Raw genomic sequence first — 113664 nt, forward strand, 5'->3', positions numbered from 1 at the left:
GTCAATCACGAGCGCACGCCAGGTGTCGGTCCGCTCGCCGGCTGGCGCGGCAAGGACGGGGCCTCGGTCGGCAAGGGCGACGTCAATCCCGACCAGTTGCAGCGCTACATCGATAATGGCGGCTTCTGGCACCAGGATTTCGCCGCCGATCAGCGCTACTACAAGATGGCCAACCGCTCCTATCTCGAATTCGCCGAGAGCATGGGCTTCATCCCGAAGGCCGAGCCGATCGTCTTCCAACTCTATTCCGAGCCGATGCAGCGCTTTCGCCTTGCGGCGCGCGGCCATGGCGGGGTGCTGCCGCCGGAGGCGGAGCGCAGCCGTATCGAGACCTATATGGATCCGCTGCCGTTCTGGTACGCGCCCTTCGAAGAGGCTGCAGTCGATAGCCAAGCCTATCCGCTCCACGCGCTGACGCAGCGGCCGATGCACATGTACCATTCCTGGGGCGCGCAGAATGCGTGGCTAAGGCAGATCACCAGCCAGAACCGGCTGTTCGTGCACAATCGGACCGCCGCCAGCCTCGGGCTTGTCGATGACGACTGGGTGTGGATCGAGAGCATCAACGGCAAGGTCAAGGGGCAGATCAGCCTGATCGACGGCGTCAACGCCGATACGGTGTGGACCTGGAACGCGATCGGCAAACGGCGCGGCAGCTGGGGGCTCAAGGATGACGCGGCCGAATCCAATCGCGGCTTCCTGCTCAACCACATCATCGGCGACCAGACCTCTGCCGATGCGAATGGCAAACGCTATTCGAATTCCGATCCTGTCACCGGCCAGGCGGCATGGTTCGACCTGCGCGTGCGCATCGTCAAATGCGCGGCCGAGGAAGCTGGCTTCACCGAGCCGCAATTCGAGCGGTTCCGGCAGCCGCCACACTTCGAGCCCTCGCCCGACAAGCTCAGTTTCGGCGCCGAATTCCGTCGGGAGAGAGAAGCTGCCGAATGACTTGCCTTCCCGCCCACACCGACAAAAAGCTCGGCCTGGTCATCGACCTCGACACCTGCGTTGGTTGCCAGGCCTGCGTCACCGCCTGCAAGGAATGGAACACCGGCGGCCATATGGCGCCGCTAACCGACATCGACCCCTATGGCGGCAATGTCGACGGCGTCTGGTTCAACCGCGTGCACAGTTATGAGCACATGACCGAGATGGGTGGGCGCACGGTCAATTTCCCGCGCTCCTGCCTGCACTGCGAGACACCGGCGTGCGTCACGGTCTGCCCGACCGGCGCCTCCTACAAACGGGCGTCGGATGGCATCGTGCTGGTCGACGAGGACAAATGCATCGGCTGTAAATTGTGCAGCTGGGCCTGCCCCTACGGCGCGCGCGAATTCGACACGGATGTCGGCGTGATGAAGAAATGTACGCTGTGCGTCGACCGCATCTATAACGACAATCTGGCGGAGGAAGACCGCGTGCCGGCCTGCGTTGCCGCCTGCCCGACCAGCGCGCGGCATTTCGGCGATCTGGGCGATCCGGCATCGGCTATCTCGCAACTGGTGGCGGAGCGCGGCGGTGTCGACCTGATGCCGGAGATGGGCTACAGGCCGACCAACAAATATCTGCCGCCACGCGCCCACACCAATCGCGCCGCATCGGTGCCGGCACAGGCGCTCCAGCCGATGCGAGCCGAAGGCGGTTTCCTTGGCTGGGTCGACCGCATGCTTTCGAACTGACCCGCGCCTTCATGCATCCAGCCTTCTCCGTCGTCTTTTTCACCACCGCCACGGGCGCCGGTTACGGCCTGCTCGCGCTGCTTGGCGTGTTGGCCGGACAGGGCTTTATCCCGCCCGATTTCTGGCTTGGCCTCACCGGCATGGGGCTGTCGCTCGGCCTGATCTCGGCAGGCCTGCTGTCCTCGGCCGGCCATCTCGGCCGGCCCGAACGCGCCTGGCGTGCCTTCTCGCAATGGCGTAGCTCATGGCTGTCGCGCGAAGGCGTTGCCTCGGTCGCCACCTTCGTGCCGGCGGGACTGTTCGGTATTGGCTGGGTGGTCCTCGGCCGTACGAGCGGCTGGGTGGCTGTCGCCGGGCTGCTCGCTGCCATCGGCGCGGTCGCAACCGTCTGCACCACCGGCATGATCTACGCGTCGTTGAAGCCGATCGCCCAATGGCACAGCCGCTTCACCCTGCCCGGCTATCTGATCTTTTCGGCGATGACCGGCAGCGTACTGCTCAACGCCCTGCTGCAGGGATTTGCGGCAGGCTCGAATATGCTTCTGGCGGCTGCCCTGTTGCTGACCGCGCTTGGCTGGGGTTTGAAGCTGGCGACCTGGCGATACAATGATAGGCTGGAGATCCCGACCAATGCCAACACCGCAACCGGGCTTTCCGGCGGCACGGTGCGGTCGATGGAATGGCCGCATACCGAGGAAAACTATCTGCTCAAGGAAATGGGCTTTCGCATCGCACGCAAGCACAGCGCAAAGCTGCGGCTGATCACCCAGGCTCTGGCCTTTGCCTTGCCCGCTTTGCTGCTGATTGCGGCGTTTGCCTTGCCGTGGCCCTTTGCGGCGGCTTCGTCGATACTCTCCGCAATCGCCCAACTCGCCGGCATGCTGGTGGAGCGCTGGCTGTTCTTCGCCGAGGCCAAGCACACTGTTACCCTCTATTACGGACGATAGGGCAGCTCAGCCCGGCCTGAGCATCGAGTGGGAAATCGCGAAGATGCGCTCAGTGCCAAGCATATAGGCCATCAGCGTTTCGCGGCGGAACAGCCCGGCATAGGCGCGGTCAAGGAGATTGAGCGAACCGGTGTAGGCGCCGAAGGCCGGCATGATCATGCGGCCGCCATCGCCGGCAAAGCAGCGCCGCCGCACCGAACGGCCTTGCTGGACGATGCGGGCGCAAGGATGCAGATGGCCTGATATCTCGCCCTCCACCCTTACCGCCGAAGGCTCGTGCCGGAAGAGCAGAGAGCCGATGGCCAGCTCGCGCACGGTGTCGCCCGGCAGGTCAGCCGGTGCTTCCGGGTCATGATTGCCGGCGACCCAGAACCAGTCGCGCCCAACCATCAGCCCTTCCAGCCTTTCGCGAAAGCTTGCGTGCATGCGCGCGGCGCCGCCGCCATCGTGAAAACTGTCGCCCAGGCTGATGACTATCGCAGGCTGATAATCGGCAATCACCGTCTGCAGCCGGAGCAGCGTGGCGCCGGTATCGTAAGGCGGAACCAGCGTGCCGCGCCTGGCCAGTGAGGAGCCTTTTTCCAGATGCAGGTCGGATACGGCCAGAAGCCGGAATTCGGGAAAATAGAGCACGCCGCGGCGGTCGCAGATCGCGCGTTCGCCAGCGATACGGACGGCGCCCGTATCCGCCAGAGTCGCAGCCATTGCCAGCGCCACAGTCATTTCGTCCCCATGGCCTCCTCGACCAGCGTGGCTGCATCCATCAGCAGCGTCTCATCGGCCTCGCCGTGCACCGGCATCTTGCCGATCTCAAGCATGATCGGCACGGCGAGCGGCGATATCTGCTCGAGATTCTTATGCATGATTCGACCTTGGACGCGCGAGAGCATCTCGGCAAGTCTGCTGACATCCAGCAGACCGGTCGCGGCATCGGCCCGCGTCGCCTGCAAAAGGATGTGGTCGGGCTCATGGCTGCGCAGCACGTCGTAGATGAGGTCGGTCGACACGGTCACCTGGCGGCCGCTCTTCTCCTGGCCCGGGTGGCGTTTCTCGATCAATCCCGAGATCAGCGCGCAATTGCGAAAGGTGCGCTTCAACAGCCAGCTGCCGGCGAGCCAGGCTTCGAGGTCGTCGCCCAGCATATCTTGATCGAAGAGCGCAGCCAGCGACGGTTTCTTCGCCCTGAACATGTGACCCATATCGGCCAGCGACCATATGGCAAGCGCATAATCGGTGGCGACGAAGCCGAGCGGCCTGGCTCCCGCCCTGTCGAGGCGGCGGGTCAGCAGCATGCCCAGCGTCTGGTGCGCCAGCCTGCCCTCGAACGGATAGGCCACCAGGTAGTAGCGGTTGCCGCGCGGAAAGGTCTCGATCAGCAGATCGTCGCGTTTCGGCAGCACCGACTTGTCGGCCTGGAAACGTAGCCAGTCGGCGACCTGCTCCGGCAGCTTCTTCCAGCGCTGCGGATCGTCCAGCATGGCGCGCACCTGTTCGGCTAGGTACGTCGAAAGTGGGAATTTGCCGCCGCCATAGTACGGCACCTTGGCGTCGCTGCCCGGCGCGTTCGAGACGAAGCACTCACTCTCGCGGATGCCCTCGAAGCGCAGCACCTTGCCGGCGAACATGAAGGTGTCGCCGTGCGTCAGCGTTTCGAGGAACGCCTCCTCGATCTTGCCAAGAACCCGACCGCCACGCGAAGCCGCGCCTCTGCTGCCGGCCTGGACGTAGCGCACGTTGAGCGCCGGCACTTCAATGATGGTGCCGACATTCAGCCGGTATTGCTGAGCGACGCGAGGATTGGACACCCGCCACAGCCCGTCCTTGTTGAGACGAATACGGGCGTAGCGTTCGTAGTTCTTCAGCGCATAGCCGCCGGTGGCGACGAAATCGATGACGCGATCGAATGTCGGCCGGTCGAGATCGGCATAGGGTGCTGCCGTTCGCACTTCCTCGAACAGCGCATCGGCCTGGAACGGCGCACCGCAGGCGCAGCCCAGCACGTGCTGCGCCAGCACGTCGAGCCCGCCATTGACCAGCGGCGGCGTATCCTGGGCGCCCAGATAATTGGCGTCGAGCGCCGCCCTGCATTCCAGCACCTCGAAGCGATTGGCCGGGATCAGGATCGCCTTCGACGGCTCGTCCATACGGTGGTTGGCCCGACCGATGCGCTGTGCCAGCCGGCTGGCACCTTTCGGCGCGCCGACATGGACGACCAGGTCGACGTCGCCCCAGTCGATGCCGAGGTCGAGCGTCGAGGTGGCGACGATGGCACGCAAGGCGTTCTCGCCCATCGCTTTCTCGACGCGCCGGCGCTGGGCGACGTCGAGCGAGCCATGGTGTAGCGCGATCGGCAAGGTGTCCTCGTTGACCCGCCACAACTCTTGGAACAGCAGCTCCGCCTGGCTGCGCGTGTTGACGAACAGCAGGGTTGTCTTGTGGCGCTTGATCTCGTTGTAGATCTCCGGCGTTGCGTAGCGGGCCGAATGTCCCGCCCACGGCACGCGCTCCTCCGAATCGAGAATGGAGATCTCGGGCTTGGCGCCGCCAATGACGACGATCAGTTCGGCCATCGGCCCCGGTGGATTCTGGCTGACCAGCCAGCGCCGCAATTCGTCGGGCTCGGCGACCGTCGCCGACAGGCCGATCATCTGCAGGGCGGGCACAAACGAGCGCAGCCGGGCCAGGCCAAGCGACAGGAGGTGCCCACGCTTCGAGGTCACCAGCGAATGCAGTTCGTCGAGTACGACATAGCGCAGGTCCTCGAAGAAGCGCCTGGCGTCGGGCGCGGCAATCAGCAGCGCCAATTGCTCGGGCGTGGTCAGCAGAATGTCGGGCGGCGCCAGCTTCTGCCGCTGGCGCTTGTGTGCGGGCGTATCGCCGGTGCGCGTCTCGACAGTAACCGGCAGCCCGATCTCTTCGACGGGTTTGCCGAGATTGCGCTCGATGTCGACGGCCAGCGCCTTCAACGGCGAGATGTACAGCGTGTGGATGCCGCGATGCGCCTGCCCTGGCCTTCTCCTTGGCCGGCCGGCCAGTTCGGTCAGCGATGGCAAGAACCCGGCCAGCGTCTTGCCGGCGCCGGTCGGGGCGATCAGCAATACCGACTGCCCGCCCTGAGCCTTGGCCAGCAATTCGATCTGATGGGCGCGCGGCGACCAGCCTTTTTCCGCAAACCATTTGACGAATGGCTCGGGCAGGACGACGGCGGCTTTCTGTTCGGCAAGGCGCGGCTGCTCTGTCACGCGTCAGAGGTAGCGCGGCGGCGCGCGATCGCCAAGCAGAATAAGAACAAAAGGTGATCGATTCGCGTTACGGCCGGCGAAACCCCGTCGGACCGCCATAGAGATAGCCGATACGGGCGATCGCTTCGCTCAGTCCTTCACGCGATACCAGCATGGTGTGGCCATTGGCGTGGATTATCGTCTCGGCGTCGGTCATGATAGCGACGTGGCCTTTCCAGAACACCAGGTCGCCGCGCTGAAGCCCGGAAAAGTCCGGCCCCGGAACGAGCGGCTCGCCGATGGTTGCCGCCTGCATGTCGGAATCGCGCAGCACCTGCCTGCCGGCCATGCCCATCGCCAATTGCACGAGACCGGAACAGTCGATGCCGAAGCCCGAGGCGCCGCCCCACAAATAAGGCGTGCCGAGAAAGCTCTCGGCAACAGCAACGTAGTCGGCGGCCGCCTCGGCGACAGGCCTGAGATGACCCGAGATGACCGCTTGACCGGACGGCAACAGCGCATAATGCGTGCCGCGTGTTTCGGCTGAGCCCGTCACCGTCACCAATGATCCCATCGACAATTGCCCGCTCACCGGAAAGCGCAAGTCGGGTCCTGGATAGAGAAAGGTGCGCGGCACCGAAACGATATGGGTCGGCGCATGGTCCCGAGCGCCCAACGCCGTGTCGGCGACATAGCCGACATAGCCGTCGCATTCGCCCTGGATCCAGGCCCAGCCTTCTGCGTCCTCGAAGACGAGAATGTCATCGCCGAACAGAAGCTGTGTGTTGACACCGGCATTCGGCCGTGGCGCCTTGCGGATGTCGGCCACGGAAGCGGTGATGCGAGCCGGCCGGCCGGCGACGAACCGGTCGGCGGCGACCTCGCCTCTCAGCCTGGCATCGGCGAGATCGGAGCGGAAGGCATGGAGGCGGGCATCCCTGGCGGTCAAATCGGCAACTCGTTCAAATGGACAATTTGGTCAAATCGGCAGCTCTTGGGCTCTGGCAATGATAACATCGCCGAAGCGTTCGACAAAGAGCGCACCTTCGACTGTGCGCCTGACCAGCACGTTGCGCTTGTCGAGCTCGTCGCGGTGGCGCGACACCAACTTCAGCGCCCCCATCGTGTCGAGCGCACGGGTGATCACCGGCTTGGTGACATTGAGGCGGGCAGCCAGACCGCGCACCGTGTGCGGCGGCGGATCGAGATAGATGGTGAACAGGATCGCCGTCTGGCGCATGGTGAGATCGGGTGCGTCGTCGCGCACCTGCGACAGCACCACCTGCTGCCACAGTCGCAAGGCCTGACTTGGACGCATGATAATCGACATCCGTCCAGCATGACGGAAAATTGTTTCGGTTCCGTTTCAGTCAACACCTTCGTCGGCTATGCCGAGACATCATCCGCCGAAGCGGTTCGAAATGACACGCTCCAGCGCCCGGATGCCTTGCGCCTCGCCGCCGGCAAGGCCGTGCGGGCGGTCCGACGGGTTCCAGGCGAAGATGTCGAAATGCGCCCAGCTGGCGGTCTTTTGGACGAAGCGCTTCAGGAATAGCGCCGCGGTGATCGAGCCGGCGAGACCATCCGACGTGACGTTGTTGATATCGGCAATTTTCGACGCCAGCTTGGCGTCATAGGGCTTCCACAACGGCATGCGCCATAGCGGATCCTCGACCGCAACGGAGGCGTCCGCCAGCTCGGATGCAAGCGCCTCGTCACCGGTGTAGAAGGGCGGCAGGTCGGGGCCGAGCGCAACACGGGCAGCGCCTGTCAGTGTTGCCATATCGACCAGCATCTGCGGCTCCTCGTCGTCGGCCAAGGCTAAGGCGTCGGCGAGGACCAGCCGCCCTTCAGCGTCGGTGTTGCCGATTTCGACGGTGATGCCTTTGCGGCTCACCAGCACATCGCCTGGACGGAAGGCGTTGCCGGCTATCGAATTCTCGACAGCGGGGATGAGCACGCGCAGCCGGACCTTCAGCCTGGCGGCCATGATCATGGAAGCGAGGCCCAGCACGTTGGCAGCGCCGCCCATGTCCTTCTTCATCAAAAGCATGCCCGAGGACGGCTTGATGTCGAGGCCGCCTGTGTCGAAGCAGACGCCCTTGCCGACCAGCGTTATCTTGGGGGCATTCTTCGGCCCCCAAATCATGTCGATCAGGCGCGGCGCGTCGGCCGAAGCGCGACCGACGGCATGAATCATCGGAAAGTTGGCGGCGAGAAGATCGTCGCCCTTGGTCACCGATATTTCAGCCTTGTGCGTCGCGGCCAAGGTCCGGGCGGCATTCTCCAGCTGGCCGGGACCCATATCGCTGGTCGGCGTGTTGACCAGGTCGCGTGCCAGGAAAACGCCATCGGCGATGCGTCTGACGCGAGCGGCGTCGGCGCCGGACGGCAGCGCGAAGCGAAGCGTCCTGCCGGGCTTCTTGCCATAGCGGGTGAAGACATAGCCGCCGAGTGCCAGCGCGAGTGCCGTAAGCTCCGGCTTGGCCGGTGCGGACGCAAGACGCCACTCGCCTTCGGGCAAGGCTCTCGCCAGTGCCCCGACGGCCATTGCACCCTCGTCGTCGCCGGTGCCGAACAGGGCTCCGGCAATCGCACCGTTGTCGCCAGGCACAACCAGCGTCCTGCCGGCCTCGCCGGAAAAGCCGTTGGCCTTGGCCCAGGCGACTGAGGATGGCTCAAGGCCCGCCGCCGCCTGCGCATCCTTCGCCACCAAATGGACCGGCAGCGCATTGCTCAATTTTTTCTCGACGAGTTCAACAGGCATTCGCTGGTCTCCGGCTTCTGAGTCGGCATTTCTTAACTCTCCGTTAGGGTTAACAGAATATTTCTGCGGGAGGGAAGATGACCACGCAAATGGTCACGCGCATGAACGGAGCCCTGGTGCCGATGCCGACCGACCGCAGGATGAACGCCAGCGCAAATAGGCTGATCACCACGGCGTTGATGATGGTGCTTGCCGCAAGCGTCGCTGGCTGCGGAACCAGCAAATTGACGACTGGCTCGATTTCTCGCCCAAGCGGCAAGCCGCTGGAAACAATGTCGGCGGGCGAACTGCACAACGCCACGATGGCGCTCGGGCAGTCCTACTCGAAAAGCCCCAACGACAAGCGGATCGCGACAAACTATGCCGCGGCGTTGCAGATGGACGGTGACGCCGACCAGTCGCTTGCGGTGATGCGCAAGCTGGCGATTGCCTTGCCGAAGGACCGCGACGTGCTCGCCGCCTATGGCAAGGCGCTTGCCGCCAACGGACAGTTCGAGCCGGCTCTCGATGCCGTGCGCCGCGCCCAGACGCCCGAATATCCTGACTGGAAACTTGTATCGGCGGAAGCTGCCATTCTCGACCAGCTCGGCCAAAAGGACGAGGCGCGTCAAGACTATCGCAAAGCGCTGGACCTCAAGCCGAACGAACCGTCGATCCTTTCCAATCTCGGCATGTCGTATGTGCTGGAAGGCGATTTGCGCACGGCCGAAACCTATATGCGCTCGGCCGCCCAGCAGCCGAATGCCGACAGTCGCGTCCGCCAGAACCTGGCGCTGGTCGTCGGTCTGCAAGGACGTTTCGACGAGGCCGAGAAGATCGCCTCACAAGAGCTGTCGCCGGAACAGGCGCAGGCCAACGTCGCTTACCTTCGCCAGATGCTGGCGCAGCAGAATGCCTGGAGCCAGCTCAAGGAGCAGGACAAGGCAAAGCCTGCCACCAACTGACCGCTTCGAGCGCCGAACCGGCGCGAGAATTCCGCAACACGTCAAACGCAAGGAGCCGCGCGACACCCGCAGCGCGGCTTTGAATCGTAGCAGCGTTTGTGGCGACGCCGCTTGGGCTACTGGCTGCTCGATTTCGGCTGGTCGCCAAAGATGCCGCGCTGACTCACCTGGATGCCGGCGGGACCCAGAATGATGGCGAACAGCACCGGCAGGAAGAACAGGATCATCGGCACGGTAAGCTTCGGCGGCAGCGCGGCCGCCTTCTTCTCGGCGGCATTCATGCGCATGTCGCGGCTCTCAGCGGCAAGCACGCGCAGCGCATGCGCCACGGGCGTACCGTAGCGCTCGGCCTGAACCAACGCCTGGGACACCGACCTGACGGATTCGAGGCCAGTGCGGCTTGCAAGGTTCTCGTACGCCTGCTTGCGCTCCTGCAGATAGGAAAGTTCGGCATTGGTCAGGATGAATTCTTCCGCCAATGCCACCGATTGCGCGCCGATCTCATCGGCGACCTTGCGAAGCGCTGCTTCCACCGACATGCCGGACTCGACGCATATCAGCAACAGGTCGAGCGCGTCCGGCCACGCCATCTGAATCGACTGCTTGCGCTTGGTCGCACGGTTGTTGACGTAGAGCACCGGCGCGTAGAACCCCGCATAGGCAACCACGATGCAGACGAACAGCTTCACGAAAAGCGGCTGCTCGGGCAGTCCTCCAAGCACGAACAGATATATGGCCGCCAATGCAAAGCCGATGAAGGGCAGGACGAGGCGGAAAAAAAGGAAGCGCGTCAGCGGATTTTGGCCGCGAAAACCCGCCACTTTCAATTTCTGCAAGGTACCTTCGTCCGCCAGCGCACGCCTGAGATCCAGGCGATCGACAATATTGCGCATGCCGACCGACTGCTCTTCGCGCAGGCCCTTGCGGCGGCGGTCGGCTTCGACTGCCAGCCGCGCGCGCTGTTTGGCGCGCAGCTCATCGCGCTCCAGCGCCACGGATTTCATGCGCGCCTTGAGCTGGTTCCCGCCAAAGGCGGGCAGCAGCGTGAAGACCGTCGCAAACACCGCGATGCCGACCAGCAGTGCGATCAGCAGGGACGGGTCGGTGAGAGTTCTGATGACGTGATCGGTCATACGCGCGAATCCTAGACTTCGAAGTTCATCATCTTGCGCATTACCAGGATACCCATCGACATCCAGACGCCGGAACAACCGAGGATCAGATGGCCGGTGCTGGTGGTAAAGAGGGGCATGATGTAGTTCGGGCTCGTCAGATAGACGAGAAAGGCAACGACGAAAGGCAGCGCGCCGATGATCACGGCGGATGCCTTGGCTTCCATAGACAACGCCTGGACCTTGGCCTTCATTTTCTTGCGGTCGCGAAGCACGCGCGAAAGATTGCCCAGCGCTTCGGAAAGATTGCCGCCGGCCTGAGACTGGATCTGGATGACGATGCCGAAGAAGCTCGCCTCGGTGCACGGCATCGTTTCGGGCATGCGCATGGCCGCGTCGGGGATCGACAAACCCATTTGCTGCGAATCGACGATGCGGCGGAACTCGGTCTTGACCGGCTCGGGGGATTCATTGGCGATCAGGCGCACGGCGTCGTTCAGCGGCAGGCCGGATTTTACTGCACGCACGATGATGTCGAGCGCGTTCGGAAATTCGTTGAGAAACGCCTTGACGCGGCGTGCGCGGCGAAACGAGACGAACCAGCGCGGCAGACCCAAGACACCGACCAGCAGCGCAGCCGGCAAGACCAGCAGCGGTGCGCCGATGAAATAGACCAAAGCCGTCAAGACGACGCCGCAGACCGCCGAATAGACATAGAAGCGCTCAATCGAGACCTTCATGCCGGCCTGGCGGATTTGGATCTTCAGCGGTGGTTTCTTGACCAGGCTCTGGTTGGACTTTTGCTTTTGGTCGAGATCCTTCAGCGAATCCTGGACGGATTTGCGACGCTTGGCCGCTTCCGCCACGCGATCGCGCGAAGCCTTGACGACGGAACGATCCGTCTCGGCGGTCTTGATCGATTCAAGCCGCTTGCCGACCTGCTTCTCGGTGCTGATCCGATTGAACAGGAAAGCATAGGCCACTGCGCCGGCGCTGAAGCCGGCGAGCACGACGAATGCCAATACGGTGCTGTCAATCCCGAACATCGACCCTGGCCCCCACGCTTCCCGACGGATCAGTCAGCGCGTTTCTCCATCGCCTCGAGTGCAACGGCTAGGCGCTGCTCCTCGCCATAGTAGCGGGCGCGCTCCCAGAAATGCGGACGGCCGATGCCGGTCGACACGTGCTCGCCCAGCAACCTGCCGTTCGCATCCTCGCCCTTGATGTTATAGAGAACGATGTCCTGGGTGATGATGACGTCGCCTTCCATGCCGATCACCTCGGTGATGTGGGTGATGCGCCGCGATCCGTCGCGCAGGCGTGCAGCCTGTATGATCACGTCGACGGAGCCGACGACAATTTCGCGTACGGTTTTTTGCGGCAGCGTGTAGCCGCCCATGGCGATCATTGACTCTATACGGTTGAGGCATTCGCGCGGGCTATTCGAGTGGATCGTTCCCATCGAGCCGTCATGGCCGGTGTTCATCGCCTGCAATAGGTCGAACACTTCGGGTCCACGCACCTCGCCGACGATGATGCGCTCGGGCCGCATGCGCAGACAGTTCTTGACCAGGTCGCGCATGGTCACTTCGCCCTCACCTTCAAGGTTGGGCGGACGTGTTTCGAGACGCACCACATGTGGCTGCTGCAATTGCAGCTCAGCCGAGTCCTCGCACGTAATGACGCGTTCCTCGCGGTCGATATAGTTGGTCAGGCAATTGAGCAGCGTCGTCTTGCCGGAGCCGGTACCGCCCGAAATGACAATGTTGCAACGGACGCGGCCGATGATCTTGAGAATCTCGGCGCCTTGCGGCGAAATCGAGCCGAACTTGACCAGCTGGTCGAGCGTCAGCTTGTCCTTCTTGAACTTGCGGATGGTAAGGGCGGTGCCGTCGATGGCCAGGGGCGGTGCGATGACGTTGACACGGGAGCCATCAGGAAGACGCGCATCGCAGATTGGGCTTGATTCATCGACGCGGCGGCCAACCTGGCTGACGATACGCTGGCAGATGTTGAGGAGCTGCTGGTTGTCGCGGAAACGGATGCCGGTCTGCTCGACCTTGCCGTTGACCTCGATGTAGACGTTCTTGGAGCCATTGACCATGATGTCGGCAATATCGTCGCGGGCAAGCAGTGGCTCCAGCGGCCCGTAGCCCAAGACGTCGTTGCAGATATCCTCGAGAAGCTCTTCCTGCTCGGCGATGGACATCGCGAAGTTCTTGATCGCGATGATGTCGTTGACGATGTCGCGGATTTCCTCGCGCGCGCTTTCGGGATCGAGCTTGGCGAGCTGCGACAGATCGATCGTGTCGATGAGTGCGGAGAAGACCTGGCTTTTGGTGTCGTAATAGCTCTCGCTGCGCTCACGCTGAATCCTTTTCGGCTCCGGCGCCAATGGCGGCGGCTCGACCGCACGGCGAACCGCCGGCCCTGCAGGCGCGCCGGATGGCGGCAGCGCCCCGGGCCTGGCAGCTACCGCCGCTTCCACAGGGTTCGCGGCCGCCGGCGCGGCAGGTGCGGGTGCTGGCTGACGGAATTCCGGGATGGTCCGGTTGCCGTCGTCGCTGCCTCTTTTACCAAACATGATTGCTTACCAATTCCACCGCTGCGGCATCACTTCTTGTTGCGCGAAAGCTTGCCGAGCAGGTTGCCGAGGCCAGCCTTTTTCTTCACCTTGATTTCGCTGCGCCCCGTCAGCACATGGGCAATCTCGTTGATCGTGGCGACGACGGGGCTCTTGGCATCCATCTCACCGAGCATACGTCCGTTGTTGGCGGCATTTCCGAACAAAAGCGGCTCGAACGGGATGACCGACATCGGCGAAAGGCCGAGCGATTCGGAGAAATCGGACGGCGTAATCTCGGGACGTTTCGGCACACCGGCCTGGTTGATCACAAGCTTTGGCGCAGGATCGTTTGGACGAAGCCGCTTCAGCATGTCGACCAGGTTCTTTGTGTTTCGCAGATTGGCCAGTTCGGGCGTCGCCGTGATAACGATCTCGTCGGCCTTGACCAGCGTGTTCTTGGTCCAGCCGGCCCACACATGGGGGACATCGAGCACGAGGAGCGGCGCGCTACGCTGGGCTATGTCGATAAGCTGGGTGAAGGCGTCGGGCTCGAAATCGTAGACCCGCTCCAGGGTCGAAGGTGCCGCAAGCAGCGACAGGTGCTCGGCGCATTGGGCGAGCAGCCGGTCGAGATAGACCTCGTCGACGCGTTCCGGCGAGAAGACCGCCTCGGCAATGCCCTGCGCCGGGTCCTGGTCGAAATTGATGTTGGCCGTTCCGAAGGCGAGGTCGAGATCGGCGACAACCACTTCGGACTTGAAAAGGGACGACATGGCCCAAGCCACATTATGGGCTATTGTCGAGGAGCCGACGCCGCCCTTGGCGCCGATGAAGGCAATCGAGCGGCCGATCGGCTCAGCTTCCGGATCAACGAAGATCGAGGACACCACGCTGACGATGTCGGCCATCGATACCGGGGCGATGACATATTCGGAAATGCCCGAACGGATGAGTTCGCGATACAGGCCGACATCGTTGTAATGGCCGACAACCACCACCTTGGAGGTCGGATCGCAGTGCTCGGAGAGCTGGGCGAGTTGTTCCAGCAACAGCTTCGGCTCGCTGCGCGATTCAAGCAGGATCAGGTTCGGTGTCGGCGCAGACTGGTAGAATTCGATAGCGGTGGGGATGCCCCCCATATGCACCTTCAGATGGGCCTTGGCCATACGGCGATCCTCGCCAGCGCGCTCGACCGGATTGGCTACGCCTTCGGTCTCGCAGAACGCCTGGATCGAAATGCGCGGGATCGGCCGCAACGCCTGCATCGCGGCAATATCCTGCTCCGAGGTTTCGCCGCCTGCTACCTCTGTGTCATAGGCAAGATTGCTCATTGTCATCTCTTTCAGTGACTTGCGCGGCTTAGGTCTGTTGAGCCTCAACACTCGTTAATATTCGACTTCCGAATTGCCGAGGAGTTCGTCCGAAATTCCTCTGTCGCGATAGACGTCGATCACCGCGCTCCGATTTGCCGCGTCGATGGGAGTCTGTTTGCGCGGCCCGATCAGATCGGCCGGATTGGCCATCTGGGCGGCAAGGTTGTTTTGGTACGAACAGCCGAAATCGGCATAATGCTTGTTTTCCGAAGTCTCCAGAAGGTCTTCCGGCCAGCGCCCGCATTTGTCCGTCTGAGCCTTCACCGAGACGTAGGCGACACGGACCGGGGCGGACGCTTCGGCCGAAACGGATTGATAGGACCGCACGGCGATCCGCTTCCGGCTGATGCCGCTGGCTATGGCAAGCCTGGCGAAATCGCGGCCGGCCGCGGCCGCTGCGATTTCGTTAGCCGAGCCGCTCGGGACCTCAATCGTCAGCACCGGAGCCGCGCTCCTGTCGTATCCGTCCAGAAAGCCCAGGAGCGTGTCGCGCTGGAATCTGGTCATGCCACGGTCGCCGGCGCCGACCGGAAGGTCGATCTTCTGGATCTTCTCGGCGATGACGATCGGATGGGTGGTGCGATAGTCGTCCGGTATGGCACCGACCGTGACGCTGTCGCGATTGGCGCAGCCGGCCAGTGATGCCGCCATCACGACCGCCATGATGGGAACGGCGGGCCGCCAGATTCGCAAATGGACCGACCGCATCGCGGTGATCGCCTTTGTCTTCGATGCTGACTGAGACATGTCCGCTTCCCCGCTTACTTGTAGATGAAGCCGACAACGCCGTGATAACGGCCGTTGGGCTTGTCGGTCTGCATGGTGCCGTAGACGCGGTTGACGCGTCCAAGGAACATGGCGGCCCCGTCGCTGGCGGCGTTGAAATTGTCGTCAGGCTTGGCAAGGTCGTTGCGCGCCACCGGCTTCACCAGATAGGGCGTGATGATGATGACGAGCTCGGTCTCGTTGCGAACGAAATCCCTGCTGCGGAAGAGCGCGCCGAGCACTGGAATCTTTGTCAGGCCAGGCAAGCCGTTGACGGCTTGCCTGACATCGTCGCGGACGAGCCCGGCAATCATCATCGAGCCGCCCGAAGGCAGTTCCACCGTCGTGTCGGCCAAGCGTTTGCGAAGCGACAGGGCGTTCATGCCAAGGCTTTTTACGCCTTCGGAATAAGATACTGACCCTTCCGTTGTCGGCTCGGAGACCGACGTCCTGACTTTCAGGCTGATGCGGCCGGGAGACAGCACCACCGGCTGAAATTCCAGGCCAATACCATATTCGATCTTCTCGACTGAATAGGTTTTCAGACCTGTCTGGTTATCGTTGGAGACGGCTTCGGAAACGCCGGTCACCATGTTATATTCACCGCCGACCTTGAAGGTCGCCTTCTCGCCGGATACGGCCGTCAATGTTGGCTCGGCGAGAGTCTTCATGACGCCGGACTGTTCCATGGCGTTGATATAGGCCTGCAGCGTCGAGCTGCTGATAGAGAGGCCCGAGTTCGACAGCGACTTGCCTAAACCGGTGAAATTGTCGCTTAACGCGCTCCAGCTGATGCCGTTGCTGCTGCCGCTGCCGATCATGTTGACGCCGAGCTGCTTCATCACCGAGCGGCTGACTTCGGCAACCGTCACCTTGAGCGTCACCTGGTCGTCGCCGATAATCTGCAGCAGGTTGACGATCTTGCTGACGCGGCGCTCGGTGTCCGGATTGTTGATGTCGACGCCGGCATCGGCGGAGCCGCCGGCAGCGGTCTGCGAATATTGACCCGTGGTCGCTTCGCCGCCTGAGACGAAGATCTCCGCCAGGTCTTGCGCACGCTTGGCGTCCAGCGGAGTGTCAACGGTTCCGGTCAGAACGACATTGTCGTTCAGCAACTCGACCTTGATCTCCGATGACGGGATGAAGCGCTTGATATAGTCCTCCAGCCCGGCAACATCGCGTTCGACCGCCAGATCAAGGCTGACGATCTGTTCGCCATTCGGGCCAAAGACGAAGATGTTGGTCTCGCCGACCGCCTTTCCGAATAGATAGATGCGCCTGGCGGTGCGGGTCACCGCATCGGCTACCGCGGGGTTGGCAACGAGAATATCGTAGGCATCGCTCGGCAGGTCGATGACCACCGATTTGTTGAGCCCGAGCTTCACTCGCTGGGTGGCCGTCGAGGCTGTGACCCTGGCATTGTTCGCCGCATGGGCATCGAGAGTGCCATACGCATTCGTTCCAAGGAGAAACAGGCCGATCGCCGCAGCCAAGGTGACCGGCAGTTTGGTTTTTAGCTTCATTTCCTCGCCCCCACTTCGGAAACTTCGCCCGACTTGATCAACCGCACCGTTCCGCGCCGACCATTGCCGGAAACCAGGTAGTCGGCCTCCCCCACATTCTTGTCCTGGCTGTCCTTGATTGAGCGCAGTGCCAATGTCAGGCGATCCGCCATCTGCTGAGCGACGGTGATGATCTCGGACTGCTGCGGCGTCAGTTCCAGGGTGGCGGTCTGGCCGACCCTGGTCTTCTTGCCTTCCTCATCCTCCTGAATGGTCTGGTCGATCGCCAGGACGCGAATGTTCTTGAGGATAGTCTCGGTCGTGAAGCCCGGACTACCGCCATTGGCGGTATCGGCTCTGCGGGTCATGATGACGTCGACGAAATCGTTGGGAAGAATAAAGCCACCGGCCGAAGTGTCGGCCGAGATGCTTGTGGCGACAGCCCGCATGCCGGAGGGCAGGATCGACGACATGAAGCTTTGCCCCTCACCGATCAACTTCGAGCGCCGCAACGGCTCGCCGGCATACAGCGCCACGCGCGCGACGCCGCCCTTCAGCTTATCCAGCGCTTCAGGCTCGGCGGCGCGGGTGATGAAATTTGCGTTGATGCCGGCGGACGGCCATGACTCCCAGGAAATGTTGTTCTCTAGCGGACTGCCCATCGGAACATCGCCGGAAAGGACAAGCACGTCCTGCAGCGCGATCGCCGGCGCTTGGGGGCCGGAATCGACAACCGGAGGCGGCGGAGGCGCGACCATGTTCTTCGCGACATAGCCTGCACCTCCGGCCGCGGCTATCGCCACGCCTAGAATAATCAATCGGGATGCTGGCATCTGTCCGAACCTCGCCCTTGGCAAACCACCTGGCCAAGCCGGACTTTGCAGCGGCAATCGTCAAAACAAGGTTAATGTTATACTTACGATCGTGATTAATTTAACGTTTACATAAATTAGAGCGACCAAGCGCGGCCCGAAGGAAAGACGTCGCCAACTCGCCAGGCCCGGCGCAAACGGAGTAACGCAAATCAGCCCGCCAGCCTGGCGAGAGCCCAGGCCATTAACGGCGAGTCCGGATAGGTAAGCAGACCGCCAATGCCAAGCGCAATGCCGTACGGAACACCGGTCGCGTCATCGGCGAAATGGCGCAGGAACGGATTGTGGCTTGTGACGGCGGCAAGCAGCGATTTTCGATAGGCGAGAATGGCAAGCGTCAGCAAGCCGCCTATGAATGTCGAGGCGACGAGATATTCGATGAGATGGACATTCAGTCCCATCCACATGGCAGTGGCGGCCAGAAGCTTCGCGTCGCCGCCGCCCATGCCGCCAAGCGCGAACAGGCCGAACGTCACCGCGAGAACCAGGCCGGCGGCGGCGAAATGCCAGCCATAGGTGGCCCAATCCATGCCGGTCAAAGGCGCTACCAAGGCGAAGACAACCACAAGCAGCACAGGCACGCGATTGGCGATCGTCATCGACAGCATGTCGGAGATCGCGGCAAAAAGCATGCAGAACGGAAAGACGACGAAGATCACGGCTTCAAGCATGGACGCGCGCCTGTGGTCAAATTGTACCTGGCCTAACCTAGGCACATTCTATTAACGACTGATGAGACTTCAAAGTGTTTTGTTACTATAATGCAACAAGGGCCGCAACGGAGCGGCCCCTGTTCTTGAAAAGTGACTGGCCGCGTAGCTTAATTGACGCCGTTGACCTTGCTGGCGATCTTGTCGAACTTGGCGTTCAGCGCGTTGCCGAGCGAGCCGGCGCCAACCATGATGGCGAGCGCGATGAGGGCGGCGATCAGACCGTATTCGATAGCGGTCGCGCCGGATTCGTCCTTCACAAAACGTGCGATGAGGTTAGACATTCGAGCTCCTACTCCAGTTGTTACAGCACTTCCGTCAACTTCTCTTGATGGCTGATCGGATGCTGCGAATGTAAGCGGAAGCTGTTTCGATCGGCTTAATAAACAGGCTTACCGATTCCTTTCCCGCTTCGATGACATTGCGTAGTTAACCCAGGACTAAAATACCGGCCACTGGGTCCACAGGCTAACAAAGGGCGCAAAAGGCGCAATTCGGCAAAGAGGTTTGAGCCGTGCCTGCTAGCCCAATGCCGGTTCCGGCTTAATCCTGAACTCCAGCCGCTTAACGGTTGGTTCACCAATCTCGTTCATGTTCTGTTGAACAGTTTGTTGCCGGGGAGCGCCTCAATGGCCGGGCCGAGATCGTCATTTCCAATTGCCGTGGTTCTTGCCGCAGCGGCTTTCGCCGTTCCAGCCAAGGCAGGCGCCGGCATCGAGGTCACGATGAACCAGGCAAAGATCGTCAAATTGTCGCGCGCCGCCGATACGATTGTCGTCGGCAATCCGGCGATCGCTGACGCCTCCGTGCAGGACGCATCGACGATCGTACTGACCGGCAAGGGATTTGGCGTCACCAATCTTGTCGTCCTCGATCAGGAGGGCAACCCGATCGTCGATGAGCAAATAACGGTCGTGCGCCAGGCAGCGTCGTCGGTGCGCATCTATCGGCGTGCCGAAGTACAGACCATGTCCTGCGCGCCATATTGCGAAAGCTCGTACAAGAGCGATGCCGAGAAGGCCTCTGAGGCCGAGATGAGCGCCGGGCATTAGCTAGCCGACTTCTCCACCTTTGCGGGAACGCTTCGGTTATTGCCTGGTTAAGGCCTTTCCGCCGAATTTAACGGTCATTCCAACCGGACTTCAATCGGTTCCGACTAATGGTGGGATCCGATGCAGAACTGGAATCGGCGGGTAGAGGACATGAGCAAGGCAGGACGAGCAGGTTTTCCCGGAAGGTTTTTGGGCGACCGACGCGGAAGCACGGCGATCGAATTCGCCATGCTTGCAATTCCATTCGCGCTTCTTGTCTTCGCCATCCTGGAGAGCTGTATTTCATTTGCCGCACAAGAAGTGATGGCAAACGCCACAGACGACATCGCGCGCCAACTGCGTACCGGCCAATTAAGACCGGCCGATGTGTCCGGGACCAAGCTGCGGGATATGATCTGCACCAAGTTGGAGATCATGGTCGCCAAGACCTGTCCCGGATTGCTGGTGGATTTGCGCGAATATCCGACCTTCGCCGATGCGGCGCTGGCCGGTTTCAAGATCCAGGATGGCGACGTCGTGTTGACCAAGGGCACGAGCACACAGACCTTCACCGTCGCACCAGGCCTGGCAGAGTCGAGAAACATGCTGCGGGTTTTTTACAAATGGCCGGTGATGACCGACTTCATGGCCAAGTCGATGGCCAATCTGAAGGACGGCAAAACGCTGCATTTCGCTTCGATCACTTGGCAGAACGAGCCGTTCGACAACTGAACCACCTAGTCGCTTGAAAAGGGCAAAGCCATGATTCGTGCGGGGGCACAGCTGGGCATCGCAGAGATTTGTACAAGAGCAGTCCGGCTTTGCTCGGACCGCCGCGGTATTGCGGCTGTCGAGTTTGCCCTCATCGTGCCTGTCCTGTTGATCATGTACTTTATGACCATGGAAGCCTCGCAAGCCATCGAGACCAGCAAGAAGGTCAGCCGCATCGGCAGCATGGTAGCGGACCTTGTCACGCAGCAGCAGACCATCAAGGCGGCCGATCTCGATGCCATCATCGCGATCGGCAGTTCCACGCTTCAGCCCTATAATCGTTCGAAACCGAAGATCATCATTACGGCGATACAGGTCACGGACGAGACGACGCCGAAAGTCTTGGTCGTGTGGTCGCGCAAAGTAGTCGATGGTGTCTCTAGCGTCGACGCCATCAAGGATTCCGCCACAACGGTCCCGAGCGCGCTCAAGATCAAAGGCACTTTCCTCATTCGGGTCGAAAGCGATCTCGCCTACAAGCCAATCATCACCTGGTCGGCGGATGGCCAAAGCCGGTTCGGGTTGAGCTCGGCCTTCAATTCGATATCGATGGCGGAAACTTATTATCTACGGCCGCGAAGGAGCCCGACCATTCCGTGCAGCGATTGCTGACGCCTGAAGCCCGCTAACCGGGCTGTAGCTATTGCGTGCGGCCGCGAGCCGAGACCAGGTGCACGATGGCCGCAGCCAGCACATAATCCCTCGGACCGGCAACGGCGAACCCGCCGGAGTGTCTCGGCTCCAGAAGATCGTAAATGTCCGGCGCGGCTGATCTGAGATTGGTGAGAAAGACGGTGAGCCGGCGCTTGGCTTCGGGGTCCAGATCGCTGCGGACGGCGTGCGGACCATACCTCAGCAGGCCTGAGGTCCATACGACCTGAAGCGACGATTTCGAGAGCCCTGCGGCCTCGAGCCTCGCCACCGTGCCGCCAGGAGGATTTGGCCGTCCCTCTGCCACAGCCGGGATCCAGCCGAATATGGCATCGGCCTCGCCCTCGACCAGCATTGCTTCAGCTGCGGCAGCCGAATTGGCGTGGGTCAAAAACGGCGCATCTTCCGCCACGTTGACCCCGTCTGCAGCCAGCCCGGCAAGCGGCAACAAAGCACCACCGACGCTGTCGAAAGGCGCCATGACGACCCGATGGACTGCCATGGCCATCAGATCGGGAACCCTCCCGTCGCGCGTCAGCAGTACGGAGCGGATGCCGATGGCGCCGCCGGAATCGAGCGGCGCCGCGAGAGGTTCGACACATCCGCACCGTTCGGAGGCGGCGGCGTAGGCGGTTGCCGAATAGATTGCATATTCGATCCGCGCATTGGCCTGCGCCTCGATCAACGACGTATAGTCGCGGGCAACGACAAACTCCACCTTCATGCCGAGCGCTTTGGTATAGGCGTCGGTCAGCAGCGCCAGACCTGGAACGGTGTTGCCGGCGCCAGGCTCGGCGACGATACCGATACGGAACGTTCCGATATCATCGCGCCAATCGGCACGCGCCAGGTTCGCGCAAGATGCATCCAGCAGCAAGGCCAGTACGGCAGCGAATGCTTTCAGGGCAGGCCTCATGCGAGCTCCATGCCGCGCATTTCGATCGGCAGATCGACCATGCCGCGATTCGTTTCTCCCGGACCAGCACGCCAAGCCGTGCCGTTCGGGTTTCCGAATTGCCAACGGCAGCGCGGAACCCTATGTCTGAGTCAACACCCAGGCAATGATGAACCTTTGATGGCACGCGCCTCCCTTTTTGTCCTTGACTCCTTCGGCATCGGCGGCGCGGCCGACGCCGAACGCTATGGCGACACTGGCTCCAACACGTTCGCACACATCGCGCAGGCCTGCGCGGAAGGCCGCGCCGATCGCGGAGGCCTGCGTGGCGGACCGCTTCTTGTACCAAACATGCTATCGCTCGGCCTCGGCCATGCCGCGGCAACGGCGACGGGTTTCAGGTTCGAGAATGGCGGCAGCGTCGAGTTTGCCGCCGCCTTTCACGGCGCGGCACAGGAGGTTTCGAGCGGCAAGGACACGCCATCGGGCCATTGGGAAATAGCCGGCCTGCCGGTCCGTTTCGACTGGGGTTACTTCCCCGACACGATTCCCGCCTTTCCAGCCGAGTTGACCGAAGCAATGGTGCGTGAAGGGAAGGTGCCCGGCATTCTCGGCAATTGTCATGCCCCCGGCACCGAGATCATCGAACGGTTCGGCGAAGACCATATCCGCACCGGCAAGCCGATTTGCTACACCTCGGTCGACTCCGTCCTGCAGATCGCCGCGCATGAGGTTCATTTCGGCCTGGAACGGCTTTACGACTTCTGCAAGATAGTGCGCGGGCTGGTCGATCCGCTGAATATCGGGCGCGTCATCGCACGACCGTTTATCGGTGAAACCGCCGCCACGTTCGCGCGAACGCATAATCGTCGCGACTATGCCGTACCGCCGCCGGAACCGACGCTGCTCGACCGGCTGACGGCGCGCGGCAGCCGGGTTATCGCAATCGGCAAGATCGGCGACATCTTCGCCCATCGGGGGATCTCGGAAGTCCGCAAGGCTGCCGGCAACATGGCGATGTTCGACAAAGCGCTTGGCGCCATGGAAGATGCCCGCGACGGCGACTTCGTCTTCGCGAACTTTGTCGACTTTGATACCGAGTTCGGACATCGGCGCGACGTCGCGGGGTATGCCGCCGCACTCGAAGCTTTCGACCGGCGCCTGCCGGAGGCATTCGCGCGGCTGAGGCCAGGCGATCTGCTCATTTTGACCGCCGATCACGGCAACGATCCGACGTGGCGCGGCACCGACCACACACGCGAGCGTATTCCGGTTATCGGCACACGGCCGGGTTTCAAAGGCGCGGACATTGGACTGAGGACGACATTTGCCGACATCGGCGAAACCGTGGCCGAACATCTCGGGCTGGCGCCCGGCCCATACGGCACCTCCTTCCATGCCACGATAAGCGGCCATGCCTGAGCTGCCGGAGGTCGAGACAGTCAGGCGCGGTCTGCAGCCGGTCCTTGAAGGTGCCCGCATCGTCGGTGTCGAGGCACGCCGGCCCGATTTGCGGTTTCCATTCCCCGAGAGATTTTCGGAGCGGCTGACCGGCAAGACGATTGCAGCGCTCGGCCGCCGCGCCAAATATCTGACGATGCACCTGGACAACGGCCCGGTGCTGATCTGCCATCTCGGCATGTCGGGTTCGTTTCGCGTCGAAACGGCCGACGAGAGTGCAACACCCGGCGCGTTCCACTATGAACGTTCGAAAAACACCGCTCACGATCACGTCGTCTTCGACATCACATCACCTGCCGGCGTCCGCTCTCGCGTGATCTTCAACGACCCGCGCCGCTTCGGGTTCATGCTGTTTTCGGAAGACGAGCCAGACATGCATCCGATGCTGGCGGGATTAGGTGTCGAGCCTACAGGCAATGCACTGGACGGCGCTCTGCTCGCTTCGCTGCTGAAAGGTCGCAAGTCACCGCTGAAGGCGGCACTTCTCGACCAACGGCTGATCGCCGGGCTAGGCAATATCTACGTCTCGGAAGCGCTTTGGCGGGCCGGCCTGTCACCGCTGCGCAAAGCGGGCACGCTCGCGAGAGCCGGCAAGAAAGCCAGAGAACAGAGCGAACGCCTGGCCGAAGCAATCCGCTCGGTCGTCGCCGACGCGATCGCCGCCGGCGGCTCGTCGTTGCGCGATTATATGCAGACCGATGGATCGCTGGGCTACTTCCAGCATTCCTTCGCGGTTTATGATCGCGAGGGCGAGGCCTGCTCCAAGCCTGGTTGTGGCGGACACATCGAGCGTATCGTGCAAAGCGGTCGCTCAACGTTCCACTGCCGGACCTGTCAGGCTTGAAACACAAGCGAGGAGGAGCAAGCATGGGCTATGAAACCATCATCGTCGAGACCCGCGGCAAGGTCGGGCTGATTACGCTGAACCGGCCGCAAGCGCTCAATGCGCTGAATTCACAAGTGCTGGCGGAACTGGTTGCGTCGGTGAACAGCATGGGCGCAAATGCCGACATCGGCGCTATGGTCATCACTGGTTCGGAAAAGGCTTTCGCCGCAGGTGCCGATATCAAGGAAATGCAGTCGATCTCCTATGTGGATGCCTATCTGCAGGATTTCTTCGTCGGCTGGGAAGAATTTACGCGGGCACGAAAGCCGATCATCGCGGCGGTGGCGGGCTACGCTCTGGGCGGCGGCTGCGAACTGGCGATGATGTGCGATTTCATCATCGCCGCCGATACCGCCAAGTTTGGCCAACCCGAGATCACGCTGGGTGTCATGCCCGGCATGGGCGGATCGCAGCGCCTGACCCGCTTCGTCGGCAAGTCGAAGGCGATGGATATGTGCCTGACGGGGCGAATGATGGACGCAGCCGAGGCCGAGCGTTCCGGCCTGGTCTCGCGCGTCGTGCCAGCCGGCGAGTTGATCGAGGAAGCGCTTAAGGCAGCGGCCAAGATCGCCGGTTTTTCCTTGCCATCGGTGATGATGGCGAAGGAGGCCGTCAACCGCGCCTATGAGACGACGCTCACCGAGGGCCTGCGGTTCGAGCGCCGGCTGTTTCATTCGCTGTTTGCGCTGGACGACCAGAAGGAAGGCATGGCGGCCTTCACCGGCAAGCGGAAGCCGAATTTCACGAACCGATGAGATGACGAAGGCACCGGCCAAAAAGAAAGCGCCGCAGCGTTGACGCGCCGGAAAAGCTGAACTATAAGCCGCACCAACCGAGGCGGCCCTGTGGCTGCCCGTTTGTTTTTTGCGCCCCGCGGTATCCCGCAAGCGCCCACCAGATCAGAAGAGAGGCACCATGGCCAATACCTCCTCGGCCAAAAAGGCAACGCGCAAGATCGCCCGTCGCGCAGCGATCAACAAGAACCGTCGCTCCCGCGTCCGGACCTACATCCGCCAGGTCGAAGAGGCGCTCGCGGCTGGCGACAAGGCGGCCGCACAGGCTGCCTTCAAGGTGGCCGAGCCGGAATTGATGCGGGCCGCGACCAAGGGCGTGGTGCACAAGAACACTGCATCGCGCAAGGTGTCGCGGCTGGCCCAACGGGTCAAGGTGCTGTCGGCCTAATATACCTTTTCCTGAACTGCGCTTCTTCAAACCCGGCCGATCGCGCCGGGTTTTTTCGTTTGCCGGCAAGTACTTAAAAGAAAGCCCGCAAAACGGCGCTCCGCGTGCATTTCAAAGTTCGAAATGCTTTGCCGGCATATACATGCCCGCTGATATTCGCAGCCTTCGAAACCGCCAATGCGAAAATTTCCGAGCGTCACAGATTACCGTTTCTTTTCAGCAGTTTACAGATGGTGATCCACAGCTTGTTCACATCGGCTGCGGTCGATAGGCGACAATTGGCTGTCAAGTGAATTATTTCAGAAAATTTCGCGTTGTGTGGCCTTTTTCATATTCGCCGGAAAAGGGTTTGAATCACAATGGCTTTGTCAAAATCAACTGTTGCGGCATGGCGTCCGAACCGTCCCTTGCTAGTCAGATTCCTTAAAAATCCGTTAGGGGTGGCCTTGCCCTATCCACAGCGATTTCGGTAATGTCTGTCCATCGAAGGGACGGGCCCTTGGCCCTTGACCAGCCTGAAACCGGCCAGCTCAAATTGGCAGAGTTTACAACGCGGATTCAACTCCGCGGACAAGGTTGGTTTGTCTTTTTGATACGGTAGGGGACTGGCGTAATTGTACATGGCAGGTCGACGGTGCGCCGGCGTTTTTCGCCGGACGGCATTTTATTGCCCTGACATGACCAAGGCGGATCGGCACTTCGGCGCCGGACCGATAACGAGGCGATTCATCAGCCGGCGGTGGCGATGGTGTCGCAGCGAAGACACGGTCGCCGGAAACATGGATGCAGGAGGCGCATCCCGGCGGAAAACAGGTACAAGAGACAAGGAACTCGATCATGCAGAGCGGCGGCATCGAAAGGGAGCTTACGGGCGACCTCCCATTTCCTGGAACGTTAATCGGAAGGAACGACATGGCGGCTTCCAATGAAGCTGAACAGAAGTTCGATCGGGTCAAGGCCCAGCTGAAGGCGCGTCTGGGAACCGAGGTCTATTCGAGCTGGTTCGGGCGCATGAAGGTCGCTGAATCCTCCAAGGGCATTGTCCGCATCTCGGTGCCAACCGCATTCCTGCGTTCATGGATCAACGGCCACTATCTCGATCTCATCGCCGAGTTGTGGAAGCACGAGGATCCGGAGATCCTCAAGATCGAGATCGTCGTTCGCACCGCCACACGCCAGGGCCGCAACAGCGTCGAGCCGGAAGTGGCCCCGGCACGCAAGATGACCAGGCAGACGCAGACCGCTCTCTCTGCGGGCACGGCGAGCCCCAGCAGGGTCGAGCGGGTCCCGGCACCCCGCCCAGGAATGCCGGCAGAGACAGAGTTCCGGCACAATGTGCTCGGTTCGCCGCTCGATCCACGCTACACTTTCACCTCCTTCATCGAGGGACCATCGAACCGAGTGGCTTTTGCCGCTGCCAAGGCGGTCGCGGAATCACAGTCGAGCGCGGTGCGCTTCAATCCGCTCTTTCTTCACGCGACGGTTGGGCTGGGCAAGACGCATCTGTTGCAGGCGATCGCCGCAGAATCGCTGAAGCAGAACCCGAAATCGCGGGTCGTCTATCTGACGGCTGAATATTTCATGTGGCGGTTCGCCACCGCGATTCGCGACAACAACGCACTGACGCTGAAAGAACAGCTTCGCGACATCGACCTTCTCATCATCGACGACATGCAGTTCCTGCAGGGCAAGTCGATCCAGCATGAATTCTGCCATTTGATCAACATGCTGCTCGACAGCGCCAAGCAAGTGGTGGTCGCTGCCGACCGGCCGCCGTCGGAATTGGAGTCGCTGGAGCCGCGCGTCCGCTCGCGCCTCAACGGCGGCGTCGCGCTGGAAATGTCGGCCCCGGATTTCGCCATGCGCATCGGTATGCTCAAGCTCAGGCTTGCCACCGCCAAGCTCGACGATGTGTCGCTCGATATTTCCGAAGAGATCCTCAATCACGTTGCCCGCACGGTGACCGGCAGCGGGCGCGAGCTCGAAGGTGCCTTCAACCAGCTTTTGTTTCGCCAATCCTTCGAACCGCAGATCACCATCGACCGCATCGACGAGATCCTTGGCCACATCTATCGTTCCGGCGAGCCGAAGCGGGTGCGTATCGAGGACATTCAGCGCATCGTCGCACGCCATTACAACGTGTCGAAGACTGAACTTCTGTCCAACCGGCGCACACGCACCATCGTCAAGCCACGGCAGGTCGCCATGTACCTGTCGAAGGTGATGACGCCGCGCTCGCTGCCGGAGATCGGGCGGCGTTTCGGCGGCCGTGACCATACGACGGTGCTGCATGCCGTGCGCAAGATCGAGGATCTTTCAGGCGTCGACAACACACTGGCGCAGGAACTCGAATTGCTGAGAAGGCTGATCAACGACCAGGCCTGACGGCGCGAAAAACGCCGGCTCGCGGACTTCGGCCTTTTTATCCCCAGAAAGCCCGTGCAGCCGGCCCGAACCGGTGGCGCGGGCTTGCGTTTGCCGGGTTTTTCCTGTCAGTTTACGCAGATTCTGAGCCTGTTCAGACCTTTCGCGGGGCGCCGCTTGCCGGAGACCCGTTCATTCATTCAAGCGAGCCTGTTTCGTCATGCGTGTTATCCTGGAACGGTCAAATCTCCTGAAGTCGCTCAACCATGTTCACCGCGTGGTCGAGCGGCGCAACACCATTCCGATCCTGTCGAACGTGCTGCTCAGCGCCGAGGGGGCCAGCCTTGAAATGAAGGCGACCGACCTCGACCTGGAGGTGACCGAAGCAACGCCGGCAAAGGTCGAGCGTGGCGGGGCGACGACGGTTCCGGCGCATCTGCTCTACGACATCGTGCGCAAGCTTGCCGACGGCGCGGAGGTGGCGCTGAAGACCGACGAAGACGGCAACGCCATGACGGTGACGTCGGGGCGCTCGAGCTTCCGCCTGCAGTGCCTGCCGCAGTCCGACTTTCCCGAGCTTTCAGCCGGGTCGTTCTCGCATATTTTCCGGCTCGATTCCCTCGGGCTAAAGGGCCTCATCGAGAAGACCCAGTTCGCCATCTCGACCGAGGAGACGCGCTATTATCTGAACGGCATCTATCTGCACACGCACGAGGCTGGCGGCAAGCTGAAGCTGCGCTCGGTCGCGACCGACGGCCATCGGCTGGCGCGCGCCGAGATCGACGCACCAGCGGGCTCCGAGGGCATGCCTGGCGTCATCATCCCGCGAAAGACGGTCAGCGAGTTGCAGAAGCTGGTCGACGACCCCGACATTGCGGTGACCACCGAGCTGTCGGACACCAAGATCCGTTTCACCATCGGCAGCGTCATCTTGACCTCCAAGCTGATCGACGGCACTTTCCCGGACTACCAGCGCGTCATTCCGACCGGCAACGACAAGAAGCTGATCATCGATCGTCAGAGTTTCGCCGCTGCCGTCGATCGCGTTTCGACCATTTCGTCCGAACGCGGCCGGGCTGTAAAGCTTTCGATCGCCGAAGGCCAGGTCACGCTTGCAGTCAACAATCCGGATTCAGGCAGCGCCACCGAAGAACTGGCAGCCGACTATTCGTCCGATCCGATCGAAATCGGCTTCAACGCCAAATACCTGCTCGACGTTGCCGCGCAACTGACCGGCACGGAGGCGAAGTTCATGCTGGCGGATGCCGGATCCCCGACACTGATCCACGACATGGCCGACGAGACCGCGCTCTACGTGTTGATGCCGATGCGGGTGTAGGGCCCGAACGAGGCCATCTGCTGTCGTGACCAGATTTGCAAACCCGCGGCAGACTTACATAAGTAAGCTTACACTTACGAATTTCCGCAATTATGCGGCGTTGGCAATCGACCTTGATCCCGGCGCTGTGGTTTTCTCCGGCGACAATGGCGCCGGCAAGACCAATCTGCTTGAAGCGATCTCGCTGCTCACGCCAGGCCGCGGCCTGCGCCGCGCACCCTATGCCGAGGTGGCGCGCGAAGGCGGCGACGGTGGCTTTGCGCTGCATGCCCGGCTTGACGGGCCGGACGGCCAGGTCGAGATCGGTACCGGGATTGCAGGCAGCGACAGCGAAGGCGGCAGGCGGGTGCGGATCAACGGCGCGGCGGCGCGCTCAGCCGAAGACATGCTGGAATGGCTGCGCGTGGTCTGGCTGACACCGGCCATGGACGGCCTGTTCCCCGGGCCAGCCGCCGACCGTCGGCGCTTCCTCGACCGACTGGTGCTGGCGATCGACCCCGGCCACGGCCAGCGCGCGCTTGACTACGAAAAGGCAATGCGCGGCCGCAACAGGCTGCTCGCCGACGGTTCGCGCGACGGTGCCTGGTTCGATGCCATCGAGATGCAAATGGCGGAGACCGGCGTGGCAATTGCCGCGGCGCGTGCCGAACTGGTGCGCCTGCTCGCCGCCATGATCGACCGTCTGCCCGGCGACGGACCGTTTCCGCAAGCCGACATCGGCATCTCGGGGGAACTGGAAGGCGAAGTCGGCATTTCGCCGGCCGTCGACGTCGAGGAACGGTTCCGTCGTGCGCTTGCCCAAGGGCGCGACCGTGACCGCACCGCCGGACGCACGCTCGACGGCCCGCACCGTTCCGATCTCGTGGTGCGCCACCGGCCCAAGGCAATGCCGGCCGAACTCTGCTCGACCGGCGAGCAGAAGGCGCTGCTGGTCGGCATTGTCTTGTCGCATGCACGGCTAACCGGCGAGATGTCGGGCATGACGCCGATCCTGCTGCTCGACGAGATCGCCGCCCATCTCGACGGCGGCCGGCGCGCGGCCTTGTTCTCGATCCTGGAGGAGCTGAACTGCCAGGCTTTCATGACCGGGACCGATGCCGCGTTGTTTGACAGCCTCAAGGGACGCGCGCAGTTCCTGACCGTCGATCACGGCAAGGTCAGGCCGACCATCTGAACTTCGTCCATGACGCATTTCTGAGCCGCATGCATTGACGCCTGACAAGTTTTTTCCTCCGTTATATGGTCCGGCGATGATCACAGCCGCCCTCACCGACGAAGAGCTCGAACGCTACGCCCGCCACATCGTGCTGCCCGAAATCGGCGGCGCCGGCCAGCAGCGGCTAAAGCGAGCGCGGGTGCTGGTCATCGGCGCCGGCGGGTTGGGAGCGCCGGTGCTCGAATATCTCGCCGCCGCAGGGATTGGCACACTCGGTATCGTCGACGACGACATCGTTTCGCTTTCCAACCTGCAACGACAAGTGATCCACGCCACGGGCGATGTCGGCATGGCGAAAACCGACAGCGCCAAGGCGGCGATCATCCGCATCAATCCAAACGTCGTCGTGGAAGAGCACAATTTCAGGCTGACCGCGGACAACGCCCCTGCCCTCATCGCCGATTATGACATCGTCGTTGACGGCTCCGACAATTTCGAGACGCGCTACGCCGTGGCCGACGCCTGCGCCGCCGAAAGCCGGCCGCTCGTCCATGCCGCCGTTGGCCGCTTCGACGGCTCGGTCACGGTGCTGAAGCCGTTCGAAACCGGTCCGGACGGCACGTTGAACCCAAGCTACCGCGATCTTTTTCCCGAAGCGCCGCCGCCGGGACTGGTGCCGTCCTGCGCGGTGGCCGGCATTGTCGGCGCGCTGAGCGGGGTCATCGGCACGCTGCAAGCCATGGAGGCAATCAAGCTGATCACCGGGATTGGCGAGCCGCTGGTCGGGCGACTGCTGCTCTATGATGCACTGGCGGCACGCTTCGACACGATCCGCTACAAGCGAACTAGCCGGTGAGCCTGCCTGCCGACGTTTCCATTGTGCAGCTTGCGGCCGACTTCGATCGTTGGGACGAGGTCTTGGCACTGGTCATGCGCGCCTTCGCCTTCATGGAAGACGTTATTGATCCGCCGTCCTCGGCGCATCGGCTCACTGTCGAAAATCTTAGGGCTAAAGCGCTGGAGGAGACAGGATTCCTGGCGCTGAAGGAAAGCGAGATCGTCGGTTGCGTCTTCATCCTGGAGCGGGCAGACGACCTCTATGTCGGAAAGCTCGCGGTTGTGCCGGCTCTTCAGGGACAAGGCATCGGAAAGCGGCTGATGCAGGCTGTCGAAGATCTTGCCCGTAGCCACAACCGGGCCGCCATCGGGCTCCAGACCCGGGTCGAACTGACCGGAAACCACGCTGCCTTCGCCCGCCTCGGCTTTCGCGAAACTGAACGGACAGCGCACAAGGGCTACGACCGGCCGACCTCAATCACCATGCGCAAGGCGCTTTCGTAAGCCAACACTATCCAAAGACGAACGCGTGGTTGCCGCGGCAAGGCCATGCCGGCATGATGGCAGGTCACGCCCGCAGCGGCAGCACGCGGTCGGGCGGACGATGGCCATCGAAGAAGGCGCGGATGTTGATGATCACCTTCTCACCCATGTCGATGCGGCCTTCGAGCGTCGCCGAGCCCATATGCGGCAACAGCACGACCTTGCCTTTGTGGGCGAGCTTCAGAAGCTTGCTGTTCAGCGCCGGCTCGTGCTCGTAGACGTCGAGGCCGGCGCCGGCGATCTTGCCGTCATGGATGAGCTTGACCAGCGATTCCTCATCGATGATATCGCCGCGCGCGGTGTTGACTATGTAAGCGGACGGTTGCAGAAGCGCCAGCCGCCGTGCCGAAAGCAGGTGGAAGGTTGCCGGTGTCGATGGGCAATTGACCGAGATAATGTCCATACGGGCAAGCATCTGGTCGAGGCTTTCCCAATATGTGGCTTCCAACTCGTCCTCGATTGCCGGCAGCACGCGGTGGCGGTTGTGGTAGTGGATCGAGAGGCCAAAGGCCTTGGCGCGCCTGGCGACGGCGGTGCCGATGCGACCCATGCCGACAATGCCGAGCCGTTTGCCCCAGATGCGACGGCCGAGCATCCAGGTCGGCGACCAGCCCGCCCATTTCTTGTCCCCGGTCAGCACGTTGGCGCCTTCGGCCAGCCGTCGCGGCACGGCCAGCATCAGCGCCATGGTCATGTCGGCCGTATCTTCGGTCAGCACGTTCGGCGTATTGGTGACGGTGATGCCTTTCTTGGCCGCTGCCGCAACGTCGATCTTGTCGACGCCATTGCCGAAATTGGCGATCAGCTTGAGCTTGTCGCCGGCTTGGGCAATCAGCGCCGCGTCGATATTATCGGTCACGGTCGGCACCAGCACGTCAGCCTCCTTGACCGCCGCCACCAGTTCCGGCTGCGTCATCGGCCTGTCCTCGACATTCAACCGGGCGTCGAACAACTCGCGCATGCGGGTCTCGACCGGGTCGGGCAACTTGCGCGTGATGACGACGAGGGGCTTCTTTTTGCCTGCCATTGTTTCCTCGAACCCGATCTCGTTGAGACCTCTTTAACCAAGAACGGCGAAACTGAGAGCCGATCGCGGTACCGGTCATCCATGTAACAAGTGGTTCCGCCGAAGACAAAGAAAAAGGGGCGCGAAGGCCGATGGGCCGGCGCCGAAAGGAACGAAAGTGTCTGGTTTCGCGTCGCTCCGCCTGACCCTCAGTGCAGCATTCCTCGGCGCTCTCATCCATAGCCCACTGGTGATGGCGCAAAGTGCCGCGGCCCCCGCCCAGAGCGTCACGCTCGGACCAAGCGGCTTGCCGCTGCCGCGCTTCGTCAGCCTGAAATCCGGCCGCGTCAACTCGCGCGTCGGGCCGGGCGTCAACTATTCCGTCGATTGGATGTACATGAAACCAGGCCTGCCGATGGAGATCATCCAGGAGTTCGATACATGGCGCCGCGTGCGCGATGCCGACGGCTCGGAAGGCTGGATCAATCAGTCGCTGCTTTCGGGCCGCCGCACGGCGATCGTCGCCCCCTGGCAGCGCGGCAAGGACGCCCGCATCAACCTCCTCGACGACCCGGCAAAAGATGCAAGCGTCATCGCGATCCTCGAACCGGGGGTGATGGGCACGATCAAGTCCTGCGATGGCCAATGGTGCGAAATGACCTTCGACGGCCATACCGGCTGGCTCGCCCAGTCGCTCGTCTGGGGCGCCTATCCCGGCGAAAAGGTCAAGAACTGACGCTTCCGAACCGGAGGTCAGGCCAGCGCTGCAAGCACCGGATCCGGCATTTTGTTTCGCTGTTCTTCAATTCGGGGATGATCTAGCCGCCGATGCGGCCGAGATGGGTATCCTGGAAACTGCTCGACAGCTTCAAGCCATAGCCCAGGGCGCGGTCGATGGCGATGTGGGCGATCCAGATCAGCGCAACGGATGTCGCCAATGCATTGTCAAAGACGCTGCCGAAAAGCGCCAGCAGAACGGGCAAGACCAGTATGTGCAAGGTGTTGTAGGCGACGGCCCCGACGCGCGGCCCGGCCATGTAACCCAGGATCGACAGGTCGGGCGCCAGGACGAGCACTGCAAATAGCCACCAGGAAGCACCGGCCATTGCATAGAAGACAAGAGCCGCCACCGCGACGGCGACCTATTCGAGCCGGAGCGTCAAATCCAGGAAATTCATAAGGCGCCGGTCAGTCGCAGCGTTTCGGACGCAGTCTCACCACGATATCGACATTGGCGATCTCCATGCCTTCCGGCGGTTCCGGCAGGTTGGAAACCGTCACCGGGCCGCTGTCGATATCGAAGATCCTGTTTTCGCCCTCGATATAGAAATGATGGTGATCGGAGGTGTTGGTGTCGAAATAGGTCTTCGATCCCTCGACGGCAAGGATGCGCAAAAGGCCAGCCTGGGTGAACTGGTGCAGAGCATTGTAGACGGTGGCCAGAGACACCGGCACGCCGGCGGCAAGCGCTTCCTCGTGCAGTTCCTCGGCCGAAAGGTGGCGGTCGCCCTTGGCGAAAAGCAGATCGGCCAGCGCGATACGCTGGCGTGTCGGCCTCAGACCGGCTTCGCGAACCCGCTTGTCCACAGCGACATTATCCTTCCGGCAACCCAGATCCATCTATCCGTCGCGCCCACAGTTCCGTCTCAGACACGTCCAAAATGGCAGAAATAGAGCATCTGCCGAAATTGGACGTGTCCTGACATATATTCTGTCGGCCGAATGCGATCAATAGCGCGCATTGACCCGGGCAGACGGGCAGGTTAAGCGCAAACGCCGGTTTCCGGCCTGAAACAGATTGTGTTAGGAAACCACCAGCATGGGCGCCTATCGCCCGGGACGATCACGGGGACGAGATTGATGGCGGGTTCGAAATCCAGCTACGGTTACGAGGAATTGCTTGCCTGCGCCCGCGGCGAGCTGTTCGGACCGGGAAATGCGCAACTGCCCTATCCGCCGATGCTGATGTTCGACCGCATCACCGAGATCAGCGAAACCGGCGGTGCGTTCGACAAGGGTTTCATCCGCGCAGAATTCGATATCAAGCCGGATTTGTGGTTTTTCGCCTGCCATTTCATCGGCAATCCGATCATGCCGGGATGCCTGGGCCTGGACGCCATGTGGCAGTTGACGGGTTTCTACCTTGGATGGCTCGGCGAACCAGGCAAGGGAATGGCGCTGTCGACAGGTGAGGTGAGATTCAAAGGCATGGTCACGCCTTCGGTCAAGAAGGTGGAGTATGGCGTCGACTTCAAGCGAGTGATGCGCGGTCGGCTTGTGCTTGGCATCGCCGATGGCTGGCTGAAGGCAGATGGCGAGCCCATATATGCGGCAACGGATCTGAAGGTCGGTCTGTCCAAGCAATCGGCCGCCGGCTGAGCGAAGACCAACAGTGCCACGTCTTGGACATCTAAAGGACGCTGTAGCACTTTAATTTGCGCATGGTTCCGTTCCGGAAACTTAATCAGGTTTCGGAGGTCCGTGCTGGAAGGAGTTGCGAATGAGACGGGTCGTAGTCACAGGTCTCGGCATCGTGTCGTCGATCGGCAACAATGCCAACGAGGTGCAGGCCTCCTTGCATGATGCCAGGTCCGGCATCAGCTTTTCCGACTCTTTCGCCGAGCATGGCTTCCGTTGCCGGGTGTGGGGAGCGCCGACGCTGGATCCGTCGGGAATGATCGACCGTCGCGCCATGCGCTTCCTGTCGCAAGGTGCTGCTTGGAACCATGTCGCGATGGACCAGGCGATCGCAGACGCCGGCCTCGACGAGACCGACATCACCAACGAGCGCACCGGCATCGTAATGGGCTCCGGCGGACCGTCGACCCGTGCAATCGTCGAAGCGGCCGAGACGACGATCAAAAACGGCAGCCCCAAGCGGATCGGCCCGTTCGCGGTGCCAAAAGCGATGTCGTCGACCGCTTCAGCGACGCTTGCCACTTGGTTCAAGATCCACGGCGTCAACTATTCGATCTCATCGGCCTGCTCGACGTCAGCGCATTGCATCGGCAATGGCTACGAGCTGATCCAGTGGGGGAAGCAGGACATCGTCTTCGCCGGCGGTCATGAGGATCTCGACTGGACGATGTCGGATCTGTTCGATGCCATGGGCGCCATGTCGTCCAAGTTCAACGACAGGGCATCAGTCGCCTCGCGCGCCTACGACGTCGATCGCGACGGTTTCGTCATTGCCGGCGGCGCCGGCGTGCTGATTCTTGAAGAGCTCGAGCATGCCAAGGCACGCGGCGCCAAGATCTATGCCGAGATCGTCGGCTATGGCGCCACCTCCGACGGCTACGACATGGTGGCGCCGTCGGGCGAAGGCGCGGCTCGCTGCATGAAGCAGGCGCTCGCAACGGTGTCCTCGCCGGTCGACTATATTAATACGCACGGCACTTCGACGCCGGTCGGCGACTCCAAGGAAATGGGCGCCATCCGCGAGGTGTTCGGCGAGAAGATGCCTTTCATCACGTCGACCAAATCGCTGACCGGTCATTCGCTGGGTGCGGCCGGCGTGCAGGAATCGATCTACTCGATCCTGATGATGCAAGGCGGCTTTATCGGCGAGAGCGCCCACATTGACAACCTCGATCCGGAATTCGAAGGCATGCCGATCGTGCGCAAGCGCATCGACGAAGCCAGGATCGACACCGTTTTGTCCAATTCGTTCGGTTTCGGTGGCACCAACGCTACGCTGATTTTCCAGCGCTATTCCGCATAAGGATTTGCCGACCATGGACGGATTGATGAAGGGCAAGCGCGGGCTTGTCATGGGCGTCGCCAACGATCATTCGATCGCCTGGGGCATCGCCCGCAAACTGTCCGAACATGGCGCGGATCTCGCCTTCACCTATCAGGGTGAGGCCTTCGGGCGCCGCGTCAAGCCGCTCGCCGAGAAACTGGGCGCATCGCTGGTGGTACCTTGCGACGTCGAGGACAGCGCATCGGTCGCCGCGACTTTCGAGACTTTGGGCAAGGCGTGGGGCGGGCTGGATTTCGTCGTCCATGCCATCGGCTTTTCCGACAAGAACGAGCTGAAAGGCCTCTACGCCGACACCAGCCGCGACAACTTCATCCGCACCATGGTGATCTCCTGCTACTCCTTCACCGAGGTCGCCCGTCACGCCGCCACGTTGATGAAGGATAGCGGTTCGATGATCACGCTGACCTATGCCGGTTCGGTCCGCGTCATGCCGAACTACAACGTCATGGGCGTCGCCAAGGCCGGGCTGGAGGCCAGCGTCCGCTATCTAGCCAACGACTACGGCCCGCGCGGCATCAGGGTGAACGGCATATCGGCTGGACCGGTGCGGACGCTTGCCGGCGCCGGGATTTCCGACGCACGCCACATGTTCTCCTACCAGCAGCGCAACTCGCCGCTACGCCGCACGGTGACAATCGACGAAGTCGGCGGCTCAGCGCTCTATCTGCTGTCCGATCTGTCCTCCGGCGTCACCGGCGAAATCCACTATGTCGATTCCGGCTATCACATCGTGTCCATGCCGACGCTTGACGAGTTGAAGCAAACCGACGGCGGGCGGGAATAGCGCGAGCGACGTGTCGCCGGCTTGCCCCGCAGCGTTTCAGCGTCGCGCCGAGAAGACCTTGAACATGCCGTCGCGGGCGAGCTCCGCATGGCTGGAGAAGGCGGCCGCCAGCACCGGTTCGTAGGGAAGCTGACGGTTCGCCACCATGAACAGCCGGCCGCCCGGCTTCAGCGCCTTGCCTGCCGCGCGGATCATGCCGGCACCGATTTCGGGCTCAGTCGCCCGGCTGCGGTGAAAGGGCGGGTTCATGGCGATCACATCGTAGCGGTGCTCGACCGGCTCGCTCAAAAGATCTATCCAGAAGAAACGTGGCTCCAGGCCTGTGTTGCCGACATTGACCTTCGCCGCCTCCAGCGCCTCGAAATCCGCTTCGTAAAGGTCAAGCGCCGATATGCCGGGTGAGCGGGCGGCGACTTCGGCGGCGACATAGCCCCAACCGGCACAGAAATCCGCAACGCTGCCACGCAGATCGTTGGGCAGATTTTCGACCAGCAGCTTCGATCCGGCATCGATCTTGTCGAACGAAAACATGCCTGGGGCCGTGCGGAAGCGGTCCTCGACCACCAAGTCCGGATTGGCGGCGCGAAGCGTTGCCGCGGCGACGGTATCGGCCGGCCGGCGAAACCAGAAGGCAATGCCGTGATGCTTCGGCAGGTGGCCTTCGGGCGGCACAAGGGCGCCGACATGCTTGCGCAGGCTGGCGATACCATCGTCCTTACCGCCGGCGACGACGATCAACCCGCCTGATGCCACGTGCTCGATCGCTTCTGCGACGCGCAACTCGTTTTGTCCGCGATGGCGGCCAGCGAGCACTAGCGCCGCGTCGAAAGCCTTGCCTTCCACTTGCGGCGTGACGGTGAAGCCGGACGCCTGCAAGGCGCGAAAATGCGGCCTGAAGCCTTGGACGAGATGAAGCTTGGCATCGAAGCCTTCGAGCAAGCGAAAGCCGGGCTCGGCACCGAGAAAAAGAATACGTTCATCCTTTCGCGGCAGGGAAACGGTCCCGGCCTCGAAAGGATGGAAAAGCGTCTTCAGCGGCTCGGCGGACATTCACCACTCTTGAACTGCAAGGCTGTTGTTGAAATGCAAACGGGCGCGACCTTCCGGCGCGCCCGCTTCGATTGCTTTATGCGTTCGACGGAACGCAACCCCGCTTAGGCGGCGTTTTCTTCGCCTTCGCTCTTCTTATCGCGGGCGATTTCCTTGCCGGTGGCCTGGTCGACGACCTTCATCGACAGGCGGACCTTGCCGCGCTCGTCGAAGCCCATCAGCTTGACCCAGACCTTGTCGCCTTCCTTGACCACATCGGAGGTCTTGGCGACGCGATCATTGGCGAGCTGCGAGATGTGGACGAGGCCGTCACGCGGACCGAAGAAGTTGACGAAAGCGCCGAAGTCGGCGGTCTTGACGACCGTGCCTTCGTAGATTTCACCGACTTCCGGCTCGGCGACGATGGTGTGGATCCACTTCTTCGCCGCCTCGATTTCCTTGGCGTTGGCCGAAGCGATCTTGACCGTGCCGTCATCCTCGATGTTGATCTTGGCGCCGGTCTTTTCAACGATCTCGCGGATGACCTTGCCGCCCGAGCCGATCACGTCGCGGATCTTGTCGGTCGGGATGTGCATGACCTCGATGCGCGGCGCGAACTCGCCGAGCTCGGCACGCGCGCCGGACAGCGCATGGGCCATTTCGCCGAGAATGTGCTGACGGCCATCCTTGGCCTGGTCGAGGGCGATCTTCATGATCTCCTCGGTGATGCCCTCGATCTTGATGTCCATCTGCAGCGAGGTGATGCCGTAGGCGGTGCCGGCAACCTTGAAATCCATGTCGCCGAGGTGGTCCTCGTCGCCGAGGATATCGGAGAGCACGGCGAAGCGCTCGCCTTCCTTGATCAGGCCCATCGCAATGCCGGCGACCGGCTTGGCCAGCGGCACACCGGCATCCATCAGCGCCAGCGAGGTGCCGCAGACGGTAGCCATCGAGGACGAGCCGTTGGACTCGGTGATCTCCGAAACGACGCGCAACGTATAGGGGAACTGGTCGGCGGTCGGCAGCATCGGCCGGATGGCGCGCCAGGCGAGCTTGCCGTGGCCGATTTCGCGGCGGCCGGGCGAACCCATACGGCCCGTTTCACCGACCGAATAGGGAGGGAAATTGTAGTGCAGGAGGAACTTCTCCTTGTACATGCCGGTCAGCGAATCGACATACTGCTCGTCCTCGCCGGTGCCGAGCGTGGCGACGACCAGCGCCTGGGTCTCGCCGCGAGTGAACAGCGCCGAGCCGTGTGTGCGCGGCAGGACGCCGACTTCCGAGACGATCTTGCGGACCGTCTTCAGGTCGCGGCCGTCGATGCGCGAGCCGGTGTCGAGGATGTTCCAGCGCACGACCTTGGCCTGGAGTTCCTTGAACACGGTGCCGATCTGTTCGGACGTGTATTTGGCCTCTTCGCCTTCTGCCGGCGCAAACGCGGCCTTGACCTTCGCCTTGACGGCGTCGACGGCGGCATAGCGCTTCTGCTTGTCGGTGATCTTGTAGGCATCGCGAAGCTCGCCTTCGACGATCTTGAGCATCTCGGCTTCAAGCGCGGAATAGTCCGGCGCGGTGAAATCGCGCGGGTCCTTGGCGGCGACTTCGGCCAGCTTGATGATCGCGTCGATCACCGGCTGGAAGCCCCTGTGGCCGAACATGACGGCGCCGAGCATCAGATCCTCGCCGAGTTCCTTGGCTTCGGACTCGACCATCAGCACGGCGTCGGCGGTGCCGGCGACGACCAGGTCGAGCTTCGATTCCTGCATCTCGTCGACATGCGGGTTGAGCACGTATTCGCCGTTAATGTAGCCAACGCGGGCGCCACCAACCGGGCCCATGAACGGCACGCCGGACAAGGTCAGTGCGGCGGAGGTGGCGACGATCGACAGGATGTCCGGATCATTTTCGAGATCGTGCTGGACGACGGTGACAACGATCTGGGTGTCGTTCTTGTAGCCTTCGGCGAAGAGCGGGCGGATCGGGCGGTCAATCAGGCGGGAAACCAGCGTTTCCTTCTCGCTCGGACGGCCTTCACGCTTGAAATAGCCACCCGGGATCTTGCCGGCGGCGTAAGTCTTTTCCTGGTAGTTGACCGTCAGGGGAAAGAAATCGAGGCCGGGCTTCGGCTCTTTCATCGAGACGACGGTGGCGAGAACCTTGGTTTCGCCATAGGTGGCCAGCACCGCGCCGTCAGCCTGACGTGCGATCTTGCCGGTTTCGAGAATGAGCGGACGGCCGCCCCATTCGATTTCCACTTTGTGGTAATTGAACATATCTTGTCCTTCGTATGCGGAAAGGGCCGCGCCGTTTCAGCGTGCGCGGATGCCCCTTTCCCTTGGCTTCCTTTCTCGGGCAGCCACGGGCAAGACAACGGGAAGCTCGGCTATTCGGCGCATTTGCCGCACGAGCGTCCTGCAATCCTGCCCCATGACCGTCCATGGGCGGTTTCGAGTGGCCCTCTGCTGTTTCGAAACCGGGTTGGCCAATCGATCCGACTGGCCTTGCGCGTGAACCCGAAAACCAGGTTTTCGGAAAGTATCCTGCGCAAATCTAAAACTTCAGAGCGTCCTTTGCGCATCCAAACCGGTGCGCGGCGCTCTGCTTTCTTCATTGGAGCCTTGGATGATCCGATGCTCCAATGCGCGACCGGCGGGCTCTCGAAAGAACCCGCCGGTCAATTCGTCAACGGCGCAGACCGAGCTTCTCGATCAGCGTCTGATAGCGCGCGTCGTCCTTGCGCTTGAGATAATCAAGCAGGCTGCGGCGCTGGGAAACGAGAGCGAGCAGGCCACGGCGGGAATGGTTATCCTTCTTGTGGTCCTTGAAATGATCGGTCAGGTTCTTGATGCGCTCGGAAAGGATGGCCACCTGGACTTCCGGAGACCCGGTATCGCCCTTGGCGGTTGCGAATTCGCCCATCAATTCCTTCTTGCGTTCGGCAGTAATCGACATCGTGTTTTTCCTTGTCTGTTTGAGGAAACGGGACGCCCTCAGCCGGGATGTCGTCCAGCAGGGGCCGGTGCAAGCAACGCGTCAAAGCGCGAAGCTGCGGCGCATATAGTGCAATTCCGACAAAAAGGCCAGCCCAATTCACAAGCCGGCTTTTTGCTGCATAAACGGGCACTTCCGCATGGTCAGAGCCATTTCTTCCATTTGAAGTATGCGTAGAGCCCGACCGCAACAATCGCCATGAAGACGAGCGACAGGGGATAGCCGTAATAGGCTTTCAGCTCCGGCATGTTCCAGGGCGAGGTGTCGGGGTCGAAATTCATACCCCATACGCCGACGAGAAAGGTGAGCGGCATGAAGATCACCGAGACGATGGTCAAATAGCTGATGACGTCGTTGGTGCGCGCCTGGCTGAGCGACAGGTGCATCTCGATCAGGCCGGTCAGCATATCGCGCTGGGTTTCGACCAGTTCGATCAATCGCAGCGAATGATCCAGCGTGTCGTTCAGGAATAATTTGGTTTCGGCCTTCACATAAGAGACGTCGTTGCGGATCATGGTCGCCAGCGCGTCGCGCATCGGCCAAAGCACGCCCTTCAGCACATTGGCGTCGCGCCGCAATTCGTGAAGCTGCCGCATCTGGTGCTTGTGCGCCTGGTTCAGCATCTGGTCCTCGATGCTGTCGACCAATTCGCCGGCAGCCTCGATCGGCGGGAAATAGCTGTCGACGATGGCGTCGATCAAAGCATAGGCGAGATAGTCGGCGCCGCGCGAGCGCAAGCGGTTGGGCACCGAGCTCGCGATCCGCTTGCGCACGGGATCGAACGGGTCGCCTTCGCGCTCCTGGAAGGTGACGACGAAGTTCTTGCCGAAGAAGACGGCGATCTGTTCGTAACGATGGGCGGTGACATCGTCGATCATCCTGACGACGACAAAGGCATGGTCCTCGAAGAAATCCACCTTGGGCCGCTGACCGGTGTTGACGACATCTTCCAGCGCCAGCGGATGCAGGTTGAAGATCCCGCCGATCTCCTCGATCAGCTGGATGTTGGCGAGGCCTGTGCAGTCGAGCCAGATGATCGGCCAATTGTGGCAATGGGTGTTGACGTCGTCGATGCTGGCATTGTCGATCGTCTTGAACTTCTCAGGCGAGATCAATGTCAGCCTGAGCTCGGAGCGGCGCGCCGCCGGGTCGGCGATCAGCGTGCCCGGCGAAGCCCCGACCGGTGGCCGCCGTGTTTTGAGCGCCGCTCGCTTGTTGACCGTGTCAGCCTTTGCCATGTGCCCCCTCGAGTGCAGCGTCGAACGGCACTACAGCACAGCGCATCCTTTCGGACGACAAACGACGCCGTAGCCCTGTTGATTTAGCGCATGATCCTTTCCCAAAATAGAATCCGGTTTGGAGATCATGCGCCGGGCGACAGCTGTTACCCGACAAAGACCCGCTTTGGCTTGAACATGCCTTGCTCGATGGCGCCGATGGCGACCAGCTTGCCGCGCGCGGTGGCGCAGGCCTCCTCAGCTTCTACCGGCGCGTCACGGCCGCGAATGATGACCGGATTGCCGAGGCGGATTTTGGTTGCCGCATCGTCGCTGATCGCAACCTGCGGCAAGCATTCGAGCGCCGCGGCGGTGTCGACCAGAAGTGCATCGATGGCACCGAAGTCGATCGGCGCGTCCGCTGCTTGCGAAGCGTCCTCGCTCTGTTCGCCGAAGCGGGCGGCCTCCAGCTCGGCCAAGGTGACGAAATCTCCCTGCGTGAACGGCTCGACCTCGACCCGCCGCAGCTCGGCGATGTGACCAAAACAGCCAAGGTCGCGCCCCATGTCGCGCGCCAGCGAGCGGACATAGGTGCCCTTGCCGCATTCGACCTCGAAGATGGTGCGATCGGCCATGTGCTCGACCAGGTCGAGCCGGCCGATCTCGACCTCGCGTGCCGGAATGTCGACCGTCTCGCCGTCGCGGGCAAGGTCGTAGGCGCGCTCGCCGGCGATCTTGATCGCTGAGAATTGCGGCGGTGTCTGCATGATCACGCCGGTATATTTCGAAAGCAGCGCCAGCACTTCGGATTCGGCCGGACGGAGGTCTGAGCTTTTGGTCGCCGCGCCTTCGAGGTCGTCGGTCGAACGCTCCTCGCCCCAGGCAACGGTGAAGCGGTAGACCTTGGCGCCGTCCTGGACGTAAGGCACGGTCTTGGTCGCCTCGCCAAGCGCGATCGGCAGCATGCCCGACGCCAGCGGGTCGAGCGTGCCGGCATGGCCGGCCTTTTCCGCCAGGAACAGCCATTTGATCTTGGAGACGGCTTCGGTCGAGCCCATGCCGACCGGCTTGTCCAGTACCAGCCAGCCCGAGATCGGCCGGCCCTTCTTCTTGCCGCGACGCGCCACTATTCGCTGTCCTTCCGGTCGTCTTTGTCTTTGTCTTTGTCGTCGGCGCTGAGATCGCGCGCCACTTCGGGCGAGTGCAGCAATTCGTTGATCTTCTGGAAATTATCGTAGCTGGTATCGAGCCGGAAGCGGAATTCCGGCATGTACTTCATCTGCCGCAGCGCGCCGGAGACGCGGCCGCGGACGAACTTGGCATGCTTGTTGAGCGCTTCGACCACCGCACCGGCATCCTTGGCGCCGAGCGGCGAGACGAAGGCGGTGGCGATCTTCAGATCGGGCGACATGCGCACTTCGGAGACCGAGACCACTGTGTTCTCGATCAGCGGATCGAGGATCTCGCCGCGCTGCAAGGTTTCGGATAGCGCATGGCGCACCTGCTCGCCGACGCGCAGCATGCGCTGGGATGGGCCTGACGGGGTCGAACGGGGCATTTTCCTCGGTCCTGAAATCGTGAAGCGCGGGATGGAACCGCGCCGCATGTCTCATATGGTTTGGGCGGCGGCCTTTCGACCACCGCCCGGTCTCAATAGATGCTCGAACTCAAGACGCTCGAACTCAGAGCGTCCTGGTTACCATCTCGACGCGGAAGCACTCGATGACGTCACCGACGCGCATGTCCTCGTAGTTCTGGAAGGCCATGCCGCATTCCTGACCGCCCGGAACTTCCGAAACCTCGTCCTTGAAGCGCTTCAGGGTCTTCAGCGTGCCTTCGTGGATGACGACGTTGTCGCGGATCAGGCGCACGCCCGCACCACGCTCGACCTTGCCTTCGGTGACACGGCAGCCGGCGATCTTGCCGACCTTGGTGATGTCGAAGATCTCGAGGATCTCGGCATTGCCGATGAAGGTCTCGCGACGCTCCGGTGATAGCAGGCCGGAGAGCGCCGCCTTAACGTCATCGACGAGATTGTAGATGATCGAATAGTAGCGGATCTCGATGCCTGCCGCAGCCGCGGCCGCACGCGCCTGCACATTGGCACGAACGTTGAAGCCGATGATCGCAGCCCCCGAGGTCTCCGCCAGCGACACGTCGCTTTCGGTGATGCCGCCGGCGCCCGCATGGACGATGGGGGCGCGCACCTCGTCGGTGCCGAGATTGTCGAGCGCCGCGTTGATCGCCTCGATCGAGCCCTGCACGTCGCCCTTGATGACCAGCGGGAATTCCTTCAATCCGCTGGTCTGCAATTGCGACATCATCTGTTCAAGCGAGCCGCGCTGGCCGGCATGCCTGGCCACCGCCTTCTCGCGCGCCAGACGTTGGCGATATTCGGTGATCTCGCGGGCGCGGGCTTCGTTGTTGACAACGGCGAAGCGGTCGCCGGCCAGCGGCGTACCTTGCAGACCGAGGACTTCCACCGGCATTGCCGGCGGCGCTTCCTTGACCTGATCGCCGCGATCGTTGACCAGCGCGCGCACCCGGCCCCACTCGTTGCCGGCGACGAGAATGTCGCCCGGCATCAGCGTGCCGGTCTGCACCAGCACGGTTGCGACTGGGCCGCGGCCCTTGTCGAGCTGGGCTTCGATGACAACGCCTTCGGCGGTGCGGTCCGGATTGGCCTTCAGGTCGAGGATTTCGGCCTGCAGCAGGATCGCTTCGAGCAACTTGTCGAGATTGATGCCCTTGGTCGCCGACACCTCGACATCCAGCACCTCGCCGCCCATGGATTCGACGAACACCTCATGGCGCAGCAGTTCCGAGCGCACCTTCTGCGGGTCGGCGTCGTGCTTGTCGATCTTGTTGATCGCCACGATGATCGGAACGCCGGCCGCCTTGGCGTGGTTGATCGATTCGATCGTCTGCGGCATCACGCTGTCGTCGGCCGCCACCACCAGGATGGCGATATCGGTCGCCTGGGCACCGCGGGCACGCATCGCCGTGAAGGCGGCGTGGCCGGGCGTGTCGATGAAGGTAATCTTGTTACCGTTCTTCTCGACCTGATAGGCGCCGATATGCTGCGTAATGCCACCGGCTTCGCCGGACACCACGTTGGCATTTCGGATGGCATCGAGCAACGAGGTCTTGCCGTGATCGACATGGCCCATGATGGTTACCACCGGCGGACGCGGCTGCAGGTCCTCGGGACGATCGGCGATGTTGAACAAGCCCTCTTCGATGTCGGACTCGGCGACGCGGCGGACCGTGTGGCCAAATTCGGTCGCGACGAGTTCGGCCGTGTCGGCGTCGATGACGTCGCCAGGCTTCAGGATCTGGCCCTGCTTCATGAAGAACTTGACCACGTCGACAGCGCGCTCGGACATGCGCTGCGCCAGCTCCTGGATGGTGATGGTTTCGGGCAGGATCACTTCACGCATGACTTTCTCGCGTGGCTCATTATGCAACGCGCGCTTGAATTTCTCCTGACGGCGGCGCATCGACGACAGCGAGCGGGCGCGCGCATCCTCGTCGGAAAGCGCCGAATTCAGCGTCAGCTTGCCGCGGCGGCGGTCTTCCTCGCCCTTGGTCGGTTTGGCCGGACGCGCCACTTCGGGCGTGACCAGACGGCGCACTGGTGCGCCGGCACCGGTCCGCTTCGGCTTGACCTCTTCCTCGTCATCGACTGTCGCCAGTTCGGCGGCCAGCGGCGCACGGCGGCGTGCCTCTTCCTCGGCACGGCGGCGGGATTCAGCCTCGGCTTGCAGCCGTGCCTCTTCCTCGGCCTGACGGCGAGCCGATTCCTCGCGCTCGCGGCGGCGGCGCTCCTCGTCCTCGCTGCGGCGCTTGGCCTCCTCGATGGCGCGTTGGCGATCCTCGACGTCACGGACCTTCGAGCCCTCGAGAGCCCGGCGGCGTGCTTCCATTTCCTGGCGCGACAACTCGTTCAGCACCATGCCGCCGCGTTCGACCGGCGGCGGAGGCGGCGGCGCCTTGGGGGCTTCCTGCACGGCAGGCGCTGCCGCGACCGGCTTCGGCGTGAAGACGGACACAGGCGCTGCCGCCGGCTCCGACTTGTCGCCGGGCAGCGAGAACTTGCGCTTCTTGGTCTCGACAACCACCGATTTGGTGCGGCCGTGCGAGAAGTTCTGGCGCACCGTGCCCTGTTCCATACCGGGGCGCTTCAGCGTCAAGGTCTTCTTCGGCGTAACACTCAGCGTCTTGTCGTCGCCCGATTTCGTATCGCTCATTCCATATCCTCTGCGGCATCATCTTCGTCAGCAACGGCCGCAAGCATTGCCAGATCGTCCGGGGAACCGCCCCGATATCGGTCGAGCGCAACCATGCGCTTCTGGACCGCCCTGCCCGCGTCTCCCGCGAGAACGGCAGCATGTATCACATTTGTACCCCCCAATGCCAAGCTCAACTCGGCCTCGGAGAAAAGTTTGTAAGCGCGGATCGCAGGCCCGCCGAGGTGGACGGTTGCCCGTCGCGCCTGGCTTATCTTGCGGACGCCATCGTCGGAAGCCTCGGTCGCGTGGAGCACGAAAAGTGCAAGTCCGCCGCGCACGGCGCTCTCGACCTTGGTCGCTCCGAGCGCTATGGCGCCCGCCTTGCGGGCCAGGCCAAGCATGCCCAGAGCGGACCTGGAAAGCAGCGCGTCGACCATGCCGCCAAGATCGGCTGGCACGGTCACCTGCGCCTTAAAAGCACGGGCAAACAGGTTTTTCGCCGCTGCCTTGTCTATATGTAGGCGGTCGGCGGTCACCCAGCAACCGCGGCCGGGCAGGTTTCTCTTGATGTCCGGAACGACGGCCGAATCCGGGCCGACGACGAAACGGATCAGCTCATCCGGTTCGGCTTGCCTGCGGGTGACGATGCAGGTGCGATCGTTCATCTCGTCCAAGGGCGGGTTCGGTGCGATGCGGTTTCACCTCACGCACCGACGGTTTCGTCAGCCGGCACGCCCTCGGCGGCAAGCTCGTCTTCGGTGATCCAGCCAGCCTTCAGGCGAGCGGCCAAGACCATTTGCTCGGCATCGGCGCGCGACACGCCGTGGTTGGCGAGCACACCCGGGAATACCTTCGTCTCGCCGTCCTTGCGTTCCTTCCAGCCGGTCAGGTCGTCGGCGGCGTAGCCGGCGAAATCCTCGATCGTCTTCACGCCGTCCTCGCCGAGCGTCACCATCATGGCGGTGGTGATGCCGGGAATCTCGCGCAGCTCGTCCTTAACGCCGAGCGCCTTGCGCTTCTCGTCATGCTCGGCTTCGATCTTCTCCAGATATTCGCGGGCGCGGGTCTGGATCTCCGAAGCCGTGTCCTCGTCGAAGCCGTCGATCGACGCGATTTCGCCGGAATCGACATACGCGACCTCCTCGACGCTGGTGAAGCCTTCGGAAGCGAGCACCTGGCCGACCATCTCGTCGACGTCGAGGGCTTCCATGAACAGCGACGACCGTTCAACGAATTCCTTCTGGCGCCGTTCGCTCTCTTCCTGCTCGGTCAGGATGTCGATATCCCAGCCGGTGAGCTGCGAGGCAAGACGGACGTTCTGGCCGCGGCGACCGATGGCCAGCGACAGCTGGTCGTCGGGGACGACGACCTCGATGCGCTCGGCATCCTCGTCGAGCACGACCTTGGCGACTTCCGCCGGCTGCAATGCATTGACGATGAAGGACGCGGCCGAGGGCGACCACGGAATGATGTCGATCTTCTCGCCCTGCAATTCGCCGACGACCGCCTGGACGCGGCTGCCGCGCATGCCGACGCAGGCACCGACCGGATCGATGGAGCTGTCACGGGAGATGACAGCGATCTTGGCGCGCGAACCCGGATCGCGGGCGACCGACTTGATCTCGATGATACCGTCGTAGATTTCCGGCACTTCCATGGTGAACAGTTTCGCCATGAACTGCGGATGGGTGCGCGACAGGAATATCTGCGGGCCGCGTTGTTCGCGGCGCACGTCATAGACGTAGGCGCGGACGCGATCGCCATATTTATAGTTTTCGCGCGGGATCAGCTCGTCCCGGCGGATAATCGCCTCGCCGCGGCCGAGATCGACGATGACGTTGCCGTATTCGACACGCTTGACGGTGCCGTTGACGATCTCGCCGATACGGTCCTTGTACTCGTCATATTGCCGGTCGCGCTCGGCCTCGCGCACCTTCTGCACGATGACCTGCTTGGCCGACTGGGCGGCGATGCGGCCGAAATCCATCGGCGGCAGCTGTTCGGCGATGAAATCGCCGAGCTGGGCGTCCGGATTGCGCTCGCGCGCCGAGGAAATGGCAATCTGCGTCGCGTAGTCGTCGACCTTCTCGACCACTTCCATCAGCCGCTGCAGCTTCATCTCGCCGGTATTCGGATTGATATCGGCCCGGATATTGGTTTCCTGGCCGTAGCGCGAGCGCGCGGCCTTCTGGATCGCATCGGCCATAGCGGCGATGACGATCGACTTGTCGATCGACTTTTCACGCGCGACCGCATCGGCGATCTGCAGCAGTTCAAGCCTGTTGGCGCTTACAACCATCTTCTTTCTCCCGAGCTTGTTGCCGACCTTACGGCCGGCAGCCCAATCACATTTCCTGTTCGGTTTCGTCTTCCGCACCCTCTGGTGCGTCTTCGGGTTCGCCGCGGCGTTTTCTGGCTTCCTTGCGCGCCCGGTTATCCTTCGACAGCGCATCGCGGATAAGATCATCGGTCAGAACCAGCCGCGCTTCGGCAATCGCATCGTAGGGAACACGCACCGTCGGCTCCTCGCCGTAAGCGGCCTTGTCGCGCTCGATCAGCACACCGTCCGCGTCGCTTTCGGCGATCTTGCCCTTGAAGCGCTTGCGGTCGGCGACGAGAACCGACGTTTCCATCTTCACCAGATGGCCGGTCCAGGCTGCAAAGTCCGATTTGCGGACCAGCGGCCTGTCGATGCCCGGCGACGACACTTCGAGATGATAAGCCTTCTCGATCGGATCATCGACATCGAGCGCCGGCGATACTGCCCGGCTGACCTCTTCACAATCCTCGACAGTCATCGTGCCGTCCTCGCGCTCGGCCATGATCTGCAGCGTCAGCCCGTTCTGGCCCGACAGATGCACACGTACCAAGCGGAAACCGATGGCGCGCAGTACCGGCTGAACGATCAGCGCGATGCGCGCATCGATGCCGCTTTCGCGGATGATGCGGTCGTCGCCTTCGCTTGCCGTCACTGTCATTCGGTCCCTGTCGTTCGATTCCTGCTTGGCCGCCAGGTAATAAAAAAGAGCGGGACCGGGTGGACCCACTCTTCGTCATACCGACCAAGAATTTGAAGCTGATATAGACGATCGTGGCCGTCGTTTCAAGCCCGTCGTGCATGACGGCAAGGCTCCGAGTCCGCAGCGCTGCGCCAAATGCATGGCGCCCATGCAGTAATCCTCCTTTGAGCACCGGCAACGCACGACTATCTATGTTGCATTGCACAATTGGAGCGCTCACTACGCTCGGAAGGATCCGATCATGAACAATCGTGGATTTTTTTCAGCCATAGGCGACTTTTTTAGCGTGTTTGGCAGCGCCGTAGCAGCGTCGCGTGCTGTGGAAAACGGTCGCAAGCCGCGTGCGAATGATCTGCGCAATCTGGGCATGGAGCCGGCAGCCTTCGATAAAATCCGCCGCTTCTAAGCCAAGTGAACAGGAGAGCCTTCGGCCGCTCAGCTCGGACTTCCTGCTATTTCCGCACAAAGGTGAGATAGGCGGGCCGTCGGCCCTCGCGAATGGCCTTGGCCTCATAGCGCGTCCCCGGCCAGCCATCATAGGGCCGACGCCAGTCGGCTGCTTCGTTTGCCTGCCACGTGAAGGCGCCATGCGCCCGGCAATGCAGCAGCGTCCAGTTCACATAGCTGTCGATGTCTGACGCAAAGTGGAACTTTCCGCCGTGCTTCAGGACGCGCGCGAAGCGGTCGAGATTGACCGGGCTGACGAAGCGCCGCTTCCAGTGCTTCTTCTTCGGCCACGGATCCGGGTAGAGAAGGTCGATGCCGTCAAGCGAAGCCTGCGGCAGCCAGTCAAGCAGGCGTGTGGCGTCGTCGTCATAGACGCGCAGATTAGCAAGCGGCCGCTCCCGGACCGCCATCATCATCTTGGCCATGCCGTTGACGAAAGGCTCGACGCCGATAAAGCCGGTCGCCTGGCCGGCCGTGGCACGGTGCAGAAGATGTTCGCCGCCGCCAAAACCGATTTCGAGCTGGACAGCGGAAACTTCGGCTTCGAAAAGGCTGGGCAGATCGGCTGGCGGTTCAACCGTCAGATCGAGCCTGTAGGCGGCGAAGCCGCTCTCCAGCGCCGCCGCCTGCTGCGGTCGAATGGTTTTGCCGCGCCGGCGACCGAAAAACGCCTCGGTCGCACGGCTTGGCCGGCCCTTCGGGTCCATAGGCGCCGCGGTTAGGCGGCGACTGCTTCGGCGACCGGTTCGGCGAGAGCGTCCTTGAGCGCCTTGGCGAGATCGGTCTTCTCCCAGGAGAAGGATCCGTCGCGGCCGGCCTTGCGGCCAAAATGGCCGTAGGACGACGTCTTGGCATAGATCGGCTTGTTGAGATCGAGGTGGCGGCGGATGCCGGACGGCGACAGGTCCATCACGGTGCGCAGTGCACGCTCGAGCTTTGCCTCGTCGACCTTGCCGGTGCCGTGGAGGTCGACGTAGATCGACAGCGGCTGGGCGACACCGATCGCATAGGAAAGCTGGATAGTGCAGCGATCGGCAAGCTTCGCGGCAACCACGTTCTTGGCGAGATAGCGCGCCGCATAGGCGGCCGAGCGGTCGACCTTGGTGGTGTCCTTGCCGGAGAAGGCGCCGCCGCCATGGGGCGCAGCCCCACCATAGGTGTCGACGATGATCTTGCGGCCGGTCAGGCCGGCGTCGCCGTCAGGTCCGCCGATGACGAACTTGCCAGTCGGGTTGATGTACCAATTGCAATTGTCGGCGATCTTCAGGTCGCCTAGTGCTTCGCGGATATAGGGCTCGACGACGTTGCGCACCTTCTTCGAATCCCACGTCTCATCGAGATGTTGGGTCGACAGCACGATCTGCGTCACTTCCGCCGCTTTGCCGTCGACATAGCGGACTGTCACCTGGCTCTTGGCATCCGGCCCGAGCCTGCCGGCATCACCGCTGCCCTCATGGCGCGCAGCGGCCAGCAATTCGAGGATCTTGTGGCTGTAATAGATCGGCGCCGGCATCAGGTCCGGCGTTTCGCGGCAGGCATAGCCAAACATGATGCCCTGATCGCCGGCTCCTTCCTCGCCTTGCCGGTCGGAAGCGTTGTCGACGCCTTGGCCGATATCCGGCGATTGGCCGTGCAGCAGGACCTCGATCTTGGCCGTCTTCCAGTGGAAGCCGGCCTGCTCGTAGCCGATTTCGCGGATTGCCTTGCGTGCGACCGACTTGAACTTGGCCGGGTTGACAATCGGATGGCCGGCCGCATCCTTCAGGACGTTGCCCTCCTTGTCCTTCTTGAGCAGCGTCTCGGGGACGCGCACTTCACCGGCGATGACAACGCGATTGGTCGTCGCGAGCGTCTCGCAGGCGACGCGGACTTTCCACGGGTCCATGCCGGTCTTTCTGGCCTCGCGGTAGACGAGATCAACAATCTCGTCGGAGATACGATCGCAGACCTTGTCGGGATGGCCCTCGGCAACGGATTCCGAGGTGAAGAAATAATTGTGCCGCGTCACGGGTGTCCCCTCTTGAAAAAATATCGGCAGGCCGCCGATTTTGGCGCGCCAGTTGTTAACGGTGCCGGGCGCCGCTCGTCAAGTCGTGCAGCCGTTCTAGCATGAATTTTGACGTTATTATCTTTGCGTCCAGAAGACGGCGGCAGGGCGCACTACCCTCATCTCTTGCACTCACAGGCTGAAGAGAACGGTTTCGTGGAAGCATGTCGAGCAAAATCGATCCGCGCGTCGGCGCATCTGCGGAATGCACATCCCACGGTGCACTCAGCCACGAGAAATTGCATGCCCGGCTACGGCCAGTCAATCGACCTCGTCGACGGAGAGCGACTTCACAAGCTCGATGATCTTGCGACGCACTTTCACGTCGGCGATCTTGACGAAGGCGCGGTTCAGCTGGAGGCCTTCCGGGCTGCCGCAGAATTCGACGGCGGAGGTCATCGACGCATCCTCGGCAAATCCACGGTTGCCCACGGCCTCCTGACCGGGCGCATCCTCGAAAAAGAAGGCGACGGGAACGCCGAGTATCGAGGCGATTGCCTGCAAACGACTGGCGCCGACGCGATTGGTGCCTTTTTCGTACTTTTGGATCTGCTGGAACGTTATGCCGAGGTTTTCGCCCAGTTTTTCCTGACTCATTCCCAGCATATTGCGGCGAAGCCGGATGCGGCTTCCGACGTGGATGTCGATCGGATTCGGCTTTTTCTTGTTTTCTTCTGTCATTTTTTCCTCGCCGAATTTTTCCGGCTTTTTCTATTTTGCTGCCCAAACGACGCCGCGGCCCGTGCCCCAACAGAACGACCTTATCGACTTCGAGAATTTTCAGGCGCTTACAGTATGAGTTTCTAATGTGTCGGCTGTCAATTCGCCCGTAGCCTTTGCCTTACGTTCAAAATGCATGCCGCAACGGCAAGCAAAAACATGATCAGCATTCCGTTAATGCGTCGTTGGCCGGAGGAAACGATGGCTTGGTTGGAGATCGGCACACGCACATCGATGGCGCCGCGTGCGTCGATAGCCAGCGCGTCGACGATGCGTCCTCGCGGGTCGACAACGGCCGAAATGCCGTTATTGGCCGCGCGCAACAGGGGCACCCCATTCTCCACCGCCCGGATCTGCGCCTGCCTGAAGTGCTGGTACGGCCCTGGCGTGTCGCCGAACCAAGCGTCATTGGTGACGTTCACAATAAGCTCGGCTGACGTGGCGTCAACCGCGACCAGATCGGGAAAGATGACCTCATAGCAAATAAACGGCAGCGCCCGGATGCCGCCGGGCAGCGTGATCGGGTGCCGCTCATTGCCGGCCGCGAAGGTCATTGGGCCGGCGACAAGCTGCTCAAGCCCAAAGCGGCCGAGCAGATCGGCGAAAGGCAGGTATTCACCAAACGGTACCAGATGAACCTTGTCGACGGCATCGACGATTTCGCCCCTTTCGTCGATCGCCACGACCGAGTTGTAGTAACGGCTTCCGGTCGCCGAGCCGCCTTCCTCGCGAACGACGCCGGCGACCAGCATCTGGCCATCGCCGAGCATCTCTCCGATGGCAGGCAAGGCATCCGGACGTTCGGTGAACAGAAACGGCACGGAGGTCTCCGGCCACAGGATCAACTGCGGCCTGTCATGGCCGGGTTCCGGCGCTTTGGCCGAAAGCCCCATCATGGTGGCGAAGATGCGGTCACGCACCGAGGCATCCCATTTTTCCGTGAGGTCGACGGCAGGCTGCACGATACGGACGTCGAGGCTGCGGGCGGCCGGCTTTTCGGGGGCGGCGAGCCTGAGATAGCCGAAGCCGACATGGGCAACGACCAGAACGACAAGCAATGCCACGCCGAGGCGAAGATGCCGGCGCGCCGCAAGCAGGGCCGGCAGTGCAAAGACGAAGACTGCAAGCGCATTCATGCCGATCATGCCGGTCACCGACACGCTCTGCATCAGCAAAGGCACCGGCATCGCCGCATAGCCGACGGCATTCCAGGGAAAGCCGGTGAACAGGAAGCCGCGCAACCATTCCGCCAGCGCAAAGCCGAAGGCGAGCGCGGCGATGCGGCCGATGTCATTGCTCCACAACAGCCGGGCAACCAGGGCGGCGAAGCCATAGAAGAAGGCCAGCGCGAGGGGGATGCCAACCACCGCGAACGGCAAGGCCCAGGCGAAGCTGTCGGCCTCGACCAGAAGCGCCGAGCCAACCCACCACAGACCGGCAAGAAAGTAGCCGAAACCGAACCACCAGCCGATGGCGAAAGCCGGCAGCAAGCGTCGCAGAAAACCGTCCGAGGCTTCGCCGGTCGCGCCATCGAGAAGCCACACCAGCAGCGGGAACGAAACGAAACAGACGGCGAAGAAATCGTAAGGCGCCTGAGCGAGAACCGCCAGCGCGCCGGCAAGAAACGCCACCAGCGCGCGCCGCCAGCCCCAAAGCAGAATTATCCGGCCGGCCTGGCGCTCCATCTATGCTTCCGAGTCGTGCGAATCAGGAAGCAAGATTTATCAGGCCGCGGCCTTGGCTCCAAACCGGATAAGAGCGAACAAGTCCGCTCATAGCTATCGATGCCAGCCTTCGATCTTCAGTCCGCCCAGCCGCTCAGCCTCTTCGCGTGGGACGGAGCGGACAGTCTGGGAAAAGGTCCAGACATGGCCTTCAGGATCGCGCGCCCTGTACTGCCGTTCACCGTAGAACTGGTCGGCAGGCTCCTCGACGATCTCGGCTCCCGCCGCCCTTGCACGATCACAGTGGGCATCTATCCCGTCCTTGAGGCGCGCATGGACCGACTGCGTGTTCTTGCCTGCAACTGAAGCCGGGCTGGCTATATGGTCGGCCCATTCGGAATCGATGATGATATAGCCGTCGCCGAACCGCATCTCGGAATGGACGAGCCTGCCATCGGTATCGCTGACCACCATGCTCGGCTCGAAGCCGAAAGCCTTTTCAAGCCATGTCAATGCGGCCCGCGGATCCTGGTAGAAGACGCCGGAGCCCAGTGTCGAGTGCTTGAACGGGTCCTCAATCGGCATCGGGCGAGCCGCGTCCTTCAAGCCTGCTCGGTGCGGGCGGCGCGGCGGCGGCGCTCGCCCTTCAGGGTTTCGACTATGCGCACGCGCTTGACGCGGCGTGGGTCGGCGTCGAGCACATGGAACTCGAAGCCGGGTATGGCCTGCACCACTTCGCCGCGCGCCGGCACCCGGCCAAGCGTGTTGAAGATCATGCCGCCGATCGTGTCGACATATTCGCCGTGCTCGCCGGCGGCGAAATCCTCGCCGATCATCTTGGCGACATCGTCGATCTCGGCCTTGCCGTCGACGATGAAGACGCCTTCGCCGGCCTGGGTGATCATCGGCTCGTCGTCGTCGTGCTCGTCCTCGATGTCGCCGACCACCATCTCGACGATATCCTCGAGCGAGACGAGGCCGTCGGTGCCGCCATATTCGTCGATGACCAGCGCCATCTGGGTGCGCGTCGTCTGCATCCGCCCCATCAGGTCGGAGGCGAGCATCGACGGCGGCACGAACAGCACCGGTCGGATCAGGTTGAGATCGCCGATGGTGCGCGCCAGATCGACCTGGGCGAGATCGAGAACCGTTGCGACCGCGGTTTTCCTGGTCGTCCTGCCCTTTCGGACGCGGGCGACCTTGGTGATGTGCGCCAGCACGTCGCGGATATGGACCATGCCGCGCGGGTCGTCGAGCGTCTCCGAATAGACCGGCATGCGGGAATGGCCGGACTGTTCGAAGAGCCCCAGAAGATCACCCAGCTTCGTGGTGATCTCGACCGCCTCGATGTCGGCGCGCGGCACCATGACGTCCTCGACGCGCACTTCGCGCAGACGCAGGATATTGTTGAGCATGGCGCGTTCGCCGGGCGAGAAGGATTCCGCATCGCTCGCCGTTTCGGCAAGCGCACCGGCAATCTCCTCGCGCAGGCTGGTGCCGTTGCGGTGCCTGAAAAGCCCGAGCACGCGATCGAACAGGGAAGGACCGGCAGGCGATGCCTCGCTGGCGAAGCTGCCGGTCGTGGTACTCGGACTCGAGCCCTCTTCCGTCGTTTCGGAAGGCTTGATCGCACTGCCGGCATCGGGGCGGGCGGCAGTCTCTGGTTTGTCGTTCATCATCGTCCGGTCAATTGATCTTTTGTAATTACGTGTAGGGATCGGGAATGGCAAGCCTCGCAAGTGCTGCGCGCTCTGTCGCTTCCATCAGTTCCGCTTCGGCGTCGGTTTCGTGATCGTAGCCCAGCAAATGCAGCAGGCCATGGATAACGAGATGGGAGATATGGTCCTCGACCGGCTTGTCTTCCAGTGCCGCCTCGCGCGCGACCGTCTCGGCGGCCAGCACGATGTCGCCGAGCATCGGCGGCAGCGGCCCGCCCCGGGCAAACGGAAAAGCCGGAAAAGACAGGACGTTGGTCGGCTTGTCCTTGCCGCGCCAGCCGGCATTGAGCGTGCGGATATGGGCATCGTCGGAAAAGAGGATGCTGAGCTCGGAACGCCCGTCCGCACCGGTTTCGGCAAAGGCGGCCGAGACGGCATGGTCGACCAGCCGCGTCAGCGTCGTCTCGGCGGGCCAATCTCCGGCCTCGATCGCGATATCGATCTCGACGGGAAGCGGCCCCCCCGCCTTTTGCTCCTCAGCCATGCGGCCGCATAATCATATCAGCCTTCGACACCCAAGCCCCTGGCCAGCTTGCCGTCGCGGTCGTAGGCCTTGACGATCTCGGCGACCAGCGGATGCCTGACGACGTCGCCTTCGTTGAAGCGGACCGTCACCATGCCGGTGACGCCGTCGAGGATTCTCAGCGCCTCGACCAGGCCGGACTTGGTGTTTGGCGGCAGATCGATCTGGGTCGGATCGCCGGTGACGATCATGCGCGAGTTCTCGCCGAGCCGGGTCAGGAACATCTTCATCTGCATGGGCGTGGTGTTCTGCGCCTCGTCGAGGATGACGGCAGCGTGCGCCAGCGTACGGCCGCGCATGAACGCCAGCGGCGCGATCTCGATGACCTCGGCGGCAATCGCCCGCTCGACCTTGTCGGCCGGCATCATGTCGTAGAGCGCGTCATAGAGCGGCCGCAGATAAGGATCGACCTTCTCCTTCATGTCACCCGGCAGAAAGCCAAGCCGTTCGCCGGCCTCGACCGCGGGGCGCGACAGCACGATGCGTTCGACCATGCCGCGTTCGAGCAGCATTGCCGCATGCGCCACCGCCAGATAGGTCTTTCCGGTGCCGGCCGGGCCGATGCCGAAGACGAGTTCCGACCGCTCCAGCGCGCGCATATAGGCGTCCTGGTTCAGCGAGCGGGCATAGATCGTCTTCTTGCGCGTCGATATCTGGGCGGCAGACACCTTGCCCTTGCGCTCCAGTGTCGGCAGCGTCAGTTGGTCGTCGGCGGCGATCGCCATGCGCACAGCGCCGTCGACATCGGACTGGCCGATATCGGTGCCTTTCTGCAGAATTCCGTAAAGATTGTCCAAGGCGCGGCGTGCCTGCTCGGCCGCCGAGGAAGAGCCTTTGATGGTTAATTGATTGCCGCGCGAGCGGATGTCGACGCCGAGCTTCTGCTCGAGTCTGGCCAGATTCTCGTCGAATTGGCCGTAAAGGGCGCTGGCAAGCTTGTTGTTGTCGAAAGTCAGTACGATGTGCGCCATATCCGAGGCCCCCGAGGGTAGGTTCTGGGGCAGGTTCTTCACTTCAGCAGCGCTCAACCGTCTCTCCTCATCTGCCGAGACCTTCAGGCCAATTCGGCGAACAGGCTGTTGTAGCCCGTCTTCGTGATTCGTACCTGGATAATGTCACCGATTTCGCCGGCCATTTCATCAACAATAACCGGCTGCAGCCAGGGCGAGCGGCCAACCTTCTGACCGGCCTGGCGGCCCGGCTTTTCGATCAGCGTGTCGATGGTCCTGCCGATCAGGCTTGCGCCGAAATCCTGCTGCTGTTTCAGCAGTAGCGCCTGCAGCCGCTGCAGGCGCTCGTCCTTGACGGCCTCCGGCACGTGATCACTCATCTCGGCGCCCGGCGTGCCGGGGCGCAGCGAATATTTGAACGAAAAGGCCGAGGCATAGTTGACGTCTTGGACCAACTGCATGGTCGCCTCGAAATCGACTTCCGTCTCGCCGGGAAAGCCGACGATAAAATCGCCCGACAGCGCAATGTCGTTCCGTGCGGCACGGATGCGGTCGATCAACGTCAGATAGTCCTTGGCCATATGTCTGCGGTTCATCGCCTTGAGTATGCGGTCGGAGCCGGATTGCACCGGCAAATGTAGATAGGGCATCAGCGTAGGCAAATCACGATGGGCGGCGATCAATTCATCGTCCATGTCGCGCGGATGACTGGTTGTGTAGCGCAGACGCGCCAGGCCCGGAATCTCGGCCAGCCTGAACAGCAGCCGGCCAAGGCCCCATTCTGCGCCGTTTTCACCTCTTCCATGCCAGGCATTGACGTTCTGGCCGAGCAGCGTCACCTCGCGCACGCCGGCATCCGCCAGGCGCTCGGCCTCGGCGACGATCTGTGCTACCGGCCGCGAGACTTCCGAGCCGCGTGTGTAGGGCACGACACAGAAGGTGCAGAACTTGTCGCAGCCTTCCTGAACGGTCAAGAACGCCGTCACGCCGCGCCTGATCAGTTCGGCGCGCTTCGGCTGCGGCAGATGCTCGAACTTGTCCTCGACGGCATAGTCGGTCTCGACGATCTTTTCGCCGCTCCGCGCCCTCGCCAGCACACCGGGCAGCCGGTGGTAGGTCTGCGGGCCGATGACCAGATCGACGGCCGGCGAGCGGCGGATGATCTCGGCACCCTCGGCCTGCGCCACGCAGCCGGCGACGCCGACCAGCATTTCGCGCCCGGCCTTAGCACGTTCCGCCTTCAACTCACGGATGCGCCCAAGTTCCGAATAGACTTTTTCCGCCGCTTTCTCGCGGATGTGGCAGGTGTTGAGCAGCACCAGATCGGCCTCGCCGATAGCGTCTGTCGCGGCATAGCCGTCGGCCGCCAGCGCATCGGTCATGCGCTGCGAATCGTAGACGTTCATCTGGCAGCCATAGGTCTTGACGAAGACCTTTCTGGTCGCGGCAGGCAGAACGACTAGGTTTTCGGCGGCAGCGCCGATGTCGTCGCGTTCTATCGTGTTCAATTCCATTTCGCGGCTTCTAGCGCCTTTCCCTGACAAAAAACAGACGAATCTGGCCGGAACCTGCGCGGCTTACCGGCTTGGGCGCGGTTCGGCGAGAGCCGCCTGTACCATCTCGCGCACCTGGCGTTCCATCTGCTTTGCCGTTTCCTTGCGGCTGGAGCCCTTGGAGAAAGCAATCGCCTCGCCAAAATGCACCTCGACGTCGAGGGCGCCCTCGGCCATCAGCACCTTCAGATGCGGCATCAGCTCTTCATCGCCGATCCAGGCGGCAACCGGCCGATGCCGGCGGCCGAGCGGCACGCCATGCAGGCGCGTATAGACGATCGCCACCGGCTGGATGAAGACCTGTTCGGCCGCCCCTTCCGCAATCGCCATTGTAGCGGCGCCGAACAGCGTACTCTTGAACGGCAGGATCATGTTGCCGTCGCCGGTCGAGCCTTCGGCAAACAGCACCATGGCGTCGCCCTTGGCCATGCGGCCAGCGATCTCGCTCGCCTGGTCGCCCGACGAACGTTTGCGCTCACGTTCGATGAAGACAGTGCGCTGCAGCTTCGACAGCATGCCGATCAACGGCCAGCCGGCCATGTCGGCCCTGGCGATGAACGTCACGTCGACCATCGACCCCAGTACCATGATGTCGGTCCAGGAGATGTGGTTGGCGGCAATCAGCAATGGGCGCTGGCCGGACAGCGCCCCCTTGACATGGATGCGCAGCCCCAGCGCCCTGACGATCATCCTGTGCCAGATCTTCAGGATGAAGGTCTCGCGCCAGAGCCCGGTCCTCATCGACAGGACCTGCAGCGGCACAAGCACCAATGAGCCGACGACAACCAGCCCCAGCGCCAGGAAAATCCTGATTTTTCCGATCATCCGCACCACCCCGGCGTTTGGCTAGCGAAGATCGCGGCGCATGACAAGCGCGCCGGTCGGGCCGTGTTCCGGCGATTTGTAATAGTTGGCGCGCTTGCCGACCTCGCGGAAGCCAAGCCGCCGATAGAGCGCGATCGCAGCGACGTTGGTCTCGTCGACCTCGAGGAAAAGTGCCTCGGCGCGCTGTGCGTGCAATTCGCGCAGCACCGCATCCATCAATTGCCAGCCGAGCCCCCGGCGCCGATGCGAGCGTGCCACCGCGACCGTCAGGACCTCCCCCTCGCCGGCCGCCAGCCGCGCCAGCACGAAGCCGACCGGCGGCTTGGCGCCCTGTCCGGTCTCGCGCGCGGCATAGCCGAACACGGTGTCCTGCTCGAGCAGTGCGGCGAATTCGTCGTCGGTCCACGGCCGCGCGAAATCCTCGCGATGCAGCACCGACATGGCCGCGCTGTCGGCAATTGTCAGCGGCTCGAGCGCATAGTCCCTGCGGCGCGGCTGGAGGAACGGAATGCGCATCAGTTTTTTTGCCTCGATAAAACAAAGCCGGCCTGCGGCTTGGCGTCGGCGCCGCGCAGATAGAGCGGTTTCGGCTTTTCGCCCTCGCCCTTGGCTGCGGCCCGATGGGCATAGACGGCGATGTCGGCGGTGGCCGCCGTCCCGCCGAGATCGAAGCTGCGCCCGGCCGCCGCGGCAATTTGGGTTGCCGCCGTGCCCGCCAGAACCGGAGAGATGTCGGTCGCCATGGCTGCGGCTTGCGAGAGCGTGGTCACAGCCGGACCATAGATCAGAACCGACCTCTCATCGTAAAGCGCCGCATGGATCTCCTCGCGGCCTGCATCGAGCGCGGCGAGCACGGCGCGGCGGGGAAATATCGCTGCGGCCTCTGCGGCCAACGCCTCCAGAGTCGTCACGCCGATCGCGGGGATTTTCAGCGCCAGCGCAAGGCCGCGCGCCGCCGAGACGCCGACGCGCAGACCGGTGAAGGAGCCCGGACCGGTCGCAACGGCAATGGCGCCGAGGCCGGTAAAGTCCGTTCCGGCCGCCTTCAACGCCCCTTCGATGACACCCATCAGATGCTCGGCATGACCCTTGCCGAGATCGAGCACCGAACGGCCGAGTTCTTTCCCGGCCGCCGCGTCGTAGACGCAGGCGGCGCAGAGATTGGCGGCACAGTCGATGGCAAGCAACTTCATGAAGCGCCCGGTTGAGACAGTTTCGAAAGCAGCCTCCCTCTGCCCGCCAGGGCTGATCCCCGCAAGGGGAATATCCACAAATCTTCAGGCGACTTGCTTGGAGTGTGGGTCCAAGAAGGTAAGTTTCGACGAACGCAACTGCCACAAACCGTTGCCAGGATTAGCCGATCTGCTCGATACGCAGCACGTGATTGTCCCAGACATAGTCCGGCTCGGAACGGATCGTGCCACCGCCCTCGACAATTTCGCCGGCGCCCGTCGTCGCCATGAAGCTTTTCCCATCGGGCGCCACGCCACAGACCTCGACCAGCGCCTTGGTAGCGACGATGCGGCTGCTGGCGGTGTCGATCACGGCAAGCGAATTCCCCTCAGGCGAAGACACGGCGATGGTGCCGGCGGCAGGGTTGGCGGCGACCGAGCCGATATAGTTCCTGAAGCAGGAGAGCACGTCTTGCGACATGTCGAGCAATTGCAAGTCCTTGCCGCGCGGCGCGCGGCCGACCAGCGGGGGACGATCGGTACCCGGCCCCCTGTATTGACAGCCGAACCAGACGGTGCCGGACCGGTCGGCATCCATATGGCGGATCGACAGTTGGTGCAGCGCCGGCGGCAATTCGTGCTTTTCGGTGAGATCGCCGGTAAGGCGGTCGACCAGAACATAGGACGGCTTCATCGTTGCGATATTGAGCTCTGCGCGGCCATAATCCGGATGCGTCTCGATGCCGCCATTAGCCACAGCAATCGTCCTGCCATTGGAAAGCAGCAAAAGCTCGTGTGGGCCCATGCCGTAGGTCGGGAACTCGCCGATGCGCTTGAATTTCGCATGCGCGTCATAGACGCCGACCACGCCGGCGGCATTGTCGAAATCGTTCTCGGTGGCGTAGAGCAGCGTGCCGTCGGCCGAGAACACGCCATGGCCGAAGAAATGTCGGCCGGCAACGCTGGCAATGGTCTGCGGTTCATCGCGGCCGGTATGGTCGAAGACGACAGCAAAGGTGCCCGGCTGCCTGGCAAACACCACCGAACGCTTCGACACCGGGTCGAAAGTAACGTCGTGGCCCCGATCGGGCAGATCGATCGCGTGCAACAACTTGCCGGCCTCGGACAGGACGGCCGCGCCATAGCTGCCGTCGCGCTTGACGAAAGCGGTGGCGAAGACCGCGTCGGCGTCGAGTGTCTTTGCCCAGGCCGACGGCGCCATCGCCGCTACGAAACCAGCGCCTGCGGCCCTCAGGAAATCGCGCCGATCGATCAGCGGCGTCCTCATGGTCAGTCGCCATCCAGTGACGAGAACCCGGCGGTCAGGCCGAATTCGGCGGTCAGCCTGGTGCCGATCAGGGTCGTCAGGCTGGATGTCACCAGCGAGAAATAGTCGAGCTTGCGGCGCTGCGCCGGATCGACAAGTGCCTTGTCGATCGGACCCCTGATCGCCTTGGCCGCCTCAATCCCGTTGGTGAGCTGGATGTGGACCGATTCCGCCATCCAGCGCGCATCGGGCGGCAGCGCGTCGCCAAGCTGCGAGGCCTGGAACAGCGCGTCCATGCCCGCCAGATTCCCGGTCAGCGAGCGGGCGGTGTTTTGCGAGCGCCAATAGATCGCCTGTTTCGGTTTGTCGGCCTCCGGCTTGGCGCCCACGAAGCCTTTCAGGCGCACGTCGCGAACCATTTCCAGCTCGTTGATGAAGACGCCGACCAGTTCGGTCACCGCTTCGGTGCCGTCGTGATAGAGCGCGTTCTGCGGACCCGGATTGGCCCAGAGCGCGGCAAAGCCATCGGGCTTATTCCAGGCATCGCTGACCTCGCCGACGATTGTCTCGACATTGCCGGCGATGGCCGCGCCGTAAGCGCAGCGATAGCCATCGTCCTTGCCGGCCAATTGATCGGCGCCGTCGCCATGGAGCACGAATTCCAGTGCGCCGAGCCCTTGCATGGCGACGCTCTTTGTCGCCAGCTGGGCCGGATCGGCAGCGACCGGATCCTTGCCGGCAAGTGCTGCCTGCACCTGCTTCAGGCCGATACTCTTGCGGTCTGGCCAAAACAGCATGCGCTCCAGCCGATTGTTTTCCGCGATCGGCCCGAAACGGATGATTTCCACCACCGACCAGGCATCCACGACACCGGCGAACTCGGCGCGTGCCGCATCGAGGTTGTCTTGCGAGGGCGCCTGGCAAAGCGTGTGCATTGCCTCGGTCAAGCTGCCCGCATGATCATGCAGCCTGGCATATGCTGGGCGGATGAAGCCGTCGGTCGCCCGCTGGATCACATCCGAAGCCTTCACCGCCGCGGATGCTGGCAGCGCACCGGTGAGGACCAGCATCAGAGCGAGCGCAAGCGCAAGACGCTTCGGCATCAGAGCGACTCCAGAAATTTGATCAGCGCATCGCGATCGGCCGCATCAGCGGCGGCAAAGCGGTCACGCGCCTTCTGGCCCTCGCCGCCATGCCACAGGATCGCCTCGGCCAGGCTGCGCGCGCGCCCGTCATGCAGGAAGAAGGTGTTGCCGCTGACGGTCTGGGTGAGCCCGATGCCCCACAGCGGCGGCGTGCGCCATTCGCTTCCCGTGGCCTCGCCCACCGCCTGCCCGTCGGCAAGGCCTGGTCCCATGTCGTGCAGCAGGAAATCGGAATACGGCCAGATCAGCTGGAAGGCCTGCGCCTTATTCGGGGTGCCGCGACGGGTGACGAATTTCGGCGTATGGCAGGAGATGCAGCCCATATCGTAGAACAGTTTTTTGCCGGCGAGCACGTCCGGTCTGTCGAGACCGCGCCGGGCCGGCACGGCAAGGTTTTGCGAATAGAAGGTAACGAGGTCCATGATCGGCGGCGGCGCTTCGACCGGACCGAGGCGCTCCTGCACGCCGTTAGGCAGGGCAAGGCAGGTCTTTTCTCCGGAGGTGCAATCGCCCCAGTGCTTCGGCACCTCGGGCGTCGAAATGCCGATATCACCGGCAAAAGCGTCCGCCGATTGCTGGCGGATCGATGCCGCCTGCGCCTTCCAGCCGAAACGGCCGAGCGTCAGTTCACCGCTGCTGCCGTCACGTATTATGTTGGGCCTGCCGGAAATCCCGTCACCATCGCGGTCGGCCGCATCGGCACGCGCAAGGATGTCGGCAGGAGCGATCTGCTCGACCAGGCCGAGGCCGATCATCGGCGGCGTCATGCGCGGCGACAGCGTGGTGTGCGGGTCGAGCGGCCCGTAGGCGAGGCCCTCGACCGAATAGCTCGGCTTGCGCAGCGACACCGTGCTGCCATCCGCCAATTTCACCTTCTCGTCCTGATAGTCGACATGCATCCTGCCCTCGCCCTGCAGGCCGGGTACCGCCAATTCCTGCAATTGCGTGCCATAGACCGGGTCGGGGAAGTTGAGCACCTTGTGATCGGCGAGCGCGGCTTCCTCCTCCTCGGTACTGGCTTGCCTTGCCAGGCGCAGGAACATCGAGGTGGTGCCGCTGTCGCCTTGGGGCGGATGGCCGCGGCCGTCCTTCAGATGACAGTTCTGGCAGGCGCGCTCATTGAACAGCGGACCGAGCCCATCCGAGGCCTGTGTCGAGGATGGCGAGGACACCCAGTTCTTGCGGAAGATGGCGTTGCCGAGCTTGAAGGTGCCCTCTTCCTCGAAGCTGATGTTGGCAGAGGATTGCGAGAAGGCGTCCTTGTTGACGTCCTTCTTCGAGGTGCCGGCGCCGCCCTGCATTAGCTCGAATTGCTCGGGCTTGGAGAAATCGCTGGTCGGCCTGGTAATGGCGATGACGCGCGCCAGATCCTTCGGCGTCAGATCGGTGCGGCTGGTAGCAAGGCCCGCCGGTTGCGGCGCTCCGGCCAGCGCCGAGGCTGTGAGCGTCGCCACCACGGCAAGAAAAGCGCCGCGAACCATTCCGTATCGCGGTTTCTTCTGAGGCGGCAGGCCGCAATGCTCGGCCGGCCGCAAGCGGCGCATGAAATCTAGGGGGCGCCGCATTCCTGCATGTCCTTATTCCGCCTCGTCGGCCGATGCCGCGTTGAGCTGGCCGTATTTTTCCTCGCCGATCGAGGCCAGCAGATCGAGTTGCGTCTCGAGGAAGTCGATGTGACCTTCCTCGTCAGTCAGCAATTCCTCGAACAGCTTCATCGTCACGTAGTCGCCTGCCTCGTTGCAGATCTCGCGCGACCGCTTGTAGGCAGTGCGCGCGTCATATTCGCCGGCAAGATCGGATTCGAGCACTTCCTTGACATTCTGCCCGATGCGCAGCGGCGCCACGGACTGCAGGTTCGGATGGCCCTCGAGGAAAATGATGCGCGCCACGAGCCGGTCGGCATGGTGCATTTCCTCGATCGATTCGGCGCGTTCCTTCTTCGCCAGCTTGGCGTATCCCCAGTCTTCCAGCAGCCGGAAATGCACCCAGTACTGATTGACCGCTCCAAGTTCCAGAAACAGAGCCTCGTTAAGCCGCTCTATGATCTGCTGTTCGCCTTTCATGGGTTCTGCTCCCGTATTGGACGCGCAGGCCTCTGACGCGATCCAGGTGTGAAACGATGTCCACGCCGCTCGCCGCCGAGCGGGTGTGGTAATTTTCGGTGACCCGAATGATCGTTTCGACCACATTTGGGAAGCAGCCGCAACAGCGACCGCGCTTGTGCATGGCATGATAGACCTTCGCCGGCACGATAAGCTGCCAAGGGTCCTCATCCAGCAGTTCGACGATCGTCTGCTCTATCTCCTTTTCGGTGATGATGTTGCAATGGCAGATCAGCATTTGGCGCTCTGGCTGACGGCGCTCATTGCACCGCGTGGCTGGTGGTTTCGATAGTTTACTGGAACACCTTGTCCGGTGAATCGAGGCTGTCCGAGCCCTCGAAGGCTATGGCATTGAGCTTCAGGGTACCGACGGCGCGTTCGATCGACTTGGTCTGATCGACCAGCGCCTCGATCGCCGCCTGCACGGTGGCATTGCCTTCCGTGTTGCCCTCTCCGATCTGCTGGTCATAGGCCTCGCCGGCAAGCGCCCGCGCCTTGATGGCCTCCATCTTGGCGACGGTGACATCCAGTTTGTCCGATAATTCCTTGTCGATCGCCGGATCGGCCGCCTTGACCATGTCGGCCACCGACGGGCCCTCGACGACAGTGCCGTCAAGCCGCGTGTAGCTGCCGAGATAGGCGGCGCGGATGCCGACGGCGTCATTGAGATGGGAGTTGTAAGTGTTGTCGGAGAAACAATCGTGCTCCTCTTCCGGATCGTGCAGCAAGAGGCCGAGCTTCATCCGCTCGCCGGCGAGCTCGCCATAGGACAGCGAGCCCATGCCGGTGAAGATGGTCGAAATGGCGGCGTTCTGCTCGCCATCGACAAGGTTCTTGCGGGCGGCGCCGCCTTCCTTCCAGTCGTTGACCATGTCCTTGAGATCGGAAACCAGAAGGTCGCTCGCCGATTTCAGGTACTGCCCGCGACGGTCGCAATTGCCGCCGGTGCAATTGGCAAGATCGTAATCGGTGTAGGGCCGCTCGCCGGCGCCAGGACCGGTGCCGTGCAGGTCCTGGCCCCATAGCAGGAATTCGATGGCGTGATAGCCGGTCGCCACATTGGCCTCGATGCCGCCGGCTTCCTGCAGGGTGCCGGAGAGGAACTCCGGCGTCAGATTGGTAGCGTCGACCTTCTTGCCGTTGATCTCGATCGACTTGTTGGCGATCACATTGGCGGTATAGAGCGCGTTGGCGTCCGACTCGGTGCCGTAGCTCTTGGCGACATAGTCGATCAAGCCCTCGTCGAGCGGCCAGGAGTTCACCTTGCCTTCCCAGTCATCGACGATGGCATTGCCGAAGCGATAGACCTCGGTCTGCTGATAGGGAACGCGCGATGCCTTCCAGGCCTCGCGGGCGGCGTTCAGCGTTTCGACCGATGGCTTGGCGAGCAGTGCATCGACAGCCTTGTCGAGCGCCTCGGCCGTGATCAGCGAATCCTCGTATTTAGCGAGCGCAATGTCGGAATAGGTCTTGATGACCGCCTTGGCATCGGTTTGCGCCTTTGCCGGCAGCACGAACACCGCCGCCGTGAGCATCGCGGTGGCGCCGATCGCCGCAAGCCTGCCGCCATACCGCGCCGTGATCATCGTTCTCATGACTGTCTCTCCTCGGGAATCAATGAAATGCCGGCGCCGCGGCGGGCAGTTGCCAGCGGGCAAAGAAGGGTCGCGCCATCGCGCGGTTCGCGGAAGAAAGACACCGAAATGCCTCCAATCGAAAGGGTTCAAGGCCCAGACATCAAAGGGATGCGCTGACGCGCGAGCTTCCATAAAACGGCGAACACGCCGGATGTCAACTGGTGGTCTAGAAAAAATTCAATTGAAACAACAGTTTAGAATTATTCTAAACTAGAACTGTCAACTTTAACGCCGATCTATCCGGAATGCCGGCGCATGAAGCGATTGACAGGCGGCCGTTCCGGGTGCGACCCGGATCGGCGCTCTTGCGGCGGCGCCGGACAATCGCCACCTGGCGGGACGTCCTAGATTTGGATGAGGAATCGGGCTGTTATGAAGAACGGGGTTGTCATTGTCGGTGCGGGTCATGCGGGCGTGCAAGCGGCTGCCAGCCTGCGCGAAGAGGGCTATGACGGGCCGGTGATCCTGGTCGGCGACGAAAACGAATTGCCCTACCACAAGCCGCCGCTGTCGAAGACCTTCATCAAGGATCAGCAAGCAAAGCCGCAGCCGCTGCGCGGCGAGGCTTTTTATACCGGCAGCGCCATCGACTTCCGGCCAGGCATCGGGGTCGAGCGCATCGATGCAGGCGGCCGCAGGCTGGAGATATCGGGCGGCGGCGTGTTGCCGTTCGAGCGGCTGGTCCTCGCCACCGGCGCGCGGCCGCGCCTGCTGCCGCTGCCGGGTTCGGAGCTTTCCGGCGTTGTGTCGCTGCGCTCGCTCGGCGATGCCCGCCTGATCCGCGAATTGAGCGCGCAAAGCGAGGAGGCCGTCATCCTCGGCGGCGGCTTCATCGGCCTGGAGATTGCCGCGACGCTCACCGCCGCCGGCCGCAAGGTCACGGTGGTCGAGGCGGTCGACCGACTGCTCGGCCGCGCCGTGGCGCCGGTCATCGCCGGCCATGTGCGCAAGCGGCTGGAAGCCACCGGTGTGCGCGTCCTCACCGGCACCACCATCGAACGGCTGGAAGGCGAGAACGGCCGTGTTTCGGCTGCAATCACCTCGTCCGGCGAGAGATTGCCGGCACAGATGGTCGTCATCGGCATTGGCGTCGTGCCGAATGTCGAATTGGCCGAAGCCGCCGGTATTGCCATCGCCAACGGCATCCGCGTCGACCAGCAGATGCGCACGTCGGTGCCGGAAATCCTCGCCATCGGCGACGCCGCCTCCTACCGGCACTGGTTCACCGGCGGCGATGTGCGGCTGGAATCGGTGCAGAACGCCACAGACCAGGCGCGGCTCGCCGCGCGCACCATCATCGGCCATGCCGACAATTACTCGGCGGTGCCGTGGTTCTGGTCCGATATCGGCGACATGAAGCTGCAGATGGTCGGCCTGATTGCGGGCGGCGACAGCCATGTCGTGCTGGGCGACGTGGCCGAAAACAAATTCTCGATCTACCACTACGCCGCAAGCCGGCTGCTCGGCATCGAATCGGTCAACCGGCCCGGCGACCATATGCTTGGCCGCAAGATGCTCGGCGCCGGCTTTTCGCCGTCGCCGCAGATTGTCGCGACCGGGCCCGACGGGCTGAAGGCGGCGCTCGCCGCCTTCCAGCAGGCAGAGCCTGCAAGAGCGGCCGGATAGCTCAGGCGGCGCGAACTTCGCGGATCGAGCTTTCGAGGATGTCGAGCGCTTCGTTCATGACGGCGTCCTGGATGGTGATCGGCGCGAGGAAGCGGATGACGTTGCCGTAGACGCCGCAGGTCAGCAGGATCAGGCCCTTGTCGAGCGCCTTCAGCCGCACCGCATTGGCGAGTTCCGACGACGGCAGCCCCTTCGTCACATCGTTGAACTCGACCGCGTTCATGAAGCCGGGTCCTCGGATATCGACAATCTCAGGCGCTTCGTCGCGGATCGATTGCAGGCGCTGCTTCAGACGGTTGCCTAGCGTGTTGGCGCGGTCGCAGAGCTTCTCCTCATCGATGACGTCGAGCACCGCATGCGCCGCGGCGACGCCGATCGGGCTGCCGCCATAGGTGCCGCCGAGCCCGCCGGGGCTCGGCGCATCCATGATCTCGGCACGCCCGGTGACGGCCGCCAGCGGGAAGCCGCCGGCCAGGCTCTTGGCCATGGTGGTGATGTCGGCCGCCACCTCGTGGTGGTCCATGGCAAACATCTTGCCGGTGCGGGCAAAGCCGGTCTGCACTTCGTCGGCGATCAGCAGCATGCCGTGCTGGTCGCAGATCTTGCGCAATGCGGTCATGAAGTCGCGCGGCGCCTCGTAGAAGCCACCCTCGCCCTGCACCGGCTCGACGATGATCGCGGCGACGCGGGCCGGGTCGATATCGGCCTTGAACAGCCGGTCGAGCGCGGCCAGCGAATCGGCGACCGAGACGCCGTGCAGCGCCACCGGGAACGGCGCATGGAAGACATCCGCCGGCATGGCGCCGAAGCCGACCTTGTAAGGCACGACCTTGCCGGTCAGCGCCATGCCCATGAAGGTGCGGCCGTGAAAGCCGCCGGAAAAGGCGATGACCGCCGGCCGGCCGGTGGCATTGCGGGCGATCTTGATCGCGTTCTCGACCGCCTCGGCGCCGGTGGTGACGAAAATCGTCTTCTTGTCGAACTTGCCGGGGAGCATGCCGTTCAGCCGTTCTGCCAGCCTGATATAGCTCTCATAAGGCACGACCTGGTAGCAGGTGTGGGTGAAACGGTCGAGCTGCGCCTTGACCGCTTGGATCACCCTAGGGTGACGGTGGCCGGTGTTGACGACAGCGATGCCGGACGAGAAATCGATATAGCGGCGGCCTTCGACGTCCCAGATCTCCGAATTTTCGGCGCGATCGGCATAGATCTGAGTGGTCATGCCGACGCCGCGGGAAATCGACTGGTTCTTGCGTTCGGAAATGGCTGAATTTGTCATCGTACCCCTCGCCGGGCCGGCGCCCGCTCTCGTTTGATGGCTGTTGAGACTCTTCTGGGCTTATTTCAGTTTTTCCTCAAGTTGGCACCGCCGCCGGGCGATTGGGCCTGCCGGTCGGCGTCAGCAACCGAACGCCCGTCGCTCATGCCGTCCTGACAAACCCCTCGCTGGCCCTCAGCAAATTGCGCGTATAATCCTTGGTGACACGGCGTTCGACAAGATCGTCCGCCGTCAGATTCTCCATCGCTTCGCCGTTCTGCATCACCATCAGCCGCTCGCACATGTGAGTGATGATAGCGAGGTCGTGGCTGACCATCAGGAAGGTCAGCTTGCGGCGCCGCCGGATCTCCTCCAACAGGTTCAGCACTTCGGCCTGCACCGAAGCGTCGAGCGCCGAGGTGGGTTCGTCGAGCAGCAGGATCGAGGGTTCGAGGATCAGGGCGCGCGCGATCGCCACGCGCTGGCGCTGTCCGCCCGACAATTGATGCGAATAACGGAAGCGGAATCCAGTGCCCAGGCCGACCTCGTCCAGCGCCCGCTGGATGCGCTTTTCACCGTCAGCGAAGCCGTGAATGGCGAGTGGCTCCTGCAGCAGGCGGTCGACGGTCTGGCGTGGGTGCAGCGAGCCGTACGGGTCCTGGAACACCATCTGCACCTCGCGATAAAACGCCTTCTCGCGGCGCGCGCCGAGCGTTTTGCCGTTGACGGTAATGGTGCCTGATGCGGCCGGCGCCAGGCCGGCGATTGCCCTGAGAAGGGTCGACTTGCCGGAGCCGGATTCGCCGACGAGGCCGAACGATTCACCGGATTGCACCTCGAGGCTGACGCCTTTCAGCGCGCGGAAGCGGTCGAACATCACCTCCAGCCTGTCGACGGAAAGGGCTGCCGTCATGCCGCCCACTCCGGCTTGCGGTCGAGCACCGGCAACGGGTGGCGGTCGGCGCCGATCTTGGGCATGCAGTTGAGCAGGCCGCGCGTATAGGGATGCTGGGCGCGGCCGAGCTCCGAGGCCTTGAGCTGTTCGACGACCTTGCCGGCATACATGACGATGACACGATCGCAGAAGGACGAGACCAGGCGCAGATCGTGCGAGATGAAGATCAGCCCCATGCCGCGCTCGCTGACCAGCCTGTCGAGGATGCCGAGCACGTCGAGCTGCACGGTGACGTCGAGTGCCGAGGTCGGCTCGTCGGCGATCATCATCTCCGGCCCGGCGATCAGCATCATGGCGATCATGGCGCGCTGGCCCATGCCGCCGGAAACCTCATGCGGATGCAGGTCGAAGACACGGGCCGGATCGCGGATCTGCACAGCCTCCAGCATGGCAAGCGCGCGCTCGCGGGCTTCGGCCTTGGAGACCTTCTCATGCGTGCGCAGCGTCTCGACGATCTGGCGGCCGATGCTCATCACCGGGTCCAGCGAATATTTCGGATCCTGCAGGATCATGGCGATACGCTTGCCGCGCAGCGCGCGGCGCTCGCGCGGCGAGGCGGCCAGCAGGTCGATGCCGTCGAAAGCGAGCGTCTTCGCGGTCACCTCGGCCTGCGGCGGTGTGACGCCCATGATGGCGCGGCCGGTCTGCGACTTGCCCGAACCGCTCTCTCCGACGATGCCGAGCCGCTCGCGGCCGAGCGAGAAGGAAACGCCGCGCACCGCCTCGATCAGGCCGGTGCGCGTCGGGAAGGTAACGCGCAGGTCGTCGACTTCGAGAAGCGTGCTCATTGGTCACCGCTTCGGGGATCGAGCGCGTCGCGCAGGCCGTCGCCGAGCAGGTTGAAGCCGAGGCTGACGATGAGGATGGCAAAGCCCGGCGCGCCCGCCACCCACCACTGGTCGAGCACGAAGCGGCGGCCCGATGCGATCATCGCGCCCCATTCCGGCAGCGGCGGCTGCGCGCCGAGACCGAGGAAGCCGAGACCGGCGGCGGTCAGGATGATGCCGGCCATGTCGAGCGTCACCCTGATGATCAGCGAGGAGATGCAGAGCGGCATTATGTGGCGAAGCACGATGCGGAACGGCGAGGCGCCCATCAGCTGCACCGCCTTGATGTAATCGGAATTGCGCACCGTGAGCGTTTCGGCGCGCGCGATGCGGGCATAGGGCGGCCACGAGGTGATGGCGATGGCGAGCACGGCGTTTTCGATGCCGGGGCCGAGCGCGGCGACGAAGGCCAGCGCCAGGATCAGCTTCGGAAAGGCGAGAAAGATGTCGGTGATGCGCATCAGGATCGCATCGGTCCAGCCGCCGGCATAGCCGGCGACGGTGCCGACCAGCAAGCCGATGGGCGCGGCGATGACGGCAACCAGAATGACGACGTACAGTGTCCAGCGCGAGCCGAAGATGATGCGCGAATAGATGTCGCGGCCGAGATCGTCGGTGCCGAACCAGTGCGCGGCACTCGGCGCCAGCAGCCGCGAGCCCTTGAGGTCGCCGAATGTCGGCGAATAGGGCGCCAGCACATCGGCGAGGGCCGCGACCACCAGTAGGGCGATGATGATGAGCAGGCCGGCAAACGCCAGCCGGTTGGCGGAGAAGCGCCGCCAGGCCACGTAGGCGCGGCCGAGCCTTGCCTGCACGCGCGACGCCGGCCGCTCGCTGAGCAGCCAGTCGCGGCGGGTTTGAATCGCTTCCGTGCTCATCCTGCCTTCGTCCTCATCCTGCCTTGGTCCTGGGATCGAGCACCCGGTAGAGCAGGTCGGAGAATAGATTGATGGCGATGAAGACCGAGCCAATGATGATGGTGCCGCCGAGCACGGCATTCATGTCGGCGTTCTGCAGCGAGTTGGTGATGTAGAGGCCGATGCCCGGCCACGAAAACACCGTCTCGGTCAGCACCGAGCCTTCGAGCAGCCCGGCATACGACAGAGCGATCACCGTAACCATCGGCACCGCGGCGTTGCGCAGCGCGTGACCCCAGATGATGCGCGTTTCGGACAGGCCCTTGGCTCGTGCCGCGACGATATATTCCTGGGTGAGTTCGTTCAGCATGAAGGAGCGCGTCATGCGGCTGATATAGGCGAGCGAGAAATAACCGAGCAGCGAGGCCGGCAGGATGATGTGGCGGAAGGCATCGGCAAATACGTCCCACTGCCGCTGCCAGAGTGCATCCAGCAGGTAAAAGCCGGTAATCGGCGTGAAGGTGTATTCGTAGACGACATCGAGGCGGCCGGGAAAGGCGACCCATTGCAGCTTGGCGTAGAACAGAACCAGCGCCAGCAGCCCCAGCCAGAAGATCGGCACGGAATAGCCGACAAGGCCGATGATCCGCACGACCTGGTCGATGACGCTGCCGCGCCGCACCGCGGCCAGCACGCCAAGCGGCACGCCGATCACCGAACCGATCAATGTTCCCAGCGTCGCCAGTTCGAGCGTCGCGGGAAAGGCGCGGCGGATATCGGTCATCACCGGATTGGTGGTCAGCACCGAGGTGCCGAAATCACCGTTCAGGGCATGTTTGACATAGATGTAGAACTGCTCGACCAGCGGCAGGTCGAGGCCCATCTCGCGGCGCGTTCGTTCGACGACATTGGCCGGCGCCCGGTCGCCGAGCACCGCCAGCACCGGGTCGATCGGGATGACACGGCCGATGAAGAAGGTCACCGCGAGCAGACCGAGATAGGTCGTTATCGCGATGACCAGGAACCGGGCGATCGATGAGGCCACGGCAACGGCGCGGGCGCCGCCGCGCCCTGCCGTCACTTCGCTTTCAGCCACACTCATACGGCGCGTCCGCCGGCGTCACTCCTTCGAGACGGGGCCGACGAAGTTGGTGTCGAAGCTCGGGCCGAGCGCAAAGCCCTTGAGGTTCTTGCGCAGGCCGGCCACTTCCAGCTGCTGGTGGATGATGACGAAGGGGCTGGAATCGAGGATCTTCTTCTCGAGATCCTGGTACATTGCGGCGCGCTTGGCCGCGTCCTTCTCGAGCAGGGCGGCCTCCGTCTGCTTGGTCAGGTCCGGAATGTCCCAGGCGTTGCGCCAGGCCAGCGTCTTGGTCTTGCCTTCATCCGAATTGTCCGGGTTGCTGGCAAAGGTCTGCGCATTGGAATTCGGGTCGAAATAGTCCTGGCCCCACTGGCCGATATAGATGTCGTGGTTGCGGGCGCGGTATTTGGTCAGCGTCTGCTTGCCGTCGCCGGGGATGATCTCCAGCTTGATGCCGGCCTGCCCCAGCGTCTGCTGGATCGATTCTGCCATGCCCGTCGTCGGCTGGCCGGTGCGCACGTCCATGGTGACGCTGAAGCCGTCGGCGAGACCCGCCTTGGCAAGCAGTTCCTTGGCCTTGGCGACGTCGAACTTGAACGGGTTCTCGTCCAACTCGCCGAGCACGCCCTTGGGCAGGAAGGTCTGGTGGATCTCGCCGATGCCCTTGAGGATAGTCGTGCTCAAGGCGTCGTAATCGACCAGATATTTGAAGGCCTGGCGAACCTCGGGCTTGGCGAGGTTTGCGTTCTTCTGGTTGAGGCTGATGTAATAGACCGTGCCCTTCGGCGCGCTGGTGGTGGTGAGGTCGGCATTCTTGGCGATGGCGTCGAGATCGTTGGGCTCGAGATTGCGGGCGACGTCGATATCGCCGGCTTCCAGCGCCAGGCGCTGGCCCGAACTTTCCTTCATGTTGCGATAGATGACACGGGCAAGCTTGGCCTTCTCGCCGTAGTAATTGTCGTTGCGCTCCATAACAACGGCCTCGTTGGCCCGCCATTCGCGCAACTTGAAGGCGCCGGAGCCGGCATAGCCGGTCTTCAGCCAGGCATTGCCGAAGTCATTGTCCCATTTGTAGTCGGCGCTGGGCGTGACCGCGGCGACATGCTCCTTGACCAGCTTGGCGTCGACGACCGAGGCGACAGTCGCCGACAAGCAGTTCAGCACGAAGCTCGGCGCATAGGCCTTGTCGACGGTGAACTGGAACGTCGTATCATCAACAGCCTTGGCCTTGTCGGTGACGTTGCCGCCATCGATGCCGAACTGGCCGATAATAAAGGCCGGGCTCTTGTCGAGCTTGATCGCGCGCTCGAACGAATAGGCGACGTCCGCCGCCGTGATCGGATTGCCGGAAGCGAATTTGAGGCCGGGCTTGAGCTTGAATGTGTAGGTCAGGCCATCGTCGGAGACGCTCCAGCTTTCCGCGAGATCGCCCTTGACCTTGGAGGTGTCGCTGAGGTCGAGGCGCACCAGAAGATCGTAGGTGTTGCCGGTGATTTCGGCGGTCGACAATTCGAATGCCTCGCCCGGATCCATGGAGATGATGTCGTCGATGGCGAAACCTTCGACCAGCGTGTCGGCGGGCGTGACCGCGAAGGCAGGCGCAGCGGCCAGAAGCAGCGCGGACATGGCCGCGCCCGCGAGCAAGAAGCGGGAGCGTAGAGCAAACTTTTCCATCATCATTTTAACTGTTCCCTGTTTTTGTTGACCTGAGTTCCCGGCTCAGGGTTGTGGCATTTTCTTGCCGCGTCGAACGGTGATTCCCGGACCATTGTCTTGGCAATTTTTGTGCAGTTCCGGCTCACCATATCCGGCGGTTTCGAGCGCGGCAACGAGCATTTGCAGAACGGTCGATTGGGCCAGACCGGCGGTGCGAAAACCCGGCTATTTCAGCGCGGTAACCAGGTCGGCGTCGGGAAAGCAGGTGGCGGAACGGCCGTTTCTGGCCTGCCATTTGCCGATCGAGCGGCGCGTCTTGAAGCCGGGCAGGCCGTCGGCGCTGCCGACATCATAACCCTTTGCCTCCAGCGCCCGCTGCAGGGCGGCGATGTCGGAGCGGTAGAGCCCGCCGACCGCGCCCCAATTGCCCGAGAAATTACTGTCGCCATGGGCGATGCGATCGGCGCCATGGCCGATAAACAAGGCATAGAGATCGCTGGTGTTATACTGCTTCAGCACGTAGAAATTGGGCGTAACTATGAAGGCCGGGCCGCTGCGGCCGGCCGGCATCAAAAGAAAGCCCTCGGCTTTCAGTTCGCTCGCCGGGAACGGTTTACCCGACACACGCCTGATACCCATATCAGCCCATTGCGAAATCTTCTTGCCCTGGTCCGGACCTTCGAGCGAGCACGAGACGCTTTCCGGCACCGTCACCTCGAAGCCCCAGCCGCGGCCCCTGACCCAGCCATAATGCACGAGATAATTGGCGATCGACGCCAGTATGTCGGGCGTCGAATTCCAGATGTCGGTGCGGCCGTCGCCATCGAAATCGACGGCATGCTTCAGAAACGACGTCGGCATGAACTGCGGCTGGCCGAGCGCACCGGCCCAGGACGATTTTATCGCGCCGACCGGGGCAAGCCCGCGCTCGACGATCCCGAGCGCCGCCAGCAGCTCGGTGCGGAAGAATTCTTTCTTCGTCGACATGAACGCCTTGGTGCCCAGCACCTCGAAGGCGTCGTAGGGCAGCTTTGCCGCACCGAAGCCGCTCTCACGGCCCCAGATCGCCAGCAGCACTTCGCCGGGCACGCCGTAGCGCTTCTCGATCGCGGCCAGCGTGCTGGCGTTGGCCGCCTCGCGGGTGCGGCCGCCGGCGGTCACCGCACGAACTATCTTTTCGGCGAAATAGGCGCCGGGCGAACCGAACTCGGCCTGATGCTGTTTCCGCGGCGTCGTCGCCCTCTCGCCCGGCTTCACCAGGTCGGGCAGCTTGAGGTTCGGCTTGACGCCGTCGAAGGCGGCATCGAAGGTTTCCCTGGAGATGCCTTTGGCATTGGCTTCAGGCCAGAGGTCGTTGCCAAGCCAGGCGCGGAACTGGTCGTCGATTTTTGCCGCGGAGACAGGGGTGGCGAGGAGGAAGGCGGCAAGTGCGGCGAGAAGAAACGCGACGGCTATTTTGTGAAAGCAGCGATCCGTCCCACCCCCCTCTGTCCTGCCGGACATCTCCCCCGCAAGGGGGGAGATTGGCTGTCGCCTCTGCTTCCGCCAATTTTCGACGTTGAAAGATTGGCGGCGAGATTGACGCTGCCGATCTCCCCCCTTGCGGGGGAGATGTCCGGCAGGACAGAGGGGGGTGTGACAGAGTGCCCGCCTTAAAAAATGCGCAGCAGCCATCATCCGCACCCTCCCCGCAACTCGCCTCAAAACGCGGTTCGCGAGCGCAACGCGGCGGCCAGCGTGCCTTCGTCGAGATAGTCGAGTTCGCCGCCGACCGGAACACCATGCGCCAGGCGCGTCACCTTGATGTCGAAGCCGGAAAGCTGGTCGGTGAGGTAGTGCGCGGTGGTCTGGCCCTCGACCGTGGCGTTGACGGCGAGGATCACTTCCTTGACTTCGCCGCCGGCGACGCGATCGACCAGCGAACGGATGTTGAGCTCATCAGGACCAATGCCGTCGAGCGGCGACAGCGTACCGCCGAGCACATGGTAGCGCACGTTCATGGCGGTCGCCCGCTCCAGCGCCCATAGGTCGGCCACGTCCTCGACGACGATGAGCGTGGTGGGGTCGCGACGCGCGTCGGTGCAGATCATGCATGGGTCTGAGGTGTCGACGTTGCCGCAGGTCGAGCAGATGCGCACCTTGTCGACCGCCTCGCCCATGGCGGCGGCGAGCGGCGCCAGCAGCTGTTCCTTCTTCTTGATGAGGTGGAGCGCGGCGCGGCGTGCCGAACGCGGGCCAAGCCCCGGCACCTTGGCCAGCAACTGGATCAGGCGTTCGATCTCGGGACCGGCGATTCGCTTCGACATCGCACCGGTTTAGACCATGATCCCGAAAAGTGGAAACCGGTTTTCGGAAAAGATCATGGTCAAACAAGACGATAGAGCCCCATTCCGATCTATCGGAATGGATCAGGCTCTAGGATTTTTCAACGGGTTTTGGAACACTGCTGAGGCGCGGGATGTTCGATGCGCAAAGAGGCAATCGCTTTAGGTTTGCGCCGCCCCTCATTGCCCTGCCGGGCATTTCTCCCCGTATAGCGGCGGGGAGAAAGGGCTGACCGCAACCTCGGTCCCTTTTTTTGCGACGCCGGAAATTGGCGAAATCCTTGGCAACAGCGTCCTTCTCCCGTCACTATACGGGGAGAAGATGGCGGCAGCCAGATGAGCGGCGGCGCCGACGTTGACCGTCTCAGTTTTCTTCCAGCGGCCGGGTCTGGCCGGCGATCATCGCGCCGATGGCGTCGGTGTTCTCGGGCGTCGCCTCGAACGACATTGTCGGCTCTGCCGGCGCTGCCTCGAAGGAGGTGACAGGCCGTGCGCTCGCGGTCCCACCGAAACGGGCCGCATCGGGCTCCTGCATTGGTTCTTGCAGCGCCACCAGCACCGGCTTCTCCTGGGTGGGCTTCTCTGGGGCCGCCCTCTCCGGGGTCGCCATCCCGGCAGTCACCCTTGTCTGCTTTGCCGGCTGCGATGCGGCGGCGGTCACATAGGTCGCCTTGGCGAATGTCGGCTTGGCGTCGCGCGCCGGCTCGGCCGAGGCGACAAGTATGGCCTGAGCGGCAGGCGCTTGCGGCTTGGCCTGGGCCACGGCGACCACCGGTTCGTCCGGCAGCGGCTGCCAGTTGCGGCCGCGCTTTTCATAGAAGGCATTGCCGCCGGCGACCATGGTGTAGTGCATGTTCTTGTAGGGGAAGCGCAGGCCGGCGGTGTGGAAGTACATCGTGTTCTTCAGCTTGGCTTTGCGCTCGCCCTTGAGCACCGCCGCGGCGGCTTCCTCGACATCGGGCATCGCCTTCGAATTCATCGGCCGCGTCATGACGCCCGGCGCGAATTGGCCGCGCTCGCCAACGACCTGGCAGATGGTGTTGCCATGCTTGCCGGACCGCAGCCGGTTCATCACCACCGTGCCGACCGCAATCATGCCGTCACGGCTCGACCGGTTGGACTCGAAGAACATTGCCCGCTCCAGGCACTCCTTTTCCTTCGGCGTGGAATTGTAGGAGCGCGAGCTCAGGAAACCCGGCGTAATGGCATCGGTCAGGCTGGACATGCCGTGCGAGGCGGTCTGACTGCAAGCAGCCAAAAACAGCGGCGAGATAACGACGCCGAGCCGCAACGGCGTCTTCCATCGGGTAGAGATCAACAGGCGTCCCCTCATTCTGCTGCCAGCCCGCCCCTGGTTGCGGCAAGAATGAGACACTTTCAGGCAAAAAGATGGCTAAAGCGTTATTAAGTGTGGGGAGTTGCCTAATAGACACAGCCGGCGGAAGAGCAAGCACTGGCTGCTGCACTCTTCGGCCACTGTAACGGCATACCGATTGACTAGCCTTAGAAGGGCAGTTTCATTCCCGGCGGGATCGGCAGTCCCGCGGTCAGCGCCTTGGTCTTTTCCTGCATGGTTTGCTCGACCTTGGTCCTGGCGTCGTTGTGGGCAGCGAGAAGCAGATCCTCGAGAATCTCGACCTCGTCCTCCTTGAACAGCGACGGGTCGATCTTCAACGACTTCATCTCGAATTTGCCGGTCAGCGTCACGCTGACCAGGCCGCCGCCGGCCTGTCCGGTGGCTTCCAGCGTGGCGATCTCATCCTGCATGGCCTGGAACTTGGCCTGCATTTCCTTTGCCTTGCCCATCAGGCCGAGAAGATCTTTCATCGCACGGTCCTTTGCAGTTGGTGCCGGTTGTTTCAGGTTTCGTCGTCGTCTGCCGGCGGCTCGACCGGCACTTCGCCCTCGGCCGCATCGGCTTCCGGCGCGTCGGGAATGCGCACGTCGATGATCTTGGCGCCGGGAAAGCGCGCCAGGATGGCGGCGACCGTCGGATCGCTCTTGGCATCGAGGAAGGCATTTTCGCGCTTTGTCGATTCCATCTCGGCCAAGGTCTGGCCGCCCTCTTCCTTCGACAGCGACACCAACCAGTTGCGGCCGGTCCAGGCGCGCAGCTTGGCGGTCAAATCGTTGAGCAGCATCTTCGGCGCATCGTCGGTCAGGCTGACGTCGATACGGCCGGGCTCGATGCGCACCAGGCGCACGCAACGCTTCACCAGCACCTTGAAGGCCATGTCGCGCTGGGCGTCGGCAAGGGCGACAATGTCGGCTAGCGACTTCACCGGCACCGGCGGCGCCTCGACCACCGGCCCCGGCGGAGCAACGAAATTGGTCGGCACCGGCTCGGGCTCGACCAGGCGCATCGACTGCGCGCCGCCATTGGCCGTCGGCATCCGCGTCTGCGCCACGGCACCGGCACCACCGCTTGCAGGCCCATGGCTTGCGGGGCCGGGGCTTGCGGGGCCGGGGCTTGCCGGCGCGCCATTCGCGCGCGGCGCGGAGCCGGGCAGCGAAACGCCGCTCTCCAGCGATCTCAGCGCCTCGTCCAGCGTCGGCAGGTCGGCGGCATGCGCCAACCGGATCAGCACCATCTCGGCGGCGCTGACTGGACGGTTGGAAGTCTGCACCTCGGGAATGCCTTTCAAAAGCATCTGCCATGTCCGCGACAGCACCTTGACCGACAGCGTCCTGGCGAAATCGGCGCCGCGCCGGCGCTCGTCCTCGGACAGCGAGGCGTCGTCGACAGCAGCCGGCACGAAGCGCAGACGGGTGACCAGATGGTTGAACTCGGCAAGGTCGGTCAGCACCGCGGCAGGATCGGCGCCGGTATCGTACTGGGCACGGAATTCGGCAAGCGCGGCGGCGACGTCGCCCTTCATGACATGTTCGAACAGGTCGACGATGCGGGCACGGTCGGCCAGGCCCAGCATGGCGCGGACCGCTTCGGCGCTGACCGCGCCGCCGCCATGGGCGATCGCCTGGTCGAGGATGGACTGCGCGTCACGCATCGAGCCTTCGGCCGCGCGCGCGATCATCGCCAGCGCATCGTCTTCGACTTCGATGCCCTCCAGACCCGCTATCCTGGCAAGGTCGGCCTTGATCATTGCCGCATCGATGCGCCTGAGGTCGAAACGCTGGCAGCGCGACAGGACGGTGATCGGCACCTTGCGGATTTCGGTGGTGGCGAAGATGAACTTGACGTGCGGCGGCGGCTCTTCCAGCGTCTTCAGCAGGCCGTTGAAGGCCTGGTTGGAAAGCATGTGCACTTCGTCGATGATGTAGACCTTGTAGCGCGCCGATACCGGGGCGTAGCGCACGCGTTCGATGATGTCCCTGATGTCGTCGATGCCGGTATGCGAGGCGGCGTCCATCTCGATGACGTCGACATGGCGGCCTTCCATGATCGCCTGGCAATGCTCGCCGAGCACGGCAAGGTCGACTGAAGGCTGGTCGACGGTCGATGTTTTATAGTTCAGGGCCCGCGCCAGTATGCGCGCGGTCGTCGTCTTGCCGACGCCGCGCACGCCGGTCAGCATCCAGGCCTGGGCGATGCGGCCGGTGGCAAAGGCATTGGTCAAGGTGCGGACCATCGGCTCCTGGCCGATCAGTTCGGAGAAATTCGACGGTCGGTATTTGCGCGCCAGCACGCGATAGGCGGCAGGCTTGTCCGATTTCCCGGCGTCGTTTCCGGCTTCGCTCATTCGCCCGTTAAGCTCCAAGGGCTGCCACTGGAGGCGGCCGATTCCTGCGCATAGTTTCGCCCGCACGGCTTGGCGCCGTCAATGTCGGGGCAAAAGGCGAAGAGGCGGGAGGCTGGAACAATGACCCGTTCCGGGCTCGTTAGGGCTGCTTCCTTCCGGACCTGACCCGGTTGGCGAGTGGACCGTCCACCACCAACCTCCCGGCCTCCATATCGGCAATCCGGCGATGAAATGCAAGTGCGGATGATAGGAGTCGTGCGCGACGGCGAAAGCTGAAACCAAAAACCCGCCTCGGCGGGCGGGTCGTTGGTGCGAATAATCACCATAGCGACATTAGTAGCATAGCTGCCGGCACAAAGCAAGAACAAAATGTGGCTGCGGTCAAAATTGTCGACCTCGGCGGGGCAGCGCCAACCGTATGCAATGCCCTGGTCCTCGGTTCTTCGCGCACAATCAGCGCCACGACGGCCAATGTTGCTTGCTGCCCCTTGCGGCCCCCCGGTAGCCGCTCTAGCGTCGATAAAGTTCAAAAAACGTCAAAATGCGAGGGAAACGCCGATGCTGCCGGGCCTCAAGGCAGGATTCACGCTTGACGCTCAGCTGGAAGCCGACAGCGAACAGCTGATGTGGCTCGGCCTGTGCGAATTGCGCGTCATGAACGACCGCCGCTGGCCGTGGCTGCTGCTGGTGCCGCAGCGGCCGGGCATCGAGGAAATCCACGACATGACGCCGCTCGACCAGGCGATGCTGACCTTCGAGACCAACATGGTGGCGCTGGCGCTGAAGCGGGTGACCGGCTGCACCAAGATCAACACCGGCGCGCTCGGCAACATCGTGCGGCAGTTGCACGTGCATGTTATCGCGCGCTCGGAAGGCGATCCCGGCTGGCCCGGCCCGGTGTGGGGGCACGGCCTGCGCGAGCCCTACCAGCGCTCCGACATTCGCAAGTTTGCGGAAAAGATCAAGGCAGCGCTATAAGCCTCTCCCGTGTCCATCTTGAACCTTCCTGAGTCCGCATGAGCTTTAGCCTGTTTGACGCGCCCTTGCGCGAGCCGAGCCAGTTCGTCGGCTTCGCCGGCAACATCATCGACCGGCAATCCGAAAACCGCGCCGACGATTCCGTCGAAAAGGCGCTCGCCGATCCGACGACTCGGCTTTTGCTGATGCATGGCGGCCGGCTCTATCTGAAGCTTGCGCAAGACGCATTCGATCCCTGGTTCGGCGTGGCCGAAAGCCGGCCGCTCGAGGCATCGCTCGAAAACGGCGTCCTGCTCGGTTTTTCCGAAAGTGGCCCGGTGCTGGCGGTGCCGGCCGCGGTCGAGCCCGAGCAGCTTCCCGAGACGATCAAGGCGATCGACTATCGCTCGGTCTATATGCAGGGGCTGATCGACGAAGCGGCGGCCGGCGCGCTGGCGCAAGGGGCGGCGCTGCTCGCCTGGCATGCCAGCCATCGCTTCTGCAGCAAATGCGGCACCGAAGCCGAGATGCGGGCCGGCGGCTACAAGCGGCATTGCCCGGCCTGCGGTACGGAGCACTTTCCGCGCACCGACCCGGTGGCGATCATGCTGACGGCGACGCGCGAAAAATGCCTGCTCGGCCGCGGCCGGCATTTCGGGCCCGGCATGTATTCGGCGCTCGCCGGTTTCATCGAGCCGGGCGAGACGATCGAGGCGGCGGTGCGCCGCGAAACGCTGGAGGAAGCCGGCATCCGGCTCGGCCGCGTCGTCTACCACGCCAGCCAGCCCTGGCCGTTTCCCTATTCGCTGATGATCGGCTGCTTCGGCGAACCGCTCAACGACGACATCCACCCCGACCTCAACGAGCTGGAAGACTGCCGCTGGTTCTTTCGCGACGAGGTGCTGTCGATGCTGGCCAGGGAACATCCGGGCGGCCTGGTGACGCCGCCGAAAGGGGCGATCGCCTATAACCTGATCCGCGCCTGGGCCGACAGCGCGTGACACGAAGACATCGCAGGAGCAAAAAATGATCCGTCACACCGTCGTGTTCACGCTAAAACACCCGCCGCACTCGCTTGAGGAAAAAAGGTTCCTCGCCGATGCCAAGAGGATCCTCACGGCGATAAAGGGCGTCACGCATTTCGAGCAGTTGCGGCAGGTCAGCCCCAAGAACGAGTACCGCTTCGGCTTCTCGATGGAGTTCGCCGATCAGCGGGCTTACTCCGGCTACAACGATCATCCCGACCACGTCGCCTTCGTCCGCGACCGCTGGATCCCCGAGGTCGAGGCGTTTATGGAGATCGACTACGTGCCGCTCGGCTGGGGCTGAGACGGGGAAGCGGCGCTCCAAAAAATCAATACCCCGCGTCGCGGTCCACCACATTTTCCAGCGCTTCGCCGCGCTCGAAGGCGTCCATCTGGCGCAGCATGATCGGCGCCAGGTGGACCGGATCGGAAGTTGCCGCCGCATGCGGCGTCACGAACACTTTAGGATGGTTCCATAGTGGGCTGGTCTTCGGCAGCGGCTCGACCTCGAACACGTCGAGGCTGGCTTCCTTCAGCGTGCCGTCGTCCAGTGCGCGCAGAATGTCGGCGTCCTTCTGCAGCCTGCCGCGCCCGGCATTGATCAGCACCGAGCCGCCGAGGCCGTTGCGCTTGCGCAGCTCCTTCAGCACGCCGTGGTTGATGATGCCGTGCGTCTGCGGCGTCAGCGGCAGAAGCACCACCAGGATGTCGGTAGCGTTGAGGAACGGGATCAGGCCGGCCTCGCCCGCATAAGTCGAGACACCTTGCATCGGCCGATCGCTGCGCGACCAGCCATTGACCGGAAAGCCGAGCGACAACAGCACCGACGCCGCCGCGCGGCCGAGCGTGCCGAGCCCCATAATGCCGACCGAGATGTCGCTGGCCGGCCGCTGCTGCGGTTCGTGCCAGATCTTCTTCTGCTGCTGGGCGCGGTAGAGCATGCCCTGGCGATGGTGGTCGAGCACCCGCCAGACGACGTATTCGGTCATGTACTGGGTCAGGTTGTCGGCCACCACCTTGACGACCGGAACGTCGGGCAAGGTGGGATCGGCGAAGATGTGGTCGACGCCGGCGCCGATCGAGAAGATGGCGCGCAGATTGGGCAGCGACGACAACAGGTTCGGCCGCTGTTTCCACACCACCGCATAGGTGATCGACGGATCGGCGGCGCCATTCGGCTCGAGCACCACTTCGCGCTCCGCCGACAGCAGTTCGCGCCAGCGCAGCGGATGAATACCGGTGAGGGCAAGCAGGATGCGGCCTTTTTCCATTGCGGATTGTTTTTCCTTTTTACCAACAGCGTTCGCGTCCCGACGTGCAAGGGCGCGGCAGCGTTTTGATTTTGTGCATGATCTCTGGCGAAAATCTACTCGCTAACGATGCCGACCGGCGCCGTTTCGATCTTGAAGGCGGCCGAGATCAACGCCTTTGTATAGTCGGTCCGCGGGTTGCCAAAAATCTGTTCGGAAGGTCCGGCTTCGACGATCCTGCCATTGCGCATGACGATGACTTCATTGGCGAGCGCGCGGATGACCCTCAGATCGTGGCTGATGAAGAGATAGGCGAGGTCGTGCTTGGCCTGCAGGCTGCGCAAGAGGTCGACGACCTGCGCCTGCACGCTCATGTCGAGCGCCGAGGTCGGCTCGTCCAGCATGACGAAGCGCGGGTTGAGCACCATGGCGCGCGCGATGGCGACGCGCTGGCGCTGGCCGCCGGAGAATTCGTGCGGATAGCGGTTGCGCGTCGCCGGATCGAGGCCGACTTCCTGCAGCACGTCGACGACACGCTCGTCGCGCGCATCGGGCGACAGTTTCGGCTCGTGGATCTTCAACCCTTCCTCGATGATCTCGGCGACCGACATGCGCGGGCTGAGCGAGCCGAACGGATCCTGGAAGACGATCTGCAGTTCGCGCCGCAGCGGCCGCATTTCGTTGAAGGATAGCTGATCGATGCCGCGTCCGTTGAACTGGATATTCCCGGTCGACGAGATCATCCTGGCCAGCGCCAGGCCGAGCGTCGTCTTGCCGGAGCCGGATTCGCCGACGACGCCAAGCGTCTGACCGGCCCGCACGGTGACGTCGATGCCGTCGACCGCCTTCACATTGTCGACGGTGCGCCGGAAGAAGCCCTTCTTGATCGGAAACCAGACCTTGACGTCGTTGCCGACCATCACTGGCTTGGCGGCCTGGTTGGCCGCCGGCGGCTTGCCCTTCGGCTCGGCGGCAAGCAGATGCCGGGTGTAGGCGTGCTGCGGATTGGCGAATATCTCCTTGGTCGGGCCGGTCTCGACGATCTTGCCCTTGGTCATCACGCAGACCCGGTCGGCGATCTTCCTGACGATGCCGAGATCGTGGGTGATGAACAGCATCGACATGTTCTTGCGGCTTTTCAGGCCGGCGAGCAATTCGAGGATCTGCGCCTGGACGGTGACGTCGAGCGCCGTCGTCGGCTCGTCGGCGATCAACAGTTCAGGCTCGTTGGCCAGCGCCATGGCGATCATGACGCGCTGGCGCTGGCCGCCGGAAAGCTGGTGCGGATAGGCGTCGAGCCGCTTCTCCGGTTCGCGGATGCCGACCTCGTGCAGAAGTTCCAGCGTGCGCGCCTTGGCGGTGCGATCCCCCAGGCCCTGGTGCAATTTCAGCACCTCGACGATCTGCTGCTCGATCGTGTGCAGCGGGTTGAGCGAAGTCATCGGCTCCTGGAAGATCATGGTGATCTTGTTGCCGCGCACACAGCGCAAGTCTCTCTCGTCCGTGGCCAGCAGGTCGGCGCCGAGGAACAGGATCTTTCCCGAGGGGTGGCTGGCGGTCGGATAGGGCAGCAGCTTCAGCACCGACAGCGCGGTGACCGACTTGCCGGAGCCGGATTCGCCGACCAGCGCCACCGTCTCGCCCTTGGCGAGGTCGAAGGAAATATGGTCGACGGCGATCGACTGGTTGCCGCCTTGCGTGAAGGCGACGCTGAGGTCTTGTATGGAAAGGAGAGGGGCGGTCATGGCTCAACTTCCGCGACAACCCTGTCCAAGGCGGAAATTTCCTGTCGCATGATCGAAATTTTGACTGCCATTTGAGGGGGGACGAGACGATTTGGTGCGATAGAATAGGTCTCTTTCAATCTCATGTCCGCGGTCTGCTTTCTGCCGTCGTTCAGTGAAATGAGCTGAAGCAGTTTTTTTGCAAGCGCATCGTTGTTTTCAAAGGCATAGATGAAAATGTTGGTGTCGACATAAAGCCGGACTGCAGCCATCAATCCTCCCACTCATCGCGGAGGGCACGAACACGCGCGACAGCCTCGTCGAGGCTTGTTCCCGGCGCGTTGGCCTGAGCATTCCGCATGAGTTCAAGCGATTGTTCGCGGCCAAGAGGCCTGTTGGCCTCCTCTTCCACTGTCACTTTGACCGAGGCGCTCGGAGCTGTGCCCCTTCGCAGTTCATCCGGGAGCTTCGATGCCGGGTAGTGTTCAAGGATGACCTTATTCATAACCCTTTCCTTCCCCGACGTGCGGCTTGACGGACTGAACCGACGCCAACACCGTCATGGGTCCGGGTTCGCTCGATATCGGCCGGAATATAACATGCCGAATGCCAGCCCGCATCGCTCTCATCTGAACGTCTTGCGCGGATCGAAAGCGTCGCGGGTGGCCTCGCCGACGAAGACCAGCAGCGACAGCATCAGCGAGATGACGACGAAGCCGGAAATGCCGAGCCATGGCGCGTTGAGATTGCGCTGTGCCTGCTTCAACAACTCGCCGAGCGAGGCGGAGCCGGGCGGCAGGCCGAAGCCGAGATAGTCGAGCGAGGTCAGCGTCGAAATCGAGCCGCTAAGCAGGAAGGGCAAGAAGGTCAGAGTCGCCACCATGGCATTGGGCAGCAGATGCCGGAACATGATGGTGATATTGGACACGCCGAGCGCGCGCGCCGCATTGACATATTCGAAATTGCGGGCGCGCAGGAATTCGGCCCTTACCACGCCGACCAGTGCCACCCAGGAAAACAGCAGCATCAATCCGAGCAGGATGAAGAAGCCGGGCGGCAGGATGGCGGCGACGATCAAGAGCAGATACAGCACCGGGATCGCCGACCAGATCTCGATGAAGCGCTGGAACAGAAGGTCGGTCCAGCCGCCGAAATAGCCCTGCAGAGCGCCGGCCGCCACGCCGATCAGCGCCGAGCCGGCAGTCAGAACCAGGCCGAACAGCACCGAGATCCTGAAGCCGTAGATGACGCGCGCCAGCACGTCGCGGGCCTGGTCATCGGTGCCCAGCCAGTTCCAGTTGCCGACGTTGCAGTTGGGGTCTGCCTCGCCTTTCGGATACTGGTTGCAGCGCGTCTTCTTGTCGTAGAGCCAGGATGGCTTGGTCGGTGCTGCTTCGGGAATAGCGTTGTTGACGGTCTGATAGGAGTAGCGCACCGGCGGCCAGATCATCCAGCCATTGGCGTTGATCTCGTCCTGGATGACCGGGTCGCGGTAGTCGGTGACCGCATAGAAGCCGCCAAACTTCTCCTCGGGATAGGCGACCAGGACCGGAAACAGGATCTCGCCCTTGTAGGAGGCGATGATCGGCTTGTCGTTGGCGATCAGTTCGGAAACCAGCGACAGCACGAACAGGAACAGGAAAATCCACAACGACCAGTAGCCGCGCCGGTTGGACTTGAAGTTCTGCAGGCGGCGCTGGTTGAGCGGCGACAGAAAGGGCCGCGCGATCCGAGGCGGCGCCGTTTCGGCTGTGGCCTGCGCCATCAGACGTCTCTCCGCTCGAAGTCGATGCGCGGATCGACCCAGGTATAGATCAGATCGGACAGCAGCCCGACGAACAGGCCAAGCAGCGAGAAGATGTAGAGATTGGCGAAGACCACCGGATAATCGCGCTGCACCACCGAGTTGAAGCCGAGCAGGCCGAGGCCGTCGAGCGAAAAGATGTTCTCGATCAGCAGCGAGCCGGTGAAGAAGGCCGAGATGAAGGCGCCGGGAAAACCGGCAATGACGATCAGCATGGCGTTGCGGAAGACGTGGCCGTAGAGCACCTGCCGCTCCGACAGGCCCTTGGCGCGGGCGGTGACCACATATTGTTTGCGGATTTCCTCGAGGAAGGAATTCTTGGTCAAAAGCGTCGTCGTGGCGAAGGCCGACAGCACCAGCGCCGTCAGCGGCAGGGTCATGTGCCAGAAATAGTCGACGATCCTGGCCGGCCACGACAGCTGGTCCCAATTGTCGGAGGTGAGGCCGCGCAGCGGAAACCAGTCCCAGAACGAGCCGCCGGCAAACAGCACCATCAGCAATATGCCGAACAGGAAGCCTGGAATGGCGTAACCGACGATGACGACGCCGCTGGTCCAGACGTCGAAGGTGGAGCCGTCCTTGACCGCCTTGCGGATGCCGAGCGGGATCGAAATCAGATAGGACAAAAGCGTGATCCACAGCCCGATCGAGATCGACACCGGCATCTTTTCCAGGATCAAGTCGAGCACCGAAATGTCGCGGAAGTAGCTGTCGCCGAAATCGAAGCGGAGATAGTTCCACAGCATCATGCCAAAGCGCTCGAGCGGCGGCTTGTCGAAGCCGAACTGCTTCTCCAGCTTCTTGATGAATTCCGGATCGAGCCCTTGCGCGCCGCGGTATTTCGAGCCGACGTCGCCGGCCACATCGAAATTGGCGCCGCCGGCATCACCGCCGCCGCCACCGAGGCGATCGCTGCCGCCTTGGTTGGTCAGCCTGGCAATGACCTGCTCGACCGGCCCGCCAGGCGCGAACTGGATGACGGCGAAGGACACCGCCATGATGCCGAACAAGGTCGGGATCATCAGCAGCATGCGGCGCAGTATATAGGCGCCCATCAGTTTTTACCCTCCTTAGGGAGGACCACTGTGGCTGGGGGTGCCCCCGAGGCAATCGCTTCAGGCCAATTGTCGACGCCGGCGCCGCCTCTCATTGTCCTGCCGGACATTTCTCCCCGTATAGTGACGGGGAGAAAGGGGCTGGCCGTAGTCTCGGCGCTTTTGTTGCCATGTTTGTGGTTGGCGAAATCCTCGATGAAAGCCCCCCTCTCCCCGTCGCTATACGGGGAGAGGATGCCGGCAGGCAGGTGAGGGGCGGCGCCAACGCCCGCAAGAAATTCAGCCTTTGCCAATCTTTGCCGCCTTGTCCCTGTCAAACCACCACAGCGCTTCCATCGCGAAGCCGTAGTCGGGTTTCGTTTCGTCGAAACCGAACATGTCCCAGAAGGCCACGCGGTGATTCGCCGAATACCAACTAGGAATCCAGTCCATGCGCGCGCGCAAGACCCGATCCAGCGAACGCAGCACTGTCGTCAGTTCCTGACGGTTTTTGACGCGGTCTATCGCCTCGACAAGCATGTCGATCGCCGGGTCTGCCGTGCCGGACAGATTGCGCGATCCCTGCAGGTTGGCCGAGCGTGAATGGAAGATGCCGTCCATTCCCTCCCGTGTTGGCGTCGGCGAGAACAGCACCGCCATCGCTATCATGTCGAAATCGAAGCTCGCCTGCCTGGCTTGGTGCTGTGCCGACTCGACCAGGCGGATTGAGGCGTCGAAGCCGATGGCCTTCAAATTCTCCGCCCACGGCCCATAGATGCGCACCAAACCTTCGTCGTCAGCAAGGATTTCTAACCTGAAAGTTTCGCCGGCGGCATTCTGGAAAAATTGACCGGACCGTTTCCATCCCGCGTCAGCCATCAGCTTTTGCGATGCGCGCAGCAATTTCCGGTCACGGCCGCTGCCGTCGGATGGGGGCAGAGCATAGACTTCGCCGAAGACTTCAGGCGCAAGCTTGTCGCGAAGCGGTTCCAGCAGCGTCAGTTCGTCAGGAGACGGTACGCCGGTGGCTTTGAATTCCGATCGTTCGAAATTGGATTGCGAACGATCATAGAGGCCGTAGAACAGCGATTTGTTGGTCCATTCGAAATCGAAGCACAACGCAATGGCGCGGCGCACGCGCATGTCCCGAAACCGTTCGCGCCGCTGGTTCAAGGCTGTCGCGTACATTAACGGGCGCTTTTCGGAAGGAAACTCGCGTTTAACCACCTTGCCCGCGGTGAGCGCCGGAAAATCGTAGCCGGTAGCCCATACGCGCGACGTTGCCTCTTCGCGGAAATGGACTTCGCCCTTCTTGAAAGCCTCGAAAGCCGCCTGACGGTCGCCATAGAACTCTATGCGCAGCTTGTCGAAATGGAACTGTCCTTTATTGACCGGCAGGCCGCGGCCCCAATAGTCCACGACGCGCTCGAACTCGATTGTCTGTCCCGGACGCACCAACCCGACCTTGTAAGGGCCGGATCCGAGCGGCGCCTTCATGCGGGAGCTGTAAAACGGGGCGATCGCGAAATATGCCTTGGAGAGGATCGGGAACGTTGCGACATCCAGGATGGTGCGTTCCGATTGCTTGCCCGAAAAAGTCAATCTCAGCGTTCCAGTATCGGCGGCGACGGCTTGGGTCATCTCACGGAGCGGCAGCGAGAGATCGGGATGGCCCTGATCCTTGAAAAGGGTGAACGTATATGCGGCATCCTCTGCGGTCAGCGGCGAGCCGTCATGCCAGCGCGCCTGCGGGCGCAGGGCGAACTCGAACATGTTGCGGTCCGCCGAGATCGTCACGCTTTCAGCCAGCAGTCCATAGATGGAATCCGGCTCGTCCTGTGCGCCGGTCATGAGCGAATCGAAACACATTTCCATGCGCGGCGGGGCGTCACCCTTGGGCACGAAGCTGTTCAGCGTGTTGAAGGTGTAGGGATTCTGGTTGAACACCCATTGCGATGGGCCGAAATTGAAGATGCCGCCCTTGGGCGCGTCGACATTCACATAGTCGAAATGCGGGAAATCAGGAGGATATTTGAGATCGCCGAAGGCCGACAGGCCGTGCAGTTTCACGCCGGTCGGGATCGTGGCGAAAGCCCGGCCGGGCAGCCATGCAGCTGCCGCGGCGGCACCGCTCAGGGCGAGGAAGTCGCGACGGGGCAGCGCCAACATCAATTGCCACTCTTGTATTTGGCCGCCAGCGCTTTTTCCTTGACCGTATCGATCCACCAGGAATTCTGGTCGACGCCGCTATAGGCGGGCTGCTTTTCCGGCATACCGAACTTGTTCCAGTAGGCGAGCCAGACCACGGCGCGGTAATATTGCGGCACGACGTAGAAATTCCACAACAGCACCCGGTCGAGCGCATGGGTGGCGGCAACCAGATCGTCGCGGTCGGTGGCAAAGATGACACGATCGACCAGCGCATCGACGACCGGGTCCTTAATGCCGGCGTAATTGCGCGATCCCGGCGTATCGGCCGCCTTGGAGCTCCAGAAATCGCGCTGCTCATTGCCGGGAGAGTCGGACTGGCCGAGTATCGAAGTGACCACGTCAAAGTCGAAATGGGTGACGCGGTTGATATACTGGGTCTGGTCGATCAGGCGCAGCGTCGCGTCGACGCCGATCTTGCGCAGATTGGCTATGTAGGGGCTGGCGATGACCTGATCGGTGTCGTTCCAGCCGAGGATTTCGAATTTGAACGGTTCACCGGTCTTGGCGTTGACCATCTTGCCGCCCTTGATCACCCAGCCCGCCTTGGCGAACAGATCGACGGCTGTCTTGAGGTATTTGCGTTCCGCCTGCGGCGTGTCGTAGACCGGCAGCTTGAATTCCTCGGTGAAGAGTTCGGGCGGCAGCTTGTCGCGGTACTGCTCGAGGATTTCGAGTTCCTTGCCTTGCGGCAGGCCGCTCGACGCCAGTTCCGTGCCTTGGAAATAGCTGCTGGTGCGGGTGTTGGAACCGAAGAACAGGGTCCGGTTCATCGTCTCGAAGTCGAACGGGTACATCAGCGCGGCGCGCACCAGACGATCCCTAAACAGCGGGCGCCTGGTGTTGAGCATGAAGGCCTGCATCGGTTCGGGCGACGCGGTCTTGAATTCCTTCTTGATCACGTCGCCGGCCTTGACCGCCGGAAAGTCATAGAATGTGTTCCAGCGCCTCGAACTGTTCTCCGGCTTGATGTCGTCCAACCCGCCCTTGGTGAAGGCCTGCCAGGCGGCATTGTCGTCGAGAAAATAGGTGAAACGCTGCCTGTCGAAATTCTCGCGGCCGATCTTCACCGGCAGCTTGGCCGCCCAGTAGTCGGGCACGCGCTGCCAGATGATTTCGGATCCCGGCTTGAAGCTGGCGATCTTGTAAGCGGCCGAGCCGAGCGGCGGCTCCAACGTGGATTTGGTGACGTCGCGCTTCTTGCCGTTGGCGTCGGTACCTTCCCACCAGTGCTTCGGCAGCACGACGAGGCCGCCGAGGATCTGAGGTAGCTCGCGGTTGCCTTTCTGATTGAAATGGAACTCGACCTCGCGATCGGAGATGGCGACCGCGTCGGTGACGTTTTCGAAATAGCGGCTGTACATCGGGCTGTTGGCCTTCAGCACCTGGAACGACCAGATCACGTCGTCGACGGTGATCGGCTGGCCGTCATGCCACTTCGCCCGCGGATCGAGGCGATAGGTCGCCGAGGAATAGTCGGCTGGATATTTGTAGGCATCGGCGATCAGCGGATGGTTTACGCTGCCCTCGTCCGTCGCCTGCTCCATCAGTGTGTCGTAGAGCAGGCCGCCGCCGAACTGCGCGAAGCCTGCGGCCGGCGAACCCTGCACGATATAGGGATTGAAGCTGTCGAACGTGCCGAGCTGAACCGAATTCAGCGTGCCGCCCTTGGGTGCATCCGGATTGATGTAATCGTAGTGCTGGAAGTTGTCGCCATATTTGGATTCGCCGATCAGCGACGAGGTCGTGCGCCATTCGTCCGCGAGGGCCGCCTGCAGGCCGCCGGCAAAAGCAGCCAGCATAAGCACCGATTTCAGAAGCGTCCGCGCTCGGCCAACCGTCATGCGTTCTCCTCTTCGCGATATAGCGCCGTCACGATAGCGTCTGGGCCCAATCTAGATCATTTGGCGCCGCTGAAAACCGCAACCGAGCGGCTTTGTCGTCGCATATGCATTTTTCCTAACGAAAAAGCCGGGCTGAACCCGGCTTTTTCAAGGATTATGTCATTACAGTTTTGTTATTTTGCGGGTGCAGCCGGAGCGGCTGGCGCCGCGCCTTCTGCCGGCTTGGCAGGGGCTGCACCTTCGGCCGGCTTGGCGGGCGCGTTTTCGGCCGAGGCGCCGGGCGCCGGCAGCGGCTTCGGATTGTCCGACAGCGTACGCAGATAGGCGATGACGTTGGCGCGGTCCTCATCTTTCGGCAGGCCGGCGAAACCCATCGCGGTGCCCTTCACGAACTTCTTCGGCGAGGTGATGAAGTGGTTGAGGTTGTCGTAGGTCCACTTCTCGGCGCCGCCCTTGGAAAACTCCTTCATGCCGGCCGAATAGGCAAAGCCCTCATGCTCGGCGACCGGACGGTCGATGATGTCCCAGAGATCGGGGCCGACCTTGTTGGGGCCGCCCTTTTCACCGGAGTGGCAAGCCTGGCATTTCTTGAAGACGGCGGCGCCCGCTTCGGCGTTGGCGGTGGTCAGCAGCTCGGCGATCGGCTTGGCCTCCGCGGCGGGAGCGGCCGGGCCGCCTTCGGCAGGCTCGGTCGCCTCGATGGCAAAGCCGGGCTTTTCCGGCGCCGGCGAGGCAAACAGCGCGTCGGACACGATGCCAACGGAAAAGACAATGAACACCGTGCCGAGGAAAGCGGCGAGCAGCTTGTTGACTTCGTTGGAATCCATACGCCCCAGGCTCCCTTTTCCGGCGGACCGATCCGTCCACTCCGTCCGTCGGTATCGTGAACCACCCTGCGAGGCGGTCAAATCGCGCGGAAACTAGGTCTTTTGCTCCGGCGTTGCAACACCTATAAGGGCGCTGCCAGTGAGACCTTTTGCCACTTTTGTCCTCCTCTTTTTCGAGCCCCTGCCCGCCTCATGTCCACCCTCATCCTGATCCCGGCCCGCATGGCCTCGACCCGCCTGCCGGGCAAGCCGCTGGCCAACATCGCCGGCACTCCGATGATCGTCCACGTCGCCCGCCGTGCTGCCGAGGCCGGCCTCGGCCGGGTCGTCGTCGCCACCGATACGCAAAGCGTTGCGGAGGCGGTGCGCGCGCATGATTTCGAGGCGGTGATGACGCGGGCGGACCACGAAACCGGCTCCGACCGCATCTTCGAAGCGCTGACCATTCTCGACCCTGGCAACAGCGTCGAGACCATCGTCAATGTGCAGGGCGATCTGCCGACCATCGAGCCCCTTGTTATCGGCGCCGCGCTTAAGCCTTTCGAGAACGCAGCGGTCGACATCGCCACGCTCTGCGTCGAGATCGTCCGCGACGAGGAAAAGACCAATCCGAACGTCGTCAAGCTGGTCGGCTCGCCACTCTCGGCGACGCGGCTCAGGGCGCTCTATTTCACCCGCGCCACCGCCCCCTGGGGCGAAGGCCCGCTCTACCATCATATCGGCCTCTATGCCTATCGCCGCGCCGCACTCGAACGCTTCGTTGCGCTGAGGCCGTCGCCGCTGGAGCGCCGCGAGCGGCTGGAGCAGTTGCGGGCGCTCGAGGCCGGCATGCGCATTGATGCGGAGATCGTGCAGTCGGTGCCGCTTGGCGTCGATACGCCGGACGATCTCGAACGCGCCAGGGCGCTCCTTTCCAACTAAGAAATTCTTCCCCCAATTCCCGAGACTCTGCGCATGCCTGAAAAGACCAACAAAATATCCTTCCAGGGCGAGCCGGGCGCCAATTCCGACACCGCCTGCCGCAACATGTTCCCATCGATGGAGCCGTTGCCGTGCCCGACCTTTGAGGACGCCTTCAACGCCGTCGAGACCGGCAAGGCCGATCTGGCGATGATCCCGATCGAGAACACCATTGCCGGCCGCGTCGCCGACATCCATCACCTCTTGCCGGAATCGAAGCTGCACATCATCGGCGAATATTTCCTGCCGATCCACTTCCAGCTCATGGTGCTGCCCGGCGTCAGGCGCGACGAGATCCGGACCGTGCACAGCCACATCCACGCGCTCGGCCAATGCCGCAAATACATCCGCAAGAACGGCTGGAAGGCGACGGTTGCCGGCGACACGGCGGGCGCCGCCAAGATGGTCGCCGCGATGAAGGACCGCACCATGGCCGCGCTGGCGCCGGCGCTGGCCTCGACGCTCTACGGGCTCGACATCATCGAGGAGAATGTCGAGGACACCGACAGCAACGTCACCCGTTTCGTCGTGCTGACCAAGAACAAGCAATGGGCCGAACGCCCCTCGGCCGACGCCAAGATGATGACGACCTTCATCTTCCGCGTCCGCAACGTGCCTGCCGCGCTCTACAAGGCGATGGGCGGCTTCGCCACCAACGGCATCAACATGACCAAGCTGGAAAGCTACCAGCTCGGCGCGTTTACGGCGACGCTGTTCTACGCCGACATAGAGGGCCATCCCGACGACCCGCTGGTGAAGCTGGCGCTCGACGAGCTCGCCTTCTTCTCGCGCGAAATGCGCATTCTCGGCGTCTACCCCGCCAGTGCCTCGCGCGAGCAATGGAAGGTGGCGGATTAGGGTCCGGTCAGGTCAGGCTGCGCTTGTTCTGCTTGGCCGGCTTGCCGCATTCGCGGCGGCTGATCGACCGGTTCATGGCGTCGATCTTGCCGCTTGCCTGGTCGGCGTCACGTTTGGCTTTTGAGCGCATGTCCGGCGTGAACGGGCCGAAGCCCGTCGCCGGGTTGGAGAAGGACGGCTTGGCGTCCACCGGCAAATGATATTGCTGCGCCAGGCCGTTTCGTTGCGCCAGCAATTGGTCGCAAGGCACCTTGTCATATAGCAGCGAGGACTGGACGTTTTCGTCCTGCCGTTCGGACATCGAATTGCCCACGCAGCCGGCCATCGCCAGGCAAGATGCCAAGACCATCATGTTCCAGCGCATGAACGTGCTCCTTGTCTTTCGCAGCTGCCACTCTCCTGTGCAGCGGCAGGAGTCTTAGCCAGATTTTACGCTGCCGGAAAGCAAGCTTGCCAGTACGGCAAGCCCTTCGACCGGTTCGCGGCGATCCTGCCGGATAATCGTTGCCTGAAGCGACAGGACCGAAAAGCCGTTGGCGTCCAGAACCCGCTCTACATAGCTTTGCGAATGCGCATAGCGGCGCGACGGCTGCAAGGCGAAATCGCCGCTGCCAGATAGGTCGCCGCCGGAGAGCGTCTCGACGGAGAACGCAAACAGACCGCCGCCGGCAAGCATTCCGGCAATCTTGGTCACCACCTTGTCGAGTGCGCCGAGATAGATGAACACATCTGCCGCCGTCACCAGATCGGCTTTCGGGCCTGAATAGCAAAAATCCTGCAGGTCCGTCTTGACGAGCAGATCGTAGACGCCTTTGGCGCGCGCCTGCCTCAGCATGCCGGCCGAGATGTCGTAACCCTCCAGCCGATCGGCGATCGGCCGCAGTCTCTGGCCCATGAGGCCGGTGCCGCAGCCGAGATCGAGCACCAGCGAAAACCGGCCCGGCCGTGCTGCCCGGATGGCTCGGTCGAGACATTCGGGCAGACGATAGCCTAGCCTGTCGACCAGCTCACCCTCGAAGCTTCCGGCATAGTGGTCGTACAGCGTCTCGACAAAGGCGCTGGGCGGCGCCTGGGCGGCCGCTGCCTTGCCGATCAATTGCAGCTTGAGCACCGCGCCGAGCCTGTCCGCCGGGTCCAGCCGCAGTGCCGTCGTCCAGGCCTGCGCGGCGAGATCGGGCGCGCCCGCCGCCTCCTGCATCTCACCGAGGCGGAACCAGCCGGCCGGCCATTGCGGCGCCAGTTCGAGCGCGCCGAGCAGCAATTCCGACGCTGCCGCATGATCGCCGGACGCATGGAGCATTTCGGCATAGTCGGCGCGGCGGTCGGCGGTCGGATCGCCGGACGAAGTCTGGAGCGGTTTCATGGCGATCAGGTTCCGCCGGTGTTTTGCGGCCGGCCTGCGCTCTATGCTGGAGTCAGCAGTGACTTACAACAGGCTTCCCGCGCCGGAATTAGCGCCTATCTTGGGGCCATGCGCGCCAGCGACCTGCTTCATCCCCGGCCGGAAGGGCTGTATTGCCCGCCCGGCGATTTCTTCATCGACCCGGTGCGGCCGGTCAACCGGGCGCTGATCACACATGGCCATTCCGACCATGCCCGCCCCGGCCACCGCTCGGTGATGGCGACGCAGCAGACGCTCGACATCATGGGGCTGCGCTACGGCGAAGATTTTGCCGGAACGACGCAAGCCGCCGTGCTCGGCGAGACGATCACGCTCGACGGCGTCACCGTCAGCTTTCACCCGGCTGGCCATGTGCTGGGCTCGGCGCAGATCAAGGTCGCGCATCAGGGCACATGCATCGTCGCGTCCGGCGACTATAAGCGCCAGAAGGACGCGACCTGCGAGCCGTTCGAGCCACTCAAATGCGACGTCTTCATCACCGAGGCGACGTTCGGCCTGCCGGTGTTCCGCCATCCGCCCGATACCGAAGAGATCGCGCGGCTGCTGAAATCGACCGAGCAGTTTCCCGAGCGCACGCATCTGGTCGGCGCCTATGCGCTCGGCAAGGCGCAGCGCGTCATGCGCCTGCTGCGCGATGCCGGCTACGAAAAGCCGATCTACATCCATGGCGCGCTGGCCAAGCTCAGTGAATACTACCAGAGCCAGGACATCGATCTCGGCACACTGGAACCGGCGACCGTCGAGAGCGGTGCGAAACGCGACTTTGCCGGCGCCATCGTCGTCGGCCCGCCATCCGCGTTCGCCGATCGCTGGGCGCGGCGTTTTCCCGATCCGATGTCGTGCTTCGCCTCAGGCTGGATGCGCATCCGCCAGCGCGCCAAGCAGGGCGGCGTCGAGCTGCCGCTGATCATCTCCGATCACTCCGACTGGGACGAGCTGATCGCGACGATCAAGGAGACCGGCGCCGAAGAAATCTGGGTGACGCATGGCCGCGAGGAGGCGCTGGTGCGCTGGTGCGAACTCGAAGGCATCGCCGCCAAGCCGCTGCATCTGGTTGGCTATGAGGACGAGGGCGATTGATGGTGGAAATCGCCGGTATGGCGTTCTGTCGCGCCCCCCTCTGGCCTGCCGGCCATCTCCCCCACGAGGGGGGAGATCGGCAGCTTTGGCGCCGCGCTCGTTCCCTCAACGCTGGAGATTGGCGAAACCAGTGGCGACATCCAATCTCCCCCCTCGTGGGGGAGATGTCCGGCAGGACAGAGGGGGGCGCGACAGAACGCGAGGCTGGCCCCTTGGCGCTCCACTCATGAACCGCTTCGCCGAGCTTCTCGACCGGCTGGTGCTGACGCCGTCGCGCAACGGCAAGCTGACGCTTTTGACCGACTATTTCCGCGGCGTCGAGGATCCGGATCGCGGGCTGGCGCTGGCGGCCATTACCGGCGATCTGTCGATCGCCGCGGTCAAGCCGGCAATGCTGCGCACGCTGGTCGTCGAGCGCATGGATCCGGTGCTGTTCGGCTATTCCTACGATTATGTCGGCGATCTGGCCGAGACCGTGTCGCTGGTCTGGCCGCAAGCGCCGGTCGACATTGCGAACCACGAGCCGACGCTGGCCGAGGTGGTGGCGAAGCTGCAGGCGGCGAGCCGTTCCGACGGGCCGCAGGTGCTGGCCCGGCTGCTCGACAGCGCCAGCACTTCGGCGCGCTTTGCCATCATAAAGCTAGTCACCGGCGGCCTGCGCATCGGCGTCTCGGCGCGGCTGGCCAAGCAGGCGCTGGCCGATTTCGGCAAGGTCGATATCGCTGAGATCGAGGAACTCTGGCACGGGCTGACGCCGCCTTATACGGCGCTGTTCGCCTGGCTGGAGGGCAAGGCGGAAAAACCCAGGAAAACGGCGCTGGCGCTGTTCAGGCCGGTGATGCTGTCGAATGCCGTCGGTGACGGCGACCTCGAAAAGCTCGACCCGGCCGACTACGCGGCCGAATGGAAATGGGACGGCATCCGCGTCCAGGCAGTTTGCGAAGGCGGCATTCGCCGGCTCTATTCGCGCACCGGTGACGACGTTTCCGGCGCCTTTCCGGATCTTGCCGAGGCGATGGATTTTTCCGGCGCCCTCGATGGCGAGCTTCTGGTCGGTGACCCCAGGCAGGCGACGGGCACGTTCTCGGACCTGCAGCAGCGGCTGAACCGCAAGAGCGTGTCACCCAAGATCCAGCAGCAATACCCGGCCTTTATGCGCTGCTACGATGCGCTGCAGATCGGCGACGAGGATGTGCGCGGACTTCCCTTCCGCGAACGGCGCGGCCGGCTCGAGGCCTTTGTGAGGACACTCGATCCGAGCCGCTTCGATCTGTCGCCGCTGGTCGAATTCACCAACTGGCAGGCGCTGGAGGAATTGCGCCGCAAGCCGCTGCATCCGGTCATCGAAGGCGTCATGCTGAAGCGCTGGGATTCGCCTTATGTGGCCGGGCGGCCGAAGGGCCCCTGGTTCAAATGGAAGCGCGATCCGCACACCGTCGACGCCGTGCTGATGTATGCCCAGCGCGGCCACGGCAAGCGCTCGAGCTTCTATTCCGACTACACATTCGGCGTCTGGTCCGGGCCGGAAGGATCGGAAGAGCTGGTGCCGGTGGGGAAAGCCTATTTCGGCTTCACCGACGAAGAACTGAGGCAGATCGACAAATATGTCCGCGACAACACGATCGAGCGCTTTGGCCCGGTCCGCTCGGTGCGTGCCGACCGCAGACAAGGCCTGGTGCTCGAGGTGGCATTCGAAGGGCTCAACCGCTCGACGCGGCACAAATCGGGCGTCGCCATGCGCTTTCCGCGCATTTCACGACTGCGCTGGGACAAGCCGGCAGCCGAAGCCGACCGCATCGAGACGCTGCAGGCGCTGCTGGACAGTTAATGCATGTCGCGCAAAAGTGTGCAGCGGTTTTGCGGTAACGACATGCATCAAACAATAACCTGAAGCGCGTCGCATGAGGCCGGTCGAACGCGACGCGCTTCTAGGGAACGACTGAAACGCGGATCTCGTAGATGTCGACCGACTTGCCCTGCTTGTCGAAGTCGGAATTGATGGCGATGGTGCCGGCAGCGCCCGGACGCTTGTCGGGAAGGCGCACGTCGAACAGATATTCATTGCGCTCGCGACCGACCGCATAGCGCTTGCGGCCACAGTCGCCGAGTTCGCCGAAATTGCAGTCGACGGAAATCTGCGTCTCCTGCCCCTCCTCGGAGCGTGCGATGATGTCGAATGTGGCATGCTTGCCGGCGATCCTCTCCAGCACGCCTTGCCCGACGTCGAAGCTGATGGCCGAGCCGGATGCGCCCGAGCGGATGCGCAGGAAGGAACCGCTTTCGTCCTGGACAACGTCGGCCTTGGCGTCCGACGGCGCATTGACCTGCGTCGGGTCGCCCGGCGAAAACACGTTGATCCAGTCGCGCGCCTGGTCCTCCTCGCCCTGCTTTGGCGGCGAAGCGGTGTCATCCGGCGTGAAATCGTCGCCGTCGACCGTTGGCGGCACTTCCGGCGGCGCCGTGTCGAGTTCGGTTGCCGATTTGAAGACGCCGGTCTGGTTGGCGAAATAAAGGCCGATGCCGGCGGCTGCGAGCAGCGTCACACCGAGGAAGATCGCGGTCAAAGGCAGGCGCCGCCGCCTCGCCCGCCGGTCGTCGCGGTCGGGCGTCACTTCCGCATCGTCGGTTTCGACGTCGGCTTCGGTCGGAGCCGAGGCCCCCATGTCGATCACCGGCACTTCGGCAACAGGTGCATCGGGCATGATGTCGGGGACGACCGGTAGGACGCGCGACCGAGGCGCATCGGATTCGGGCGGCTGCGCCGGACCGTCAACGACGACATCGGGCGACGGCACGGGCTCGGCTTCGGTTTCGGTTTCAGCTGGAGGCTCCACCGCCGGTGCTGTCTCCAAACTGTCGGTCGGCGCGGCGACGTCGGGAACCGCCGGCAGGAATTCCGATTCGATTTCGGTGATCTTGGCCTGGACCGCCTTGCGGCGCTTGATGGCGACCTCCACGGTGACGTTTGGATTGGCCTGCAGGGCACGGTCGAGTGCCGCGAAAGCCGATCGATAGACCCGCTCGCGAAACGCCCGGTCGTCGGCATTGCCTTTCTCGAAGGCATTGCGGATCGCTTTTTCGATCGCGTCCAAGCAAATTCCCTCTGCAATTTCACTCACATTGTCATGATCGTTAGCCGCAGGCGACCAATCAATCAACAAGCGAGCGGCCGCATTCTGCCTTGCCGAGGGGTGCAAAGCTCATTTCGGCGGTTTTCGGTAAAGGAATCAACATTTTTCGCTGCTTTTCCGGTCACGGCGGCAACGTGGCGGTCGGGGCGGCCGTGCGAAACGGCGTCGCACGGCCTATGGCGGATCGGCGCGGCTGCTGCCCTTGCACCCGGCCCGGGACCGATACGATTTGCCAAGCCTCGTCCTTGAATTCGCGGCTGCCATCTTGAATTCAACGCTACCATCTTGAATTAAACGCTGGTTGCGTCTATCACCCAGCCCATCCTGGAAGCTCGGCTTCCCGGGCCGCTTTAGCTCAGTTGGTAGAGCACATCATTCGTAATGATGGGGTCGCGTGTTCGAGTCACGCAAGCGGCACCAAACGACCTATCCCGCGCGCCACCTTCAACCAGCGCTCAGCCGAGTGGAAAGGCCGACGCCGCCGAGACGAGCGCGAGCATTGCCAGCACGACCCCCGCCGCCCGGCAGATGACCCGATGATGCCGCATCGCGGCAGCGCGCACCACCGGACGCGAAAGGGCGACGGCCAGAAATCCGTACCAGCCTATGTCGATGATGGCGACGATGGCCGCGACCATCAGCATCTCGTTCGAATTCCGGATCGGCAGCATCAGCCCCATGAAGGCGACGGCAAAGAAAGTGGCGGTTTCAGGCGAGAGAATGCTGATGAGAAACCCGCCGGCAAACAATCCGGCCTGCCGTCTCTGAGGCTCGTCGCCGGCGGCCGGCGGCGCCGTTCTGGCGATGCGCAGGGCCATCCAGCCAAGGACCGCCGCACCGGCGATCTTGACCGCCGGCACCGACAGCGACCCGGAAAGATGAACGGCGCCAAACGCCACCAAGACCGCCAGCACGGCGGTTCCGGCGCCGATCCCGGCCACGAGCGGAATCGTCCTGCCAAAGCCGTGCAGGGAGGCAAGGCTGCCGGTCGCGAGCCCGATCGGGCCTGGTGTGATCATGATCACCGTATATGCCGCCAGGAATTGCAGCATGGCCGTCGACGGCAGAAGCGAATTTGACATTGCAGCCTCCCGTTCGTTGCGTCGATCACAGAGCGGCGAGGAATTCCCGTCGCGCCCCAGCCGCCGGACGCCGGCGGCGGTTCCCCGCACCGCCGCCGTTGCCCGCCTTCGCCCCCGGATCGTGAAGGCGTCGTGGTGTTGGGAGGTCCATCCACGCTGCGAGCAGAAGCCTACGCGGAGCGGCGGGCATGCAAATCGGTACCGCCACCCATTTTTAGGCGGTCGATTTCCCAGTTTTCGCGGAAATTTCGCGGCGGGAACTACCCAGAGCCTGTTCCATCCCGACAGAATCGGCTGGAATCATGGTCCCGTCTGGTGCGGTTCCAACGGATGGGTGCCGGTCAGGAGCCACGGCTCGCCGCGCAGCCGCAGGAGGATTTCCATGCGGTTTGCGGCGTTGAGCTTGCCGAGCAGCGAGGAGACGTGATGCTCGATCGTGCGGGGCGAGCGCGACAAATGTCGCGCGACTTCCTTGTTGCTGATGCCCTGGGCGATCAGGGCGAGCACCTTCTGCTCGTGCTGTGTCAGGCCGAGTGGATGGCGACGGGCCGCCGCATAGGGTCCGCGCTGCACCTTCGGCAGCAGGCCTGACAGGCCCTGACGCTGCGCGAGCTTGCGCGCCAGCGCTGCGGCCGCGGGCGCGTCGATCTCGTCCAGCATCGCCACGGCGCGAGCGAGCGCCGTTCCGGCATCCGCCCCACGAACCTGCATGAGGGCAAGTGCTGCCTCGTAGGGCAGCGAGAAACGCGTCCACTCCGCCGCGGCGGCCTGCGGGTCGCCGACAAGCTCGGCGGACCAGGGCGACGGTATGGGCGCCGATAGCGCCGGCAGCGATCCGGGCATTCCGCATCGACGCCACCAGACCGACAATTCGCCAAGGTCCCTGGGGCGGAAATTGTCGAGGTTCATGGCCGCCAGCTCGGTAAGCTGCGCGTGGCCGGCGCCGATATCCTCGGCGAGCCAGGCCGCCTCCGTCAGCGCCAGGCGAACCGGGACGATACGCTGCGGCTCGCCGGTCGTCTGCCCCTCCGCAAGGGCCCGCTGCAAAAGGTCGACGCCGTCGGTCTCGCCCAGCCTTACGCGGACCGTGCCAAGCACGGTGAGCGCCGGCAAGTGCATCACCATCGGCAGGCGCTCCACATTCATGACGCCCTGAGCGATGGTTGCGGCCTCGCGAAACCGACCCTGTTCCATGCAAAGCTGCGCCTGCCGGCCGAGCAGGTATTGCGCCGCCGAATCGAGGTCGTGCCTGGTGCAGAATGCGATGCCTTCGGCCAGCAGCCGCTCCGCCAACTCGAAGTCCTTGGCCACCACCGCGCATTCCGCAAAGTTCGTATAGGCCCGCGCCGCATGGTCGTGGAGCCCGTGCTCGAGCGCCAGGGCAAGGCTTTCCTCCAGCCGCTCACGGCCGCCGGGACGGTCGGCGAACATGAGCGCGGTGCCGACATTGTTGAGGGCGTGAACGCGCGTCTCGACCTCACCCAGCCGATCGGCCAGGCTGATCGCGCGCTCGCCCCATTCGATCGCCTCGTCGAAACGATAGTGCAGCATGTGGAGCTGCGAGCGTGTGCTGTAGGCCATTGCCACTTCGGGACCCGGCGGCAGGCTTTCCACCTCATGCACGGCCTGGTCCGCATACTCTTCCGCCTGCGGACCTTCGCCGCGCCGCCAGTGCAGCCGCGACAGCCAGCGCAAATTGAGCCCTATCTTGTCGACCCGGTCCAGCTGCCGCCAGATAGCGATGGCGCGATGCCGGGCCTCGATGATGGCGTCATAGACAAGCAGCGCCAGGCCGGCCTCGTACGCCCAGTCCTCGTGCAACTGCGCGGCCAGTTCCGGCGGGGCTTGGTCGACATATCTGAGTGCGGTCGCCAGATGCGAGGCCGCCTCCCGGTGCGCGCCCAGGCGGGCGGCCTGCCTGGCGGCAAGCGGCGCGAGTTCGAGCACGCGTTCGCCATTGTCGGCGCCGCCGGCGTGATGGACGCGGCGCGAAAGCAGAGCGCTTGCCTGCGACGCCGGAACTTCCGAGAGAGCCGCTTCGACCTTGGAATGAAGCAAACGTTGCAGAGAGGGGGAGAGCCGGTCGAGCGTCGCTTCCCTGGCAAGCTCGTGGCGAAATGTCAGCGCGCCCTGATCGTCCCGCCGCAGCAATCCACGGTCGACGCATCGATCCACGAGCGCTTCGGTTTCGTCCCCGAGAAGGGCCCGGATCAGCCACGGCTCAACGCTGCCCGGCATGATGCTCATGACCTCCAGCACGTCGCGCTCTCCAGGCGTCAGGCGCGACAGGCGGGACCACACCGCATCGCGTATGGAATCGGGCACGCGCGCCGATTCGGTCTCGCTGCTGGACAGGAGCTCGGTAACGAAGAAGGGATTGCCCTCAGTAATGCGGTAAAGCCCGTCGGCGGAACGGCCGGCCTGTTCGGCCAGCATCGTAACTGCCTGGGGAGACAGCGGTTTAAGCGTCACGCGGCGTACGGAGGCGGCGGGAAGATCGCCGAGCACGTGGGTCAGCGGGTGATCGGCGTTCAAGTCCTCTCTGCGCATGCTGAGCACCAGCATGGTGCGGAGCAGGGAGACGCGGCGACCGAGATATCTTACGAGGTCGAGCGTCGCATTATCCGCCCAATGCATGTCCTCGAAGATGAGCACGGTCGTGCCCTTGGCGCGCTGCAGCGCGTTCAGCAATGCCGGGAAAAGCCGCTCCGGGGCTGCGGTCTCCTCAAGCAGCGCTGCCACGCGCGGGTCGAGCAAGTGCGCCATGTCCTGGAGAGGGCCCAATGGACGCGGCGTGAAGAGCGCCTCGCACCAGCCCCACAGCACCCGGCAGTCCCGGTCGGCGTTTTCCGCGAATTCGCGCAGCAGACAGGTCTTGCCTAGGCCCGCCTCGCCATGCACCAGCACGGTCCCACCATGTCCGGCAGCAGCTCTCTCGGCCGCGGCCAACAAAGCTCCAAGTGGGTCCTCTCGCTCAAGCAGCATCAAACCCGCGCCTCCAGAATATTGAAGGTACAACAGTAGGCAATGAGTGCAACACGCTCATTTCACATGACCTCACATGACCGCGGCGATTTGGCAAATCACCCCTCGGAAGCGGGCGTTATTTTGTCCCGGAGCCGATATGTTTGCTGCTGCCATAGGCATGAAGACTACAAAACAGGCAGACAACCAAGGCGGCGACAAGACCTAGCGAAGCGGGCTGGATAGCCTCACTTCCGTGATGATAGCGTGAAAGAAACGCGTTCCATCGATCCAGCCCAAAGCCTATCTCATCGTCGGCCGTTCCGGCCTGACGTTCAACAGGGGGTGAAAATCATGGAAGAGGAAGACGATGTCCTAACCGACCTGAGCTATGTTGCCGAAAATTTCGATGATGTGGCAAAGGAAACGATCGTCCTGGTGCTGGAGGGCGATCGCCGAGATCATTGACCTCAGAATTGCCCTGCAGACTGCCGCGTCGAAGGCGACATGGGCAACAGACTGAGTTGCAGCCGGGGTTGAACGAGCGCCTCAGCTCGGCGAGGTGTCACCCAGCGACGCCACGGTTTTCAGCGCGCCGTCAAGCATGTCGCCCTTCTCGTCCTTCAGCGCGGCTTCGCGCAGGCGTCTGATCCAGTCGGCGGCGTCCGGGCGGCCCTTGACCACGTCGAGCGCCGACAGCACGCGGTCGAACTTCGACTGCGCGCGGGCATGGGTATCGCTGTAGCCTTTGATCAGCCGGCGGCAGTTGAGGATCTCCGTGCCAAGCGCGTAGTCCTGGCCGACTTGGCCGAGAGCCAGCGCATACCAGCGCTCGAGATGCGCGGTCTCGACCTTGTGGCGCAGCAGGCGGCGGCGCCAGCGGCGCAGGCCGCCGATGAACCACAATGCGGCAAAGCCGGCAAAACTGTCGGTGCGGATGTGGCGGCCGCGGTTGATGCGGCGGTCGAGGAATGCGGCGAGCTTCGGCCGGCTTTCGATATAGCTGCCGAGCCCGGCCGGCAGCGTGCCGCAGAATTCCTCAATGCGCGGATGGAAATATTCGGTCACCTGCAGGACCGAGCCGTCCTTGACGCCGACCTCGCGGCGTACGCGTCGGTCGCGGCTCGAGCGCGTCTTCAGGTCGGCGACGCGGATCATGTCGTCGTAGCACATCGCATTGGCCAAATGCTTTGCCGCGGCGATCGACAGCGCGTAGTCATGTTCGGCATTGTCCAGGACGACGGCCCGGTCTAGCCGGTCGAGATACTCGCCGCCATAGGCGATGTCCTGATAGTCGACAACCTTTTTCAGACCGCGAAGCGCCATGTCGTGCAGTGGCACAGGCAGCGCAGCGACGCGCGCCGCCAATTGTTGCCAGCCCTTCAACAGCCTTTCCGGGCCGCTGACTTCTGTCGCCGCGCCCGAGCCGGTTTCAGCGGCCGCCGGCTGTGCCGTCCTATCGCCCGAAGGCGCACTCGCGATGCCGCGCGCCCGATCGTAGGAGGCGCCGAAGGCGGCGAGGCTGGCCTTCACACCGCGGCCGCCGGCACTGACCGCCTGCTCGTAGCTCTCGCGCGTGAACGGCAAGGCGTCGGACCCGGCCAGTGCGCCGAGCAGGCTGGCCGAGATCATCGAGCCATGATCGGCGGCGATCTTTTCCATGTCGAAGGCGATGAAGCGCTTGGCGGCTGCCTCGGCAGTCGCATGCACCTTTGGCGACGATGCACGTCCGTCGCCGGGCTCGATCTTTTCCGAGACCGCTGCGATGCGGTGCGACGAGGCGATCAGCGTCGTGCGCTCCGGCGTGACGAAGCCGCGGATGATGGCGCGGCCGGCCTCCATCAGTTCGGCGGCGATCAATATATCGACGTCGCCCTGCGACGGCGACAGCGCAAAGACCGGCAGGCGGCCGGTATCGCGGCACATCTCGACGTAATAGATGGTGGCGCCGGTGCGCTGGGCGACGCCGGCGACCGAGGTCGATTGCGCGACATAGCCGTTGCGCTCGGCGACGTCGGTGATCCAGTCGGCCAGCACGCCGCCCCCCTGGCCGCCGACCGCCAGCACGGCGAGCTTGATGACGCGCTCGTCGTCCGGCGCGCCGGCCTTGGAACGGGCTGATGGGACAGCGTCAAGCATCGGCGAATGTCAGGCGCCGGCCTTCACGGCGCCGCTGCAAGAGGCCGATCATGGCGCGGCGCGCCGCTTCCAGGAAACGGTCCCGGCGGCTCGGATTGTGCACCACGTCGGCGCGGTAAAAGGACGGGCAGAGCACCGCCGCGTCGGCAACCTCGCCGCAATTGCCACAGCCGACGCAGCTCTCGTCGATATGCGCCACCGGATCGTCGCGCAGCGGGTCGTCCAGCGACTTCACCGATAGCGACGGGCAGCCGGAAAGCCGCATGCAGGCATGGTCGCCAGTGCAGATATCCTCGTCGACGCCGAATTTCGGCTTGACCATCCGCTTACCGCCCTTGATCGCCTTGTCGACCAAAGGCTTTTCGCGGCGCTGCCGGTTGAGCATGCATTCGGACGAGGCGACGATGACTTTTGGGCCCTTCTCGTCCGTCGTCAGCGCTTCGCGCAACGCGTCTTGCATCTTGGTTACGTCGTAGGTGCGGTCGATGTGGCGCAGCCATTTGACGCCCATCCCCTTCACCGCCTCGGTGATCGGATGCTTGGTCGACTTCGTCTTGTTGCCGGCGCGGGACGACAGGATGTCCTGCCCTCCGGTCGCGGCCGAATAGAAATTGTCGACGATGACGATGACGCCGTCATTCTTGTTGAACACCGCATTGCCGATCGATGAGGTCAGGCCGTTGTGCCAGAAGCCGCCATCGCCGACGAAGGAGATCGAGCGGCGCCTGGCATCGGGCGAATTGAACGCCGAGGCCGAGGCCGGCCCCAATCCGTAGCCCATGGTGGTGGCGCCGAGCTCGAAGGGCGGCATGATCGAAAACAGATGACAGCCAATGTCGGAGGCGATGTGGTGCTTGCCCAACTCCTGTTCGACCAGCTTGGTCGCTGCGAAGATCGGCCGCTCCGGGCAGCCGACGCAGAAGCCGGGCGGGCGGCCCGGGACGACGTTGATCAGGTCGGCGGTGTCGAGCCCGTCGCCGATCTTGTTCGGCGCGCGGACCTCGCTTGGCAGCAGATGCGGGATGGTGGCGCGCAGGAATGATCCGATGCCGTCGAGCATCACCTGGCCGGTGTATTCGCCGGCCATCGGCAGATGTTCCTTGCCGACGAGCTTGGTGCCGCGCCCGGCCTTGTGCAGCATCGCGGCAAAGGCCTGTTCGATGTAGTTGGGCTGGCCTTCCTCGACGACCAGGACGGCGTCCTTGCCTTCGCAGAAGGACAGGAACTCGTCATCGACCAGCGGGTAGACGGCGTTCAGCACATAGAGCGGCACGTCGGTGTCGCCATAGGTGTCGGCGAGGCCGAGCCGCTGCAGCGCCCGGATGACGGAATTGTACATGCCGCCCTGCATGACGATGCCGACCGCGCCGTGCTCCGGGCCGAAGAACTCGTTGATCTTGTTGTCGCGGATGAAATCCACCGCCGCCGGCCAGCGTTTCTGCACCTTTTCCTTCTCGTGCAGGAAGGACGCGGGCGGCAGCACGATGCGGCCGGTGTCGCGGCGCGGCGCCTCGAGCGCATCGGCGACCGTCATCGCCGGGCGCTTGTTATCCTTGGCGATGAAATGGCCGTGCACATGGCAGCAGCGGATGCGCACCTGCAGCATGACCGGCGTGTTGGAAACCTCGGACAGGTCGAAGCCGTCCTCTACCGCCTTGACGATCGACGGCAGGTTCGGTCGCGGGTCGAGCAGCCAGACCTGGCTTTTCATGGCGAAGGCGTGGCTGCGCTCCTGCATGATCGACGATCCTTCGCCGTAATCCTCGCCGACGATGATCAGTGCGCCGCCGGTGACGCCGCCGGACGCCAGGTTGGCCAGCGCGTCGGACGCGACATTGGTGCCGACCGTCGACTTGAAGGTCGCCGCGCCGCGGATCGGATAGTGCACCGATGCCGCCAGCATGGCGGTCGCGGTGGCTTCCGAGGCGCTTGCCTCGAAATGCACGCCAAGCTCGCCCAGGATATCCTGCGCGTCGGCCAGCACGTCCATCAAATGGCTGATCGGCGCGCCCTGATAGCCGCCGACATAACCGACGCCGCATTGCAGCAGCGCCTTGGTGATCGCGAGGATGCCCTCGCCGGAAAACTCCTCGCCGGCACCGAGCCTGAGCTTTTCGACTTCCTTGGCAAAAGACCGTTCGGCCATTTTGGGCTCCTTCCGTTGCCGCCAGGAATCTGGCGGCGCGTAAGATCAGATGTCGTGCTTGCGAATGTTCTTCAGCATCTTCTGCAGTGTCGCGATCAGCGCCGCGTATTCGGCATCGTCGATGTCATCGAACATGACCTCGAACGCGTCATGCATGGCCGGCCAGGCGCGCGCGAATTCGGCGCGGCCATCGTCGGTCAGGAACACATGGCGGATACGGCTGTCGGTGACCCCCTGCTCGCGCCGCACAAACCCTTGCCCCTCCAGCGTGTCGAGCGTCCGGCTCAAGGTCGACTGCTCGATGACAGTATAGACCGACAGATCGTTGACGGTGACGCCATCGGTGACCGACAGGACGGCCAGCGTCCTCACCTGCGGAATGGTCAGGCCCTGCTTGCGGAAATTATCTCGCAAGGTGGCATTGTAGCGGCCCATGATGCGGTTCATCAGATAGGGCGCGAATTGCTGCAGGCCGATTTGGCCCAGTGTCGAGATGCGCTGGCGCACAACCTTCTGTTCCATCACAGCCTCCCCGCCAGGAGAAAACCGGAGCCGCCGCCCAAGCCAGCACCCGGATGGGTCGAGGCGCCGATATGGTAGAGGCCCTTGACGCCGGTATCGTGATTGCGGCTCGTCTTGAACGGCCGCCACAAGAACGACTGGTCGATAGCCGAGGAGCCGCCATAGGGATCGCCGCCGACCAAGTTGATGTTCATCGCTTCCAGATCGGCGGGCGAATAGGCGCGGCGTGCGATGACGCTCTCCTTGAATCCTTCGATATGACTGGCAAGGATGGCTTCGGCGCGGTCGGCATAGGTTTCGCGCAGCGCCTCGGTCCAGCGGCCGTCCGCAGGTGTCTGCAGTTTGCCGGCGGCATCGCCCTTGATATGCCGTGGCGCCTCGGGCAATTGCAGCCACAGGATCGCCTTGCCGTCCGGACAGCGCGACGGGTCGAGCGCATGCGGCTGGCCAACGCAGATGGTCGGCACCTCCGGCAACATACCGCGCACGGCCTCGTTGCAGGCCTTCGACACGCCGTCGAGCCCGGGTGTCAGATGCAGCAGCGCGACCTTGTCCAGCCCCTCGCCGCGCCATGCCGGCGGCTTGTCCAAGGCATAGTGGATCTGGAAATTGCCCTTGCCGTAGAGGTATTTTTGCGCTGCTTCGGCGTCGTCCTTTGCAGCATCCCTGCCGAGCAGCCGGTCGTAAAGCTGGGTCGGCGTGACCGAGCAGATCACGCTCTTCTTGGCGGTCACGATCTCGCCGGAAGCCAGCCGCACGCCGGTTGCACGGCCTCCGCTCTGGACGATGGCCGCGACGTCGGCGCCGGTGCGGATTTCGCCGCCACGTTCCCTTATCAGGGCTTCGAAGGCGGACAGCAGGTTCCTGGCACCGCCCTTGACGATCGGCGCGCCGGCCGCCTCAAGCGCGAAGGCGATGACCTTGGCGATCTGTCCCGAAAACGCATCTTCGGGCCCGAGGCCGGCATGCAGCACCCAGGGCGCCCACAGCGCGCGCATGGTTTCCGACTGGTAGGTGCTTTCCAGCCAGCCGCGCGCCGGCACCAGCGCGTCGCCGACAAAGGCGGCAAGGCCACGCGGGCCGCGCCGCCATGCCTCGCCCGCCAGCAGCTTTGCCGTCGGGTAAGACCACAGGCTGCCGCCGAGCAGCCCGAACAGGAGGCCGGCATTGCGCTCGATCTCGCCGACATCGCTGCCGTGCCGGTCGCCGTCGCCCGCGGCAAGCGCATTGGCCGCCGCGACATTGGCGGCGCGATCGGTGCGCAGGATGGCATGGCTGCCATCCGGACGCAGCACGCCGCTGGGCGTGACGGTGTTGCAAAACTCCAGGCCGTGCCGCGCCAGATCCTTGCCCAGCGCCGCATAGGCCGGCGAGGTGATGAACAGAACGAAGGTCGTCGCCATCACGTCGTGGATGAAGCCGGGCGCGGTGATTTCTTCTGTGCGCATGCAGCCGCCGATGCGGTCGTTGCGCTCGAGCACCAGCACCTTCGCCCCCTTGCCGCCAAGCATCGCGGCGCAGACCAGCGCGTTGATGCCGCTGCCGACGATGATGTGATCAGGAGCGCTCATCGATGCGTGCTCCCGGTGAGCGGAAGGTGGAATTCATTTGCGCGGGTTGGCGTTCCTTCGCGCCCCCCTCTGTCCTGCCGGACATCTCCCCCACTTGGGGGGAGATCGGCTGTCACCGCGGCCTTCGCCACTCTCCAACGTCGCAGGAATGAGCGGGGCGCCGAAACTGCCAATCTCCCCCCAAGTGGGGGAGATGTCCGGCAGGACAGAGGGGGGCGCCGTAGAGCCCCAGCTTTGCAAGGCTGCCGCTCCCAATTCGTCACTACAACGCTGCCTGCGCACATGATCTTCTCCCGAAGACCGCAGCTACCCTATTGCCTTGGCACCAACGCCAACGCGCGGATCGGGCTGCCGGTGCCGTGCTCGATTTTGAGTGGTGCGGCGATCAGGATCGCGCCTTTCGGCGGCAGCCGGTCGAGGTTGCACAGGCTGGCGAGGCCGTAGCGATTGGCCTTGTGCATCAGGCTGTGCGCCGGGAATGGCGGCTCCATGCCGCCGGCCTTGCCGGCATCGGTGCCGATCGTCTCGCTGCCCCAGCCCTTGATGTCCTTGCCGATCAGATACTGGATGGCTTCCGCGGTCGGGCCGGGCGTGTGAGGACCGGTCTCATTGGCGTTGAGGAACTCGGCTTCCGAGCCGTTGCGCTTATACCAGTCGGTGCGCATCACCACCCACTCGCCCGCGTTGATAACGCCATGTTCGGCTTCCCATGCCTTGATGTGATCGACGGCGAGCAGGAAATCGTGATCGGCGGCCGCTTCCTTCGAACAGTCGATGACATTGACGGGTCCGACAAAATTCTGCGCCGGAATGGTGTCGGTGGCGCCGTCCGGATAATCCTTACCGGTGATCCAGTGATTGGGCGCATCAAAATGCGTGCCTGAATGCTCGCCGAGTTTGAGCCAGTTCCACGCCCACCAAGGTCCGTTCTTGTCATAGGCGGAGATGGCGTGGATCTCGATCTTCGGCGTGTCTACCGCCAGTTCCGGCGGCAGCTTGATCAGCGGTGTGTCCGGCCCGAGCGGCGCCGTCAGGTCGACCACCTGGATGGCGCCTGAAAGAAGCTGGCCGGCGACTTCGCCGAGGAGTTGTTGCGTATCCATGGTCTGTGTTCCCTCTTCTTGGATGGCTCTGAAGGCTCGTTGCGGCCCTTAATATCCTACTAGACGAAAACATATGCATCTGCAATTATCTTTAAGCATAAAGGAAATGGGTTGGGTGGGATGTGAGCGAGTTCGACGCCATATTTGTCGGGGCAGGCCACAACAGTCTGGCATGCGCCGCGCATCTGGCGCTCAAAGGCTGGAAAACTGCCGTTTTCGAGCGCGATGCAACGATTGGCGGCGCCGTCCAGACGCGTGAATTCACGCTGCCGGGTTTCCGGCACGATTTCGGCGCGATGAATCTGAGCCTTTTTGCCGGCTCGGCCTTTCACAAGAAATATGCAAATGAATTGAAA

106 protein-coding genes, 1 tRNA gene and 1 other RNA gene (2 of these 108 running past the window's edge) are annotated in these 113664 nt (G+C 63.0%); 31 read left to right on the plus strand and 77 right to left on the minus strand.

What is annotated here, in order from left to right:
* The 3 genes in view from NKI22_RS09370 to NKI22_RS09380 are tightly spaced (at most 11 nt apart) and all read left to right on the plus strand, a layout consistent with a single transcriptional unit that may run on beyond the window.
* A protein-coding gene (locus tag NKI22_RS09370) for a molybdopterin oxidoreductase family protein (protein WP_352549133.1) crosses the window boundary here: on the plus strand, positions 1 to 951 show its end. Its footprint begins 1980 nt before the window's first position; 951 of the gene's 2931 nt are visible here — the last part of the coding sequence; its start codon lies off the left edge, out of view; the stop codon is at positions 949 to 951.
* Positions 948 to 1682, plus strand: a complete 735-nt coding sequence (locus NKI22_RS09375; RefSeq protein ID WP_023719521.1) for a 4Fe-4S dicluster domain-containing protein — start codon at positions 948 to 950, stop codon at positions 1680 to 1682. Before NKI22_RS09370 ends, NKI22_RS09375 begins: the two co-directional genes overlap by 4 nt.
* Before the next feature lie 11 nt (positions 1683 to 1693).
* Positions 1694 to 2629, plus strand: a complete 936-nt coding sequence (locus NKI22_RS09380; RefSeq protein WP_023719522.1) for a dimethyl sulfoxide reductase anchor subunit family protein — start codon at positions 1694 to 1696, stop codon at positions 2627 to 2629.
* 6 nt (positions 2630 to 2635) lie between these two features.
* On the opposite strand, the gene pdeM is transcribed toward NKI22_RS09380, so the two are convergent.
* The 5 genes from pdeM to NKI22_RS09405 all read right to left on the minus strand — a co-directional run bounded on the left by pdeM (position 2636) and on the right by NKI22_RS09405 (position 8617).
* On the minus strand, positions 2636 to 3334 hold the full coding sequence (gene pdeM, locus NKI22_RS09385) for a ligase-associated DNA damage response endonuclease PdeM (protein ID WP_502895892.1): 699 nt from the start codon (positions 3332 to 3334) through the stop codon (positions 2636 to 2638).
* A gap of 14 nt (positions 3335 to 3348) precedes the next feature.
* Positions 3349 to 5871: a ligase-associated DNA damage response DEXH box helicase gene (locus NKI22_RS09390; protein ID WP_352483225.1), complete on the minus strand. Its 2523-nt coding sequence runs from the start codon at positions 5869 to 5871 to the stop codon at positions 3349 to 3351.
* A gap of 67 nt (positions 5872 to 5938) precedes the next feature.
* Complete coding sequence (locus NKI22_RS09395; protein WP_023719525.1) at positions 5939 to 6799, minus strand: C40 family peptidase; 861 nt, start codon at positions 6797 to 6799, stop codon at positions 5939 to 5941.
* A gap of 30 nt (positions 6800 to 6829) precedes the next feature.
* The gene (locus tag NKI22_RS09400; RefSeq protein ID WP_023719526.1) at positions 6830 to 7180 is read right to left on the minus strand and encodes a MarR family winged helix-turn-helix transcriptional regulator; all 351 of its coding nucleotides are present in this window, start codon (positions 7178 to 7180) and stop codon (positions 6830 to 6832) included.
* 69 nt (positions 7181 to 7249) lie between these two features.
* Positions 7250 to 8617, minus strand: a complete 1368-nt coding sequence (locus NKI22_RS09405) for a leucyl aminopeptidase family protein (protein ID WP_023719527.1) — start codon at positions 8615 to 8617, stop codon at positions 7250 to 7252.
* 122 nt (positions 8618 to 8739) lie between these two features.
* Here NKI22_RS09405 and NKI22_RS09410 point away from each other — a divergent pair, with 122 nt between their 5' ends.
* Positions 8740 to 9561 (plus strand): tetratricopeptide repeat protein, encoded by an 822-nt coding sequence (locus NKI22_RS09410; protein ID WP_023719528.1) that lies wholly within the window; start codon positions 8740 to 8742, stop codon positions 9559 to 9561.
* Between the two features lie 116 nt (positions 9562 to 9677).
* On the opposite strand, the gene NKI22_RS09415 is transcribed toward NKI22_RS09410, so the two are convergent.
* From NKI22_RS09415 to NKI22_RS09455, 9 genes are all read right to left on the minus strand, one after another.
* The gene (locus NKI22_RS09415; protein WP_352483228.1) at positions 9678 to 10694 is read right to left on the minus strand and encodes a type II secretion system F family protein; all 1017 of its coding nucleotides are present in this window, start codon (positions 10692 to 10694) and stop codon (positions 9678 to 9680) included.
* Between the two features lie 11 nt (positions 10695 to 10705).
* Positions 10706 to 11719 carry a type II secretion system F family protein gene (locus NKI22_RS09420; RefSeq protein ID WP_023719530.1) on the minus strand — a complete coding sequence of 338 codons (1014 nt, stop codon included), beginning with the start codon at positions 11717 to 11719 and terminating at the stop codon, positions 10706 to 10708.
* 29 nt (positions 11720 to 11748) lie between these two features.
* Positions 11749 to 13257: a TadA family conjugal transfer-associated ATPase gene (locus NKI22_RS09425; RefSeq protein ID WP_023719531.1), complete on the minus strand. Its 1509-nt coding sequence runs from the start codon at positions 13255 to 13257 to the stop codon at positions 11749 to 11751.
* A gap of 29 nt (positions 13258 to 13286) precedes the next feature.
* Positions 13287 to 14570 (minus strand): CpaE/TadZ family protein, encoded by a 1284-nt coding sequence (locus NKI22_RS09430; protein ID WP_023719532.1) that lies wholly within the window; start codon positions 14568 to 14570, stop codon positions 13287 to 13289.
* Positions 14571 to 14624: 54 nt separating this feature from the next.
* Positions 14625 to 15359, minus strand: coding sequence for a CpaD family pilus assembly protein (locus NKI22_RS09435; RefSeq protein WP_023719533.1), 735 nt, complete (start codon positions 15357 to 15359; stop codon positions 14625 to 14627).
* Positions 15360 to 15373: 14 nt separating this feature from the next.
* Positions 15374 to 16900 (minus strand): type II and III secretion system protein family protein, encoded by a 1527-nt coding sequence (locus tag NKI22_RS09440; RefSeq protein ID WP_023719534.1) that lies wholly within the window; start codon positions 16898 to 16900, stop codon positions 15374 to 15376.
* Entirely contained in the window at positions 16897 to 17712 is an 816-nt protein-coding gene (cpaB, locus tag NKI22_RS09445; RefSeq protein WP_023719535.1) for a Flp pilus assembly protein CpaB, read from the minus strand. Before cpaB ends, NKI22_RS09440 begins: the two co-directional genes overlap by 4 nt.
* Before the next feature lie 191 nt (positions 17713 to 17903).
* Positions 17904 to 18422: an A24 family peptidase gene (locus tag NKI22_RS09450; protein WP_023719536.1), complete on the minus strand. Its 519-nt coding sequence runs from the start codon at positions 18420 to 18422 to the stop codon at positions 17904 to 17906.
* Positions 18423 to 18571: 149 nt separating this feature from the next.
* Positions 18572 to 18745 (minus strand): Flp family type IVb pilin, encoded by a 174-nt coding sequence (locus tag NKI22_RS09455; RefSeq protein WP_023719537.1) that lies wholly within the window; start codon positions 18743 to 18745, stop codon positions 18572 to 18574.
* Between the two features lie 345 nt (positions 18746 to 19090).
* On the opposite strand from NKI22_RS09455, the gene NKI22_RS09460 reads away from it, so the two are divergent.
* The 3 genes from NKI22_RS09460 (at position 19091) to NKI22_RS09470 (ending at position 20875) form a co-directional block, all read left to right on the plus strand.
* Positions 19091 to 19513 carry a pilus assembly protein N-terminal domain-containing protein gene (locus NKI22_RS09460; RefSeq protein ID WP_023719538.1) on the plus strand — a complete coding sequence of 141 codons (423 nt, stop codon included), beginning with the start codon at positions 19091 to 19093 and terminating at the stop codon, positions 19511 to 19513.
* Positions 19514 to 19663: 150 nt separating this feature from the next.
* Positions 19664 to 20224: a TadE/TadG family type IV pilus assembly protein gene (locus NKI22_RS09465; protein ID WP_031194173.1), complete on the plus strand. Its 561-nt coding sequence runs from the start codon at positions 19664 to 19666 to the stop codon at positions 20222 to 20224.
* Positions 20225 to 20254: 30 nt separating this feature from the next.
* Entirely contained in the window at positions 20255 to 20875 is a 621-nt protein-coding gene (locus NKI22_RS09470) for a TadE/TadG family type IV pilus assembly protein (RefSeq protein ID WP_023719540.1), read from the plus strand.
* A 28-nt stretch (positions 20876 to 20903) separates the two neighbouring features.
* On the opposite strand, the gene NKI22_RS09475 is transcribed toward NKI22_RS09470, so the two are convergent.
* Entirely contained in the window at positions 20904 to 21830 is a 927-nt protein-coding gene (locus NKI22_RS09475; protein WP_023719541.1) for a phosphate/phosphite/phosphonate ABC transporter substrate-binding protein, read from the minus strand.
* Between the two features lie 159 nt (positions 21831 to 21989).
* Here NKI22_RS09475 and NKI22_RS09480 point away from each other — a divergent pair, with 159 nt between their 5' ends.
* From NKI22_RS09480 to NKI22_RS09520, 9 genes are all read left to right on the plus strand, one after another.
* Positions 21990 to 23231, plus strand: a complete 1242-nt coding sequence (locus NKI22_RS09480) for a phosphopentomutase (protein WP_352483230.1) — start codon at positions 21990 to 21992, stop codon at positions 23229 to 23231.
* Positions 23224 to 24114 (plus strand): bifunctional DNA-formamidopyrimidine glycosylase/DNA-(apurinic or apyrimidinic site) lyase, encoded by an 891-nt coding sequence (gene mutM / locus NKI22_RS09485; RefSeq protein ID WP_023719543.1) that lies wholly within the window; start codon positions 23224 to 23226, stop codon positions 24112 to 24114. Before NKI22_RS09480 ends, mutM begins: the two co-directional genes overlap by 8 nt.
* Positions 24115 to 24137: 23 nt before the next feature.
* Positions 24138 to 24911, plus strand: a complete 774-nt coding sequence (locus tag NKI22_RS09490; RefSeq protein WP_023719544.1) for an enoyl-CoA hydratase — start codon at positions 24138 to 24140, stop codon at positions 24909 to 24911.
* A gap of 160 nt (positions 24912 to 25071) precedes the next feature.
* Positions 25072 to 25338: a 30S ribosomal protein S20 gene (rpsT, locus tag NKI22_RS09495; protein WP_023676922.1), complete on the plus strand. Its 267-nt coding sequence runs from the start codon at positions 25072 to 25074 to the stop codon at positions 25336 to 25338.
* 837 nt (positions 25339 to 26175) lie between these two features.
* Positions 26176 to 27723: a chromosomal replication initiator protein DnaA gene (gene dnaA / locus NKI22_RS09500; RefSeq protein ID WP_031194174.1), complete on the plus strand. Its 1548-nt coding sequence runs from the start codon at positions 26176 to 26178 to the stop codon at positions 27721 to 27723.
* A 199-nt stretch (positions 27724 to 27922) separates the two neighbouring features.
* Positions 27923 to 29041: a DNA polymerase III subunit beta gene (dnaN, locus tag NKI22_RS09505; RefSeq protein ID WP_023719546.1), complete on the plus strand. Its 1119-nt coding sequence runs from the start codon at positions 27923 to 27925 to the stop codon at positions 29039 to 29041.
* A 25-nt stretch (positions 29042 to 29066) separates the two neighbouring features.
* Positions 29067 to 30215, plus strand: a complete 1149-nt coding sequence (gene recF / locus NKI22_RS09510; protein WP_352493777.1) for a DNA replication/repair protein RecF — start codon at positions 29067 to 29069, stop codon at positions 30213 to 30215.
* Between the two features lie 76 nt (positions 30216 to 30291).
* On the plus strand, positions 30292 to 31053 hold the full coding sequence (locus tag NKI22_RS09515; RefSeq protein ID WP_031194176.1) for a molybdopterin-synthase adenylyltransferase MoeB: 762 nt from the start codon (positions 30292 to 30294) through the stop codon (positions 31051 to 31053).
* The gene (locus tag NKI22_RS09520; protein ID WP_352815757.1) at positions 31050 to 31538 is read left to right on the plus strand and encodes a GNAT family N-acetyltransferase; all 489 of its coding nucleotides are present in this window, start codon (positions 31050 to 31052) and stop codon (positions 31536 to 31538) included. Before NKI22_RS09515 ends, NKI22_RS09520 begins: the two co-directional genes overlap by 4 nt.
* A gap of 64 nt (positions 31539 to 31602) precedes the next feature.
* Here the strand turns inward: NKI22_RS09520 and NKI22_RS09525 are convergent, their stop codons facing one another.
* Positions 31603 to 32604, minus strand: a complete 1002-nt coding sequence (locus NKI22_RS09525) for a 2-hydroxyacid dehydrogenase (RefSeq protein WP_023719550.1) — start codon at positions 32602 to 32604, stop codon at positions 31603 to 31605.
* Positions 32605 to 32761: 157 nt separating this feature from the next.
* Here NKI22_RS09525 and NKI22_RS09530 point away from each other — a divergent pair, with 157 nt between their 5' ends.
* A complete protein-coding gene (locus NKI22_RS09530; protein ID WP_023719551.1) occupies positions 32762 to 33319 on the plus strand; it encodes an SH3 domain-containing protein in 558 nt (185 codons plus the stop codon).
* Positions 33320 to 33401: 82 nt separating this feature from the next.
* Here NKI22_RS09530 and NKI22_RS09535 read toward each other — a convergent pair whose 3' ends face one another.
* A complete protein-coding gene (locus NKI22_RS09535; RefSeq protein WP_352815759.1) occupies positions 33402 to 33713 on the minus strand; it encodes a DUF4260 domain-containing protein in 312 nt (103 codons plus the stop codon).
* Between the two features lie 58 nt (positions 33714 to 33771).
* Complete coding sequence (irrA, locus tag NKI22_RS09540; protein ID WP_023676913.1) at positions 33772 to 34203, minus strand: iron response transcriptional regulator IrrA; 432 nt, start codon at positions 34201 to 34203, stop codon at positions 33772 to 33774.
* Positions 34204 to 34443: 240 nt separating this feature from the next.
* On the opposite strand from irrA, the gene fabA reads away from it, so the two are divergent.
* The 3 genes from fabA to fabI all read left to right on the plus strand — a co-directional run bounded on the left by fabA (position 34444) and on the right by fabI (position 37130).
* Positions 34444 to 34962, plus strand: coding sequence for a 3-hydroxyacyl-[acyl-carrier-protein] dehydratase FabA (fabA, locus tag NKI22_RS09545; RefSeq protein ID WP_352483234.1), 519 nt, complete (start codon positions 34444 to 34446; stop codon positions 34960 to 34962).
* Positions 34963 to 35083: 121 nt separating this feature from the next.
* The gene (gene fabB / locus NKI22_RS09550) at positions 35084 to 36304 is read left to right on the plus strand and encodes a beta-ketoacyl-ACP synthase I (RefSeq protein WP_023719554.1); all 1221 of its coding nucleotides are present in this window, start codon (positions 35084 to 35086) and stop codon (positions 36302 to 36304) included.
* Positions 36305 to 36317: 13 nt separating this feature from the next.
* Positions 36318 to 37130, plus strand: coding sequence for an enoyl-ACP reductase FabI (gene fabI / locus NKI22_RS09555; protein WP_023719555.1), 813 nt, complete (start codon positions 36318 to 36320; stop codon positions 37128 to 37130).
* A 36-nt stretch (positions 37131 to 37166) separates the two neighbouring features.
* Here fabI and NKI22_RS09560 read toward each other — a convergent pair whose 3' ends face one another.
* The 10 genes from NKI22_RS09560 to rimP all read right to left on the minus strand — a co-directional run bounded on the left by NKI22_RS09560 (position 37167) and on the right by rimP (position 49577).
* A complete protein-coding gene (locus NKI22_RS09560) occupies positions 37167 to 38180 on the minus strand; it encodes a class I SAM-dependent methyltransferase (RefSeq protein ID WP_352483235.1) in 1014 nt (337 codons plus the stop codon).
* A 104-nt stretch (positions 38181 to 38284) separates the two neighbouring features.
* The gene (gene pnp / locus NKI22_RS09565; protein WP_023719557.1) at positions 38285 to 40432 is read right to left on the minus strand and encodes a polyribonucleotide nucleotidyltransferase; all 2148 of its coding nucleotides are present in this window, start codon (positions 40430 to 40432) and stop codon (positions 38285 to 38287) included.
* Between the two features lie 409 nt (positions 40433 to 40841).
* Complete coding sequence (gene rpsO / locus NKI22_RS09570) at positions 40842 to 41153, minus strand: 30S ribosomal protein S15 (RefSeq protein ID WP_280940423.1); 312 nt, start codon at positions 41151 to 41153, stop codon at positions 40842 to 40844.
* Between the two features lie 140 nt (positions 41154 to 41293).
* Positions 41294 to 42388 (minus strand): magnesium/cobalt transporter CorA, encoded by a 1095-nt coding sequence (corA, locus tag NKI22_RS09575; protein ID WP_023719558.1) that lies wholly within the window; start codon positions 42386 to 42388, stop codon positions 41294 to 41296.
* Between the two features lie 146 nt (positions 42389 to 42534).
* Entirely contained in the window at positions 42535 to 43494 is a 960-nt protein-coding gene (truB, locus tag NKI22_RS09580) for a tRNA pseudouridine(55) synthase TruB (RefSeq protein ID WP_023719559.1), read from the minus strand.
* A complete protein-coding gene (gene rbfA, locus NKI22_RS09585) occupies positions 43494 to 43925 on the minus strand; it encodes a 30S ribosome-binding factor RbfA (protein WP_023719560.1) in 432 nt (143 codons plus the stop codon). Before rbfA ends, truB begins: the two co-directional genes overlap by 1 nt.
* A gap of 124 nt (positions 43926 to 44049) precedes the next feature.
* A complete protein-coding gene (gene infB, locus NKI22_RS09590) occupies positions 44050 to 46617 on the minus strand; it encodes a translation initiation factor IF-2 (RefSeq protein WP_352958385.1) in 2568 nt (855 codons plus the stop codon).
* Entirely contained in the window at positions 46614 to 47264 is a 651-nt protein-coding gene (locus NKI22_RS09595) for an RNA-binding protein (protein ID WP_023719562.1), read from the minus strand. Before NKI22_RS09595 ends, infB begins: the two co-directional genes overlap by 4 nt.
* A gap of 38 nt (positions 47265 to 47302) precedes the next feature.
* Positions 47303 to 48898, minus strand: coding sequence for a transcription termination factor NusA (gene nusA / locus NKI22_RS09600; RefSeq protein WP_023719563.1), 1596 nt, complete (start codon positions 48896 to 48898; stop codon positions 47303 to 47305).
* Between the two features lie 46 nt (positions 48899 to 48944).
* Complete coding sequence (gene rimP / locus NKI22_RS09605) at positions 48945 to 49577, minus strand: ribosome maturation factor RimP (RefSeq protein ID WP_023719564.1); 633 nt, start codon at positions 49575 to 49577, stop codon at positions 48945 to 48947.
* 283 nt (positions 49578 to 49860) lie between these two features.
* Between rimP and NKI22_RS09610 the strand changes: the two genes are divergently transcribed.
* A complete protein-coding gene (locus tag NKI22_RS09610; protein WP_023719565.1) occupies positions 49861 to 50025 on the plus strand; it encodes a hypothetical protein in 165 nt (54 codons plus the stop codon).
* A gap of 46 nt (positions 50026 to 50071) precedes the next feature.
* Here the strand turns inward: NKI22_RS09610 and trmB are convergent, their stop codons facing one another.
* From trmB to NKI22_RS09700, 18 genes are all read right to left on the minus strand, one after another.
* On the minus strand, positions 50072 to 50773 hold the full coding sequence (gene trmB / locus NKI22_RS09615) for a tRNA (guanine(46)-N(7))-methyltransferase TrmB (RefSeq protein ID WP_023719566.1): 702 nt from the start codon (positions 50771 to 50773) through the stop codon (positions 50072 to 50074).
* A gap of 11 nt (positions 50774 to 50784) precedes the next feature.
* Positions 50785 to 52074 (minus strand): methionine adenosyltransferase, encoded by a 1290-nt coding sequence (gene metK / locus NKI22_RS09620; RefSeq protein ID WP_023719567.1) that lies wholly within the window; start codon positions 52072 to 52074, stop codon positions 50785 to 50787.
* Positions 52075 to 52374: 300 nt separating this feature from the next.
* On the minus strand, positions 52375 to 52794 hold the full coding sequence (locus NKI22_RS09625) for a helix-turn-helix domain-containing protein (RefSeq protein ID WP_023719568.1): 420 nt from the start codon (positions 52792 to 52794) through the stop codon (positions 52375 to 52377).
* Between the two features lie 137 nt (positions 52795 to 52931).
* Positions 52932 to 54518, minus strand: a complete 1587-nt coding sequence (gene lnt / locus NKI22_RS09630) for an apolipoprotein N-acyltransferase (RefSeq protein ID WP_023719569.1) — start codon at positions 54516 to 54518, stop codon at positions 52932 to 52934.
* Positions 54519 to 54611: 93 nt separating this feature from the next.
* The gene (locus tag NKI22_RS09635) at positions 54612 to 55082 is read right to left on the minus strand and encodes a VOC family protein (protein WP_023719570.1); all 471 of its coding nucleotides are present in this window, start codon (positions 55080 to 55082) and stop codon (positions 54612 to 54614) included.
* A gap of 17 nt (positions 55083 to 55099) precedes the next feature.
* Entirely contained in the window at positions 55100 to 56173 is a 1074-nt protein-coding gene (locus NKI22_RS09640) for a hemolysin family protein (protein WP_352483241.1), read from the minus strand.
* Between the two features lie 28 nt (positions 56174 to 56201).
* Complete coding sequence (gene ybeY, locus NKI22_RS09645; RefSeq protein WP_352483242.1) at positions 56202 to 56699, minus strand: rRNA maturation RNase YbeY; 498 nt, start codon at positions 56697 to 56699, stop codon at positions 56202 to 56204.
* A 17-nt stretch (positions 56700 to 56716) separates the two neighbouring features.
* Positions 56717 to 57709 carry a PhoH family protein gene (locus NKI22_RS09650; RefSeq protein WP_023719573.1) on the minus strand — a complete coding sequence of 331 codons (993 nt, stop codon included), beginning with the start codon at positions 57707 to 57709 and terminating at the stop codon, positions 56717 to 56719.
* Between the two features lie 83 nt (positions 57710 to 57792).
* The gene (gene miaB, locus NKI22_RS09655) at positions 57793 to 59202 is read right to left on the minus strand and encodes a tRNA (N6-isopentenyl adenosine(37)-C2)-methylthiotransferase MiaB (RefSeq protein WP_352641431.1); all 1410 of its coding nucleotides are present in this window, start codon (positions 59200 to 59202) and stop codon (positions 57793 to 57795) included.
* Between the two features lie 63 nt (positions 59203 to 59265).
* Complete coding sequence (gene olsA, locus NKI22_RS09660) at positions 59266 to 60066, minus strand: lyso-ornithine lipid O-acyltransferase (protein WP_023719575.1); 801 nt, start codon at positions 60064 to 60066, stop codon at positions 59266 to 59268.
* Positions 60067 to 60087: 21 nt separating this feature from the next.
* Entirely contained in the window at positions 60088 to 60582 is a 495-nt protein-coding gene (gene rimI / locus NKI22_RS09665; protein ID WP_023719576.1) for a ribosomal protein S18-alanine N-acetyltransferase, read from the minus strand.
* On the minus strand, positions 60582 to 61259 hold the full coding sequence (tsaB, locus tag NKI22_RS09670; RefSeq protein WP_023719577.1) for a tRNA (adenosine(37)-N6)-threonylcarbamoyltransferase complex dimerization subunit type 1 TsaB: 678 nt from the start codon (positions 61257 to 61259) through the stop codon (positions 60582 to 60584). Before tsaB ends, rimI begins: the two co-directional genes overlap by 1 nt.
* Before the next feature lie 160 nt (positions 61260 to 61419).
* Entirely contained in the window at positions 61420 to 62526 is a 1107-nt protein-coding gene (locus NKI22_RS09675; RefSeq protein WP_352958387.1) for a DUF1513 domain-containing protein, read from the minus strand.
* A gap of 2 nt (positions 62527 to 62528) precedes the next feature.
* The gene (locus tag NKI22_RS09680; RefSeq protein ID WP_352641427.1) at positions 62529 to 63608 is read right to left on the minus strand and encodes an imelysin family protein; all 1080 of its coding nucleotides are present in this window, start codon (positions 63606 to 63608) and stop codon (positions 62529 to 62531) included.
* Positions 63608 to 65131: a di-heme oxidoreductase family protein gene (locus NKI22_RS09685; protein ID WP_502897175.1), complete on the minus strand. Its 1524-nt coding sequence runs from the start codon at positions 65129 to 65131 to the stop codon at positions 63608 to 63610. Before NKI22_RS09685 ends, NKI22_RS09680 begins: the two co-directional genes overlap by 1 nt.
* 96 nt (positions 65132 to 65227) lie before the next feature.
* The gene (gene bfr / locus NKI22_RS09690; protein ID WP_023719581.1) at positions 65228 to 65713 is read right to left on the minus strand and encodes a bacterioferritin; all 486 of its coding nucleotides are present in this window, start codon (positions 65711 to 65713) and stop codon (positions 65228 to 65230) included.
* Positions 65679 to 65990 (minus strand): (2Fe-2S)-binding protein, encoded by a 312-nt coding sequence (locus NKI22_RS09695; RefSeq protein ID WP_084642720.1) that lies wholly within the window; start codon positions 65988 to 65990, stop codon positions 65679 to 65681. Before NKI22_RS09695 ends, bfr begins: the two co-directional genes overlap by 35 nt.
* A gap of 55 nt (positions 65991 to 66045) precedes the next feature.
* Complete coding sequence (locus NKI22_RS09700) at positions 66046 to 67338, minus strand: imelysin family protein (protein ID WP_502897691.1); 1293 nt, start codon at positions 67336 to 67338, stop codon at positions 66046 to 66048.
* Between the two features lie 423 nt (positions 67339 to 67761).
* On the opposite strand from NKI22_RS09700, the gene NKI22_RS09705 reads away from it, so the two are divergent.
* Positions 67762 to 69015: an NAD(P)/FAD-dependent oxidoreductase gene (locus tag NKI22_RS09705; protein ID WP_352815768.1), complete on the plus strand. Its 1254-nt coding sequence runs from the start codon at positions 67762 to 67764 to the stop codon at positions 69013 to 69015.
* Position 69016: 1 nt separating this feature from the next.
* On the opposite strand, the gene NKI22_RS09710 is transcribed toward NKI22_RS09705, so the two are convergent.
* The 12 genes from NKI22_RS09710 to ffs all read right to left on the minus strand — a co-directional run bounded on the left by NKI22_RS09710 (position 69017) and on the right by ffs (position 81878).
* The gene (locus NKI22_RS09710; RefSeq protein ID WP_352958389.1) at positions 69017 to 70294 is read right to left on the minus strand and encodes a 4-aminobutyrate--2-oxoglutarate transaminase; all 1278 of its coding nucleotides are present in this window, start codon (positions 70292 to 70294) and stop codon (positions 69017 to 69019) included.
* 142 nt (positions 70295 to 70436) lie between these two features.
* Complete coding sequence (locus NKI22_RS09715; protein WP_352815772.1) at positions 70437 to 71186, minus strand: ABC transporter ATP-binding protein; 750 nt, start codon at positions 71184 to 71186, stop codon at positions 70437 to 70439.
* Complete coding sequence (locus NKI22_RS09720) at positions 71183 to 72016, minus strand: ABC transporter ATP-binding protein (protein ID WP_352483250.1); 834 nt, start codon at positions 72014 to 72016, stop codon at positions 71183 to 71185. Before NKI22_RS09720 ends, NKI22_RS09715 begins: the two co-directional genes overlap by 4 nt.
* Positions 72013 to 72933, minus strand: coding sequence for a nickel transporter permease (nikC, locus tag NKI22_RS09725; protein ID WP_352815774.1), 921 nt, complete (start codon positions 72931 to 72933; stop codon positions 72013 to 72015). Before nikC ends, NKI22_RS09720 begins: the two co-directional genes overlap by 4 nt.
* Positions 72934 to 72946: 13 nt before the next feature.
* Entirely contained in the window at positions 72947 to 74014 is a 1068-nt protein-coding gene (locus tag NKI22_RS09730) for an ABC transporter permease (protein WP_023719588.1), read from the minus strand.
* Between the two features lie 18 nt (positions 74015 to 74032).
* Positions 74033 to 75676 (minus strand): ABC transporter substrate-binding protein, encoded by a 1644-nt coding sequence (locus tag NKI22_RS09735; protein WP_023719589.1) that lies wholly within the window; start codon positions 75674 to 75676, stop codon positions 74033 to 74035.
* 201 nt (positions 75677 to 75877) lie between these two features.
* The gene (locus NKI22_RS09740; RefSeq protein WP_023719590.1) at positions 75878 to 77155 is read right to left on the minus strand and encodes a lytic murein transglycosylase; all 1278 of its coding nucleotides are present in this window, start codon (positions 77153 to 77155) and stop codon (positions 75878 to 75880) included.
* A 197-nt stretch (positions 77156 to 77352) separates the two neighbouring features.
* Entirely contained in the window at positions 77353 to 77958 is a 606-nt protein-coding gene (gene recR / locus NKI22_RS09745) for a recombination mediator RecR (RefSeq protein ID WP_023719591.1), read from the minus strand.
* 382 nt (positions 77959 to 78340) lie between these two features.
* Positions 78341 to 79294: a cell wall hydrolase gene (locus tag NKI22_RS09750; RefSeq protein WP_023719592.1), complete on the minus strand. Its 954-nt coding sequence runs from the start codon at positions 79292 to 79294 to the stop codon at positions 78341 to 78343.
* A gap of 185 nt (positions 79295 to 79479) precedes the next feature.
* Positions 79480 to 79803: a YbaB/EbfC family nucleoid-associated protein gene (locus NKI22_RS09755; protein WP_023719593.1), complete on the minus strand. Its 324-nt coding sequence runs from the start codon at positions 79801 to 79803 to the stop codon at positions 79480 to 79482.
* A 32-nt stretch (positions 79804 to 79835) separates the two neighbouring features.
* Positions 79836 to 81677, minus strand: coding sequence for a DNA polymerase III subunit gamma/tau (locus NKI22_RS09760; RefSeq protein ID WP_352815777.1), 1842 nt, complete (start codon positions 81675 to 81677; stop codon positions 79836 to 79838).
* 104 nt (positions 81678 to 81781) lie between these two features.
* Positions 81782 to 81878: signal recognition particle sRNA small type (gene ffs / locus NKI22_RS09765), an RNA gene on the minus strand.
* Positions 81879 to 82235: 357 nt separating this feature from the next.
* Here ffs and NKI22_RS09770 point away from each other — a divergent pair.
* Genes NKI22_RS09770 through NKI22_RS09780 form a run of 3 tightly spaced genes read left to right on the plus strand, consistent with a single transcriptional unit; the run spans position 82236 to position 83963 of the window.
* Complete coding sequence (locus NKI22_RS09770; protein WP_023717834.1) at positions 82236 to 82655, plus strand: HIT family protein; 420 nt, start codon at positions 82236 to 82238, stop codon at positions 82653 to 82655.
* Positions 82656 to 82693: 38 nt separating this feature from the next.
* Positions 82694 to 83635, plus strand: coding sequence for an NAD(+) diphosphatase (nudC, locus tag NKI22_RS09775; RefSeq protein ID WP_023717835.1), 942 nt, complete (start codon positions 82694 to 82696; stop codon positions 83633 to 83635).
* A gap of 25 nt (positions 83636 to 83660) precedes the next feature.
* The gene (locus tag NKI22_RS09780; protein ID WP_352483257.1) at positions 83661 to 83963 is read left to right on the plus strand and encodes a Dabb family protein; all 303 of its coding nucleotides are present in this window, start codon (positions 83661 to 83663) and stop codon (positions 83961 to 83963) included.
* A gap of 25 nt (positions 83964 to 83988) precedes the next feature.
* Here NKI22_RS09780 and NKI22_RS09785 read toward each other — a convergent pair whose 3' ends face one another.
* From NKI22_RS09785 to NKI22_RS09825, 9 genes are all read right to left on the minus strand, one after another.
* Complete coding sequence (locus tag NKI22_RS09785) at positions 83989 to 84930, minus strand: 2-hydroxyacid dehydrogenase (RefSeq protein WP_023717837.1); 942 nt, start codon at positions 84928 to 84930, stop codon at positions 83989 to 83991.
* 95 nt (positions 84931 to 85025) lie between these two features.
* Entirely contained in the window at positions 85026 to 86654 is a 1629-nt protein-coding gene (locus NKI22_RS09790; protein WP_352958392.1) for an ABC transporter ATP-binding protein, read from the minus strand.
* Positions 86651 to 86905, minus strand: a complete 255-nt coding sequence (locus NKI22_RS09795) for a hypothetical protein (protein WP_352640537.1) — start codon at positions 86903 to 86905, stop codon at positions 86651 to 86653. The genes NKI22_RS09790 and NKI22_RS09795 overlap by 4 nt, the downstream gene beginning before the upstream one ends.
* A complete protein-coding gene (locus NKI22_RS09800; RefSeq protein WP_352640536.1) occupies positions 86905 to 87138 on the minus strand; it encodes a hypothetical protein in 234 nt (77 codons plus the stop codon). The genes NKI22_RS09795 and NKI22_RS09800 overlap by 1 nt, the downstream gene beginning before the upstream one ends.
* A gap of 120 nt (positions 87139 to 87258) precedes the next feature.
* Positions 87259 to 88398: an ABC transporter permease gene (locus NKI22_RS09805; RefSeq protein ID WP_352640535.1), complete on the minus strand. Its 1140-nt coding sequence runs from the start codon at positions 88396 to 88398 to the stop codon at positions 87259 to 87261.
* Positions 88398 to 89492: a microcin C ABC transporter permease YejB gene (locus tag NKI22_RS09810; protein WP_023717841.1), complete on the minus strand. Its 1095-nt coding sequence runs from the start codon at positions 89490 to 89492 to the stop codon at positions 88398 to 88400. Before NKI22_RS09810 ends, NKI22_RS09805 begins: the two co-directional genes overlap by 1 nt.
* A 279-nt stretch (positions 89493 to 89771) precedes the next feature.
* Positions 89772 to 91640: an extracellular solute-binding protein gene (locus NKI22_RS09815; RefSeq protein WP_352958394.1), complete on the minus strand. Its 1869-nt coding sequence runs from the start codon at positions 91638 to 91640 to the stop codon at positions 89772 to 89774.
* Positions 91640 to 93523 carry an extracellular solute-binding protein gene (locus NKI22_RS09820; protein ID WP_023717844.1) on the minus strand — a complete coding sequence of 628 codons (1884 nt, stop codon included), beginning with the start codon at positions 93521 to 93523 and terminating at the stop codon, positions 91640 to 91642. The genes NKI22_RS09815 and NKI22_RS09820 overlap by 1 nt, the downstream gene beginning before the upstream one ends.
* A gap of 173 nt (positions 93524 to 93696) precedes the next feature.
* Positions 93697 to 94350: a c-type cytochrome gene (locus tag NKI22_RS09825; protein WP_023717845.1), complete on the minus strand. Its 654-nt coding sequence runs from the start codon at positions 94348 to 94350 to the stop codon at positions 93697 to 93699.
* A 192-nt stretch (positions 94351 to 94542) separates the two neighbouring features.
* Between NKI22_RS09825 and NKI22_RS09830 the strand changes: the two genes are divergently transcribed.
* The gene (locus NKI22_RS09830) at positions 94543 to 95271 is read left to right on the plus strand and encodes a 3-deoxy-manno-octulosonate cytidylyltransferase (protein ID WP_023717846.1); all 729 of its coding nucleotides are present in this window, start codon (positions 94543 to 94545) and stop codon (positions 95269 to 95271) included.
* A 33-nt stretch (positions 95272 to 95304) separates the two neighbouring features.
* Positions 95305 to 96168: a prephenate dehydratase gene (locus tag NKI22_RS09835; RefSeq protein WP_352483265.1), complete on the plus strand. Its 864-nt coding sequence runs from the start codon at positions 95305 to 95307 to the stop codon at positions 96166 to 96168.
* A 7-nt stretch (positions 96169 to 96175) separates the two neighbouring features.
* On the opposite strand, the gene NKI22_RS09840 is transcribed toward NKI22_RS09835, so the two are convergent.
* Both NKI22_RS09840 and NKI22_RS09845 read right to left on the minus strand, forming a co-directional pair.
* Complete coding sequence (locus tag NKI22_RS09840; protein WP_352815782.1) at positions 96176 to 96532, minus strand: hypothetical protein; 357 nt, start codon at positions 96530 to 96532, stop codon at positions 96176 to 96178.
* 54 nt (positions 96533 to 96586) lie between these two features.
* The gene (locus NKI22_RS09845) at positions 96587 to 97531 is read right to left on the minus strand and encodes a class I SAM-dependent methyltransferase (RefSeq protein WP_352483267.1); all 945 of its coding nucleotides are present in this window, start codon (positions 97529 to 97531) and stop codon (positions 96587 to 96589) included.
* A 108-nt stretch (positions 97532 to 97639) separates the two neighbouring features.
* Between NKI22_RS09845 and NKI22_RS09850 the strand changes: the two genes are divergently transcribed.
* Together NKI22_RS09850 and NKI22_RS09855 are read left to right on the plus strand one after the other, a co-directional pair.
* On the plus strand, positions 97640 to 98650 hold the full coding sequence (locus NKI22_RS09850) for a ligase-associated DNA damage response exonuclease (protein ID WP_352815784.1): 1011 nt from the start codon (positions 97640 to 97642) through the stop codon (positions 98648 to 98650).
* Positions 98651 to 98876: 226 nt separating this feature from the next.
* On the plus strand, positions 98877 to 100478 hold the full coding sequence (locus NKI22_RS09855) for a cisplatin damage response ATP-dependent DNA ligase (protein ID WP_023717851.1): 1602 nt from the start codon (positions 98877 to 98879) through the stop codon (positions 100476 to 100478).
* Between the two features lie 100 nt (positions 100479 to 100578).
* Here NKI22_RS09855 and NKI22_RS09860 read toward each other — a convergent pair whose 3' ends face one another.
* Positions 100579 to 101742, minus strand: coding sequence for a hypothetical protein (locus NKI22_RS09860; protein WP_352815786.1), 1164 nt, complete (start codon positions 101740 to 101742; stop codon positions 100579 to 100581).
* Positions 101743 to 102125: 383 nt separating this feature from the next.
* On the opposite strand from NKI22_RS09860, the gene NKI22_RS09865 reads away from it, so the two are divergent.
* A tRNA-Thr gene (locus NKI22_RS09865) sits at positions 102126 to 102201 on the plus strand.
* 35 nt (positions 102202 to 102236) lie between these two features.
* Here NKI22_RS09865 and NKI22_RS09870 read toward each other — a convergent pair.
* The 7 genes from NKI22_RS09870 to NKI22_RS09900 form a co-directional block, all read right to left on the minus strand.
* Positions 102237 to 102863, minus strand: coding sequence for a LysE family translocator (locus NKI22_RS09870; protein WP_352815788.1), 627 nt, complete (start codon positions 102861 to 102863; stop codon positions 102237 to 102239).
* Positions 102864 to 103163: 300 nt separating this feature from the next.
* Complete coding sequence (locus NKI22_RS09875; protein WP_352815790.1) at positions 103164 to 105848, minus strand: ATP-binding protein; 2685 nt, start codon at positions 105846 to 105848, stop codon at positions 103164 to 103166.
* 528 nt (positions 105849 to 106376) lie between these two features.
* Positions 106377 to 107966 (minus strand): indolepyruvate oxidoreductase subunit beta family protein, encoded by a 1590-nt coding sequence (locus NKI22_RS09880; protein ID WP_352815793.1) that lies wholly within the window; start codon positions 107964 to 107966, stop codon positions 106377 to 106379.
* Positions 107959 to 110112 (minus strand): thiamine pyrophosphate-dependent enzyme, encoded by a 2154-nt coding sequence (locus NKI22_RS09885; protein WP_352815795.1) that lies wholly within the window; start codon positions 110110 to 110112, stop codon positions 107959 to 107961. Before NKI22_RS09885 ends, NKI22_RS09880 begins: the two co-directional genes overlap by 8 nt.
* 45 nt (positions 110113 to 110157) lie before the next feature.
* Entirely contained in the window at positions 110158 to 110634 is a 477-nt protein-coding gene (locus tag NKI22_RS09890) for a MarR family winged helix-turn-helix transcriptional regulator (protein WP_352815797.1), read from the minus strand.
* The gene (locus NKI22_RS09895) at positions 110634 to 112205 is read right to left on the minus strand and encodes a phytoene desaturase family protein (RefSeq protein ID WP_352815799.1); all 1572 of its coding nucleotides are present in this window, start codon (positions 112203 to 112205) and stop codon (positions 110634 to 110636) included. Before NKI22_RS09895 ends, NKI22_RS09890 begins: the two co-directional genes overlap by 1 nt.
* 311 nt (positions 112206 to 112516) lie before the next feature.
* Entirely contained in the window at positions 112517 to 113308 is a 792-nt protein-coding gene (locus NKI22_RS09900; RefSeq protein ID WP_352815801.1) for a cyclase family protein, read from the minus strand.
* Between the two features lie 122 nt (positions 113309 to 113430).
* Between NKI22_RS09900 and NKI22_RS09905 the strand changes: the two genes are divergently transcribed.
* Positions 113431 to 113664: the beginning of a phytoene desaturase family protein gene (locus tag NKI22_RS09905; protein ID WP_352815803.1), read on the plus strand. It continues 1341 nt past the right edge of the window; the window shows 234 of its 1575 coding nt (coding positions 1-234); the start codon lies at positions 113431 to 113433; the stop codon falls past the right edge of the window.

The sequence above is a fragment of the Mesorhizobium sp. M0778 genome (assembly GCF_040320105.1).
GTDB lineage: Bacteria > Pseudomonadota > Alphaproteobacteria > Rhizobiales > Rhizobiaceae > Mesorhizobium.

Excerpts from the sequence above, each read along its gene's own strand:
- NKI22_RS09840 (WP_352815782.1), bottom strand. The coding sequence starts at position 96,532 with ATGCGCTGGAACATGATGGTCTTGGCATCTTGCCTGGCGATGGCCGGC.
- NKI22_RS09405 (WP_023719527.1), bottom strand. The coding sequence starts at position 8,617 with ATGCCTGTTGAACTCGTCGAGAAAAAATTGAGCAATGCGCTGCCGGTC.
- fabA (WP_352483234.1), top strand. The coding sequence starts at position 34,444 with ATGGCGGGTTCGAAATCCAGCTACGGTTACGAGGAATTGCTTGCCTGC.
- NKI22_RS09560 (WP_352483235.1), bottom strand. The coding sequence starts at position 38,180 with ATGTCCGCCGAGCCGCTGAAGACGCTTTTCCATCCTTTCGAGGCCGGG.
- NKI22_RS09815 (WP_352958394.1), bottom strand. The coding sequence starts at position 91,640 with ATGTTGGCGCTGCCCCGTCGCGACTTCCTCGCCCTGAGCGGTGCCGCC.
- ybeY (WP_352483242.1), bottom strand. The coding sequence starts at position 56,699 with ATGGCTGAGGAGCAAAAGGCGGGGGGGCCGCTTCCCGTCGAGATCGAT.
- NKI22_RS09810 (WP_023717841.1), bottom strand. The coding sequence starts at position 89,492 with ATGGGCGCCTATATACTGCGCCGCATGCTGCTGATGATCCCGACCTTG.
- NKI22_RS09895 (WP_352815799.1), bottom strand. The coding sequence starts at position 112,205 with ATGAGCGCTCCTGATCACATCATCGTCGGCAGCGGCATCAACGCGCTG.
- NKI22_RS09780 (WP_352483257.1), top strand. The coding sequence starts at position 83,661 with ATGATCCGTCACACCGTCGTGTTCACGCTAAAACACCCGCCGCACTCG.
- dnaN (WP_023719546.1), top strand. The coding sequence starts at position 27,923 with ATGCGTGTTATCCTGGAACGGTCAAATCTCCTGAAGTCGCTCAACCAT.
- NKI22_RS09410 (WP_023719528.1), top strand. The coding sequence starts at position 8,740 with ATGCCGACCGACCGCAGGATGAACGCCAGCGCAAATAGGCTGATCACC.
- corA (WP_023719558.1), bottom strand. The coding sequence starts at position 42,388 with ATGGCAAAGGCTGACACGGTCAACAAGCGAGCGGCGCTCAAAACACGG.
- NKI22_RS09380 (WP_023719522.1), top strand. The coding sequence starts at position 1,694 with ATGCATCCAGCCTTCTCCGTCGTCTTTTTCACCACCGCCACGGGCGCC.
- NKI22_RS09595 (WP_023719562.1), bottom strand. The coding sequence starts at position 47,264 with ATGAACGATCGCACCTGCATCGTCACCCGCAGGCAAGCCGAACCGGAT.
- NKI22_RS09680 (WP_352641427.1), bottom strand. The coding sequence starts at position 63,608 with ATGCCGAAGCGTCTTGCGCTTGCGCTCGCTCTGATGCTGGTCCTCACC.
- NKI22_RS09435 (WP_023719533.1), bottom strand. The coding sequence starts at position 15,359 with ATGTCTCAGTCAGCATCGAAGACAAAGGCGATCACCGCGATGCGGTCG.
- NKI22_RS09490 (WP_023719544.1), top strand. The coding sequence starts at position 24,138 with ATGGGCTATGAAACCATCATCGTCGAGACCCGCGGCAAGGTCGGGCTG.
- NKI22_RS09685 (WP_502897175.1), bottom strand. The coding sequence starts at position 65,131 with ATGGTTCGCGGCGCTTTTCTTGCCGTGGTGGCGACGCTCACAGCCTCG.
- NKI22_RS09760 (WP_352815777.1), bottom strand. The coding sequence starts at position 81,677 with ATGAGCGAAGCCGGAAACGACGCCGGGAAATCGGACAAGCCTGCCGCC.
- NKI22_RS09715 (WP_352815772.1), bottom strand. The coding sequence starts at position 71,186 with ATGACGGCAGCCCTTTCCGTCGACAGGCTGGAGGTGATGTTCGACCGC.
- NKI22_RS09790 (WP_352958392.1), bottom strand. The coding sequence starts at position 86,654 with ATGACCGCCCCTCTCCTTTCCATACAAGACCTCAGCGTCGCCTTCACG.
- NKI22_RS09705 (WP_352815768.1), top strand. The coding sequence starts at position 67,762 with ATGAAGAACGGGGTTGTCATTGTCGGTGCGGGTCATGCGGGCGTGCAA.
- NKI22_RS09855 (WP_023717851.1), top strand. The coding sequence starts at position 98,877 with ATGAACCGCTTCGCCGAGCTTCTCGACCGGCTGGTGCTGACGCCGTCG.
- NKI22_RS09770 (WP_023717834.1), top strand. The coding sequence starts at position 82,236 with ATGCTGCCGGGCCTCAAGGCAGGATTCACGCTTGACGCTCAGCTGGAA.
- miaB (WP_352641431.1), bottom strand. The coding sequence starts at position 59,202 with ATGGAATTGAACACGATAGAACGCGACGACATCGGCGCTGCCGCCGAA.
- NKI22_RS09900 (WP_352815801.1), bottom strand. The coding sequence starts at position 113,308 with ATGGATACGCAACAACTCCTCGGCGAAGTCGCCGGCCAGCTTCTTTCA.
- NKI22_RS09825 (WP_023717845.1), bottom strand. The coding sequence starts at position 94,350 with ATGGATTCCAACGAAGTCAACAAGCTGCTCGCCGCTTTCCTCGGCACG.
- NKI22_RS09465 (WP_031194173.1), top strand. The coding sequence starts at position 19,664 with ATGAGCAAGGCAGGACGAGCAGGTTTTCCCGGAAGGTTTTTGGGCGAC.
- NKI22_RS09850 (WP_352815784.1), top strand. The coding sequence starts at position 97,640 with ATGCGCGCCAGCGACCTGCTTCATCCCCGGCCGGAAGGGCTGTATTGC.
- mutM (WP_023719543.1), top strand. The coding sequence starts at position 23,224 with ATGCCTGAGCTGCCGGAGGTCGAGACAGTCAGGCGCGGTCTGCAGCCG.
- bfr (WP_023719581.1), bottom strand. The coding sequence starts at position 65,713 with ATGAAAGGCGAACAGCAGATCATAGAGCGGCTTAACGAGGCTCTGTTT.
- fabB (WP_023719554.1), top strand. The coding sequence starts at position 35,084 with ATGAGACGGGTCGTAGTCACAGGTCTCGGCATCGTGTCGTCGATCGGC.
- NKI22_RS09635 (WP_023719570.1), bottom strand. The coding sequence starts at position 55,082 with ATGCCGATTGAGGACCCGTTCAAGCACTCGACACTGGGCTCCGGCGTC.
- NKI22_RS09470 (WP_023719540.1), top strand. The coding sequence starts at position 20,255 with ATGATTCGTGCGGGGGCACAGCTGGGCATCGCAGAGATTTGTACAAGA.
- NKI22_RS09675 (WP_352958387.1), bottom strand. The coding sequence starts at position 62,526 with ATGAGGACGCCGCTGATCGATCGGCGCGATTTCCTGAGGGCCGCAGGC.
- NKI22_RS09425 (WP_023719531.1), bottom strand. The coding sequence starts at position 13,257 with ATGTTTGGTAAAAGAGGCAGCGACGACGGCAACCGGACCATCCCGGAA.
- NKI22_RS09480 (WP_352483230.1), top strand. The coding sequence starts at position 21,990 with ATGGCACGCGCCTCCCTTTTTGTCCTTGACTCCTTCGGCATCGGCGGC.
- trmB (WP_023719566.1), bottom strand. The coding sequence starts at position 50,773 with ATGGACCCGAAGGGCCGGCCAAGCCGTGCGACCGAGGCGTTTTTCGGT.
- pdeM (WP_502895892.1), bottom strand. The coding sequence starts at position 3,334 with ATGGCTGCGACTCTGGCGGATACGGGCGCCGTCCGTATCGCTGGCGAA.
- NKI22_RS09890 (WP_352815797.1), bottom strand. The coding sequence starts at position 110,634 with ATGGAACAGAAGGTTGTGCGCCAGCGCATCTCGACACTGGGCCAAATC.
- nudC (WP_023717835.1), top strand. The coding sequence starts at position 82,694 with ATGAGCTTTAGCCTGTTTGACGCGCCCTTGCGCGAGCCGAGCCAGTTC.
- NKI22_RS09455 (WP_023719537.1), bottom strand. The coding sequence starts at position 18,745 with ATGTCTAACCTCATCGCACGTTTTGTGAAGGACGAATCCGGCGCGACC.
- fabI (WP_023719555.1), top strand. The coding sequence starts at position 36,318 with ATGGACGGATTGATGAAGGGCAAGCGCGGGCTTGTCATGGGCGTCGCC.
- recR (WP_023719591.1), bottom strand. The coding sequence starts at position 77,958 with ATGTCGAAGCGAATCGCCGGTCCCGAGATCGAACGCCTGATCCAGTTG.
- NKI22_RS09460 (WP_023719538.1), top strand. The coding sequence starts at position 19,091 with ATGGCCGGGCCGAGATCGTCATTTCCAATTGCCGTGGTTCTTGCCGCA.
- rbfA (WP_023719560.1), bottom strand. The coding sequence starts at position 43,925 with ATGCCCCGTTCGACCCCGTCAGGCCCATCCCAGCGCATGCTGCGCGTC.
- NKI22_RS09785 (WP_023717837.1), bottom strand. The coding sequence starts at position 84,930 with ATGGAAAAAGGCCGCATCCTGCTTGCCCTCACCGGTATTCATCCGCTG.
- NKI22_RS09710 (WP_352958389.1), bottom strand. The coding sequence starts at position 70,294 with ATGACAAATTCAGCCATTTCCGAACGCAAGAACCAGTCGATTTCCCGC.
- NKI22_RS09830 (WP_023717846.1), top strand. The coding sequence starts at position 94,543 with ATGTCCACCCTCATCCTGATCCCGGCCCGCATGGCCTCGACCCGCCTG.
- NKI22_RS09430 (WP_023719532.1), bottom strand. The coding sequence starts at position 14,570 with ATGAGCAATCTTGCCTATGACACAGAGGTAGCAGGCGGCGAAACCTCG.
- NKI22_RS09420 (WP_023719530.1), bottom strand. The coding sequence starts at position 11,719 with ATGTTCGGGATTGACAGCACCGTATTGGCATTCGTCGTGCTCGCCGGC.
- tsaB (WP_023719577.1), bottom strand. The coding sequence starts at position 61,259 with ATGAAGTTGCTTGCCATCGACTGTGCCGCCAATCTCTGCGCCGCCTGC.
- NKI22_RS09375 (WP_023719521.1), top strand. The coding sequence starts at position 948 with ATGACTTGCCTTCCCGCCCACACCGACAAAAAGCTCGGCCTGGTCATC.
- NKI22_RS09800 (WP_352640536.1), bottom strand. The coding sequence starts at position 87,138 with ATGAATAAGGTCATCCTTGAACACTACCCGGCATCGAAGCTCCCGGAT.
- NKI22_RS09875 (WP_352815790.1), bottom strand. The coding sequence starts at position 105,848 with ATGCTGCTTGAGCGAGAGGACCCACTTGGAGCTTTGTTGGCCGCGGCC.
- NKI22_RS09870 (WP_352815788.1), bottom strand. The coding sequence starts at position 102,863 with ATGTCAAATTCGCTTCTGCCGTCGACGGCCATGCTGCAATTCCTGGCG.
- NKI22_RS09695 (WP_084642720.1), bottom strand. The coding sequence starts at position 65,990 with ATGCTGATCTGCCATTGCAACATCATCACCGAAAAGGAGATAGAGCAG.
- NKI22_RS09610 (WP_023719565.1), top strand. The coding sequence starts at position 49,861 with ATGAACAATCGTGGATTTTTTTCAGCCATAGGCGACTTTTTTAGCGTG.
- NKI22_RS09400 (WP_023719526.1), bottom strand. The coding sequence starts at position 7,180 with ATGTCGATTATCATGCGTCCAAGTCAGGCCTTGCGACTGTGGCAGCAG.
- NKI22_RS09440 (WP_023719534.1), bottom strand. The coding sequence starts at position 16,900 with ATGAAGCTAAAAACCAAACTGCCGGTCACCTTGGCTGCGGCGATCGGC.
- cpaB (WP_023719535.1), bottom strand. The coding sequence starts at position 17,712 with ATGCCAGCATCCCGATTGATTATTCTAGGCGTGGCGATAGCCGCGGCC.
- NKI22_RS09720 (WP_352483250.1), bottom strand. The coding sequence starts at position 72,016 with ATGAGCACGCTTCTCGAAGTCGACGACCTGCGCGTTACCTTCCCGACG.
- NKI22_RS09795 (WP_352640537.1), bottom strand. The coding sequence starts at position 86,905 with ATGGCTGCAGTCCGGCTTTATGTCGACACCAACATTTTCATCTATGCC.
- rimP (WP_023719564.1), bottom strand. The coding sequence starts at position 49,577 with ATGACAGTGACGGCAAGCGAAGGCGACGACCGCATCATCCGCGAAAGC.
- nusA (WP_023719563.1), bottom strand. The coding sequence starts at position 48,898 with ATGGTTGTAAGCGCCAACAGGCTTGAACTGCTGCAGATCGCCGATGCG.
- NKI22_RS09730 (WP_023719588.1), bottom strand. The coding sequence starts at position 74,014 with ATGAGTGTGGCTGAAAGCGAAGTGACGGCAGGGCGCGGCGGCGCCCGC.
- NKI22_RS09625 (WP_023719568.1), bottom strand. The coding sequence starts at position 52,794 with ATGACAGAAGAAAACAAGAAAAAGCCGAATCCGATCGACATCCACGTC.
- pnp (WP_023719557.1), bottom strand. The coding sequence starts at position 40,432 with ATGTTCAATTACCACAAAGTGGAAATCGAATGGGGCGGCCGTCCGCTC.
- NKI22_RS09740 (WP_023719590.1), bottom strand. The coding sequence starts at position 77,155 with ATGTCCGGCAGGACAGAGGGGGGTGGGACGGATCGCTGCTTTCACAAA.
- NKI22_RS09650 (WP_023719573.1), bottom strand. The coding sequence starts at position 57,709 with ATGGCGCACATCGTACTGACTTTCGACAACAACAAGCTTGCCAGCGCC.
- olsA (WP_023719575.1), bottom strand. The coding sequence starts at position 60,066 with ATGATCGGAAAAATCAGGATTTTCCTGGCGCTGGGGCTGGTTGTCGTC.
- NKI22_RS09640 (WP_352483241.1), bottom strand. The coding sequence starts at position 56,173 with ATGAACGACAAACCAGAGACTGCCGCCCGCCCCGATGCCGGCAGTGCG.
- NKI22_RS09515 (WP_031194176.1), top strand. The coding sequence starts at position 30,292 with ATGATCACAGCCGCCCTCACCGACGAAGAGCTCGAACGCTACGCCCGC.
- NKI22_RS09525 (WP_023719550.1), bottom strand. The coding sequence starts at position 32,604 with ATGGCAGGCAAAAAGAAGCCCCTCGTCGTCATCACGCGCAAGTTGCCC.
- NKI22_RS09820 (WP_023717844.1), bottom strand. The coding sequence starts at position 93,523 with ATGACGGTTGGCCGAGCGCGGACGCTTCTGAAATCGGTGCTTATGCTG.
- NKI22_RS09880 (WP_352815793.1), bottom strand. The coding sequence starts at position 107,966 with ATGCTTGACGCTGTCCCATCAGCCCGTTCCAAGGCCGGCGCGCCGGAC.
- NKI22_RS09835 (WP_352483265.1), top strand. The coding sequence starts at position 95,305 with ATGCCTGAAAAGACCAACAAAATATCCTTCCAGGGCGAGCCGGGCGCC.
- NKI22_RS09885 (WP_352815795.1), bottom strand. The coding sequence starts at position 110,112 with ATGGCCGAACGGTCTTTTGCCAAGGAAGTCGAAAAGCTCAGGCTCGGT.
- NKI22_RS09450 (WP_023719536.1), bottom strand. The coding sequence starts at position 18,422 with ATGCTTGAAGCCGTGATCTTCGTCGTCTTTCCGTTCTGCATGCTTTTT.
- rpsT (WP_023676922.1), top strand. The coding sequence starts at position 25,072 with ATGGCCAATACCTCCTCGGCCAAAAAGGCAACGCGCAAGATCGCCCGT.
- NKI22_RS09805 (WP_352640535.1), bottom strand. The coding sequence starts at position 88,398 with ATGGCGCAGGCCACAGCCGAAACGGCGCCGCCTCGGATCGCGCGGCCC.
- nikC (WP_352815774.1), bottom strand. The coding sequence starts at position 72,933 with ATGAGCACGGAAGCGATTCAAACCCGCCGCGACTGGCTGCTCAGCGAG.
- NKI22_RS09700 (WP_502897691.1), bottom strand. The coding sequence starts at position 67,338 with ATGATCACGGCGCGGTATGGCGGCAGGCTTGCGGCGATCGGCGCCACC.
- NKI22_RS09755 (WP_023719593.1), bottom strand. The coding sequence starts at position 79,803 with ATGAAAGATCTTCTCGGCCTGATGGGCAAGGCAAAGGAAATGCAGGCC.
- NKI22_RS09475 (WP_023719541.1), bottom strand. The coding sequence starts at position 21,830 with ATGAGGCCTGCCCTGAAAGCATTCGCTGCCGTACTGGCCTTGCTGCTG.
- NKI22_RS09415 (WP_352483228.1), bottom strand. The coding sequence starts at position 10,694 with ATGACCGATCACGTCATCAGAACTCTCACCGACCCGTCCCTGCTGATC.
- dnaA (WP_031194174.1), top strand. The coding sequence starts at position 26,176 with ATGCAGAGCGGCGGCATCGAAAGGGAGCTTACGGGCGACCTCCCATTT.
- NKI22_RS09735 (WP_023719589.1), bottom strand. The coding sequence starts at position 75,676 with ATGATGATGGAAAAGTTTGCTCTACGCTCCCGCTTCTTGCTCGCGGGC.
- irrA (WP_023676913.1), bottom strand. The coding sequence starts at position 34,203 with ATGGATCTGGGTTGCCGGAAGGATAATGTCGCTGTGGACAAGCGGGTT.
- infB (WP_352958385.1), bottom strand. The coding sequence starts at position 46,617 with ATGAGCGATACGAAATCGGGCGACGACAAGACGCTGAGTGTTACGCCG.
- NKI22_RS09845 (WP_352483267.1), bottom strand. The coding sequence starts at position 97,531 with ATGAAACCGCTCCAGACTTCGTCCGGCGATCCGACCGCCGACCGCCGC.
- rimI (WP_023719576.1), bottom strand. The coding sequence starts at position 60,582 with ATGCGCATTCCGTTCCTCCAGCCGCGCCGCAGGGACTATGCGCTCGAG.
- lnt (WP_023719569.1), bottom strand. The coding sequence starts at position 54,518 with ATGGAGCGCCAGGCCGGCCGGATAATTCTGCTTTGGGGCTGGCGGCGC.